This window comes from Limnohabitans lacus, assembly GCF_030053395.1.
Taxonomy (GTDB): domain Bacteria; phylum Pseudomonadota; class Gammaproteobacteria; order Burkholderiales; family Burkholderiaceae_C; genus Limnohabitans_A; species Limnohabitans_A lacus.
The window spans coordinates 256,586-369,606 of the sequence record NZ_JASGBH010000002.1 but is presented as its reverse complement, the minus strand read 5'-3'; the positions used below and the strand labels follow the sequence as shown (position 1 = coordinate 369,606).

Genomic DNA, 113,021 nt, shown 5'->3' with positions numbered 1-113,021 from the left:
CGGTGCGGCACACATGGGCCAGTGCGGCCCCACGGGTGCCTGCGGGCAAGATGAATTCTTCCAGTTTGGGCAGCTGCGCGTTGTAAGTGGCCAAGGCATCGTCCAAAGCAGTCACCGCCTCTTCTTTGAGCAGCTCAAAGCCCGGAATGGACAACTCGCCGCCCAGATTGAACAGTTGGTGCTGGACTTCGACCAAGACCTCACGCACATCGGCGGGCATGTCTTCGCACAGCAAGACGCCGATGTTGGAGTTGAGCTCGTCCACCTCGCCCATGGCATGCACACGCAGGCTGTTTTTGGACACGCGCTGGTTGTTGCCCAGGCCGGTGGTGCCGTTGTCGCCGGTGCGGGTGGCGATTTGTGTGAGTCGGTTGCCCATGAAGCTGTCCTGTCGATCGATCGTTTCGAATATAGACGGATTGTCGGCCAAGACCCCTCGCCTTGTCTGACAAAGGACAGCGGCCAGGGGCGCGCAGGCGTAAACTGCTTGACTCGACACCCCGGTGGCTGCGCCACCGCCCAGGAGACACCCCATGAATGCCCCCACCCCTGCCGCCCACCTGGCCCCCGAAGTCGCACAGCGCGCTGTGCCTGAAGCCTTTTTGACGGCGCTCAAGGCCCGCTTTGGTGACAACTGCTCGACCGCCTTGGTGATCCGCGAGCAGCATGGGCGCGACGAGTCGGCCTTCACCCATGTGCCGCCACCGGCTGCGGTGGTGTTTGCCGAGAACACCCAAGACGTGGCCGATGCCGTGAAGCTGTGCGCCGAGCACAAGGTGCCTGTCATTCCATTCGGTGTGGGCTCTTCACTCGAAGGCCATTTGCTGGCGGTGCAAGGCGGCATCAGCATTGACCTCACGCGCATGAACAAGGTGCTGTCCATCAACGCCGAAGACCTGACGGTGACGGTGCAGCCGGGCGTGACGCGCAAACAGCTCAACGAAGAAATCAAATCGACCGGGCTGTTCTTCCCGATCGACCCGGGCGCGGACGCCACCATTGGCGGCATGAGCGCCACGCGCGCCAGCGGCACCAACGCCGTGCGCTACGGCACCATGCGCGAAAACGTGCTGGCGCTCGAAGTGGTCACCTCGTCGGGCGAGATCATCCGCACCGGCACCCGCGCCAAAAAATCGAGCGCCGGTTACGACCTGACGCGGCTGATGGTGGGCAGCGAAGGCACGCTGGGCGTGATGACCGAAATCACCGTGCGCCTTTACCCCTTGCCAGAAGCCATCTCGGCGGCCATTTGCTCCTTCCCCAGCATCGAGGCGGCGGTGCGCACCGTGATTCAGACCATCCAACTGGGCGTGCCGATTGCCCGCGTAGAGCTGATCGACCACAACACCGTGCGCATGGTCAACGCCTATGCCAAGCTGGGCCTGCGCGAAGAGGCGCTGCTGCTGATGGAATTCCACGGCTCGCCAGCGGGCGTGAAAGAACAAGCCGAGACGGTGCAAGAAATTGCCAGCGAATTCGGTGGCAATGCCTTTGAATGGGCCACCACGCCCGAGGAACGCACCCGCTTGTGGACGGCGCGGCACAACGCCTACTTTGCTGCTGTGCAAAGCCGCCCTGGTTGCCGCGCCATCAGCACCGACACCTGTGTGCCCATCAGCCGCTTGGCCGATTGCCTGCTCGACTCCATCACCGAAACCGATGCCAGCGGCCTGCCTTACTTTTTGGTCGGCCATGTGGGTGACGGCAACTTCCACTTCGGCTATTTGATCGACCCGAACAACCCCGAGGAATGCGCCACCGCCGAAGCCTTGAACCAGCAACTGGTCAGCCGCGCCCTGCGCTTGGGTGGCACCTGCACCGGCGAGCACGGCATCGGCCTGCACAAGATGGACTTTTTGCGCACCGAAACCGGCGAAGGCGCGGTGGACATGATGCGCACCATCAAGCGGGCGCTGGACCCGCACAACATCATGAACCCGGGGAAGATTTTCTCGATGTGAACTTGCGCAAGGCCTGGTCACAGGCCTTGCGCACGTCAGGGCATCAGATCGCTGGTGCCTTGACCGAACCCCACACCGCTTCCATGGCCATGCCGATGGCCAACAAGTTGGTGTCTGAGCCCAAGGGGCCGTCGATCTCCATGCCCACGGGCAAGCCTGCTGCTGTCAGGCCTGCCGGGATAGACAAGCTAGGAAGGCCAGCATTGGTGCAAGGGTCGGTGTTGAAAATACAGGTGCCAAAGGTGTCGCGTGCGGTTTGCTTTGCGACACCGCCCACGGTGTAGGGGAGTTTTCCTGAGCTGGAGCCTGCCGCTGCATCGATCTTGGGCGCAGCCAAGAGGGTCGTTGGGAACAACACACACTCCACACCTTGTGCCGCAAAGTAGTCTTTGTAGAGCTTTTGCAGTTGTACGCGGCCACCATCGGAAGCCATGATGCCTGCATATGCCGTTGCGAAATTAGCTTTGTTGAATGGCGCTGTAGGTTTTCCATCAATGATTCGAAGGTCGTCATCGTTGAAGAAGCTAAATGCCCCAGCTACATCTGGACTGACGATCTGTTCCCTGATTTCTTTGACAGTGCGTGCTGGCGCGTTGTCTGGGCTGGCAAAGTATTTCGGGATTGCGTCGATGGGTTCATGCAATGCAATCGGGAAAGAAATCGCGTCATTGAGCGCGATGATGCCCTCCAGGTCTTTGTCCACAAACACCACACCCGCATCGGCTAGCTTTTTCTTGGCAGCTTCAGCCACCGTTCTGACGCTGTCATCCAGGTCGGTCCAGAAAGCAGCAGGTATGCCCACTTTCAAGCCCTTGAGGGACTTGGCCGGGGGTACTTCACCACCGGTGATGACGGCATCGAGCAATGCCAGATCGGCCACGGTGCGGGCCATGGGACCGACGGTATCGCGTGTGGTGCTGATCGGCAAGGCGTCGGTCACCGTGTCGAGATAGCGGCGACCCTTGTTGGCACCGTCGCCGACAGAAGGCCGGAAACCGGCGATGCCGCAAAAGGCAGCAGGAATCCGGGTCGAGCCCCCGGTGTCGGTTCCCAGGCCTGCAGGCGCAAAACGTGCCGCGATGGCCACCGCCGTGCCGCCCGAGGAGCCACCGGGGATGCGTGTGTTGTCGTAGGGGTTCTTGCAGGGACGTGCTGCAGCGTCTGACTGGTCAGTGCTCAGGAAGAAGTTGGTGTTGGTGATGCCGAAAGCCCACTCGTGAAGGTTAGATTTGCCCAAAACAATCGCGCCTGCATCGATGAGTTTTTGCAAGGAGGGTGCATTCTTTTTGGGTTGATGGTTACGCAATGAAGGCGTCCCCCCTGTTGTCTTCATGTCTTTGGTGTTGATGTTGTCTTTGACGACAATGGGCAGGCCAGCCAATGCACCGAGTGTCTTACCAGCGGCGCGGTCGGCGTCGACTTTTTTGGCTGCAGCCAATGCGGCAGTTTCGTTCAAGAAGATCATGGCGTTCAGGCCGCTGGCGGCTTTGGCGCGGGCGATCATGGTGCTCATGTAGGTCTCGGCCTTGAGCGTGCCATTTTTGATGTTGGCGACCACCTGTGTGGCGGTCAAGGCCAGCAAAGGATCTTCGGGGGTGTAAGTGCTGTCACCGCCACAAGCCGTCAAGCCTGCGCCAACGCCTCCGAGCATGGCCGCAGCCGACACGGCTGTGGTGTTTTTGAAGAAATTCCGACGGGAAGTGTTTGTGTTCATAAGGGTCTCCGTTTCTGGTTACAACGCCTTGATTGACGTTGAATCCATGCTAGAGAGGCCCCCTGCGCACCACCATCCTTGATCTTCAGGAGGCGCGGCTGGTGCTCACGGTCTGAGTTTGTGGACCAAAGCGGCGCGGTTGTTGACCCCGACTTTGCGGAATGCGTTTTCGAGGTGGGTGCGCACGGTGGTGGTGGAAATGTCAAGTGCGCGGGCAATTTCCTTGTCGGTCATGCCCAGCATGAGCAGACGGGCGGTGTCCTGCTCGCGCGATGTCAGGCGCTGTGACAAGTAGTTCAACGTCATGGACTCGGACGTTTGGCTTCGTTGTGCGCGGGCCAACGCCGTCACAAAAGCCGGCTGCAACATGTCCAGCAGGCGCAATTCGTCCGCGGTGAAATTGTCCCTGCGCTTGTCACGCCAAATGCGCATGTCGCCCAGGTTTTGCCCCTGGTGCCAAGCATAGAGGTTCACGCCCCAGTACAAGCCGTCCTTGTTCAGGAAATCATTGAAGAACTCGGTTTTTTGGAGCGCCTCCATTGGCAGCACATCGGTGGCCCGCACCGCCACCTGATAGCGCTGCATCATGGGCGTGATGGGGTCGTGAAACTGGTAGTAGCTTTCATAAGCACGCAGATTCATCGGATCCATGTTGATCTGAATGGGCTGTGCAAAGCTCAAGGAACCTGGCTGCCAAACAAAGCTGGCGTAATACTGCGCCCCCAGCAACTGCATGACCAAATCGCCCATGATTTCTCGGATTTCTTTCTCCTCATGGGGCTCGGCCAGTGTCTGCATGATCTGACCGAGCAAATTCGTCTGTTTTGCACCCAGGTACATGTTTGCATTCTTTGGTTTGAATTTGTCAAGAATACTACACACCTAGGCGCTGCAGGACGCTTCGGGTTTGCCCTCTCCTCGATTTTGAGGAAATCGGTCGTTTCAGGCGGTGGGCAACAACCGTTCAATCAACCCGCACAAGGCTGTCGGCTCAAACGGTTTGAGCATGACGTCGTTGAGTCCCGCGGCCCTGAATCGGTCCAGATCCTGCGGATTGACGTTGGCCGTCAGGCCCAGCACGGGCACGCGGCTCACTTGGGGCTTGCTGTCCGCCCTCAAAGCGGCCGTGGCGGCAATGCCGTCCATGACGGGCATGACCATGTCCATGAACACCAAGTCCACGTCTTGTGCGTGCAAGATCTTGAGTGCATCCTGACCATTGACGGCTTCCAGAACCGTGCATTCAGACCAAGCGCTTTGCAAAACCTTCTTGACGAGCAAACGGTTGATGGGGTGATCGTCAACGACCAAAAACCGCCATGGCATCTGCGCGGTTTGAATCTCGAGTTTGAGGCTGGTTTTTTTCTGTTCCGGTGCAGGCACCTCGGCAAGGGGCAAGCGCAGCCAAAACCGTGAGCCATGGCCGGGTTCACTCTCAAAGCCAATGTCGCCCTCCAGCAAGTGCGCCAACTTTTGAGAGATGGCCAGGCCAAGGCCATTGCCACCGTAGCGGGCTTGGGTGTCGTCTTCGGCCTGGCTGAAGCGATTGAAGATGTGGGGCTGCCGCGCCGTGGGTATGCCGATACCCGTGTCCTCAACCGAAAACAGCACCCCGGGGTTTTGCCACTGCACGCGCAACACGACCGAGCCCTGATGGGTGAACTTGAGCGCATTGCCGAGCAAATTGACCAAGACCTGCATCAGGCGGTGGCGATCGGTGTGGACCCAGCCGGGCAGCTGTTCGTCCAGTTCGATGCGGTAATGCAGCTCCATGCTGTTGACGCGCGGTTTGAAAAGCTCGAATGCGTGTTCGGCCACGCGGCGCAGCTCAAAGGTTTCGGGCTGGACGACCAACTTGCCAGCCTGCAATTGCGAGTAGTCAAGGATGTCGTTGATCACCGTCATCAGGTGATCGGCCGACTGGCGGGTGTGGTTGAGCACTTTGAGCGCTTCGGGCTTGCCCTCGACCGTGGACAGCAGCAAGGCGTTGAAGCCAAGGATGGCGTTCATGGGCGTGCGCAGCTCATGGCTCACCGTGGCAATGAAGTGCTCACGCGTTTGCAAGGTGAGTTCCAACTCTTGGCGTTTGGCCTCCAGCTCATGCTGATAGCGCAAGCTTCTTTTCAGGGCGATCACATGTTTGCGGTCATAGATGAGCGGCACGATGATCAACATGCCTGTGACCAGACTGAAGGTCACCCAAGATGAAATCGCATGCTCTGGGCCGAGCTCAAAAGCGGGCCCCCAGGCCTGGTAATTGGCCAAGGCCATGGCCGACTGACCCAACCACACCAAACCCAGCCACACCAAGCCAGCACGGCGGCTGATGACGTAGAACGGCGTCAAGGGAAGGATCAACAACCAGGTCAGACGCGGCGAAAAAATACCGCCTGCATTCCAGACTGCATAGGCCAAAACACAAGCGCCTGCAGCCGTGCCCAGGTGAACGCCCCATGACAAGGGCATGCCGTAGTTGTACAGCACCAAAAGCAGGACCAACCACGCGGACATCGACAAAAACAGGGGGGTCGCATTGTGGTAAGGGCTGATGGCCGAATACACCAACAAGATGGTGATGACCATGCCGACAAAAAACACGACATAAGGCATTTTGCCTTCGCGGTATGCGACGGGTAGTCGGTCTACCAGCCAGCCCAAAGCACGCTGATAAAGGCTATTGATTGGCATGTTCAGCCTCGCGCTTTCAGAACATGGCGACTGACGCAACGCACCAGTGTTTGCAAATCTATCGGCTTGTCCAACACATCGTCCATGCCCGCGTCCAGGCAACGTTGTCGATCCACCGGATGGGTGTTGGCCGTCAACGCGATGATGGGCATGCTGCGGGTCATGGCGGGAAACCGTTGCCTCACGTGGTGGGTCAAGGCCATGCCATCCATGTCGGGCATGACCATGTCCACCAGTGCCACATCAAAGCCCTGCTCATCCAAAACAAGCAGCGCTTGGGCTGCGGTTTCACAGGTCACGATGGTGGCTTGCGGCCAGCACTTTTGAAGTTGCAAGCGTGCCACCATCAAATTCATCGCGTTGTCATCGACCACCAGAATCTGCAAGGCTTCATCTTCAGACAAGCGTGCCTCTGACGGCTCATGGTTTGATGTTTCTTTGGCTTCCTGCAAAGGAATGTCGAACCAGAAAGTGGCCCCCTCCCCCTCCTGACTGCGCACACCAATTTGTCCACCATGCAGCTGCACCAACTTTTCGCAAATGGACAGCCCCAAGCCCGTGCCGCCATAGGTGCGCGTGGTCTGCATATCGGCGTGTTCAAACCGTTTGAAAATGACCGCTTGCTGGTCTGGCGCAATGCCACGACCTGTATCGCTAATTTCAAAATGCATGCGGCCGTCGCCAGCGCAAATGCTCAATCGAACATGGCCTTGGTCTGTGAATTTGAGCGCATTGCTCAAGAGGTTGCGCAATATTTGCAACAAGCGCGAGCGGTCCGCATTCACGTGAAGGGGCAATGCGGGGTCCAGCTGCCCACCCCAATCAAGCCCTTTGTTTCGGGCTTTTTCGGCGTCTGTTTGCAGCGCCTCGGTCATCAAGTTCTGAAGTTTGAAATCTTCGTGGTGCAAAACCAGTTTGCCCGCCTGCAGCTGAGAAAAATCAAGAATGTCATTGACCACCTGAAGCAAATGCCCAGTCGAGCGACGGATGTGGTCCACCACTTCCACTTGCTCAGGATGGTCTGCCAATTCTTGTCGCAAAACACCATTGAAGCCCAAAATCGCATTCATGGGTGTGCGCAGCTCATGCCCAACCGCCGCGACAAACTCGTCCTTGTGGGCCTGTGCCTGCAGCAAAGCATGGTGGGTGTTTTGCAACTCCAGATTGCGCTCTTCAAGTTGGCCCATTTGCTGGTCGTGCAAATACTCATACAGTCGTACAGCCAGCATCAAATTGCCCATGGCCAAGGCTTGGTTCATGAATGCCCAAGGCACCGCCTGCTGCGTGATGTGGATGTGGCTGTCGAACAAGCCCCATTGCGTACACATCAAAAGCCCCAGGATGGTTGACAGGATCACCAAGATCCACACCACCGCCGCACGGGGACCATCCAACATGAGAACCGGAACAGCCAGAACGTTGAGCCACACCAATGCCGAGGAGTTGATGCCTCCTGATTGGCTGGCGATGTAGGTGACCAAGGCCAAACTGATCATGGTCAGCAGATGCGTCAAAGGAATCAAACCAGATCGCACCCTGACCCAAGGCAACATCATCAGTGTCAACAAAGAAACCGCCAGATTGGCATTGCGGTCGTAATAGCCTGGCGGAATCAAATAAAAGACGAGCGACGTCAAACCCACGGCCAACAAATAAATGACCAGCAGCTTTCGCCGGAAGTGGCGCGAGTCCTCCTCTCCGGCAAAGCCAGTCATCCGTTCGATGAGCCCTGCAATTGCCATGGTGCTGTTATCTGCGCAGTTTTTCGATCAGCCCGTTGAGCTCGTCCAGTGATCCGAACTGAATACTCAACTCGCCCATTTCCTCGATTTTGCCCAGGCGCTTGACGCGTTTTTTGACCCGCACCTCGACTTCGGCCATGAGCAAGTCGGACAGTTCTTCTTCCACGCGGCGGATGTCGCGAGATTTCTCTTTCTTGGGCTTTTGGTGCACCAGGTTGAACTCGGCGCTGAGTTTTTTGACCAAGCTCTCGGCTTCGCGCACCGACAGTTTTTTGGCGGCGATCTGGTTACCGGCGGTGATTTGGGCGGCCTTGTCCAAGGCCAACAAGGCACGGGCATGGCCCATGTCCAGATCGCCCGCCATGAGCATGGTCTGGACCGGGTCGGCCAAATTCAACAAGCGCAAGAGGTTGCTGGCGGCACTGCGCGAGCGGCCGACGGCTTGGGCTGCCGTTTCGTGAGTGAGCCCAAACTCTTTTATCAAGCGTTGCAGGCCTTGGGCTTCTTCCAGAGGGTTCAGGTCTTCGCGCTGGATGTTCTCAATCAGCGCCATGGCTGCGGCCGCCTCGTTGGGCACATCACGCACCAGCACAGGCACGCTCTCCAAGCCCGCCAGCTTGCTGGCGCGAAACCGCCGTTCACCCGCAATGATCTCGTACTTGCCCGCATTCTCCCCATCGGTCAGCAGGCGCACCAAAATTGGCTGCATGATGCCTTGGGCCTTGATCGACTCGGCCAACTCATAAAGCGCCCCCTCGTCCATGCGGGTGCGCGGCTGGTACATGCCCGCCACCATTTGTTCGAGTTTGAGCTGGGAGGGCACACCGGTGTTCGCGGCGCTTGAAGCCGCAGGTGCGTCTTCAACTTTGGGTCCCAACAGGGCTTCGAGTCCGCGCCCGAGGCCCTTGGGTTTTTTGGTGACCATGGTCATTCCTTCATGAGTGTTTGCAAAAGCGTGTGGCCCTCTGGCCAATCGCCCAGCGATGATTCAGCGTTGATGTGCCCGGCCATGCCCAGATCCACCCATTGGGCGCCCCAGTCTTGCGCCAAAGCTTGGGCACGTTCAACGCGGCAAAAAGGGTCGTTCTGACTGCCCACGACAATGCTTTGAAAAGGCAAAGGCTGGCGCACGATGGGCTGCCAGCCAGGCAACTGCTCTTTCAGCTCCGGCGTTTCGACATCGCCAGGAGCCACCAGCAAAGCACCCCTGACGCGCGCCGTGTGCCGCGACACAGTCGCCCAAACCGCCACCTGAATGCACCCCAGACTGTGGGCGGCCAACACCAGCGGGCCGGGCGTATCGATGACGACTTCGTCCAATCGTGCCAGCCAGTCTCCACGACGGGGCCTTTGCCAATCGTTTTGCGCAACCACGGCATGACCATGACGCTGAGCCCACAGCATTTGCCAATGCTCAGGGCCACTGCCCTGCCAGCCCGGCAAGATCAAAACGGTGGCACTCATGCTCAAAGGGTGGGCGCCCGAAGCACCAGCTCACGGGCAAACTCCACATAGGCTTGGCTGCCCTTGGCCGATGCATCAAACACCACGCCGGGCAAGCCATAGCTGGGCGCTTCTGCCAAACGCACATTGCGCGGAATGACAGCATTGAACACCTTGTCACCAAAGTGGGCCTTGAGCTGGTCGCTGACTTGTTGCTGCAAGGTGATGCGCGGATCGAACATGACCCGCAGCAAGCCGATGATCTTGAGGTCCTTGTTGAGGTTGGCGTGCACCTGTTTGATGGTGTTGACCAGATCCGTCAGGCCTTCGAGCGCGAAATACTCGCACTGCATGGGCACGATGACGCCATGGGCCGAACACAAGCCGTTGAGGGTCAGCATAGACAGGGATGGTGGGCAATCGATCAACACAAAGTCGTAGTCGCCTTCGACCGCAGCCAAGGCCATTTTGAGGCGCTGGTCGCGGTGTTCCAAATCCACCAACTCCACCTCGGCACCCGCCAGTTCGCGGTTGGCGCTGAGCACGTCGTAACCGCACTTGTCGGCTTTCACAGCGGCCTCCTTGATAGAGGCCGACTCCAAAAGCACGTCGTAAACGCTGAGTTCGACACTGCGCTTGTCGATGCCCGAGCCCATGGTGGCGTTGCCTTGAGGGTCCAGGTCCACCAGCAACACGCGCTGCCCCACTTTGGCCAGGCCAGCGGCCAGGTTGACGGTGGTGGTGGTTTTGCCGACGCCGCCTTTTTGGTTGGCAATGCAGAAGATTTTGGCCATTGGTGCTGACTCTGGTGATTATTTGGACAAGGCCATCTTGAGGCCAAAACCGATCAGGCAAAAACCTGCCAGCTTTTGCAGAAAACCCGAAAATTTGGGATTGGCCCGAATACGTTCTGCCATATAGTGGGTGATCAAGACCACACCAAAACAATAAACAAAACCCAGAACGGCAATCGTCATGGCCATCACAGCAAAAGTGACCCAACCCTGGTGATTTACCGGGTCAATAAATTGGGGGAAAAATGCAAAGTAAAACATGATCGCCTTGGGGTTGAGCAAGGTGATGAACATGGTTTCCTTGAAGTAGTGCCCTGGCGTGATCTGAATATGTGGGCCTTCGCCGGGCTTGGCCACAACCATCTTGTAGCCCAACCAAGCCAAGTAAGCTGCACCCAACCACTGCAAAACCATGAACAAGGGTAGGTTTGTTTTGAGCATGGCAGCCACACCAGCCACCGTGAGCCACAACAAAATCTGATCACCCAAAAGCAGGCCCAAAACAGAGGCCAAACCACCCGATAACCCCCCCCTGCTGGCCGAGCTGATCAAGGCCAAGTTGCCAGGGCCAGGCAAGAACAAAAGAAGGATAAACGCTGCAGCAAATGCGCCGTAATCCGAGATTCCAAACATGTCTGCACTTTCAGGGGGATGTGACGAGTGTACGTGATGCGTTCTCTAGGATCCACGGCGCATTGTGTTTCACGTGAAACACGCTTTCAATTACGCCGCATCTGGCCTCATCCATACCATGCACCGCTCCACATCCAGGCCAGGCACGGTCAAAGGTTCCACGTGAAACACTTTCACGCCCGCAGGCAGCGCATCGATTTCTTCTTGGGGGTGTTTGCCCTTCATGGCCATCCACACGCCATCCTCGGCCAAGGCAGAACGAGACCAGGTCACAAAGTCAGGCAGTGAGGCAAAGGCACGGGAGCAAATCACATCGAAGGGCTCGGTCAAGGACTCCACCCGCGCGTGAATGCCGCGCAAGTTGGCCAGCTTGAGGCTCACGGCCACCTGCTGGACAAAGGCCGCCTTTTTGGCCACGGTGTCGACGCAACGCACCTCCAGCTCGGGCATGCATATCGCCAAGACCACGCCGGGTAGACCGCCGCCCGAGCCCACATCCAACACGCGCACCGGCCTGCACTGCGTGTGCCTGGCCAAAGGTGCAATGGCCGTCAAGCTGTCGAGCAAATGGTGGCTGAGCATGTCCGCCGGATCTCGCAAAGCCGTCAGGTTGTAGACCTTGTTCCATTTTTGGATCAAGCCCATGTAGTCCAACAGTTGCCGCTGCTTATCAGCCGACAAGTCCAAACCCAAGGCCTGAACGCCCTCACGCAAGCCTGCCGCCAAATCCATCATGCCACTTGATCCTCTGCCTGCGACAAGAAGCCTTTGAAGCCACCCTTCTTCAGGTGAATCAGCAACAAAGAGACCGACGCCGGGGTGATGCCCGAGATGCGGGAAGCCTGACCCAGTGTCTCGGGGCGGTGCTTGGCCAGTTTTTGCCGTGCCTCGATGGACAAGGCAGAGACCTGCATGTAATCCAAGCTTTCCGGCAGACGCAGGTTTTCGTAATAAGCGGCACGCTCCACCTCGCCCTTTTGGCGATCGATGTAGCCCGAATACTTGGCCGCGATCTCAACCTGCTCAATGACCGACTCGCTCAAATCACCCAGCGTTTCACGTGAAACATCAGCGCTGGCATGTTTGCCGCCATCCATGTCCATCAGGGCTTGATAGGACACATTCGGGCGACGCAGCAGGTCAAACAGGTTGTATTCGTGGTCGATGGCTTTGCCCAACACTCGCACCGATTCTTCGACAGGCAGGTTGCGGGGGTTCACCCAAGAAGCTTTGAGGCGCTCTGTTTCACGTGAAACAGCATCGCGCTTGCGGCTGAAGGCATCCCAACGCGCATCGTCCACCAAGCCCATCTGGCGACCCACTTCGGTCAAGCGCATGTCGGCATTGTCTTCACGCAGTTGCAGACGGAACTCGGCGCGGCTGGTGAACATGCGGTAGGGCTCGGTCACGCCCTTGGTGATGAGGTCGTCCACCAACACGCCCAAGTAAGCTTGGTCGCGGCTGGGTGTCCATGCCGCTTCGCCACGGCACTGCAAGGCGGCGTTGATGCCGGCGAACAAGCCCTGGGCTGCCGCCTCTTCGTACCCCGTGGTGCCATTGATCTGGCCTGCAAAAAACAAGCCGTGGATCTGCTTGGTCTCGAAACTGCTTTTGAGTTCGCGCGGGTCAAAGTAGTCGTATTCGATGGCGTAACCGGGACGCAAGATGTGGCAGTTTTCCAAACCCTTCATCGAGCGCACCAGGTCGTACTGGATGTCAAAAGGCAAGCTGGTCGAGATGCCGTTGGGGTAATACTCGTGCGTCGTCAGGCCCTCGGGCTCCAGAAAAATCTGGTGGCTGTCTTTGTCGGCAAAACGGTTGATTTTGTCTTCCACGCTGGGGCAATAGCGTGGCCCCACGCCCTCGATCTTGCCGGTGAACATGGGGCTGCGGTCAAAGCCAGATCGGATGATCTCGTGCGTGCGCTCATTGGTGTGGGTGATCCAGCAAGGCATTTGTTCGGGGTGCATGGCGGCTTTGCCCATGAAGCTGAACACCGGCACGCCACCATCGGGGTTCATGCCGCCGGGCATGCCATCGCCCGGTTGCTCCGAGCACCTGGAAAAGTCGATGGTGCGGCCATCCAGGCGCGGCGGTGTCCCGGTCTTCAAGCGCCCTTGCGGCAACTTCAGTTCTTTCAAACGGGCCGACAAACTGACCGCAGGCGGGTCCCCTGCCCGGCCGGCCGAATAGTTTTGCAAGCCCACATGGATCTTGCCGTCCAAGAAGGTGCCAGCCGTCAAGACCACGGTGCGCGAACGGAAGCGGATACCGACTTGTGTGACGGCACCCACCACACGGTCGCCCTCAACCATCAGGTCATCCACGGCTTGCTGAAACAGCCACAGATTCGGCTGGTTCTCCAGCATGCGGCGGATAGCGGCTTTGTAGAGGATGCGATCGGCCTGCGCACGGGTGGCACGCACGGCCGGGCCTTTGGAGCTGTTGAGGATGCGGAACTGGATACCACCCTCGTCCGTGGCCAGCGCCATGGCGCCGCCCAATGCATCGACCTCTTTGACCAAGTGCCCCTTGCCGATGCCGCCAATACTGGGGTTGCAGCTCATCTGCCCCAGGGTCTCGATGTTGTGGCTCAGCAAGAGCGTCTTGCTGCCCATGCGGGCCGCCGCCAGTGCGGCTTCGGTACCGGCATGGCCGCCGCCGACCACGATCACGTCGAATTCTTGTGGGTAAAGCATGAGTGTCCGCCTCTTGAAAAGGCCAATGAATTGGGCGCCGCCTGCGCCGTGGGCCGCCCTGCCACGGGGTCGGCTGAATCTGCTGATTTTACAGGCACACCCCAGAAGGATCCACGCCCTAAGACTTCAGGGGCAAAGCGCCCACAGCCTTGACCTCGCCCAATGAAAAGCTGGTGTGCAGGTCTTTCACATTGGGCAGGTTGATCAGCACATCGCGGGCAAACTGGCTGAAGGTGTTGAGGTCCTTGCTGACCACCTGCAATTCAAAAGTGCCGGTGCCGCTGATGTAATGGCAAGAAATGACCTCCGGGATCTTGAGGATGGCTTCTTCCAATTGGCGGGTCACATCGCCCCGGTTGCGCTCGGCATCCAACCGAACAAAGGCGAACACATCCAGGCCCACCTTGTGGCGGTCGATCTCGGCACGGTAACCCTTGATCACGCCCGACTCTTCCAAGGCCCTGACCCGCCGCCAGCAAGGCGCTGCCGACAAGCCCACACGTTGCGCCAATTCGGCATTCGTCAAGCGGCCGTCTTTTTGCAGTTCATTCAAGATCGCCCAGTCAAATTTATCCATCGTTTCCATAAAAACGATTATTGCGCAAGATTCTTTCAAATCATAGGGGAAATCCTGTCGCATAAAGCAAGCACCTGTCGGCGGGTGCGCACTACACTGACTTTGAACTTCATTTGCAGGACGCGCCCCATGAACGCACCATTACCCGATTCAATCCGCCAAGCGCTGGAGACGGTGACGCTGGACGACAAGTACAGCCTCGATGTCGGACGGGCCTTCATGAGCGGGGTACAGGCCCTGGTCAAGCTGCCCATGCTGCAGCGCCAACGCGACGCCTTGCAAGGCAAAAACACCGCCGGTTTCATCAGTGGCTACCGTGGCTCGCCATTGGGCAGCTATGACCAGTCGCTGTGGAAAGCCAAAGACCACCTGAAAGCCCAAAACATCGTCTTCCAACCCGGCGTGAACGAAGAACTGGCCGCCACCGCTTTGTGGGGCACACAGCAATTGGGCTTTGCGCCCCCCGGCACCAACAAGTTCGATGGCGTGTTTGGCATCTGGTACGGCAAAGGCCCGGGGGTTGACCGCTGCTCAGACGTCTTCAAACACGCCAACATGGCAGGCACCACGCCCTGGGGCGGCGTGTTGGCAGTGGCTGGTGACGACCACGTAGCCAAGAGCTCCACCGCAGCGCACCAAAGCGACCACATCTTCAAAGCCTGCGGCCTGCCGGTGTTTTTCCCGGCCAGCGTGCAGGACATCCTCGACCAAGGCCTGCATGCGCTGGCCCTGAGCCGCTTTGCAGGCATCTGGTCGGGCATGAAAACCATCCAAGAGATTGTGGAATCCAGCGCCACCGCCCACATCGACCCCGAGCGCGTGCAGATCGTGCTGCCCGAATTCGTCATGCCACCAGGTGGCGTGCACATCCGCTGGCCAGACACCGCGCTGGAACAAGAAGCTCGCTTGTTCGATTACAAGTGGTACGCCGCACTGGCCTACATCCGCGCCAACCGCCTCAACCACAACGTGATCGAGGGGGCCAACGACCGTTTTGGCCTGATCGCCAGCGGCAAAGCCTACAACGACACCCGACAAGCCTTGTTGGATTTGGGGCTGGATGACGACCGATGCCGACAGTTGGGCATCCGTTTGCACAAGGTCAACGTGGTGTGGCCACTGGAGGCCCAAACCACCCGCGAATTTGCCACCGGTCTGCGCGAGATCTTGGTGGTCGAAGAAAAACGCCAAGTCATCGAATACCAACTCAAAGAAGAGCTCTACAACTGGCGCGACGATGTGCGGCCCAACATCTTGGGCAAATTCGACGAAGGCGACGGCGACCTCTCGGGTGGTGAATGGTCCAACCCCAACCCCAGCGAGCGCAAACTCTTGCGCGCCAACGCCGATTTGACACCCGCCATCATTGCCCGAGCCATCGCCAAGCGGCTGAAAAAATTGGGCATTGATAACGACACAACGGCTCAGATCAACGCCCATCTGGCCATTTTGGACGCCAAAGAAAGCGCGATGGAAGTCCAACTGCTCGGCGCCGCCACCGAGCGCCAACCTTGGTTTTGCTCGGGATGCCCCCACAACACCTCCACCAAAGTGCCTGAAGGCTCACGCGCGATGGCGGGCATTGGCTGTCACTTCATGAGCTTGTGGATGGACCGCAGCACCACGGGCTTTACCCAAATGGGTGGCGAAGGGGTGCCATGGAGCGGCCAACAACCGTTTTGCACCGACCAGCACATCTTTGCCAACATCGGCGATGGCACTTACTTCCACAGCGGCATCTTGGCGGTTCGCCAAAGCGTGGCCTCAGGTGTGAACATCACCTACAAAATCCTCTACAACGATGCCGTGGCCATGACCGGTGGGCAGCAAGTGGGCGAGCGCCCCGAGGGCCACAGCGTGGTTCAAATTGCCATGAGCATGAAGGCCGAAGGGGCTCAACGCATCGTGGTCGTCACCGATGAGCCCTTCAAATACGACGGTGTGGCTTTGGCCGAGGGTGTGCGCGTCTTCCACCGCGATGAGCTGGACCGCATCCAGCGCGAGATGCGCGAGATCCAAGGCACCACCGTCATCATTTACGACCAAACCTGTGCCACCGAAAAGCGTCGCCGCCGCAAGCGCGGCACCATGGTCGATCCTGCGGTTCGGGTCATGATCAATGAAGAAGTCTGCGAAGGTTGTGGTGACTGCGGTGTGCAATCGAACTGCCTGTCGGTGGAGCCTCTGGAAACCGAACTCGGCCGCAAGCGCACCATCAACCAAAGCACTTGCAACAAGGACACCAGCTGCCTCAAGGGCTTTTGCCCCAGTTTTGTCACAGTGGAAGGCGGTCAATTCAAGAAGAAGTCCGGCAAAACTGGCCCCGCACTGTCGCCCGCAGAATTGGGCGCATTGCCCGAACCCATGCTGCCCGACACCACCCACCCCTGGGGCACCGTGGTGGCCGGCGTGGGTGGCACAGGCGTCATCACCATCGGTCAATTGCTGGGCATGGCCGCACACATCGAAGGCAAAGGCATCGTCACGCAAGACGCAGCCGGTCTGGCCCAAAAAGGCGGTGCCACCTGGAGCCACATCTTGGTGGCCAATCACCAAAACGACATCCGCACGACCCGCGTGAGCATGGCGGCAGCCGATGTGATTTTGGGATGCGATCCGATCGTGACCGCTTCCAAAGAAACCTTGCTGCGCATGCGCGAAGGGCGCACACATGTGGCGCTCAACAGCAGCAGCACCCCCACGGCAGCGTTTGTGAAGAACGGCAATTGGCAAAATCCGTCTGAGCAATGTCTGGCCGAAATCAGCCGCCAAGTCGGCACGGCTGGGGTCAGCGCTTTCGATGCCGATGCCTTGGCCAAACAGCTGATGGGTGACACGATTTATGTGAACCCGATGATCTTGGGCTTTGCGTGGCAAAAGGGTTGGATCCCGATGCACCGTGAATCTTTGGTGCGTGCCATCGAACTGAACGAGGTGGCCGTGCAAAACAACCTGACCGCCTTTGAGTGGGGTCGGCACGCAGCGCACCACCTGGATGTGTTGATGCAAAAAATCCAACCTGCACAAACCATTCAGTTCAAAAAACGCGAAAGTCTCGATGATCTGGTGAAAAACCGCATCGCTCGACTGAGCGATTACCAAGATACGGCTTACGCTCAGCGCTATGCCCGCTTCGTCGATCGGGTCAAAGCCGCAGAAGCCCCCTTGGGCAAAACTTTGCTGAGTGAGACTGTGGCGCGTCAACTCTACAAATTGATGGCCTACAAAGACGAATACGAAGTGGCCCGTCTGCACACGCAAACACAATTTCTTGAACGCATAAAAGACAGTTTTGAAGGCGACTTCAAAGTGCATTACCACTTGGCACCACCGCTGCTGGCCAAGCGCAATGCCAAAGGCGAACTGGTCAAACAGAAGTTGGGTCCCGTGGTGCTGATGGCCTTCAAAGCCTTGGCCAAGCTCAAGGGCTTGCGCGGCACCCCCTTCGATGTGTTTGGCTACACACGCGAGCGCCAAGATGAACGCGCCTTGGTCAGTGAATACATGCAGCACGTGGAACATGTGCTGGCCTCATTGAGCGCAGACACACATGCACACGCAGTGAAGGTGGCGCAAGTGGCCGAAAACATCAAAGGTTTTGGCCACGTGAAAGAGCGCAACAGGTTGGCGGCAAAAGCCCTGTGGGACTCACTCAAGACAAGCTGAAATGAACAAGGCCACCTCGCGGTGGCCTTGCAAAAGCGGGCTCTCAAAGCCTGTGAAAAGATCAACGCGCGTCTGGCAGCTCGATCTTGACTTCCAAAACTTCGAGGTTGTCCTGACGCTCCAAGTTGACCTTGATGTCATCGGGATTGATCTTGATGTATTTGCTGATCACCGCCACCAATTCACGTTGCAAATCGGGCAGGTAATCTGGCTCTGCGGCGTTGCGACCACTGCGCTCATGCGCCAAGATGATCTGTAACCGTTCCTTAGCGACGTTGGCGGTTTTCTTCTTTTCGCCCAACAAGAAAGAAAGAAATGACATGGTTCACTTGCCTCCGAAAAGACGTTTCAGGAAGCTGGGTTTTTCGGCTTCTGTGAAACGCATCGGCTTGTCTTCGCCCAAGAACCGATCGATCACATCTTTGTAAGCTTCCGAGACATCGCTGTTGTCCATGTGGATGGCAGGCGTACCCTGGTTGGATGCTTGCAAAACGTTGTCACTTTCAGGAATCACGCCCAACAATTTGATGCGCAAAATATCTTGAATATCCTGCAAAGACAACATCTGACCGTCTTCCACACGGTTGGGGTTGTAGCGGGTGATCAGCAAATGCTCCTTGATGGGCTCGAGGCCTTCAATGGCCCGCTTGGTTTTGCTGCCCAGCATGCCCAAAATGCGGTCCGAATCGCGCACCGAAGACACTTCAGGGTTGGTCACCACCAAAGCTTCATCGGCAAAGTGCATGGCCATCAAGGCGCCAGTTTCGATGCCGGCGGGAGAATCACAAACGATGTATTCGAAACCCATGTCGCTCAAGTCGTTGAGGACTTTTTCAACGCCTTCTTGTGACAAGGCTTCTTTGTCACGGGTTTGCGATGCGGCCAGCACAAACAGATTGCTGCACTGCTTGTCCTTGATCAAGGCCTGGTTCAAATTGGCTTCACCCTGAATCACGTTGATCAGGTCATACACCACACGGCGCTCACAGCCCATGATCAGGTCCAGGTTGCGCAAGCCCACATCAAAGTCGATGACGGCTGTTTTGAAGCCTTTCAAAGCCAGGCCAGTGGCGAAACTGGCGCTGGTCGTGGTTTTACCAACGCCGCCTTTGCCGGAAGTGACTACGACGATTTTTGCCATGGGGTTTTCTTTCTAGGACTAGGGTAAAAGCAAATTCAGGGTTTAAGAGGCGAAATCAATAATTTGTCGCCATCAGGGCCAGATTGCAGACAAACTTGGGCAGGCAAGCCAGACACCTCTACCGGGAGTGGATTTTCACTGGTGCGGTAAACACCGGCAATCGAAATCAATTCAGGTTCCATTGACTGGGCAAAGATCATGGCTTGCGCATTGCCACGCGCACCAGCGATGGCTTTGCCACGCAAACTGCTGTAAATGTGGATGGATCCATCCGCAATCACTTCTGCCCCAGGATTGACCATGGCCATGACCACCAAATCGCGCCCTTTGGCATACACCTGCTGACCCGATCGCAAAGGTTTATCAATGACCATGGCACCCAAAGGTGCAGACGCGGCGGCAACTGAGACCACCGGAGTTGCTGCAGGAGCCTCAGCAACAGGCATAGAGCGACGCACACGGGCATCAGACGCATCTACCAACCCCAGAGCCTGCGCAGCACTCAAAAGCGCGCTATTGGCCCCTTTGATGGCCAACGGCACCAGACCGTGCTGACGCAAAATATCCAAGAGACCCGATAAATTGAAATGGTCGACAGAAAGGTCTTCGTCCAAAGCGGAGACGTCGATGACCAAGGGATCATGGTCAAAAAAACCAGGACTTTCTGCCAATTGCCGGGCCAAAGCCGCATCGACAGCGTCGACTTGCGGTGTCTTGAGCAGCAAAGCAACCAATGGCAAATCAGCGCTTTTGATGTCGTAACACTGAGAGGAAGGAGCGTCTGAAGCGGAGGCCATGGTGCCAGATGAGGAGAAAGATGCAAATCTTAACAGCGCACTTGTTATTTGTTGTTTTTCTATAGATTTAGATTTTAAATTAGTAGTAGTAGATAAGGGATGATGTGGTTTGTGGACAAGCGCACATTCCTTATTGAAAACAAAGACTTGGCGTATTTTCAAGCTTGTGGGTGACCCTGCTGTCGTGTTGTCTTGCCAATTGGGATAACTTCTCAAAAACAGCGGGTCCTGTGGATAAGTAAGGGCTTGCCCATTTTTTATCCACAGCTTTATGCCCAGCACCTGTTCAATTTGCAATCAGCCACTGGATGATGCCCTTGGCGACAAAGCCCAGCATGCCAAAAGCCAGCCCTAGAAAGATCACAAAGGTGCCGAATTTGCCCGCTTTGGATTCCCAAGCCAGTTGTCCGATGATGAACAACATGTAGAGCATGAATGCGCCCACGCCGATGGTCAGGCCAAACCAGGCGAACTGTTCTTCGCTAAAGCCCCACATCAGCGATCACCGTGCCCGGACACGCGCTCTTGCAAACCAGAAGCATCGATCAGGTGTCGATAAGCATGCCAACTGCCGTGGCCCAGCATGGGCACCACCAAGACCAGGCCCAAAAACAGGGAAAAAATGCCCAGCAAGCAAAACCCCATGATTAAAAAAGCCCATAAAGCCATTTGAACCGGGTGTGTGACCACGGTTTTCCAGCTGGTCAGTACCGCTTGTAAGACGCTCACTTTGCGATCGAGCAGCAAGGGCATGGAGATCACGCTGCTCGCAAACACAGGCGCCGCCATCAAGCCACCCATCAAAAGCCAAAACTCGAACAGGAAATGCTTGGGGTTGAGCACCACATGCTGGACAAAATCCATCGGGGTGTGAATCGCCACAGGGGCGAGCAAAGTGATCAGGGCCGCCGAGGTGATGACCCAGCCGGAAGCGGCCAGTGCCAACAACAAACCAAAGCGGATCAAGCTCCAATAACTTTCGGGTTGTTTGCGCAGGCGCAATTGCCACTGCGTCCAGGTGTTGAACAGCAAGGCGTAGTTGACCGTTTCACCCCGCTCCATGGCCCGGCTCATGGCATACAGGCTGGTGGCCAACACGGGTGCAATCACCAGAAAACCAGACAGGCAACCTGCCAACAACCAAAATTGGTCATGGGCGACCCAAGTCATGATGGCCCCCCAAGCGGCAATCACCACGCCATGCAAAGTGCTCAGCAGCGGTGACTTTGCGAAGTCCTTGAAACCCAATGCCAACCATTGCAAGGGCTGGTCATACGCGATGGGCAAGACGGGCGGCAAGAAAACAGCTTGGCTGTGGGGCCGCGCTGATGGTGGTTGGGGTTCGGTCATGGCCCAAGCTTAACGACCCATGCGGCCAAAGAACTTGATGCAAGTCAAGATGAAAAAAGGCAGCCCGTGGGCTGCCTTGTGAGGACCGACTTTGGAAAGTCAATGTGGGTGGCGGTGTTCTTTATGACCACGTGCCATGAACTTGGCCATTTCTGTGTCGAACACCTTTTTTTGCTCGGTGTTCAAAACAGCGTAAAACGTTTTGGTGGCATCGACATGCTTTTGCATGTGGCCATCCATTTGCGCACGGTGTTTTTGCATCAGATCGAGGCGATCAGGTGTGCTCAGTTTTTCCATGGCGGCAAGGTCAGGGCGAACAGGCAAAGTGCTGGGTGGCTGCATCGACTGGCTGAAGGTGGTCCAAGCACTTTCTTGCGTTGCGTCCAGTTTCAATTGGGTTTTGAGTTCGGCCAAGTGCTGGGTATGACGCTGAGCCATGCGCTCGTGCATTTTGCCCGTGTGCTCATGGCCAGGCCCGCCGGTGCCGGGACCCATTTGGGCAAAACTCAAAGAAGACAGCCCAGCCAGCAAAGCAGCGGCGATCAAGGGGGTGCGAATCCATTTCATGAACATCCTTTCGGTGATGGGATGCCGCCAGTTTGAATGGTTCATGTGTCCGCCCCGTTGATGAAGTACAGCCCCACGGTAAAGATCGGCAAAGCCGTTTTCATCACCCCAAGCGGCCAGCTTGGAAATCTTCCACCGCTTGCATCAACTCTTCGCGGGTGTTCATGACGAATGGACCGTATTGGGCAATGGGTTCGCCAAGGGGCTGGCCCGTGATGAGCAAAGCCTTGGTGCCCGCATCGCCTGTCAAAACCACACCATCGCCACTATGGCTCAAGATGGCCATGCGCTGAAGCGGCACCGTTTCATCACCAGCCTGGCTTTGCACAGTCAAAGCGCCACGGTATACGTACACAAAAGCGTTGTGAGCTGCGGGGATGTTTTGTGTGAACGTTTGCGTGTCTGAAAAATGGATGTCCAAGTACAAGGGATCGGTGGGATAGTCTTGTGCGGGTCGGTGCATGGCGCCTTGCACGCCATGACTTTGACCGGAAATCACTCGCACCCAAACACCGGACTCGGTACGCACTTCGGGGATGTCTTCGCTTTGGATGTCGCGGTACCAAGGGGTGCACATTTTTTGGTGCGAAGGCAGGTTCAACCACAATTGAAAACCTTCCATCAGGCCTTCTTCTTGTTCAGGCATTTCACTGTGCACCAGACCGCGCCCTGCGGTCATCCATTGCACACCGCCGTTTTGCAACAAGCCTTCGTTGCCTGCACTGTCACGGTGCCGCATGCGGCCCGCGATCATGTAGGTCACCGTTTCAAAGCCGCGGTGAGGGTGGTTTGGAAAACCAGCGCCATAGTCCTTGGGGTCGTTGCTGCCGAATTGGTCGAGCATCAAGAAGGGGTCAAGGCGTTGTTGCAACTCGCCCGTGAGCACACGGGTCAGGCGCACGCCTGCACCGTCGCGCGTGGCACGACCGGCCACCAGGGCGTCAACAGAGCGGGGATGTAGAGGCATGGAAGTCATGCCGTCAATGATGCCCCAAAAAACAAAGCCCGCACGCAGCGGGCTGGTCACTCAAACCTTGCGGTTTTTGCAGGTGTTGATCCCCAGCAAGCTGTAGGGTGGGCACCAGCCGCTCAGGCCCGTGGCGATCGGCACCAAACCCACCCAGCCCCACACGCCCACCTGACCCGTGGCCGCCAATGCCACCAAAACCAGGCCACCCACCACGCGCACGATGCGCTCAACACCACCAATGTTGGTTGTCATGGAAAACTCCTTGCGGTTAAAAAATCAAGCGGCGACGCGGTAGCCTTCGTCGGCGATGGCCTGGGCCAAGGCTTCGCGGGTTTTGTCAGACTCTACTTGCACTTTGTTTTGCGCGCGATCGATCACCACCTTGGCTTGTGCGTCCAGCGCCAACAAAGCCTTGGTCACGGCTTTTTCGCAGTGCCCACAAGTCATGCCCTCGACCGTGAAAATTTGGTTCATGATGTCACTTTCAGCTAAACCCGGATGGGTATGCTCAAAGCATAGTTCATAACAGCCCACAAGACATGACTTATATCAAGCCCGAAGCAACCACGATCGACATCGGCATTGGCGGCATGACTTGCGCGTCGTGTGTGGCGCGGGTTGAAAAAGCCTTGAACAAAGTGCCGGGTGTTGCATCGGCCACCGTCAATCTGGCCACCGAATCGGCCCGCATCACCGTGCAATCTTCCGAGGTGACCGATGCCCGTTTGCGCCGCGCCATCCGGGATGCAGGGTATGAGCCCTTGACCGCTGAAGCGGTTGAAACCGCATCGCCCACAACAGCTTGGGCAGGCTTTGCCCCGGTGGCCTGGGGCTTGGTGTTGTCAGCGCCCTTGGTGCTGCCCATGGTGGGGGATGCATTCGGTCAGCATTGGATGCTGCCGGCATGGCTGCAGTTTGCATTGGCCACGCCCGTGCAGTTCATTTTGGGCGCGCGTTTTTACAAAGCCGGTTGGCACGCACTCAAGGCCATGACAGGCAATATGGATCTGCTGGTGTCGCTGGGCACCAGCGCAGGCTGGTTGCTGTCGGTCTGGCTGTGGCTCAACGCCCATGAGGGCCATGCGCCTCATCTGTACTTCGAAGGTTCGGCCGTGGTCATCACCTTGGTCTTGTTGGGCAAATGGCTGGAGGCCCGTGCCAAACGCCAAACCACCGAAGCCATCCGGGCCTTGCATGCCTTGCGCCCCGACAAAGCCCACTGGATGAGTGACGAAGGCGAAGTCGATGTGCCCGTGGCAGAAATTCTGGTGGGGGACTTGTTGGCCGTCCGTCCAGGCGAGCGCTTCCCATTGGACGGTGAACTCATCGAAGGCCAGACCCAGGTGGACGAATCCATGCTGACGGGCGAGCCCCTGCCGGTCGTCAAAAGCATGGGTGCGGCATTGACGGGGGGCTCGATCAATGGCGATGGTCGCGTCCTGATGCGCGTGACGGCGGTGGGCCATGAAACCGTTTTGTCACGCATCATTCGCTTGGTGGAAGACGCACAAGCGGCCAAGGCGCCCATTCAGCGCTTGGTGGACAAAGTGGCCGAGGTGTTTGTGCCGGTCGTTTTGGTGGTGGCGGTGTTGACCTTGGGCGCATGGCTGTTCATGGGCGCCAGTTTCGAGTCCGCTCTCATCCATGCGGTGGCGGTCTTGGTCATCGCTTGCCCCTGTGCTTTGGGCTTGGCCACACCCGTGGCCATCATGGCGGGCACGGGTGTGGCGGCCAAGCACGGCATCTTGATCAAGGACGCCCAGGCGCTGGAAATGGCCCACCGCGTGCAGACCGTGGCGTTTGACAAGACCGGCACACTCACCGTGGGCCAGCCTCGCTTGATTGCGCAAGTGCCCGCACCGGGCCATGAGCCGGCCACCGCCTTGGCTTGGGCGGCCAGTGTGCAAAGCGGCAGCGAACATCCCTTGGCCCGTGCGGTGTTGCAGGCCGCCAAAGCGCAAAGCCTGAACCTGCAAGTCCCCGAAGACTTGGCGGCGGTGCCCGGGCGCGGCGTGCAAGCGCGTGTCGAAGGCCGCCAACTGCTGCTGGGCAGTTTGCGTTGGCTGGCGCAAGAAGGCATGGACAGCGCCATGTGGGCCGAAGACATCCAGAGGCTCCATGCGCAGGGGGCCACCTTGTCGGCGCTGGCCGAGCGCGGCCCCCATGGGGTGCAAGGTGTGTTGCTCATGGCCTTTGGCGACGAGCCCAAGGCGGGCGCACAGGAAGCCTTGGCCGCGTTGCGCGCGCGAGGCTTGAAACTGGTGATGATCTCTGGCGACAACCAAGCCGCAGCCGAGGCCATGGCCCGCAGGCTGGGCTTGCGCCCTGAAGACGGTGAAGTGCTGGCCGATGTGTTGCCGGGCGACAAGGCGGCGCAGGTCCAAAAACTGCGCGAAGGTGGCCGCATCGTGGCCATGGTGGGCGATGGCGTCAACGATGCACCGGCCTTGGCGGCCGCCGATGTGGGCTTGGCCATGGGCAATGGCACCGATGTGGCCATGCATGCCGCAGGCATCACCCTCATGCGGGGCGATGTGGCCTTGGTGGGCGATGCCCTCGACATCTCGGCGCGCACCGTGGCCAAGATCCGGCAAAACCTGTTTTGGGCCTTCGCCTACAACGTGGCCGGCATTCCGCTGGCGGCCATGGGCTACCTCAACCCGGTGATCGCCGGTGGCGCCATGGCGCTCAGCTCGGTCAGCGTCATGAGCAATGCCCTGCTGCTCAAGCGCTGGAAACCCCGCCAGCACTGAGCCCAAGCCATTGACGATGTCTTGACCCAAGTCAGGGCATCCAAGCCCGCTTGCCGGCAAACTGGTCTTCGTTGAATTGGAGATCAGAACCATGAACAAGCACAGCAGCTTGACCACCATCCGCGATGAACACGCCAGCCTGGCCGCCATGTTGCAGTCCATGCGCATGATGATCGAACGCGGCCCCAGCGACGACCGGCGCAACTTCTTCGACGTTGTGCGGGCCATGCTTTTTTACATCGACGAATTCCCCGAGCGCCTGCACCACCCCAAGGAATCGAACCTGCTGTTTCCCAAGGTCGTCAAGGCCTCACCCAAGGTGATGGGCGCGGTGGACAAACTCGAGCGCGATCACCTGTACAGCGAGAAAGCGGCACGCGACTTGCAGCACCTGTTGTTGTCTTGGGAGCTCTTGGGCGCCAGCCGACGCCAGGCATTTGAAGAAGCCTTTCACAAGTACGTGGACTTCTATTTGGAGCACATGCGACTGGAAGAAACCGTCATCTTGCCCGAGGCCGAGCGCAGCCTTAGCGAAGATGATTGGCGCTTGTTGGATGCCGCGTTTGCAGAAAACGCCGACCCGCTCACGGGTCACCACGCCCCCACGCAGGCGTATGAAAAACTGTTCAGCCTGATCGTGATGCGGGCACCTGCGCCGATTGGTTTGGGCTGAAAAAAAGCCCGGCGCGAGGCCGGGCTCTGGGTCAATGCACTGCTTTGTGCACCCGTCAGTGCGCGTTGGATGTGTGTGGGTGTGTGCGGTCCTTGAACCAAGCCACATACAGCACCGGCAAGACCAGCAGGGTCAGCAAGGTGGCGGTGAACAAGCCGCCGATCACCACGATGGCCAAAGGCCGCTGGGTTTCAGAGCCGATGTCGTGGCTCATGGCCATGGGCAAGAGACCCAGCGCCGCCAACATGGCGGTCATCAGCACGGTGCGCAGGCGCTGCAAAGCACCCTCTTTGACCGCTTCCAGCACCGTGTGGCCGGCATTGCGCAGCTGTTGGAATACCGACAGCATCACCACACCGTTGAGCACCGCTTGGCCTGACAGCGCGATGAAGCCAATGGCCGCAGACACCGACAGCGGGATGTTGAAAATCCACAAGGCCACAAACCCACCGATCAAGGCCAGAGGCACGTTGATCAGGATCAGCGCGGCGCTCTTGAACGAACTGAAGGCATCGAACAGCAAAACGAAGATCAGCAACAGCGAGATCGGCACCACCACGCTCAAGCGCTGCATGGCGCGTTCTTGGTTTTCGAATTCACCGGACCAGTTCACCACATAGTTGGCGGGGATCTTCACGTTTTTTTGAACGCGTTGCTTCATGTCACCCACCACCGAGCCCATGTCGCGGCCCTTGATGAAGATGCCGATGGCCATGGTGCGGCGACCCGATTCGCGGGCGATGTTCATCGCGCCGCTGGTTTGCTCGATCTTGCTCACAGCACCCAGGCTCACATAACCACCATCGGGCGTGGGAATCGGGATCGCGGCCAGCTCGGAAATGTTGCGCCGCTCTTGCGGCAAGCGCACGGCCACATCGAAGCGCCGTTCGCCGTCCCACAGGGTGGTGGCGCCCTTGCCGGCCAGCGCGGCTTCGATCACGTCTTGCACATCGCCCACATTCAGCCCGTAGCGTGCGGCTTGCTCACGTTGGATGTTGATGAGCAACTGGGGCAACTCGCCTTGACGGTCAATCTCGGCCCGGCTGACGCCTTTGACCTGTTTGATTTCGCGCTCGATGGCCTCGGCCGTTTGCTTGAGGACGGTCAGGTCGTCACCCGCAATCTTGATCACGATCTGCCCGTCGATTTGGGAGATCGATTCGAGCACGTTGTCACGGATCGGTTGCGAGAACGTTGGCTCCATCCCCGGCAATGCCGACACCGCTTGGTCCATTTCTTCGATCAGCTTCTCGCGCGTCAGGCCTTTGCGCCACTGCGTTGGTGGCTTCAAGTCCACAAAGACCTCGGCCATGCTGATGGTTTTGGGGTCGGTGCCGTCCTCGGGTTGGCCGGCCTTGGACACGGTGGTGCGGACCTCGGGCACAGAGCGTAAGGTTTTGCGGATGTCGCTCAAAATGCGCGTGGCCTCGTCGTTGGCCACGCTGGCGGGCAAACGCACGTTCACCCAGATCGTGCCTTCGTTGAGTTCGGGCAAGAACTCCGAGCCCAGCCGCGACGCGGCGACCATGGCCATGGCAAAACACGCCAAGGCGATGCCCACCACATGGCGGCGATGCGCCAGCGCCCAATTCAAGATGGGGGTGTAAATCTGTTTGGACTTGGCCACCACTTTGTTGTCATGGTGGGGCAGGCCTTTGCGCAGCATCCAATAGGCCAGCAGTGGCACCAGCGTCAATGAAAACACCAGCGCCCCGATCAAGGCGGCCGTGACCGACAAGGCCATGGGCTGGAAGATGCGGCCTTCATGGCGCTGCAAGGCAAAGATCGGGATGTGCGCCGCAATGATGATCAGCATCGAGAACAGCGTGGGACGCCCCACCTCGTTGGTCGCCTCGGTGATCAGGGTCTTGCGTTCTTTTTCGTTCATGCCTTCGCCACGCTCGGCCAGACGGTGCATGATGTTTTCAATCACGATCACCGCCCCGTCCACGATGATGCCGAAGTCCATCGCGCCCAGACTCAGCAAGTTGGCGGGCACGCCCATGATTTTCAGCCCCATGAAGGTGGCCAACAAGGCCAAGGGGATGACGGCAACCACCGCCAGGCTGGCGCGCAGATTGGACAGAAAAATGTAGAGCACCAAGGACACCAGCAAGGCGCCCTCGACCAGGTTTTTGAACACCGTGGTCAGGGTTTTGTCCATCAGCCAAGCGCGGTCGTAAAAGGGGGCAATCTCCACGCCTTGCGGCAGGCCCCGGCTGTTGAGCTCGTTGATTTTTTCCTTCACGCCTTTGAGGACCACGCTGGGGTTTTCGCCTTTGCGCATGACCACAATGCCGGTGACCACATCGTTGTCGTTGTCTTGACCCACAGTGCCCAGGCGCGGCACGGCACCGATTTTGACTTGTGCCACATCGCGCACCAAGATGGGCGTGCCATGGCGCGAGGCCACCACCACTTGCCCGATTTCTTCGGGCGAGCGCAAAAGGCCGATGCCTCGGATGGCAAACTGCTGCAGCCCTTGTGCAACGTAGCTGCCGCCTGCGTTCGAGTTGCCACGGCCCAAGGCGTCCATCAGGTTTTGGAACGTCAGCTTGTGGGCGCGCAGTTTTTCCAGATCGGGCTGCACTTCGTACTGCTTGATGAAGCCGCCCATGGCCACCACATCGGCCACGCCAGGCACTTGGCGCAAGCCGCGTTCGACCACCCAGTCTTGCAAGGTGCGCAGTTCGGTGGTGGTTTGCCCATCACCGCGCAGGCGGTAGCGCATGACCTCGCCCACCGGCGTGGCGTTGGGGGCGATGTTGGCCTCCACGCCCGGCGGCAGGTCCACGCCGCGCAGGCGTTCATTGACTTGCTGGCGCACGATGTTCACATCGGCGTTGTCGTTGTAGGTGACCACGGTGAACGACAAACCGAATTGGGTGTGCGAGAACACGCGGATCGAATTGGGCAGGCCGGCCAAGGCCACCTCAATCGGCAAGGTGACCTGCTTTTCCACCTCTTCTGCCGCACGGCCGGGGTACAGGGCAATCACGGTCACTTGGGTGTCGGTCACATCGGGGAAGGCTTCGACCGACAGGTTTTTGAAGGCGATGACACCCGACATCACAAACAGCAGCGTGCCCAGCACGATGAACAGCGGCTGGTTCAGGGCGTAATGGATGAGCTTTTTCATGGTTTGCTTGGCTCAGCAGCGTGGGCGGCTTCCTGGGCAATCCGCAACTCCCGCGCCAGCAGCAAGCCGTTTTGGCTGACCACTTGCTCACCTTCTTGGAGGCCCTCGCTGAGCAAGACCCGTTGAGCGCCCTCGTAGGCGACCTTCACATCGCGCGGCTCAAAAACACCGGCCTGGCTTTGCACAAACACATAGTGCTGGTTGCCGCGCAAAAACACGGCCGAGGCGGGCACTTCGATGCTGTTGTCCACCTGGCGCTGGTAACGCACTTTGGCCAGCATTTCATTTTTCAACCAACGCTGGGGGTTGGCCACCGTGGCGCGGATTTTGATGGTGCGGGTGCTCGGGTCGATCTGATCGGTCACGGCGCTGATGGTGGCGGTCATGCTTTGCTCGGGGCCATTGGCCACGTTGAGGCTGACTTTGGCGCCAGGGCGCAGGTCTTTCAAGTCGCCTTCTTGCGCATCGATGGACACCCACAGCACGCTCGGATCGGACACCACAAACAAAGGGGTGGCGGCGCTGTCTGGGCGCACTTCTTGGCCGGGGTTGAGGTTGCGCTCGACCACCACGCCGGCCATGTCGCTGCGCAGGCCCAGTTGCATGTTCACGCCAGTGCCGCTGCCATACAGGCTGGTGCGCGCTTGGGCACGGGCCACCTCGGCTTGGCTGCGTGCAGCTTCGGCCTCGGCTTGCTCCAGGTCTTTGCGGGCGACCACGCCGGCTTCAAACAATTCACGTTGGCGTTGCAAAGCCAATTTGGCCAAGGTGGCGTCGGCTTGGGCGCGCGAGGTGTCGGCCTGTGCGGCGCCAAATTCGGGCGAGGCCAGCTCGGCCAGCACCTGGCCGGCTTTGACTGTTTGTCCGACATCGGCGCTGATGCGCGTGACGCGTCCGGCAAACGCGGGGTAGACGCGTTGGGTTTTCTCTTCGTTCCAGACCAGTTTGGCCGGCAAGTCGATCTGAATGCTTTGCGCCTTTGTGGCGGCGGTGCTCACCAGCAAGGGCAACTGGGGGTGACCGGCGGGGTAGCGCAGCTGCTTGTTCTGGATGATGGGCAGCGGCGCTGCGGCCACAGGTTCGGGTTTGTCTTGACAAGCGCCAAGCAAGGTCAGGGCGGCCAAGGCCATAACGGCCAGGGGGGTGTGCAAAGTTTTCACGGACAGGTCTCGCTCAGAAAAAGGGTTCAACGGGTGCCAGGGGCTGCAGAGCGCAACTGCCAGGTGCCCAGGGCTTTGGCGTGTTCGCTGCGCACGGCCAAGGCTTCGAGTTGGGTGGTCTTGAGGGTGCGTCGGGCATCCAGCAAATCGGTCAGCGTCAAGCCACCTTTGCTGTAGGCCGTCTCGGCCTGTGCCGCCACGCGCGTGGCTTGCGGCAGGATGCTGTCGTCATAAATCTTCAGCCGGCGGGCGCTGGTTTGCCAGGCTTGCACCAGGGCCCCCAAGTCGGCACGGGCGTGCAGCATGGTTTTTTGCAGCAGGTCGCGGCTTTGCTCTTCTTGGGCCAAGGCGCGGGCCATTTCGCCGTCAAAGCGGCCCCAGCCATTCAAGGGCATCGACACGCGAAAGGCCAGCAAACGCGTGGATGTGCCGGGGAAGTGGTCAAAGCTGGTGCCGACACTGGGGTCGGCTTGGCGCAGGGCTTGGGCCGATTGCAAGGCCGCTTGCGCAGCGGCCACACGCTCGCGGGCGGCGATCACGTCGGGCCGTTGCGCGATCAAGGCCTCCACCAAAGCATCCGCTGGCACCGTGTTGGGGGCACTGGCGGGCCAGTCACCTTGCACTTGCCAGCCGCCTGCGGGCACGGCCAGGCCGGTCCGCTGCGACAGGGCCCAAGCCGCTTGCTGGCGATCCAGAGCGGCGCTTTGCTCGTCGGCGCGGGCGCGTTCGGCTTCAATGTGTGTGCGGGCCGCGTCTTGGGCCGACAAATCACCGGCCTTCAGGCGCAGCTGGGCGCTGTGCGCCAGTTGGGCCGCGCTTTGGGCGATGGCTTGCACGGCTTGCAGGCGCTGCTGTGCGGCCAACAGCTCATAAAACGCCGCTTGGGCGCCGATTTGCTGCATCAGCAAGCTGTCTTGGCTGTCGGCTTGGGCGGCTTGGGCGTTGCGCTCGGCCGCTTCGGTGCGCAAGGCACGCTTGTTGCCCCGCTCCCAAGTCCAGTCCAGGCCCAAGGATTTGTCGACGCGCTTTTGCGACCAGTAGGAGCCGCTGCCCACGCCGTTTTGCAAATCGATGGAGGACATGCCCGCAGACAAGGTCGGGGCAGGCGCACGGTCGGCGCTCAGCACGTCGGCGCGGGCCGCGTTCAGGGCGCGCTGGGCGGCCAAAACCTCAGGGCTTTGGCGTGCCGCCTGCAGCACCTGCTGCAAACTCAGCACAGAAGAGGCCGGAGCGCTCGCTCCGGAGAGGTCGGAAGTTGGGCCGGAAAACGAGCCAGAAGAGAGGCCAAGGGCGTCGGCCGCCAGGGCGGCGGGGCCTGCGCCCCAAGCCAAAAGGCCAGCCACAAGAAACAAGTGTCGTATGCTCATCGCTCCTTTATCGGTGAACCGGCCTGACCAAGACCTGACTTGGCCGGCTGCTTTTGGAGCTTGTGAGGCGCATGCGCATTTTGTTGGTGGAAGACGATCCGGTGTTGCAAGCCGTCATGCTGCGCAGCCTGACCGATGCCGGGCACCGTGTGGACGCTGCCGGCGATGGTTCGACGGCCCAGCACCTGTGGCATGTGCAGGCCTATGACGCCGTTTTGCTCGACCTGAACTTGCCCCTGAGCAAGCGACCCGGCGCCGAGATGGTCAGCGGCCTGGACCTTCTGCGCGAGCGCCGGGCCAAGGCCGACAAAACCCCGGTGCTGGTGCTCACCGCGCGCAACCGCACCGACGAGCGCATTGCGGGCCTGGACGCTGGGGCCGACGACTACCTGGGCAAGCCTTTTGAGTTGGCCGAAGTCGAAGCCCGTTTGCGCGCCCTGGTGCGCCGCAGCCAAGGTGCAGACGACCAAACCCAAGTGGGCCAGTTGGTGCTGGACCGCAAAGCACGGCGCATTTTGATCGCCGGCCAAGAGCTGATCTTGCCCGCCCGTGAGCTGGAAGTGTTGTGGGAGCTCATGAGCCCGCCGGGGCGCACGGTGAGCAAAAAAGACCTGTCCAACAAGCTGTCGGGCTTTGAAGAAGCACTCGCCGACAACGCGCTGGAGGCCTTCATTTCGCGGCTGCGCAAAAAGCTGGCACCCTCGGGCGCATCGATCCGCACTTTGCGCGGCCTGGGTTATCTGATGGAAGAGGCGCGCCCATGAAAGCCGCTTCCACCTTGCGCGCAAAGTTGCTGCGCCATGTGATCGTGCCCTTGGCCTTGACTTGGCTGATCGGGGCTTTGCTGGCTCTGGCGGTGGCGCGCTATTTCACCCAACAAGCGTTTGACCGCGCTTTGCTGGACGACGCGTATGCCGTGGCCAGCCATGTGCGGCACGCCGAAGACGGCGGCATCACCTTGGGCCTGAGTTCGGTCGAGATGGGCAATTTGCTGTTTGACCAAAACGAGAACCTGTACTTTGCGGTGTACCAAGACGACGGCCGATTGCTGGCCGGGCATGCCGGCTTGGCCTTGCCAGAGGGTGCGCGATCGGCGGTGACACCGTTTTTCACTGAAACGCCTTTTCAGAAACTCCTCTTGCGCGCGGTCGTGCTGGGGCGCAGCAAGCCGGCCCATTTCACGGTGGTGGTGGCGCAAACCACCCGGGTGCAAGACCGCTTGTTCGAGCGGCTCCTGTTCATCTCGTTGGTGCCGCAGTTGCTGCTGGTGATCTGGCTGGCGTGGTGGTTGCGCCGGGCCATTCAAAACGACGTGCAGCCTTTGATGGACTTGGAGCGGGCGGTGGCGCAGCGCGATGTGCGTGACTTGACGCCCTTGGCCATTTCCAGCCGCACGCTGGATGTGCAAAAACTGGGCGAATCGATCAACGCATTGCTGCACCGCATCGAGCAAAGCGTGCGCGGCCAAAAAGAGTTTGCGGGCAATGTGGCGCATGAGCTGCGCACGCCTTTGGCGGGCATTCGGGCTCTGGCTGAATATGGCCTGACCCAATCCGACCCGCAGGTCTGGCGCGAACAGTTGCGCAGCATCGCGCAAAGCCAAGAGCGGGCCAGCCACCTGATCGACCAGTTGCTGGCCCTGGCCTTGGCCCAAGAGGCGCAGCAGGTCTTGCAGCCGCAAGCCTTGGCGCTGGACGAGGTGGTGCGCGACAGCCTGATGCGTCACCTGCACCGCGCCGATGCGTTGGGTGTGGACCTGGGTGTGGACTTTGCGCAAGGGCTCAACGCGCCCGTCATCCTGGCGCAACGCGCTTTGCTGGAAGGTGCTTTGGACAACCTGATCGACAACGCCTTGCGCTATGGCGTGCCAACCGATGGTGGCCCGCGCCATGTGACGGTGGCTTTGAGCCAACCCGAAGCGGGTGCGGTGTGCCTGTCGGTCATCGACAACGGCCCGGGCATCACCGATGCGCAGCGGGAACAACTCCTGCAACGCTGGGCCCAAGGCAGCGCGGGCGAGGCGCTCAAACAAGGCTCGGGCCTGGGCCTGGCCATCGTGTCCGAGTACGCCCGCATCTTGGGCGCGCAGCTGTCCATGAGCCGCCCCGCATCGGGGCCGGGTTTGCAGGTCAGCCTGCGCTTGGCGCTTCAGCCCAGCGTGGGGTAGTCCAGATAGCCGGCATCGCCGCCGCCGTACAAGGTGGCGCGGTCCAGCGTGTTGAAGGGGCCGCCTTTTTGCAGGCGTGCGCCCAGATCGGGATTGGCAATGAAGGGGCGGCCAAAAGCGATCAGGTCTGCGCCCTCGCCCAAAGACTGCTCGGCCAGTGGCAGGTCGTAACCGTTGTTGACCATCCAGGCGCCTTGCCCGCCGTTTTGGCGGTAGGCAGTTTTGAGTGCGGCGTAATCGAAGGGCGCTGGGCCTTGCTGGTGCTCACGCGGGCCACCGGTCGAGCCTTCGATGATGTGCACATAGGCCAGGCCCAGTGGCGCAAGCTGCCGCGCCACCTGCTCGAACAAAGGCTGCGGCAAATCATCGCTCGCGTCGTTGGCGGGGGTCACGGGCGAGAGGCGAATGCCGGTGCGCCCGCCACCGATTTCGGCCACCACGGCTTGCATGACTTCTTGCAAAAAGCGGGCGCGGTTCTCGATGGCGCCGCCATACGCGTCGCTGCGCTGGTTGCTGCCCGAGCGCAGAAACTGGTCGATCAAATAGCCGTTGGCGGCGTGCACTTCGACGCCATCAAAGCCCGCAGCCACCGCGTTGGCGGCGGCGCGGCGGTAGTCTTCCACAATGCCCGGCAACTCGGCGGCATCCAGCGCCCGGGGTGCCGACACGTCCACAAACTGGGCTTTGCCATCGACCAGCAACACGGTCTTGCCTTTGGCGGCCACGGCCGACGGTGCCACGGGGGCTTGGCCATTGGGCTGCAAGCTGGTGTGCGAAATGCGGCCCACATGCCACAGCTGCATCACGATCTTGCCGCCTTCGGCGTGCACCGCATCGGTCACCTGCTTCCACGAAGCGACTTGCTCGGCGTTCCAGATGCCGGGCACATCGGCATAGCCTTGGCCTTGGTGGCTGATGCCGGTGGCCTCGGTGATGATCAAGCCCGCGCCGGTGGCGGGGTTGGCGCGTTGGCGGTAGTAGCTCGCCATGCGCGCATTGGCCAGGCCACCGGGCGCACGGTTGCGTGTGAGCGGCGCCATCACGATGCGGCTGGCCAAAGACAGGGCGCCGACTTGGCAGGGTTCAAACAGGGTGGTCATGCGGTCGTTTTTCTCAAAGATGGGGGGATGGGCTCAGTTCGCGGTCAAGCCTCAAAGCCCGGATTTTCACGGGCCAGTTTGCGCAGCAGCGAAGGCCAGACAAAGGCCCCGCCCAAGCCGCCGGTTTGCACACGCATGGCGTGAGAGATGCCGTCCAAAATTTGCGGGTTGACCGCCGTCAGGTCTTTCGGTCCGCTTTGCCCTGCGAGCGCATCGACTTGGATGCGGCAGGTGTTTTCAAAGGTGTACATCGACAAGAAAGCGTCGGCAATCGTCTTGCCCACGGTGAGCAGGCCGTGGTTGCGCAGCATCAAATAATTGGCGTCGCCCAGGTCCGCTTGCAGGCGCGTCTTCTCGTCATCGCGGATGGCCACGCCTTCGTAGCCGTGGTAGGCCAGCGAGGCCAGCACAAAAGTGCTTTGCTGGCTGATGGGCAGCACGCCGTGCGACTGGGCGCTCACGGCCACGCCCGCACGGGTGTGGGTGTGCAACACGCAGCCGGCGTCGTGCCGCGCCTCGTGCACCGCGCTGTGGATCACAAAGCCTGCCGGATTGACCGGGAAGGGGCTGTCGTGCAGCTTGTTGCACTGCATGTCCACTTTGACCAGGCTCGATGCGGTGATCTCGTCGAACATCAGGCCATAGGGGTTGATCAAAAACTGGTGCTCATCCCCGGCCACTGTGGCGGGCAATTTGGCGCTGATGTGGGTGAAGACCAAATCGCTCCAGCCGTACAGCGCCACCAATCGGTAGCAGGCGGCCAGATCGACGCGCAGCTGCCACTCGTCGGGGTGAACGCTGTCTTTCAAAGAAGGGATCTCAAACGCCATGGCAAAGCTCCTGCGGGGTTGAATCAGAACAAGGCGTTCAGCTTAACCACAAGGGCGGGCGTCATCAGACCTCTTGGTGACTTGGCGCACCTTCAACCGGGGCGGGTTTGCGCTTCCAGTTGCGTCAAGTAAATGCGCGCATATTGCCCGCCATCGTCCGTCGGGCCGCACATTTCAAGAGACGCTTGCAGTTGTCCGCAAACAGCCGGGCGGCTGGATTGGCCAAAGATCTTGCAGCGCAACTGCTCGTCCAGTTGCACGCAGGGCACGCCCGCAGGTTTGCCCTTGGGCATGCCGGGTATGGCCGAGGAGATGGAGGGCGCAATGCAGCAAGCGGCGCACCCCGCGCGGCAGGACACGGCTTTCATGGCGAGGCCCTCATTTGGGCCACAAAACCCACAGCTGCAAGGGCTGCTTCATGCGACCGGCCAGCTCGCCGGCTGCGGGGCCAGAGCCGGCGTAATAGTCGGCCCGTACCGCGCCCACAATGGCGGTGCCGGTGTCTTGGGCGAGCACCAGTTTGTCCAGCGAGGTCACCGGCCCTTGCGAGCGCAGCCAGACCGGCGTGCCATAGGGGATGCTGCTGCGGTCCACCGCGATCGATCGGCCTGCGGTGAGCGGCACGCCTTGTGCGCCTTTGGGGCCGGGCGGGTTCTCTCCTGGCAAGGCTTCTTCCTTGAAGAACACCACGCGGGGGTTTTGCCAGAGCAACTCGTTGACGCGTGAGGGGTTGCGGTTGATCCAGTCCTTGATGCCCGGCCAGCTGGCATCGCGGATCAGGTTTTGGTCGAGCAGCCAGCGGCCAATGCTTTTGTAGGGTTGGTCGTTGGTGCCCGCATAGGCCATGCGCACCATGCGCTGGCGGCCATCGGGCTCGGTCACGTTCATCAGGCCCGAGCCCTGGATGTGCAGCACCATCGCGTCCACCGGGTCGGCCAGGTACATCAGCTCCTTGCCCCGCAAGGCTTGGCGTGCAGCGGGCAGGGTTTCCATTTCCTGGCGGGTGTACCAAGGCTTGCGTTGGGCCAGGCCGTTGGGCGGCGCATACAAAGGCACGGCAAAGCCCGCACGCGCTTGGCGTGAGGCGTTCAGCACCGGCTCGTAATAAGACGTCAGCAGGCCTTCGGTGCGCTGGTCAAGCGATTCGACGCGGTAAGGCTGCAGGTTTTGGCGCATCCATTGGCGCTGTGCGCTGGCCGATGCCCCTGCCAGTTTCTGCACCTCGGGGCACAGCCGTTTCCAGGCGGGTGCTGGGCGCAGACAGCTTTGTTGCCAGGCGGGCCAGGCTTCTTGCGGGTTGTCTTGGTCGAGCCCCGCAATGGCCGACCAATCCACCGGGACCCAACGGCTTTGGGCTTGGGTGATCACGGGAGGCAAGGGGCCCGAGGTGGTCGCGCTGGGTGCGGTCGGTGTAGTGGGCGTCTCTGGCCATGCGCCTTGGTGGCTAGGGGCCATCGCGCAACCGGCCAGAGTGCCTACAATCGCGGCCACCAACCATGCGGCCCCAGCCGATGGCCAACGCAACAAAAGGAAGTTTGTCATGGGTTTGATTTTGCTTGAAGCCTTGCTGGCCTTGCTGGTGCTGGTGGTCATTGTGTGGTGGACCATGTTTTCGGGCCGATCCAAGGGGGAATTGCCACCCCCAAGCGATGCTTCCGACAAGGACAAGCCTTGAGCTGAAGCTCGGCTCATTCGAGCAAGGTCTGTCCGCCTTCAAAGCGCTTGGCGTAATAGCGGTTGCTCAGGTGGTCCATGCGTACGCCGGTGCGCTCGTTGCTGGCGTGCACAAAACGTCCGCCGCCGACATACACCCCCACATGCGAATGACGCGCACCCAGCGTGTTGAAAAACACCAGATCGCCAGGCTGCAATTGGGCGGTGTCCACGGGGCGTGAGCGCTTGCCCAAATCGGCCGAGGTGCCGCGCAGTGGGATGCCTGCGGCCTCTTTGTACACATGCGCGACCAAACCCGAACAGTCAAAGCCCATCGCCGGCCCGCGTCCGCCCCAGGCGTAGCGTGTGTCGAGCAGGGACATGGCGTACAGAGCCACATCGTTGCGGGTGCTCATGGTGCTGCTGGCGGCGATGTTGGCGGTGGTGGTGCTGGGTTTTTCTGAGCGGGCTGTGTAGGGCGCAGGTGTTGAGCACGCCCCCAACAGCAGGACCAGCAGAACGGCTCCAAGGACCCCAATGCTTTGTGTGGGCGCCCCACGGCGTTGGGCGATGGCCAGCACACCCCAAGCACCTGAACGGCCCAACCAGCTGGTGAGACGGCGAACGGTCATACCAAGGACCGCAACAAATTGGCCAATTCCACGGCCGACTTGACCTGCATCTTGTCGAACACCCGGGCACGGTGGACCTCGACGGTGCGCACGCTGATGTCCAGTTGATCGGCGATCAGTTTGTTGGGCAGGCCCTCGACCACCAGGCCCATCACATCGCGCTCGCGCTCTGTCAGCTCCGCCAATTGCGATTGCAGCAGGCTTTGCTGCTGGCGCGCCGCCAGGCGCTCGTGCGACAAACTCAGCGCCTGCTCGATGCGGTCCACCAGGGCGTTGTCTGAAAAAGGCTTCTCGCAAAAATCAAAAGCCCCACGCTTGACGCTGTCCACCGCCGTGGGCACATCGGCATGCCCGGTCAGAAAGATCACCGGCCAGGCCTTGGCCACGCCATTGGCCAGCAATTGCTCAAACAAGGCCAAGCCGCTCATGCCGGGCATGCGCACATCGAGCAGGATGCAGCCAACCTGAGCGACCGGTTTCGCGCCCTGCGCGGTGGCCTGCTCGAGCATGGCCGCAAAGGCTTCGGCACTGTCAAACGACTCGCTGAGCAAGCGGCGCGTGCGCAGCAACCAGGCCATGCCTTCGCGCACACTGACGTCGTCGTCAACGATATAAACCGTGCTGTCTTGGGGTGAGTACATGGCCAAATTTTAGGCTTTGCCTGCGGAGGGTGGCAGATCGCCGGGTGCGGCCGGCAAGGTGAAGCGAAACACCGTGCCTTTGGGCGCTTGTGCCTCGAACTCCAGATGGCCGCCATGTTGTTCGACCACGGTGCGGCACAGGCTCAAGCCCAGGCCCATGCCCTCGGCCTTGGTGGTGAAAAACGGGGTGAACAGCTGGTCGGCCACCTCGGCCGCGATGCCTGTGCCCACATCGGTCACGGCCAACTCCACCCAAGCTTGTTCGGCGTTCGATGCCGCCCGCTTGGCTTGCAGCACCAACACGCGGTCGCGGCAGTCGGGCGTGTCCATGGCTTGCATGCCGTTGCGTGCCAAGTTCAGCAGCACCTGCTCGACCATGGTGCGGTCGCACAGCACGGCGGGCAAGCGCGGCTCGATGCGCGTGAGCACCCGCACTTGCAGCTTGCGCGCTTGCAAGTTGACCAGCGGCAAGATGGCCTCAAACAGCGCATGCGGCGCGACCGGCTCGCGCGTCTGGTCGCGGCGGCGCACAAAGTCGTGCACGCTGTTGATCACGCGCCCGGCGCGTCCCGCTTGCTCGGCAATGCGGCGCAAAGCCATGAGCACGTCTTCTTGCGATTGCGCCAGCGAGCCCGGGTCTTTGAGCAGGTTGAGCGAGCCGTTGGCGTAGCTGGCAATGGCCGCCAGTGGTTGGTTCAGTTCGTGGCTGAGCAAAGAGGCCATCTCGCCCACGGTGGCCAAACGCGCGGTGGCCTGCAAACGCTCCTGGCTGGCGCGGGACATTTCCTCCACGCGGCGTTGCTCGCTGATGTCGATCATCGCTCCCATCCAGCCGGTCTGCACGCCACGCGTGTTGATCAGTGGCGCTTCGATGATCAGCACCGGAAAGCGTGTGCCATCTTGGCGCATGAACACCGACTCGAAGCCTTCGCGCGGTGGTGCATTGCCAGCCAGCCGGATGGCCTGGCGCTGACTGTACTCGTCCACCATCTCAGGGGGCCAGTAGGGCATGGGGGCGTTGCGCCCAATCAAGGCGCTGGCGGGCAAGCCCACCATGTCGCAAAACGCCGGGTTCACATAGGTGATGCGCCCTTGCAGATCGCGGGCCCGCAAACCGGTGAACAGCGAGTCTTCCATGGCTTTGCGAAAAGCCAATGCATCGGCCAAATCGCGCTCGGCCTTCAAGCGCCTGCGCGAGTCTTTGACCAGCAAGACCATCACCGTGATCAGCGCCATCGACATGGCCGTCACCAAGGCCGTTAGCACATTCGGAAACAGGTTGGGCTCACCGCGTCGGCTGTCCATGCGCAGCACCAGCGTGTTGCCCGGCAGGTCCACCAGCTGCTGGGTGGTGAACAGGCGCAAGCCTCTTCGCTGCATGCCCGAGATGGCCAGGCGTGTGCCATCGGCTTCGATGAAGGACACCTCGTTGCGCCGGCCAAAGGTGTTGCCCAGGCGCTCGATCAAAAGCGGTTGCAAGCCATAGGTGACGAGGGTGTAGCCCACCAGTTCGCCCGACAGCGTCTGGGGCAGGCACAGCTCCATGACCTCCATGCCCAGGCCATCGGGCAGGGGCAGGTAATAACTGGCGGAATAAGACGGGCCATTGATGCGGCGTGCACGTTGGCAGGCCTGGGTGGCTTCGCCCAGCGTGTCGGCGCGTGGTGTGCGTTCAAACACCGGCGTGCGCAGCGGGGAGTCCACAAAAGCCAAGCTGTTCATCTGCGCGTCGCGCCACTCCAGGCGCATCCAGTCCCGGTTGTCGCGCAGCAAGGCCATGGCTTCGACCGACCAGCTGCTGATCGTCGCGTGTTGGGCCTGCAGGGCTTGCAGGGCTTGCACATCCTGCGAGAGGCCGCTGCGGATGTCGCTGACCGCATCGGCGCTGTCGCGCTCGAGCTCGGCTTGCAGCTGGCTGATTTCATAGCGGCCCGCCAGCCACACCAAGGTGACCAGCACCGCCACCACCAGTGCCATGAGGGCTGCCCACAAGGAGCGCCGCCCCGAGACTTTGGGCTGGCCCTCGTCGCCTGCGCCCCAGCGGCTGCGCCAGCTTTGCACAGCGTGAGCAATGCGCTTGATGCCTTGAGCGTTCATGGTTTGGGTGTCGATGGTGCCGATTTATCGGTGTCGTGGTTCACGTGCGTCACGCGGGGCGCTGCCCAACTTCCGTCGATGATGAACTCTTGGGTGTTGGCTTGCGTGATCGAGGTTTGTAAAAACAACTGGGCCAAGAAGGTGCTCAAGCCCACCAAGGGATTGACCGCAATACCCGCCACCAGCGAGGCCGTCCCGGTGTCCAGCTCGGGCAGGATCACCACGCGTAATTTTTGGGTTTCCTGGGCGATGTCGGCCGAGCCTTCCAGCTGGACCACGGCGCTGACACCTTTGATTTGCAGGTTGTGTGTGGTGGCGATACCTCGCTCGATGTTGACATGGCCTGCCACCGAGTCGAAAGCAAAGCCTTCGTAAAAAACATCTCGGAAATCCAGCAACAAGCGCCGCGGCAGGGCTTGCAAACTCAACACGCCCAGCAGTTTGGCGGCGCCGGGGTCGGCCTTGAGGAATTGCCCCCGGCCCATCTTCAGGTCGAGTTGGCCCTTCATGCTCGGGTAGTGCAGCGCCAGCGGCGAGCCGTTCCAGCCGATGGTGCCCTCCAGTTGGCCACTGCCGCCGCGCAAGGCGCCGGGGGTGCCCAGCCGTGTGAGCAAGCCACCCGCGTCATGAACCGTCATGCGAAAGCTCATCTCGGTTTTGCGCACCTTGCTGCCTTGGCTGGCGGTCAACCAGCGTCCCGTGCTGCGCAGGGCGCCTTCGGGCGTGGTGATGTTGAATTTGCTCAGTTGCCACTCGCGCCCAGATGGGCTGGCGTTTTGCGCTGGTTCGCTGTTGACCGCTTCTATTTCCACGCGACCGAGTTTTTTATCACGCAGCTCCAACTGTTCGATCACGATGTCCAGGGCCGGCAGGTTGGCGGGGGTTGTTTCGAGCAGGCTTTCGACATCGGCCGCCGTCGAAGGCGGCAGGTTCAGCCGTGCCAGGCGGGCATACAGCAGGCCCGGCTGGTCGCCGCCGGATGGGCGAAACGCCACTTGGCCGCTGAGTTCGCGGGCGTCCACATTGGCGCGCCAGCTCAGGCCTTCGCGCGAGCCTCCGGCCACCACCTGGTGCAAGGTGCGGCCTTCGGCGGTGAAGGTGTTCGCTTGCAGCCCCATGCGTGTCGGCAGGTAACCGAGCACGGTGGCCTGGTCGGTCGATGCGATGTCTCCGGTTTGGTGGCTGTTCCACAAGGCTTGCCAATCGTCCACTGAAAACTGGTCCAGTGTCACGGATGCAAAAACACCGCTGTCGGGCATGGGTGGCAGGTTGTTGTGGCCCAGTGCCATGGTGCCTCGCAGCACACGGGGCGTGCGTGCAGACAGCTCACGCACATAGTGCACTGAGGCGATGCGCCCAAGATCGACCTGCAAGTTGTCCTGAAGATGGTCGCCCGTGCCTTGCACGCGGCTGCGGATGCTCAGCGGCATGACGGTGCTGGCCGCTTTGACCAAGGGCGCTGGCAGTTTCAGGGCCAAGCCTTCGAGTTGGCTTTGGATGCTCAGCTCGGGCTGACCTTGTCGCCAAGCCAAGTTGGCGGTGTAAGCGGTGCTGCCGCTCATCTGTTTGGCCAGCATGTCCAAGGGCTGGAACTCTCGGGCTTTGCTCAGGCCTTCGGCGCTGACTTCGCCTTGCGCCCGCAGTTGTATGGCGGGCTCGTTGGTGTTGGCACTGGCACTGGTGCGCATGCCGCCCTCCAGCCGCAAGGGGCCGCCCAGCAAACGGGCTTGCACGCCGCTCAGGCTGAAGCCCGACTCGCTGAACTGAACCGTGCCCTGCGCTTTTTCAAACACCGGCAGGGCCGGGATCAGCCGCAAGTCATTGCCCCCCAGTACCACGGCGCCTTGCACCTTGGTGTTTTGTGTGGCCAACAAGGGGATGGTGAGCTTGAAACGCGTTTGCACCTGGCCCGTGGCTTGCGCATCGCGCAAAGCCGAGCCCAGCAGTTTGTCGAGGGGTGACTTTTGCACCAGTCCCAGCACTTGTGCGGCCGAGCCCTTGTTGTCGGCCGACACCTCGAGCGTGGCCTGCGCGGCCATGTTCGGAATTTGGGCTTGGATGCCGCTGAGCACCAGCCCGGTTTTGGCGTCGCCCGTGCGCGCCGTGCCATCGCTCAGTTTCAGTCCCAAGCGGTCAAACACCAGTTGTCCGTTCAGGCCCAGCAGCCGCGGCCAAGGCAGGCTGCCTCGGGGCATGAGCGCCGAGGGCACATAGTCGAACTCGACATCGCTCAGGCGCCCTGCAAAGCGGAACTCGCCGTCTTTGGGGTTGGCAAAGGGCAAGCGGTCCAGTGGACCTTTGATCTTGATTTGCACATCTGAATAGCGGCCTTTGACCACCGCATCGCGCACGTATTGCCGCACCGAGGCGGGCAGCGAGCTGGGCAGGTAGCGGTGAACTCGGGCGGCATCGGCTTGGCTGATCGTGCCTTGCAAGTCCAGCACCCCGGGGCCCTGTGCTGTGGCGTGCCATTGGCCTTGTGCTTGACCTTGCAGGTCGGCGTTTTTCAGTTGCAGCGACCATTGCGGCACATCCCACAGGCCGTCTTTGCGCTGCCAGCGTGCCTGGGCATGCAATTGCTGGACGGGCACCGTGGCTTCTTCCAGCCGTTCGGGCAGTGTGATGGCTCCGCCCTCGCCCATGTCCACTTGCACATCGCCACCGTTGGCGTTCATCTTGAGCTGAACTTTGGCGCCCGCCAGGCCCGGCCATTGATGAGCTTGTGCCGGTAGGTTCAGGTTTTGCACTTGGGTTTGCACGTCGTAGCTTTGCGGCTTGTCCCAGGGGCCTGTCCATTTGACCGCCAAGGCCTCGACTTGACCGGTCACGGCCATGGCCTGCAGTTGCTGGTGCAGCTCTTGTGGCAAAGGCAAGCGCAAAGACACATCCCGCAGCGCTTGCAAATCCAGATGGTCGGCTTGCAATTGGCCTTGTGCAGGTTTGCGCGCTTGCACCTGTTCGTGGGTGTAGCTCAAGCGCAGGTTGCCGCTAGGCCAACGCAGACCCTCGGTGCTGACAAACGACAAGTCGCGCACGGCGACATCGAGTTGCTGGGGGAGGACTTTGGCGCTCAGGCGGCCGGTGATGCTTTCAAAAGCCAGGGGTGCGTGCTCGGGGTCAAAGCGGATGTTCAGTTGGTGTAAATCGGTGTCAACGGCCCCGCCTGTCCATTGGCCTTTTTCAAAGTCGCTCCAAAAGCGCAATGCACCTTGACCCGAGGCGATGTCGGCACCCAGTGGCACATGCCGGCGCAGTTGCGAGACATCCACCTGCGGGAAGTAGGCGTACATCTGTCCCGACCAGTCGGAGAACTGGGCCGCGTGGGTGGACAACAATCCTCTTTTGAAGCGGCCCACGGTCACAAAGCGCGAGCCCCAGCTGCCCGGCGGGGTCGCGTCCAGCCGGATGTCGTGGTCGCGGGTGGTGTTGCGCAGCACCAAGTCCACGTCGCGCAGAGAAAGCGTTTCGGGTGCGGTCTGCAAGGGCTTGGCCGAGGGCAATGCCCGAGTGATGGCTTGCAGTGGCAGGTGCGATCGTTCGTTGGTCCAACGCACGGTGCCACCGCGGATGACCACTTCGCTTTGCGAAAAAAGCCAGTCGGCGCCGGCGCTGTCACCCTTGCCGTTGGAGGGTAATTCCAGCCCGGCAATTTGCCAATGACCGTCTGCGGTCAGTCGGATGTCCAGCTCTGGGCTGTCCAGCACCAGTTGCTCCAATCGCAGACGCAACACCGAGCGCACGCTGATGGCCACGACCACCCGTGGCAGGCTCAAGCCTGGGCGTCCTTGGGCATCGAGCAACTCGATCTGGCGCAGCTCAAACGAAGGCGCCCAGCCGGTCGATTGCGCCGACAAAGCGCCGATGCGCACAGGCACCCCCATGGTTTGCTGGGCCAAGCGTTCCACAGCGGGACGGTACTCGGCGATTCGCGGCACAATCCACAAATGCAGGACGCCCCAAGCCAAACCCAGCAACAAACCCAGCACCAAAAGCGCCCAGCTCAGGCCGTGAATGGCGTGGTTGAGCCAAAGGCTCAGGCGGGGGTGTTGGGGGATCGACAGCACAAACGGTGGAATCAGAAAGTTGGCAGGAATTATGACCCGCGGTGAGCCCTTGACGCCCGCTCAGACCCCAAACGGACAGGCTTTCCCTGAGGTGGCGGCTTATTCCCGTTTCGTGCAGCGCCTGCAGCGCCGTTATGCCGACTGGCTGCCCCTTTTGCCGCCGGGCGAGCCCACCCGTCAAAGCCTGAGCGAAGCCCTGACGGCCTTGGTGGCCAAGGGGCTGGACACCGGTGCGGCCCTGCGGGTGCTGCGACAGTTGACGCTGGAGCGTTTGGCCCAGCTTGACACGGCACAGCAAGCCCCCTTGCAAACCATCACCCAAGGCATGACCTGGCTGGCCGAGATCTGCCTGGACGCGGCCACACGCCAAGTGCAAGCCGATCTGGACGCGGTCCACGGCGCGCCTCTGTCGGCCAGCGGCCAGCGCTCAGAGCTGTGGGTGGTGGGCATGGGCAAGCTCGGTGCGCGCGAGCTCAATGTCTCCAGCGACATCGACCTGATTTACGTCTACGACGAAGACGGCGAAACGGCCGGCAATGCCGAAGGCCGCAACAAGATTTCTGCCCAGGAGTACTTCTCCCGTCTGGTCAAGCGGGTGTATGCGCTGATCGGCGATACGACCGAGCATGGCTTTGTGTTTCGGGTGGACCTGGCGCTCAGGCCCAATGGCAACTCCGGTCCGAGCGTCGTGTCCTTGGGGGCGCTGGAGGAGTATTTCCAAGTACAGGGCCGCGAGTGGGAGCGCTTTGCCTGGATGAAAAGCCGTGTTGTGGCACCGCGCAGCGCAGTCACCAACGGCTCTGCCCACAAATTGCGCGGTGTGGTGCTGCCCTTTGTGTTTCGCCGCTACCTCGACTACAACGTGTTCGAGTCGCTGCGGGTCTTGCACCAGCAAATCCGCGACCACGCCGCCAAGCGCAGCGCGGGGCACCCCGAGCGGGCCAACGACGTCAAGCTCTCGCGTGGCGGCATCCGAGAGATCGAGTTCACCGTGCAGCTTTTGCAGGTGGTGCGCGGCGGGCAGTTTCCGGAGCTGCGCACGCGGCCCACGCTGGACGCCTTGCAACGCGTGGCCAAAGCCGGACTCATGCCGCAGGCCACGGCCGATGCGCTCAGTGCGGCCTATGTGTTTTTGCGCCAGGTGGAGCACCGCATCCAGTATCTGGACGACCAGCAAACCCATGTGCTGCCCACGCGCGACGACGACCTGGCTTGGATTGCGCAGACCATGGGCCATGCCAGCACTTGCAGTTTTCTGACCGCGCTGGATGCCCACCGCGAAATGGTGGCGCAAGAGTTCGACACCTTGCTCGGTGGTGACCGGGAGTGCAAAGGTTGCAACGGCAAGAACGGCACCCGCGAAGCGCCCGAGCTCGAAGGGGTGCTCGGTGTTTTCAAGGGGGCGGTGCGTGAGCGATTGGCGCAGTGGCCAGGCAACCCGCGTGTGCAAGCCTTGCGCGACGACGCGCGTGGCCGCTTGATGCGCCTGTTGCAACGCACCGCGCAATGGCTTGACGAAGGTCGCGTGAGTGAAGACGCCGTGCTGCGCATGGTCGATTGGCTGGAGCCTTTGCTGCGCCGGGAAAGTTATTTGGCCCTCATGCTTGAGCGCCCCTCGGTGCACGAACGCTTGCTGCGCCTGTTGGGTGCGGCGCGTTGGCCAGCGCGCTACCTCTTGCAGCACCCGGGCGTGATCGATGAGCTGGCGGGCGGCAGCCTGTTCACCACCCGCTTTGATGCGGCCGAGTTTGAGGCCGAGCTGGAAGCTCGCTTGGCGGCCTTGAAGCGCACCGGTGAAGACGATGAAGAGAGCCTGCTGAACCTCTTGCGCCGTGCGCACCATGCCGAGCAGTTCCGCACTTTGGCGCGTGACGCCGAAGGCGTGCTCACCGTGGAAGAGGTGGCCGACGATTTGAGCTCTTTGGCCGATGCGGTCTTGCGTGTGACGGCCCGCTGGTGTTGGGGCCGTTTGAAGCAAAAACACCGGCCAGAACCGGCGATTGCCATCATTGCTTACGGCAAGTTGGGTGGCAAAGAACTGGGTTACGGCAGTGACTTGGACATCGTGTTCGTGTACGACGACGAAGACGAACGCGCACAAGAAATCTACGCCGCTTTCGTGCGCAAGCTCATCAGTTGGATGACCGTGAAAACCGGCGAAGGTGACCTGTACGAGATCGACACCGCTTTGCGCCCCAACGGCAATGCGGGCTTGCTGGTCACGCGCTTTGAGGCCTTTGCCGATTACCAGCAGCAACGCGGCAGCAACACCGCCTGGACTTGGGAACATCAGGCCATGACGCGCGCGCGTTTTGTCCTGGGCCTGCCGTCTTTGGCGCCCCGATTTGATGCCGTGCGCCACGCGGTCATCAGCGCACAACGCGATCCAATCAGTCTCAAAGCCGAGATCGTGGCCATGCGCGACCGCGTACGCCAGGCCCATGTGGTCAAAGCCGATCGCTTCGATGTCAAGCACAGCCCAGGGGGCATGGTCGATGTGGAGTTTGTCGTTCAGTGCTTGGTGCTGCTGCACACTGTTCGCCACCCGGAACTGGCCGATAACGTGGGCAACATCGCCTTGCTCATTCGCGCAGAAGTCGTGGGCTTGTTGCCCATGGGCGTGGGCCAGGCGGCGGCCAATGCCTACCGAGAGATGCGCAAGGTGCAGCACCGTGCACGCCTGAACGAAGACCCCACGGACGTGCCTTTGCACACATTGACCCCAGAGCGCGAGGCGGTGTTGGTGCTTTGGCGCGGGGTGATGGGCGGCCCTTTGTTGTGAGCCCATTCGACAGTGGGATCACCTCAGCGCGAGCCTTGGATCCTTACACGCCGTGTGCTCTCAAGAACCGTCTTGGCTCGGTAAACTCCAGCCATTTTCAAGCAGGGATCACACCATGAAAACCACCCAAACAACGCTGGCCTGTCTGGCCATGGCCATGGCGATGGCCTTGCCCCTTGGCGCGGCCCAAGAAAAGACGACGCCTGCAGCCAAACCCAGCTTGACCGTCACCACCGCTTTGCCCGTCAAGGCCGATTGGGCGCAAAAAATCAGCGCCAACGGCTCGCTGGCCGCTTGGCAAGAGGCCATCATCGGGGCCGAGGCCAATGGCTTGAAGATCACCGATGTCCGCGTCAATGTGGGCGACCGTGTGCAGCGCGGTCAGGTGCTGGCCACCTTGCAGTCCGACACCTTGCGCGCCGAGCAGGCTCAGGCCGAAGGCACTTTGGCCGAAGCCATGGCCAGTGCGCAAGAGGCCAAGGCGCAGGCCGACCGTGCGCGGGCCTTGCAACAACAAGGCTTTTTCAGCGCGGCGCAGCTGAGCCAAGCGCTGGCCGCAGAAGCTTCGGCCTTGGCCCGTGTGCAGTCGGCGCGTGCGCTGGTGCAGTTGCAAGGGGTGCGTTTGTCGCAGACCGAGGTCAAGGCCTCTGACGCGGGCGTGATTTCTGCGCGCCTGGCCACGGTGGGCAGCGTGGTGGGCGCGGGCACCGAGTTGTTCCGGTTGATCCGTCAGGGCCGCCTGGAGTGGCGCGCTGAAGTCACCGCCGCCGACGTGGGCCGCATTCAGGTGGGGGCGCCGGTGCAAGTGACCGCCGCCAGCGGCCAGGTCTTGAGCGGCAAGGTGCGCATGGTCGCGCCCTCGGTGGACATGCAAACGCGCAATGCTTTGGTTTATGTGGACTTGCCTGCAGCCACCGGCAGCGCCCGCGCCGGCATGTACGCCAAAGGCGAGATCACCTTGGGCCAAAGCCAGGCCATCACGGTGGCGCAAAGCGCGGTGGTGGTGCGCGATGGTTTCAGCTACATCTACACCGTGGGTGCGGATCAGAAGGTCACCCAAGTGAAGGTGCAGACCGGACGCCTCAGTGGCGACCGCTTGGAGGTGCTCAGCGGCTTGAAGCCCGATGCACGCGTGGTGGTCAGTGGTGGGGCTTTCCTCAACCACGGCGACACGGTGCGCGTGGTTGACGCTGCAGCCAAGTAAGGGGACGTCATGCTCAACGTCTCCTCTTGGTCGATCCGCAACCCGATTCCGGCCGTCATGTTGTTTGTGCTGCTGTCGGTGGCCGGCTTCATTGCGTTTGGTTCGATGAAAGTCCAGAACTTCCCCGATCTGGATTTGCCCACCATCACGGTCAACGCCAGCTTGCCGGGCGCAGCGCCCTCGCAACTCGAAAGCGATGTGGCGCGCAAACTCGAAAACGCGCTGGCCCCTTTGCAAGGGCTCAAGCACATCACCACCAAAGTGCAAGACGGCGCGGTCAGCATCACGGCTGAATTCCGCATGGAAAAGCCGGTGCAAGAAGCGGTGGACGATGTGCGCTCGGCCGTTCAGGGTGTGCGGGCCGATTTGCCCAGCGACCTGCGCGACCCCATCGTGCAAAAAATCAACCTGGCTGGCACGCCCGTGCTGGCCTACACCGTGCGCTCAAGCCGCATGGACGATGAAGCCTTGTCTTGGCTGGTGGACAACGACATCACGCGCAAGCTCTTGTCGCTGCGCGGTGTGGGCGCGGTCAACCGAGTGGGCGGGGTCACGCGCGAAGTGCGCATCGCGCTCGATGTGAACCGCTTGCAGTCGCTGGGCATCACCGCCTCTGAGGTTTCGCGCCAGCTCAAACAGGTGCAGCAAGAAGGCTCCGGTGGCCGCATGGACCTGGGCGTGGGCGAGCAACCGGTGCGCACCTTGGCCACCGTCAAGACGGCGCAAGAGGTGGGCCAAATTGAGCTGTCCACCATACGCGGCGTGCGTGTGCGCCTGGACCAGGTCGCCACCGTGAGCGACACCTTGGCCGATGCACGCTCTGCCGCCAGCCTGAACGGCACGCCGGTGGTGGGTTTTGAGGTGGTGCGCAGCAAAGGCGAGAGTGAAGTGGCCGTGGGCCGCTTGGTGCGTCAAGCGCTGGCCGACTTTCGCGCACAGAACCCCGACATCGAGATCACCGAAGCCTTTGACTTCGTGACCCCGGTCGAAGAGGAGTACACCGGCTCTTTGCACCTGCTGTACGAAGGCGCCATTTTGGCCGTGCTGGTGGTCTGGCTGTTTTTGCGCGACTTTCGTGCCACCTTTGTGTCGGCCGTGGCGCTGCCTTTGTCGGTGATCCCGGCTTTCATTGGCATGGCTTACCTGGGCTTTTCCATCAACGTGGTCACGTTGTTGGCGCTGTCTTTGGTGATCGGCATTTTGGTGGACGATGCGATCGTCGAGGTGGAAAACATCGTGCGCCATTTGCGCATGGGCAAGACGCCTTACCAAGCCGCCATGGAAGCGGCCGATGAGATTGGCTTGGCGGTGATCGCCACCACTTTCACTTTGATTGCCGTGTTTTTGCCTACGGCTTTCATGGCGGGCATTCCCGGTAAGTTTTTCAAGCAGTTTGGTTGGACGGCCTCGCTGGCGGTGTTTGCATCGCTGGTGGTGGCGCGGGTGCTCACGCCCATGATGGCGGCCTACATGCTCAAGCCCATCGTGACCGCCGAGCACGAGCCTCGGTGGTTGACCCGTTACATGGTTTGGGTGGCCTGGTGCATGAAGCACCGGGTGATGACCATGGTCATGGTCACGCTGTTTTTCATCGGCTCCATCATGCTGGTGCCGCTCTTGCCCAAAGGCTTCATCCCGCCAGACGACAACTCGCAAACGCAGGTTTATGTGGAGCTGCCCCCTGGCGCCACACTGGCGCAAACCCAGGCCAGCGCCGAGCACGCCCGTCAGATTTTGATGAAGGTCGATGACGTGAAAAGCGTCTACACCACCATCGGCGGCGGCAGTGCGGGCACCGACCCCTTTGCCGGAGGCGGCGCGGCCGAGGTGCGCAAGGCGACTTTGACGATTCAGCTCACAGAGCGCGGCCAACGTCCGCGCAAGCAGCAGATTGAAAACGACATCCGCACAGCGTTGCAGCAGCTGCCCGGTGTGCGCACCAAGGTCGGCTTGGGCGGCTCGGGCGAGAAATACGTGCTGGTGCTCACCGGCGAAGACCCCCAGGCCTTGCAAAGCACCGCCTTGGCGGTCGAAAAAGACCTGCGCACCATCGACGGTCTGGGCTCGATCGCTTCCACGGCCAGTCTGGTGCGCCCCGAGATCGCGGTGCGCCCCGACTTTGCCAAGGCCGCCGATTTGGGCGTGACCAGCGCCGCCATCAGCGACACCTTGCGCGTGGCCACGCTGGGCGACTACGACGCGGCTCTGCCCAAGCTCAACCTGTCGCAACGCCAAGTGCCCATCGTCGTCAAGCTCGACGCCGATGCCCGCAAAGACCTCTCGTTGCTCGAGCGCCTGACGGTGCCCGGCAGCAAAGGCCCGGTCATGCTGGGGCAAGTGGCCAGCATCGAGGTGGCCGGAGGCCCGGCCGTGATCGACCGTTACGACCGCCAGCGCAACATCAACTTTGAGATCGAGTTGTCCGGTGTGCCGCTGGGTGATGTGACCGCAGCGGTGCAAAAACTGCCCGCATTGCAAAGCCTGCCCCCGGGTGTGCGTGTGGTCGAAGTGGGCGATGCCGAAGTCATGGGCGAGCTGTTTGCCAGCTTTGGCCTGGCCATGCTGATCGGCGTGCTGTGCATCTACATCGTGCTGGTTTTGTTGTTCAAAGGCTTTTTGCACCCGGTCACCATCTTGGCCGCTCTGCCCTTGTCTTTGGGCGGTGCCTTTGTGGGCTTGTTGGTGGCGCAAAAAAGCTTTTCCATGCCTTCGCTGATTGGCCTGATCATGCTCATGGGCATTGCCACCAAAAACTCGATCTTGTTGGTGGAGTACGCCATCGAAGCGCGGCGCGGCCGCCCCGCCACCGATGGTCACCCGGCCGTGCCTGGCATGAACCGCTGGGACGCGCTGCTCGACGCGTGCCACAAGCGCGCCCGTCCGATTGTCATGACCACCATCGCCATGGGCGCGGGCATGTTGCCCATCGCGATGGGTTGGGGCAGTGCTGACACGAGTTTCCGCTCGCCCATGGCCATTGCCGTGATCGGCGGTCTGATCACCAGCACGGTGCTCAGTTTGCTGGTGATTCCGGTGGTGTTCACCTACCTGGACGATCTGGGGCAGTGGACGGTGCGCTTGTTCAAGCGCAAGACCTGAGCGCGCGTTCATGACACCAGCCCTGCTCCTGGTCCCTGGCCTCATGTGCAACGAGTCCGTGTGGGCCCCGGTGATCCCCTTCATCGCACCCGTCGCCGAGTGTCATGTGGTGGACCACGCCAGCGCCAACAGCTTGGTGCAGATGGCCCAGCAGTTGTTGAGCAATGCGCCCGATCGCTTTGCCTTGGCAGGCCACTCCATGGGGGCGCGGGTGGCCCTCGAGGTGTACCGGCAAGCGCCTGAGCGGGTCACGCGCATCGCTTTGCTGGACACCGGCTACATGCCCCTGGCCACGGGCGAGGCGGGTCAGGCCGAGAAAGACAAGCGGGCCCAACTGCTGCACATCGCGCAAACTCAAGGGGTGCGCCGCATGGCCAGCGCTTGGGTGCAGGGCATGGTGCACCCGGCTCGCCTGTCCGACGCGGCTTTGATCGAGGCCATCGTGGCGATGTTCGAGCGCAAGTCGGCGGCCATTTTTGAAGCGCAGATTGCCGCCTTGCTGGCCCGTCCCGATGCCCGGCCTGTGCTGCAAAGCCTGAACGTGCCGACCCTGATCGCTTGTGGTGACCAAGACCTGTGGGCGCCCTTGGCCCAACACCAGGCCATGCAGGCCTTGGCGCCGCAGGCGCGACTGACGGTTTTCGCCGATGCGGGCCACATGGCGCCGATGGAGCAAGCCCCGGCGGTGGCCCAGGCTTTGCGGAATTGGCTGGCCGCTTAATTCAACGGATCAGCAAGGGACACTCAAGGGCATTAAACTGGTCCGTCGCTCAATGCCCCGGAAAGTTCAAATGAAGCATGCTTGGCCCTTGTTGACCCTCGCCGCGGGTTTGTATGCGCTGGCTTTGGCCTCGCACGCCGCTGGCCCCGCCAGCCAGCCTGCGGGCACATGCCCGGCCTTGCTCAACCACACGGTGGAGCGCTTGCAAGATGAAAAGCCTCAGTCGCTGTGCCAATACAGCGGCAAAGTCGTGCTGATCGTCAATACCGCCAGCTTCTGCGGTTTCACCCCCCAATACAAAGGCTTGGAGGCCTTGCACGCCAAATACAAAGACCAGGGCTTTGCGGTCCTGGGCTTCCCGTCCAACGATTTTTCGCAAGAGACCGGCAGCAACAAACAGATCGCCGACTTTTGCGAAAACACCTTTGGCGTCAAGTTTCCGATGTTCACCAAAACCCAGGTCACCGGCGATGGCGCATCCCCCCTCTTCAAGCAGCTGATCGCCGTGTCCGGCCAAAAGCCGCGCTGGAATTTCTACAAATACCTGATCGGCCGTGACGGCAAATTGGTGGACAGCTATGGCAGCATCACCGGACCCGACAGCAAATCCTTGGTCTCGGCCATTGAAAAATCCCTGAAAACTGCACCATGAGTTCTCCGCGCATGAAGCTGGCCATTGTGGGCTCCGGCATTTCGGGCCTGGCCGTGGCCCACACCTTGCAGGGCCAAGCCGACATCACCGTGTTTGAAGCAGGTGACTATTTCGGTGGCCATACCCACACGGTGGATGTCACACTGCCCACGCCCCAGGGCCTGGTCACGCACGGTGTGGACACCGGTTTTTTGGTGTTCAACGAGCGCACCTACCCCAACCTGATCCAGTTGTTTACCGACCTGAACATCCAAACGGCTGCATCCGACATGTCGTTCTCGGTCAAGGTGCCCGGCGCCCGCAAGGGTCAGCCGCTCGAGTGGAGCGGCACCAACCTCAACACGGTGTTTGCACAGCGCGGCAATTTGTTCAGCCCCCGCTTTTGGCGCATGCTGTCCGATGTGATCCGCTTCAATGCGCTGTGCACCCGCATCGCCCAAGAGCAAAGCGAAGAGGCGCTTGAGCAGCCGCTCCAAGACTTCCTGAGCACGCACCGTTTCAGCGAGCAGTTTCGCGATTGGTATTTCTTGCCCATGCTCGGTTGCATCTGGAGCTGCCCGACCGATCAGATGCTGCAGTTCCCCGTGGCGACCATGATCCGCTTTTGCCACAACCACGGCCTGATCCAGGTGATGAACCGTCCGCAATGGTTCAGTGTGGTGGGCGGGGCGCGTCAATACGTCGAGAAGATCTTGGCCCAGGTGCCCGACAAGCGCTTGAACACGCCGGTGCGCCTGATCGAGCGCGATGGCCAAGGCGTGCGCATCGTCACCGATGGCCGTGTGGAGCATTTTGACGAGGTGGTGATTGCCACCCACACCGACCAGGCCCTGGCCATGTTGCGCGAGCCCTCGCCCAACGAACAGCATGTGCTCGGCAGCATCCGCTACCAGGCCAACCGCGCGGTTTTGCACACCGATGCCTCGGTGCTGCCGGCCAACCCCAAGACCTGGGCCGCCTGGAATTACGAACGCGCCGCGAGCGATGCACGCGAGTCTTCCCGCGTGTGCCTGCATTACCTGATCAACCGCTTGCAACGCATTCCGTTTGCGCAACCGGTGGTGGTCTCGCTCAACCCCGTGCAGCCCATTGACCCGGCCACCATCGTGGGCGAGTACGACTATGCGCACCCGGTGTTTGACATGCAGGCGATCCAGGCGCAGCAATGCCTGCCCTTGATTCAGGGCTTGCAGCACACCTGGTTTGCAGGCGCATGGGCGGGCTATGGCTTCCACGAAGATGGGCTCAAATCGGGCCTGCAAGTGGGCCGCATGCTGCTGGCCAAAATGAAAGCCGCCACCCCATGAGCACGGCGGGTGCCTGCATAGGCTGGGGGCAGGTGCGGCACACCCGCATGCGCCCGGCGCGCCATGCGTTTGTGTACCCGACCGCTTTCCTCATGCTGCCCATGCGCCGCTTGCAAGCCGAGGGCGCCAGCGCCGACCTGGCGATCAACCGCCGTGCCTGGTTCGCGTTCCACGACAAGGACCATGGTGATGGTCGCTCTGCGGCCGAAGGCGGTGCCTTGGCCTGGCTCAATGAACTGCTGCAGCAAGAAGGCATCCGCGATGCGCAAGGCGAAGTTTGGCTGCAGACTTTTCCGAGGGTGCTGGGCCATGCTTTTAAGCCGGTGAGCTTCTGGTACGCGCACCGCCCCGACGGCAGCTTGGCCGCCATCGTGGCCGAGGTCAACAACACCTTTGGGGAGCGCCATTGCTACCTCTTGCCCGCGCCGCAATACGGCCACACGCTCAGGGCCGACAAGGTGTTCCACGTCTCGCCCTTTTGCGATGTGCAAGGCGAATACCGCTTTCGCTTCATGCGCACCCAGCGCGGTGGCCACGAACAGGTGGTGGCCCGCGTGGAGCATGCGGACGCCGACGGCCCCTTGATCGACACCAGCTGGAGCGGCTCGCTGCAGCCCGCCACGTCGGCGGCCTTGCGGCAGGTCATGTGGCGCTTTCCCTTGCTCACTTTGGGCGTGGTCGCCCGCATCCATTGGCATGCCTTGTTGCTTTGGCTCAAGAAGGTGCCCTTTTGGCGCAAACCCGCGCCGCCTTCATTGTTCGTGACCCGATGAAAAACGACGCTGACCCCATCGCCACATCTTTGCGTGGCAACGCATCCCACGCATTGGCCAGCGCCCGCTTGCCCGCTGCGGCCCGCCGTGTGATGGCGCTCTTGTCCCGCCTGAAGGTGGGCACGCTCACCTTGTTCGGGCCCGATGGGCAGACCCATGTGTTTGGCAATCACCAAGCGCCCTTTGCCACATTGCACATCCGCCGCTGGGAGGTGTGTGCTGCGGTGCTCAAGTCGGGCGACATCGGTTTTGCCGAGGCCTACATGGACGGCGACTGGACCACGCCTTCGCTGGCCGATTTGCTGCGCTTGTTCATCGCCAACCGCCGCGAGATCGAAAGCGCGATTTATGGCCACTGGCTGGGGCGGCTGGTTTACCAGGTCAAGCACTGGCTCAACCGCAACAACAAAACCAACAGCCGCAAAAACATCCACGCGCATTACGACTTGGGCAATGCCTTCTACCAAGTCTGGCTGGACGGCACGATGAACTATTCATCGGCCCTGTTTGAGGGTGACAAGAGCCAGGACATGGCCGAGGCGCAAAAAGCCAAGGTGCGCCGCGCCCTGCGCATGACCGGCGTCAAGGCCGGTGACCGCGTCTTGGAGATCGGTTGCGGCTGGGGCGCCTTGGCCGAGGCGGCCACTTGCGAGCTGGGTGCGCACATCACGGGGGTGACCTTGTCGACCGAGCAGCTGGCCTATGCCCAAGACCGCATGAACAGGCATGGCGTGGCCGCGCAAGCCGATTTGCGTCTGCAGGACTACCGCGACATCAGCGACACGCCCTTCGATGCGATCTGCTCGATCGAGATGATCGAAGCGGTGGGCCAGTCGTATTGGCCGACTTACTTTCAGACGGTGAGCCGATTGCTCAAGCCCGGGGGCCACGCCTGCATCCAGAGCATCACGATTGATGACGCTTTGTTCGACCGCTACGTGAATTCCACCGATTTCATCCAGCAGTACATCTTTCCGGGAGGCTGTTTGCCCAGCCCCAGCGAGTTCCGCAAGCAAGCCCGCGCTGCCGGCTTGGAGGTGGTGGACGAGTTGAATTTCGGCCCCGACTATGCCGAGACTTTGCGCCGCTGGCGCGACAGTTTCATGGCTCAGCTCGAGCAAGTGAAGGCCTTGAAATTCGATGACCGCTTCATCCGCCTGTGGGAGTTTTACCTGGCTTATTGCGAAGCGGCCTTTGACGAAGCCAACATCGATGTGATCCAGTTCACATTGCGCAAACCGGCTTGAGCAGGCCATGCTGCGGTCCATCCGTTCATCGATCTTGGCATGCGCCGTCTTGGGCATGCTCACACCCCTTTGTGCACTGGCCAACACGGCTGCACCGCCAGTGACGGCCCCTGAGACAGCCGCGCTCAAAGGCGCTGTGCCCACCGCTTATGCGCGCTTGCGTGTGTGGGGCTTCGAGGTGTACGACGCCCGTCTGTGGACCTTGCCAGGTTTTGGCGCTTCCAAATTTGAACAGCAGCCGTTTGCGCTCGAGCTGAAGTATTTGCGCCAACTCGAGGGTGCGGCCATTGCCAGCCGGTCGATCGACGAAATGCGCCGGGTGGGCACCTTCACCGAGGCGCAGGAAAAAAGCTGGCTTCAGGCCATGCGGCAGCTGTTTCCGAATGTCGATCGCAATGACCGCATCACCGGCTTGAATTGGCCGGGCAAAGGGGTGGAGTTTTGGCTCAACGGTCAGCGCTTGGGCTGGGTTCAAGACCCTGTGTTTGCGCGGTTATTTTTTGGTATTTGGCTTGACGAACGCACGTCTGAGCCCAAGATGCGTTTGCAGCTGTTGCAAGGCTTGGCACCTTAAGCGCCGTCAAGCTTGCCAATGGCTCCCATGAAAGGCACCCCATGACTGCATTTGATAACCGCCGCCGCGCATTGACGCGCATGGCCGCACTCCCTTTGGCCGCCAGTTTGCCCTTTGTGGGAGGCTGTGCATCGCCTCAGGTGCAGCTGTATGCGCAAGAAAAACCTGCGCTCGATTTGCGCACCTATTTCAATGGCAAGGTCGATGCCTGGGGCGTGTTCACCGACCGCAGCGGGCAGGTCGTCAAGCGCTTCACGGTCGAGATGGACTGCAGCTGGCAAGGCGATGAAGGCGTGCTGGACGAGGCCTTTGTGTATTCGGATGGCACGCGCCAGCGCCGCATCTGGAAGCTGCGTGCAGGCCCCAATGGCAGCTACACCGGTACGGCTGAAGATGTGGTGGGCCAGGCCCGCGGCCAGGTCAGTGGCAACGCTTTTCGCTGGGGCTACACCCTCGCCTTGCCGGTCGATGGCCGCATCTGGGAGGTGGACTTTGACGACTGGATGTACCTGATGGACGACCGCGTCATGCTCAACAAGGCCACCATGAGCAAATGGGGCATTCGCTTGGGTGAGGTCACCTTGTCCTTCACCCGCCGCAGCCCATTGGTCTTGCCCAAATGAAGGCGCTCAATCCACCGATCGCCGACTGGTCGGGCCGCCGCGTCTGGCTGGTGGGCGCGTCCACCGGCATTGGCTTGGCCTGTGCGCAGCAGATGCGGCAAGCCGGCGCTGAGGTGATCATTTCTGCCCGCAAACCGCAAGGCATTTTGGACTGGGCCGCGCAGGATGCGGGCGTGCAATGGCAACCGCTGGACGTGACGGTGCAGGCCGACGTGCAGGCCACGGCGCAGAAAATTCTGGCCCAAGGCCCGCTCGACATGGTGGTCTATGCGGCAGGCCACTACAAAGCCCAACGCGCCACCGCCATGGACTTGCCGCAGTTGCTGCAGCACCAGAGCGTCAATTACCAAGGCGCCTTGCAGGTGCTGGACGCGGTGCTGCCAAGCCTGTTGGCGCAAGGGCATGGCCACATCAGCTTGCTCAGCAGCGTGGCCGGCTGGCGCGGATTGCCCAATGGCCTGGCCTATGGCCCGACCAAAGCGGCTTTGACCCACTTGGCCGAAACCCTGTACCTGGACTTGCAAGACGCGGGCATCGGCGTGAGCGTGGTCAACCCCGGTTTTGTGGACACGCCGTTGACCGCGCAAAACGAGTTCACCATGCCGGCCTTGATCAGCCCTGAACAAGCCGCCCAAGCGATGCTCCAAGGGTGGGCGCGGGGCGCTTTTGACATCCACTTTCCCAAGCGCTTCACGCTGTGGCTCAAGCTCTTGCGGATCTTGCCCTACCGCTGGTATTTCCCACTGGTGCGGCGCTTCACAGGACTTTGAACATGGACACGCGATTGGCCACGGCCCGTTTGGCCGAGTATTTTGAAAAGCTCACGCCGGACAGCGTGGCGCAATTACCCGATCTGTATGACGGCCAAGCCCGATTCAAAGACCCCTTCAACGAGGTGCAGGGCCTGGCCGAAATCGAGCGGATTTTTCGCCACATGTATGTGGCCCTCGATGGACCGCATTTCGTCATCACTGGCCAGTTGGTCGATGGAGCGCAGGCCTTTTTGACCTGGGAGTTCCGCTTTCGCTTCAAACGCTTTGACACGCAAACCCTGCAAGTCGTGCGCGGCGGCAGCCACATCGTGTTCAACGAACAAGGGATGGTGACCTTGCACCGCGACTATTGGGATGCGGCAGAAGAGCTCTATGAAAAGCTGCCGGTGGTGGGCGGCGTGATGCGTTGGCTCAAGAAACGCGCCAACACTTGAAGCTAGACCTCAAGCCGGCAGGCTGTCGATGAAGCTTTGACGCTGCGAGAGCTTGTCGTAGAGCTTGTGCAGGTTGGGGTAAGGCGTGCGCCAGTCGATCTGCGGGAAGCGGAAATCCAGATAGCCCACCGCGCAGCCCACGGCGATGTCCGACAAGCTCAGGTGGATGCCTGAGCAAAAAGGCTTGTCGGCCAGGCCGCCACTCATGGCTTGCAAAGATTGTTGAACCTTGTCCATTTGGCGATCGATCCATGCTTGGCTGCGCTGGCCGTCCGTGCGCCCGGCCCAAACCGCCTCCAGACGGGCCAAGATGGAAGCATCCAGCAAACCATCGGCCAAGGCTTCCCAGGTTTTGACTTCGGCGCGTTCGCGCCCACCACTTGGAATGAGTTTGCCTACGGGTGAGAGGGTGTCCAGGTACTCCACGATCACGCGGGAGTCGAACACGGCTTCGCCGCCTTCCATGACCAGGCAGGGCACTTTGCCCAAGGGGTTGGATTCCTGAATGCGGGTCTGGGCAGACCAGACGTCTTCACTGATGAACTGGTAGTCCAGTTTCTTTTCGGCCATGACAATGCGCACTTTGCGAACGTAGGGGCTGGTGACGGCGCCGATGAGTTTCATGAGTCCAGAAGTCTTGTGAAGATGTGATCGATTCTAGGGGCGAGAGGGTGCAAAGCGCCAAAACTGCCACACGATTGTGTTGCCAAGGCTTCTGCAAGCCTCGCCAACTACAATCGAGGGATGAATTTCTCCCCCATTTCCGCCCTGTCACCGCTGGATGGCCGTTACGCCAGCAAACTCAATGCGCTTCGCCCCTTGATGAGCGAGCAAGGCTATATGCACCGCCGCGTTCAGGTCGAGATCGCCTGGTTCATCGCCTTGTCCGATGCCGGTTTTGCCGAGTTCAAACCCCTCACGCCTGGTGCCCGCAGCTACCTGACCGCGCTGGTGAAGAACTTCTCCGAGGCCGATGCCGTGGCCATCAAAGAATTTGAAAAGGTCACCAACCACGACGTCAAAGCCGTGGAGTACTGGATCAAGTCCAAGTTCAAGGACCGCCCAGAGCTCGAGCATGTGGGCGAGTTTGTGCACTTTGCCTGCACCAGCGAAGACATCAACAACACCAGCCATGCCTTGCAGCTCAAGGGGGCCCGTGCCCAGGTGATCTTGCCGGGTCTGGACGGCTTGATCGCCAAGCTGCGTGAGATGGCCCACGCCTTTGCCGAAGTGCCCATGCTCAGCCGCACGCATGGCCAAACCGCCAGCCCCACCACGGTGGGCAAGGAAATCGCCAACGTGGTCATGCGCCTGAACGGCTGCCGCGAAAAGATCGCCGCCGTCAAGCTCATGGGCAAGATGAACGGCGCCGTGGGCAATTACAACGCCCACCTGTCGGCCTGGCCTGATTTCGATTGGGAAGCCTTTGCCAAGAAGGTCGTGGAGACGCCCGAAATCAGCGAAACCCAAAGCAGCCATTGGGGCCTGGGCCTGACCTTTCAGCCCTACAGCATCCAGATCGAGCCGCACGACTACATGGCCGAGCTGTTCGACGCCGTGGCGCGCACCAACACCATCTTGATCGACTTCTCGCGCGACATCTGGGGCTATGTGAGCCTGGGCTACTTCAAGCAGCGCTTGAAGGCCGGCGAAATTGGCTCGTCCACCATGCCCCACAAGGTCAACCCGATTGATTTTGAAAACGCCGAAGGCAACCTGGGCCTGGCCAATGCCGTGCTCAAGCACCTGTCCGAAAAGCTGCCGATCAGCCGCTGGCAGCGAGACCTGACCGACTCCACCGTGCTGCGCAACATGGGTGTGGGCCTGGGCTACACCGCGCTGGCCTATGCCTCTTTGATGACCGGCTTGAACAAACTGGAGCTGAACGAGGAAGCGCTGGCTGCTGACTTGGACGCCGCCTGGGAAGTGCTGGCCGAGCCGATCCAGACCGTGATGCGCCGTTATGGCGTGCAAGGCGCTTACGAAAAGCTCAAAGAAGTCACCCGCGGCAAGACCGTCACCGCAGCAGACCTGCACGGCTTGATCCAGGGCCTGGAGATTCCGCAAGCGGACAAAGACCGTTTGCTGGCCATGACGCCGGGCAGTTATGTGGGCAAGGCCGCTGAGCTGGCCCGTCGGGTCTGATCGGTTTTCATGGCCCTCAAATCCACCATCTACAAAGCCAACCTGTCGATCGCTGACATCGATCACAGCTATTACGAAGACCATCAGCTCACCTTGGCCCGCCACCCCAGCGAGACCGACGAGCGCATGATGATCCGCCTGCTGGCGCTGGCCATCAACGCCTACAAGTTGCAAGCGGTGTGCAACGGCGACGGCAAGCTGGCTTTTGGCGCAGGCTTGTCCGATCCGGACGATCCCGATGTCAGCCTGCGCGACTTCACCGGCCAGACCCGCATGTGGATCGAAGTCGGCCAGCCGGAAGACAAGCCCATCATGAAGGCCTGCCAAAAGTCGGACGAAGTGCTGCTGTACTGCTTCAACCACGCGGCCGAGGTGTGGTGGAAGGGCATCGAGACCAAGCTCACCCGCTTGGACAAGCTGCAGGTCTGGCGCGTGCCAACCGAGCGCTCACAAGAGCTGGCCAAACTGGCCGAGCGCAGCATGCAGCTGCAAGCCACGGTGCAAGAAGGTGAAGTCACTTTCAGCAGCGACCTGGGCAGCGTGCACATCGAGCTGAGCCGCTGGAAATAAGCCGGGCCGGCTTGCGCAATGGCCGTCGGCGCTTCAGCGCCGACTGGCAAAACGTGCCGCCGCGTCGGCACGCTCAATCGACGACCTACAAATCCAGTTTCGTTTGGGCTTCAGCGGCGGCCTTGGCCAGGTGACGGTCTTCGGCGGCGCGCTCGGCGTATTTGTTGAAGCGCCAGGACGTGCCTTCCATGGTGATGCGGTGCCAGACGAACCGCTTTTCCCCAGGCGTCATCTCGGTCCACAGCTGCACTTCTTCAAAGCTGCGGCCGCAGCCTTTGCAGGTGTCATCGCCTTGGCTGGTGGAGCAAATGGCGATGCAAGGTGTGTCCGGTGTGCTGGCGTACCAGTCCTGCCAAGCCTCGGCCGCGGCCAAAGGCAGGCTGAACTCGTCGGCGTAGTCCTTTTTGAAATACACCATCTGGCCATACACATCGGCCAGCGCCCGCAGCTCGCGCGGCAAAGCCACCCCGTCTGGAGAGGGGTTCTTGAGCCGCCAGTGGTTGATGGCAGCTTCGATGTCGGTGATGTGGATGCCGGCCATGTGGATTGCAGTGTGAGTCGGGAATCATAGCCGCTGGGCAGGCTCAGAAGATGATCTTCGGTCGCGCTTTTTTCGAGGCTGGCCAGGCTGATAATTTCCTTCGGTTTTGGAGGGAAAAGCCGATCTCATGTGTAATACGCATCTGAAGGGGAGTAGCTCCCTCGCGTCATGCGGTGCAATGCCATGTGACCCATGATGAGCCGTCATCACGAAGCTTTGGCTTCCGGTTCATCAGGCGCCAGACCTTGGCGTCGAGCAAGACCTTCGATCATCTGCACAGGTGCATCGAGGCTTGCGGCGTCCAGCGCCCGCACATTCATGATGCCCGGTACAGCTTCAAATCTGAAATGGAAAGTCTTGTCATGGAATTTTTATCGGCACCTTGGTGGTCGGCTTTGCTGGCCATCATTTTGATTGACCTGGTTTTGGCGGGCGACAACGCCATCGTGATCGCGCTGGCTGCGCGCAATTTGCCCGCTGACTTGCAAAAGAAAGCGATCATGTGGGGCACGGTGGGCGCGATCGCCGTGCGCTCGGTCATGACTTTGTGCGTGGTCTGGTTGCTGCAGATCCCTGGCTTGATGCTGGTGGGCGGTTTGGGCCTGCTGTGGATCGCCTACAAACTGATCGCCGACACTGGTGAGGGTGATGACCATGGACCTGCGGCCACCACCTTCTGGGGCGCCATGAAAACCATCATCGTGGCCGACGCCCTGATGGGGGTGGACAACGTGTTGGGTGTGGCCGGTGCTGCACATGGCTCGTGGGACTTGGTGATTTTGGGCCTGCTCATCAGCGTGCCGATCGTGGTGTTTGGCAGCTCGGTGGTGCTCAAATTGGTCGAGCGCTTCCCCGTGATCATTCAACTGGGTGCGGCTGTTTTGGCCTTCACCGCAGCCAAGATGATTGTGGGCGAGCCCTTGCTGGACAGCGTGTTCGATGCGCCTTCTCAGGCCGTGTGGCGTTGGACCACTTACCTGGTCTCTGTCGTGCTGGTGCTGGGCGCAGGCTGGTGGGTTTCCAAAAAATCCGCTCCGCAAGCCAACGTTTGAAGGGCCTTCAGCGCTCGGCTTGCATTTCGCGCACCAAGGCTTGGGCCTGGCGCAAGCGGGTGTCCACGATCGACGCTTCGATGTGGTCGCCTGCTTGAAGCTGGTGCTTTTTGGCCCAGTCTTGGGCCGCGCGGAAGCGGTCAATCGCTCCTTGCCAATCCATGCGGGCCATTTGCGCTTCGCCTTCGGCACGCAGTGAGGGCAAGGCCTGGCCCTCAACGGCCAACACATTGGCCAAGGTGTTCCAGGCCTGTGCATCCAGCGGTGCGGCCAAAACCTGTTCACGCAATTGCCGCAGCACCTCGGTGCGTGTGGCTGACGGTGGCAAATGCAGCACCGCTTGTGCGGTGGCAATCAGCTCCGGCCGTTCCAGTTTGGTGCTTGGGTTCTGACGGGCCAGCAAGGCCGGCACCGCATCCCAACGCCCTTGTGCGGCCGCCCATTCGGCACGCAATAACTTGGCCAAACGTGCGGGGGCAGCTTGGCCACTGACGGTGCGCTCCAGGTTTTGCAGGCTGCGCTCAGCGGCAGCAAAGTCTTTCAGCTGCATATGGGCCAGCGTTGCACCGTACCAGACGCCCGCATGCGTCGCGGCCGTGGCGTTGGGCAAGTTGACGCGGCTGGTGTTGGTGCTGGCCCGCCACGCGTCCACATTGCCTTGAGACAAGACCCGGGCCCTCGCGGACAACATGGCTTGTTCCACATCGATCACGGCTTGAGCCGGTACGGCATTCAATTGCAAACGCGCCTGCATGTCGGCGATGCGCTCGGTGGTCAGGGGGTGGCTGCGCAGGTACGGATAAGCGCCGTTGTCATTCAAACCGGCGGCCTGCTGGAGCTTGCCAAACATGCCCACAAAGCCTTGCGGGTCGTAACCCGCCTCGCTCATGACGCCATAGCCGACGCGGTCGGCTTCGCGCTCCATGTCGCGCGAGTAGCTCAGCTGCGACTGAATCGCCGCCGCTTGCCCGCCCACCACCAAGGCTTGGGCGCCTTGCGCGCTCTTGCTGGCCGCCAAAATGCCCAAGATCAGAGAGCCGATGACCCACGGCGTCATCTTGCCCTGCTCGCCCATGGACCGGGCAATGTGGCGCTGGGTCACGTGGCTGAGTTCATGGGCCAGCACCGAGGCCAGCTCGTCGTGGGTGGTGACCACCGCAATCAAGCCCAAATGCACGCCCAGATAGCCGCCGGGCAAAGCAAAGGCGTTCACGCTGCGGTCGCGCCCGAGCAAGATGCGCCAGGCAAAGCGCTCTTGCAGTTCGGGTGAAAGCTCGCCCCGAGCGGCGGCCGATTTGACCAAGGGCGCCCACAAGCGCTGGATGTACTCGTCCAGCACCGGGTCTTCCAAATAGTCCGGGTCACGGTACAACTCGCGGGCGATGCGGTCGCCCAACTTGCGCTCGGCCGCCAGAGAAATCCCGTCGCCGTCACCCAAGGAGGGCAACACCGAGTTTTGCGGCCAGGCAGCCTGAAAACACAGGCTGGCGGCCAGCAAGCTCAGGATCAGTCGGGTGTGGCGGAATTTGTTTTTCACGGCGCTGAGTGTCCCATTCAATGGCCGTATGATGACCTATTCCCGTGAATTTTTTGTAAACCATTCGGACCGCCTTGCCCATGACGACCTCTGATGTTTTGACCCATTTCGACGCCCAAGGCCAAGCCCACATGGTGGACGTTGGCGGCAAATCTTCCACCAAGCGCATCGCCGTGGCCACGGGCCGCATCACCATGCTGCCCGCCACTTTGGCGCTGATCGAATCGGGCACCGCCAAAAAAGGCGATGTGCTGGGCATCGCACGGCTGGCCGGCATCATGGGTGCCAAGAAAACCAGCGAGCTGATTCCCCTGTGCCACCCCATCGGCTTGACCCATGTGGCGGTCGAGTTTGAAGTGCTGAGCGCCGAATCGACCGTGGTCTGCAAAGCCACCGCCGAGACGGTAGGCCAGACCGGTGTGGAAATGGAAGCCCTCACCGCCGTGCAAGTGGCCTTGCTCACCATTTACGACATGTGCAAAGCCGTGGACCGTGGCATGACCATCAACGGCGTGACTTTGCTGGAAAAGCATGGGGGCAAGTCGGGGAGTTTTGTGGCCGAGGCCTGAAAAATACTTTCCCGTTGGTATGACATGTGATGCTTAACCATCTCGGCTGGGGGCCTTATGACAGCAATGCGAAAAATTCAATGGCTCATTGGATGGCTGTGGATCTGTTGGCAGCCGGCAGTGGCCAATGCGCCTGAGCTTCTTCGCTTGGCACTCGTGATCGGCAACGCATCGTACAAAAGCGCACCACTGAAAAACCCCGCAAACGATGCGAAAGCCATGAAAGAGGCGCTGGAGGCCTCTGGCTTCAAGGTCAATTTGCTTTTGGATGCCAACCGAAGCCAACTTGCCCAAGCCCTGCAAGAACACCAAGCGGCCATTCAGGGCACGCAAGGGTTGAGCTTCATCTATTACGCGGGACACGGCGTACAGCTGGAGGCTGAAAATTTCATCTTGCCCGTGGATGTCAACATCCAGTCGGAAAAAGACATTGCAGAGCAAGGTGTCAGCGTTAAAAAATGGGTGGACGGCATGAGCGCTCGTGGTGGACGGCTCAATGTGTTTGTGCTCGATGCGTGCCGTGATAACCCTTTCAAGGCCCAGCAAAATTCACTTGGTTTTGCACCTGTGGATGCCCCTGCGAAAACCTTGGTGGGTTATGCCACAGAGGCGGGCAACGTGGCCATCGACGGACAAGCGGATGGCGCTCATGGCCTTTACACCGCTTACTTGCTGCGGGAGCTGAAAAACACCGCTGCCCCGATCGACGATATTTTCAAACGCATCAAGTTCGGTGTCAGGCGCGCCAGCCAGGGCCAGCAAGTGCCTGCTTACTCCAACGGTGTTTTTGAAGATGTGTATCTGACAGGCGCATCATCTCCGGCCAGCCTGACATCGGAAGAAAAGAAAAAGCAGTTTGAAATGGAGCGCCAGGTCTGGAACAACATCAAGGATGGCAAGAACCCTGAGCACATTTTCAATTTCATCCAAACCTACCCAGCATCCAGTTTGAGCGAACTGGCACAAGGTGTCTTGGAGAGGATTGACCGCAAAAACATTCGCAGTCAGGCCTTTGAGGGAGAGGTTGTTCAAAACCCGGCGGAAGACCGGTTCAGAAATGGCGATGTGTACACCATGAAGATTTCGTATGAACACAGGCCCAGTTTCACGGTGAAGTCCACCGTGTTTGATGTAAACCCAGACTCCGCCAAGTACACCAACGTTTTTGATCAAGGGCCAACCGGTCAAATGACCATTGCTGGTGCCGTCATCAGCGATGGCCAAAATACCTTCGATCCTCCGTATGTGTTGGTGCCCGGGGCTGAATACCAGGTGGGCAAACGCTGGCGCGGCCGCTCTTTGCGAACCAACCCCAAGGGACAGAAAGCCTGGATGGATTACTCGGGCAAGGTGGTTGCTCGCGAGCAAGTCACCGTGCCCGCAGGCACGTTCTTAGCCTACCGTGTGGAGATACAGTTTCAAATCGAAGGTGACGCTTTGCTCCATGCCAGCCTGTGGGTCCAACCGGAGTGGGGTTTGGCGATCAAAACCCATTTCCAATTTCAGGATCAAAATGGGCGCGTTCGTTCAGGCGTTCGCGAGATGGTGGCTCGGCAAAGAGGGTAAGCCCAGGCCAAGTCAGCTGCCCCGCTTGATGGACGTCAACTCCCGTATGGTGATGTCCGCAGAACCTCGGGGTGGGCGAGATTCACTTTTGATGCGAATGCCTGCGCCGATGGCGGGGTCGGTCCAAATCGTCAGTTGGGTGCGATGACCTGATTGGTACTGCATGGCGACTTCGATTTTGAAGGTGTCAAATTTTCCAGCAGGCACCTCGATGGTCTCGCGTGCCACGACTTTGGCTGCAACTTCCAGCCATTCTTGCGCATTGTTTCGTGCGTTGGTGAAAGTGGTTCGTGCACGCCATTTGTAGCCCACTTGAACGATACCGGCGGGCATGAAGGTGATGGGCGGATCGTACTTGCCGCTGTTGTCACCAGACTGCAGACCTGCGTGTGACACACGCTGTTTCCAGGTGCCACCGCCGGTTCGTGTGCCTTGAACTTCAGCGCCTTCATCGTCCACACTCAAAACCGTGAATGATTGGTTCCATTTGGGCAGCCCTGTGTACCCGTCCTTGCCAATGAACTCAAAGGTTTCACCTTGGGTGTACCGCCGCTGTGCGAACTCCTGAATGCGGCCTTGCTTGTCGGCCTGCGGTTTGATCTGCGCTTTGTCCAGCAACTCCAGTTGGGTGTTGGCCAGTTCGCTGAGCATGCCGTTGGGGAACTGAAGAATGAAGGCGTAAACATCGGCTTTGTTGCGGGTGTCCTTGATCTTGTCCCAAGCTGATTTTTCTTGCGCAAATTGCTGTGCCTGGGCCTCTTCGCGCGAGAGCGTGTTGCGTCGCGTCTGTTCGGCGGCCTGCGCTTTGGCCAGCTCGATGTCTTTGATCCGTTGGGCCTCTTCAGCCCGAGCACGCTCCAGCGCCAGGGCAGCAGCCTGGGCTTTTTGGCGCTCTTGCGCTGCCGCCAGCGCCAGTTGCTTTTCCCGCTCTTTGGCTTCTGATTCGGCCTTCAGGCGTGCGTTCTGGTTCTGAATTTTCTGGGCCTCGGCCAGCTGTTGTTGCTCCAGCGCGATTTGCTGGGCAATTTGCTTTTCCCGCTCAGCGGCCGCTTGCGCTGCGCGTTGGAATTGGGCTTGCGCCTCTTTGGCCAGTTGGGCTTCCTTGATCAGGTCTTCTGGGTTGAAGGTGTGTTTGACGCCGTCGTTGAAAGCAAAGTCATCTTCCAGGCTGCTCGAGTCCCAGGGGATTTGGCGGCCTTGGCTCTTTTGCCGGACCTGCAGGCGCACCCGCTTGAACAGGTCTTCGATGCGTGCGGGCCGCTGAAGTTCTTTGAGCAGGTAGTGGGTGAACAGGCCATTGCTGGCGCTTTCGTCGCCATCTTCGGCAACGTTGCCAGGCGATGTGGCAAAAGCCAAGTAGGTGCCCGGTGGCGCATCCAGTTGGGCCAAGCCTTTGCCGCTGGCTTTGCCCGAGAAGGGGTTGTCGCGACATGCATCGAGCACGATGATGTTCATGCGCGTGGCCGAGCGTTTCATGGTGTCGATGACGTTTTCGATGTCCACGGTTTGGGTGGCGATATCGCTGGCTTGGCTCAGTTTGGCATCCACCGGGACCATGTAATTGCGCCAATCGAGTTGCAGTCCGTGGCCGGCGAAATAAAGCATGCCAACGGCTTGCTTGCCCTGAAGGAGGGTTTGCATCTGGGCGATGGCTTTGACCATTTGGGCCTTGTCGCCGTCGACCACTTCGATCACGTTGAAGCCCAGCTTGCGCAAGACGCTGGACATGGACTTGGCGTCGTTGGTGGCGTTGGCCAGCGCGGGAACGTTCTTGTAGGCGGCGTTGCCGATGACCAGCGCCACGCGCACATCCAAGGGGGCTTGGGCGTTGGTGCTGTAAGCGAAAAAGAGCACGCCGACGAGCAGCAAGCTCAAAGGCCGTCGGATGTTCAAACGCAGCCATGACATGGAAGGCATATCTCAAACTTTCGTGAATGCAGAGCCAGCTGCGTTGCAATCAAAGCCTGCCAAACGGGTGATGCCCCAGCGATTGGCGTGTGGCATCTGTTCAGTTTGCCTGATTTGAACGATCCGCGTCCAAGCCGAAGGCTTCTTTCATCCATTTTCGGTGCTGTTTGGCCGTTTCTTCGTCCCCCACCAATTGGGCCGCCTCGATCACTTTTCGGATCACTTTGAGCTCGGGCGAGTAGTGCAGCATGTTCAATCCGGTGGCCAGCATTTGCGGTGCATTGTCGGCCGTCACCGAGGTGATGGAATACTCGGCAAATTGGGCGGTTGTCTGGAATGCGACGCTGCTTTTGGCCACGCTCAAGGCGTCGCCCGGCCAGACCTTGGAGCGTTGGCTGTCGGAGATGAAAATTTGCCGTACACGGGAATAGTCCACCGCGATGAACGCGGCCACTGCCAAAACCGCTATGCCCGCAAAAGGCAAAACACGACGCTTTACAAATGACACATCCCATCGCGACGGAAGTAAGAGAACGATGCACAGCACCACAGCCATCTGAAACGGGCCGTACCAGAGCGGAAACTCCAGCAGGCTGTGCAGCGCGATCACGGCCAACACGCCCCAGGCCAGTTGATGCTCCGTTGAACGTGCTTGCAAAGGGCGCATGAGCAGGGTGATCAGGACCAAGCCCAATGTGATCAAGGCGGCCACTGGAACGCCCAAAGCAAAGGCCAGTTGCAAGGGGCCGTTGTGGGCGTTGCCCAGAATTTCACAGAAGCGCTCACCCGAATAGCTGGCGCTGTAATGGGCGTATTTGAGTTCGTCCCAGCCCCAACCCCACCAAGGCTTTTGGGCAATCAGCGCCAGCACATTGCGCCACAAGACGCTGCGGCTGCTACAGCCATCGTTGCTGCCCATGCGGGTCAAGGCGCTCACCGCGTCTGCACCAGAGCTGGCAGACAGCAACAGCGGCAAGGCCCAAATGCACAGGGCGTACACGCCCAGAGCCCACAGCACCAGGCGCCAAGACAGGCATTGATGCCGTCTTCCCAGTTGGGCCCACAGGATGACCAGCGATGTCATCAGAAGCATTTGCAACAGGCCGGTGCGCGAATTGGTGGCGGCGTTGCCTGCTGCTGTCAGGGCCAACAGCCCAAGCGCATGGTGGCGAAGCAATCCGTTGCTGGCCCACCAGAGGGTGGCGACGAGGCCTAAAGAGGTCAGTGTGGCCAGTTGGTTGCGCTGTCGCAAATTGGCACGCGCCTCGCCCAACACCTCGGGCGCATGGACCCAGTGGCCGAGGGCATCGGTCAGGCCGAAATACTGCGCCAGACCCATGGCACTGCTGAGTGCCGCAGCGATGGCCCAGGCCCTGGCGATGTCCAAGGCCTGCAAGCGCAGGCCTTGGGCCATGAGCAGGCCGATGCAGCTCCAGCTGATCAACAGTGGCACCACATTGGGCAAGGGTGTGGGTGCCCAAGGTTGCACCCAGGGCAAAACCATCCAGAAACCCACGGCCCAGGCTTGCCAGCCTTGCAGGGGCGCTTTGTCAATCGGTTTCAAGGCGCTTCCAAGAAAAACGCCCTGCGGTGCAGGGCGTTGGTGTGGGCGGGCAAGATCATGAGCCCTTGCATGAAGCGGGCAAGTACTTGACCGGCAAGCCATTCGTGCTGGCCGGGCCGCAGCGCCAGCTGGCGATGGGTTTACCGCCATCGGTGGTCCCCACCACGGCGGTGATGCCGGTTTGCAGTGGCGTCAGTGCGATCGCGTTGGCCGAGCTGCTGGTGGTGCCGCGCAAAGCCGTGTGGTTGCCCACCACGGTGATCACGCCATCGCCATCGACGGCGATGCTGGTGACGAATTTGCTGGTCTGCGAGTCGCAAACGTTGGGCAGGGTTTTGGACACATCGGCGTCCGAAGAGGAGCTGATGGCCTCGTTGACGGCGGTTTTGCAACCGTTGGCTGCCAGCAGCATTTCAGACACCTTGGCGCGGATGGTGTAGTCCTGGTACGCCGGCAGGGCCAGAGCCCCCAAGATGCCGATGACCGCGATCACGATCATCAGCTCGATCAATGTCAAACCTTTTTGCCTTTTTTGCATGGCATCTCCTCCCTGTTGAATGGCGTTCGATGGTAAATCAATCACCACCTGAACTCCAGAGCCAGTCAGGATGAGGCTTCATCCTGTGCAGGGCGACGGGCCAAGATGATCTTGCCCAAAGCCAGCACCAACAAGGCCCCCGCCACACCCAGGCCATAGCCCCAAGCTTTGTCTTGAGGAATGTAGGCCACCAGACCAGGGTCGGTTTGCACCATGGTGCCCGCAATCCAGCCCAGCAGCATGCCACCAACGGTGATGATGATGGGGAAACGGTCCATGAGCTTGAGCACCAATTGGCTGCCCCAAACGATGATCGGGATACTGACCAGCAGGCCAAAGATCACGAGCGGCATTTGGTGGTCGGCATTGCCAGAGGTTTGCGCTGCACCCGCGATGGCGATCACGTTGTCAATGGACATGACCAAATCCGCAATGATGACGGTTTTGACGGCGCCCCAAAGTTTGTCACTGCCCTGGATGTTCCCGTGGTCTTCGTCCTCGTCAGGGGTCAACAATTTCACACCGATCCAAATCAGCAGCACTGCGCCAACAAATTTCAGGAACGGAATTGCCAGCAGCGTGAGCGCGAAAAAGATCAGGATCACGCGCAGCACGATGGCCCCTGCGGTGCCCCACAGAATGCCTTTGGTGCGTTGGTGAGCAGGCAGTTGGCGGCAAGCCAGGGCGATCACCACGGCGTTGTCGCCGCCCAAGAGGATGTCGATCATGATGATCTGGCCCACGGCGAACCAGAAATGGGCGGTCAGAAATTCTTCCACGGTGTTCCTTTTTCACCAGCCACGGCGGGTGAGATGCATTGATTTAAAAAACAGAAAGCCGGATTGTCCTGCAGGACATCCGGCTTTGGTATTGTGGCAAACCACAGCCGCCCATCAGGCGGCGTCGAGTTTACTTGAGCTGAGCCTTGAGCAGTTTGCCCAGTTCAGATGGGTTGCGTGTGACGATGAAGCCGCACTCTTCCATGATGGCCAGCTTGGCGTCGGCCGTGTCGGCGCCGCCAGAGATCAAGGCACCAGCGTGGCCCATGCGCTTGCCGGGAGGGGCAGTCACACCGGCGATGAAGCCGACCACGGGCTTTTTCATGTTGGCTTTGCACCACTGAGCGGCTTCGGCTTCGTCTGGACCGCCGATTTCACCAATCATGATGACGGCGTCGGTGTCTGGATCGTCGTTGAAAGCCTTCATCACGTCGATGTGCTTCAAACCGTTGATCGGGTCGCCACCGATACCGACGGCGCTGGATTGGCCCAGGCCCACTTCGGTCAACATCGCCACGGCTTCATAGGTCAAAGTGCCCGAACGGGACACCACGCCGATGCGGCCTTTGCGGTGGATGTGACCGGGCATGATGCCGATCTTGATTTCGTCAGGGGTGATGAGGCCAGGGCAGTTGGGGCCCAGCAGCAAGGTTTTCTTGCCGCCTTTGGCTTCTTTTTCCTTCATCTTGTTGCGCACTTCGAGCATGTCGCGCACTGGAATGCCTTCGGTGATACAGATGGCCAAGTCCAAGTCGGCTTCCACAGCTTCCCAGATCGCAGCGGCAGCACCTGCTGGGGGCACGTAGATCACGGACACGGTCGCGCCGGTTTGCTGGGCGGCTTCCTTGACGGTGGAATAAATTGGGATGTTGAAGATGGACTCGCCAGCCTTCTTGGGGTTCACACCCGCGACGAAGCAGTTCTTGCCGTTCGCGTATTCCTGGCACTTCTCAGTGTGGAACTGGCCGGTTTTGCCGGTGATGCCTTGGGTGATGACTTTGGTGTCTTTGTTGATGTAGATCGACATGGGGTTTCCTAATCAGTTGGGGACAGCGCTGAAGAGCTGTCCCGCAAAGTCATTTATTTAACGGCTGCAACAATGGCTGTCGCGGCTTCGGCCATGGTGTCGGCAGAGATGATCGGCAGACCGGACTCGGCCAGCATCTTCTTGCCCAGCTCGTCGTTGGTGCCCTTCATGCGCACCACCAATGGCACGGACAGGTTCACGGCCTTGCAAGCGGTGATCACGCCGGTGGCGATGGTGTCGCACTTCATGATGCCGCCGAAGATGTTGACCAAAATGCCTTTGACATTCTTGTTGGCCAGCATGATCTTGAAGGCTTCCGTGACTTTCTCAGCCGTTGCGCCGCCGCCCACGTCCAAGAAGTTGGCGGGCTCGCCGCCGAACAACTTGATGGTGTCCATGGTGGCCATGGCCAAGCCAGCGCCGTTGACCAAGCAACCGATGTTGCCGTCCAAGCTGATGTAGGCCAGGTCGAACTTGGAAGCTTCCACTTCGGCAGGATCTTCCTCGTCCAGATCGCGGTAAGCCACGATTTCAGGGTGACGGAACAAAGCGTTGGAGTCGAAGTTGAACTTCGCGTCCAAGGCCATCACGTTGCCCTTGCTGTCACGGTTCAGTGGGTTGATTTCCACCAAGGAAGCGTCGGTTTCCATGTAGCACTGGTACAGCTTCTTGAAGATGTCCACGGCTTGTGCGGTGGAATCTGCGGGCATGCCGATGGCGTCAGAGATCTTCTTGGCTTGGGCATCGCCCAGACCGGTCAGGGGATCGATGAACTCGGTGATGATTTTCTCGGGGGTGGAGTGGGCCACTTCCTCGATGTCCATGCCGCCTTCGCTCGAAGCGATGAAAGCGATCTTTTGTGTGGCGCGGTCGGTGACCACAGACACGTAATATTCTTTGTTGATGTCAGCGCCGTCTTCGATGTACAGGCGACGGACTTTTTGACCTTCAGGACCGGTCTGGTGGGTCTTGAGCTGCATGCCCAAGATGTCGCCAGCCAAGCGCTTCACGTCGTCGATGGTTTTGGCAACCTTGACGCCGCCGCCTTTGCCACGGCCACCGGCGTGGATTTGGGCCTTGACCACCCACACTGGGCCGCCCAGTTTCTGAGCGGCTTCAACAGCCTCTTGAACGGTGAAAGCTGGAATGCCGCGGGGTACTGGCACGCCGAATTGACGCAAGATTTCCTTGCCTTGGTACTCGTGAATCTTCATGAGGGTCTTCTCTCAGATGGTGGATTTCGACCGGTCCGCCGACGTCCTTCGATCGGAAGGTGCACACCGGCAGGCTCTGGACACTGCAGCCTCGGACTGTATCATGCTGCAACGCACCAATACTGAGCCCCGCGTCTTACATCGACTTGACGCTGCGCGTTTGACTTGATCAGAAAGTATACACAAATGGCCAATATATTCATTGATGGCGAAGCCGGTACAACAGGTCTGCAAATCCGCGAACGCCTCGCGCTCATGCCCCAAGTTCAGGTGCTGAGCATCGACCCCGCCCGCCGCAAGGACCCAGAGGCCAAACGCGAATTGATGGCCGAAGCCGACCTGGTGGTGCTCTGCCTGCACGACGATGCCGCCATCGAGTCGGTCGCCATGATCGACAGTTTGCCTGGCCCAAAGCCCCGCATCGTGGACGCCTCCACTGCCCACCGCTGCAACCCTGACTGGGTTTACGGCTTCCCTGAATTGGCCGCAGGCCAGCGCGAAGCCGTGATCGCCGCCAGTCGCGTGGCCAACCCCGGTTGCTACGCCACCGGCGCCATTGCGCTGTTGCGCCCTCTGGTCGATGCGGGCCTGGTGCCAGCCCACTACCCGGTCTGCCTGCCGTCTGTCAGCGGTTATTCGGGCGGTGGCCGCACCATGATCGAAGACTACGAAGCGGGCAAAGCGCCTTTGTACGAGGCCTATGCGCTGGGCCTCCAGCACAAGCACATCCCTGAAATCATGCGATTCACGGGCCTGACTTGCCGGCCTTTGTTTGTGCCAGCGGTGGGCAATTTCCGCCAAGGCATGTTGGTGCAACTGCCCTTGCATCTGGACGCCCTGCCCGGCCAGCCCAAGGCGGCGGACTTGCACGAAGCCCTGCTCGCCCATTACGCCCCCAGCCAAGCGGCAGGCGGCTGGGTCAGCGTGGAGCCTGCGACCGACAACGGCAAGCTCGACGCCCTGGCCTTGAACGACACCAACAAGCTGGAGCTGCGCGTGTTCGCCAACGAAGCAGCCCGCCACGCGGTGTTGATCGCCCGTCTGGACAACTTGGGCAAAGGCGCCAGCGGCGCCGCCGTGCAAAACATCCAGCTGATGCTGGGGCTGTGAAGCCTACAAATCGTCGTCGCTGCCTTGGATGACCCGACGCACCACCTCGGCGCCGAAGCCGCGGGTGAGTAAAAAGCGCATTTGTTTGGCTTTTTGGGCGGCGTCTTCGGGGGGCTGTCCGAATTTCTTGCGCCAAACCTCCTGAGCTCGGCTCAGTTCGGTCTCGCGCAAGCCCGCCATGGCCTCGGCCACGGCTTCGCCAGACAGGCCTTTGGCTGCCAGCTCTTGCTTGATGCGGCCCGCGCCCAGCTTGCTTGCTCGCCGGTGCACCACCGACTCGATGGCCCGGCCATCGTTGATGAAGTCACGGGCTTGCAATTCGTCGAGTGCCTTGGCCAGCTCGCCAGGCACTTCTTCATGGGGTGCCAGTTTGCGCTCCAGCTCGGCCCGTGAATGCTCCCGCTGGCTCAAAAGCCGCAGCGCGCGGCCTTTGAGCGAGGGCTGCAATTGCAAGCCCTTGCGTGCGGGCGATGCGCTGGATTCATCGCGCATGCTGGCGGACCTCAAGCCGCGATGTCGCCGGCGTCTTTGGCGCCTTTGGCCGCTTTGGTGGCCTTGGCCGGTGCGGCGGTGGTTTCACCAGCGCCGCCTGACAGCAAAGGAATGCCCAGCGAATCGCGCACCTTGTTTTCGATCTCGAAAGCCAGGTCGGGGTTTTCGCGCAGGAATTCGCGTGCATTGTCACGGCCCTGGCCGATTTTTTCGCCCTGGTAGGCGTACCAAGCACCGGATTTCTCGATGATCTTGGCTTCCACGCCCATGTCGATCACCTCGCCTTCGCGGCTGATGCCCTCGCCAAACAGGATGTCGAACTCGGCCGTCTTGAAGGGCGGTGCGACTTTGTTCTTGACCACTTTGACCTTGGTCTCGTTGCCGATCGCGTCGTCACCTTTTTTGATGGTGCCGGTGCGGCGGATGTCCAAGCGGACCGAGGCGTAGAACTTGAGCGCATTGCCGCCGGTGGTGGTTTCGGGGCTGCCGAACATGACGCCAATCTTCATGCGGATCTGGTTGATGAAGATGACGGTGCAGTTGGTTTTCTTGATGGTGGCGGTCAGCTTGCGCAGGGCCTGGCTCATCAGACGCGCTTGCAGGCCGGGCAGGCTGTCGCCCATGTCGCCTTCGATTTCGGCCTTGGGTGTCAAGGCGGCCACCGAGTCGATGACCACCAGGTCCACCGCGCCGGAGCGCACCAGGCTGTCCACGATTTCGAGGGCTTGCTCGCCGGTGTCGGGCTGGCTGATCAGCAAGTCTTGCAGGTTCACACCCAGGTTTTGGGCGTATTGCACGTCCAGCGCATGCTCGGCGTCCACAAAGGCGCAGGTGCCGCCCAAGCGTTGCATTTCGGAGATGACTTGCAAAGTCAAAGTGGTCTTGCCCGAGGATTCTGGGCCGTAGATTTCGATCACGCGGCCGCGGGGCAGACCGCCCACGCCCAAGGCGATGTCCAGACCGAGCGAGCCGGTGGAGACGACTTGGATGTCCTCGATCACTTCGCCTTCGCCCAGGCGCATGATGGTGCCTTTGCCAAACTGCTTTTCGATCTGGGCCAGTGCGGCTTGCAGGGCTTTGGCTTTTTCGGTGTTCACTTCGCTCATGGAAATCTCCTTGAATATCAACGGGTTGGGGCATCCGCTCCCTTGAAAGCGTGTGCTTTACTGGATGCGTGAACAGTACTGTAAACGAACTGTACAAACGGGTAAACGGTATTTTTGGTCAGTTTGCCTTATCATTTGGGGCATGCGCAATCTGCCACCCATCCCCCCTGCGGAGCCCCCCAAAGCCATGGAGGACCGATGGCGTCAAACCCATTTGGGGCGCTTGTTGGGCCACGCCATGCGGCGATTCGATGAACGCGTGCTGCACCTGATGGCGCACAACGAGGGCGTGCCTTTGGCCCTGGCCAATCTGGCCTCGCGTGACCAAATCACGGCGGCGCATGTGCACATCACACGCCACCTCGCGCTGGAAGGATCACGCTTGACCGACCTGGCGCAGGCCGCCGGCATGAGCAAGCAAGCCATGGGCGACTTGGTGGACCAATGCACCGCTTGGGGTCTGGTGCAAAGGCAAGCCGACTTGAAGGACGCCCGTGCCAAGCGTGTGGTGTTCACGGCCGATGGTTTGGCTTGGCTGCAGGCCTTCAAGGACGCCGTGGCGCAGACCGAAGCCGAATTCAAGGAAGCGGTCGGTCACGATGTGGCCACGGTGGTCGCTCTCGGATTGGAAGCCTACGCGCATTGAATGGCCGAACAAGCTGAGCGCTGCCACTAAAATCAAGCCAGCGTTCGATATACCCCCTTAGCCGGGACGCCCCTACAGGAGACAGCCATGCGAATTCTCATTGCCGAAGACGATCAGGTGCTTGCCGACGGTTTGTTGCGCACCTTGCGCAATGCGGGCGCGGCGGTGGACCACGTGGCCAGTGGCAGCGAGGCCGATGCGGCCTTGATGACCAACAACGAATTCGATTTGCTGATCCTGGACTTGGGCCTGCCCCGCATGCATGGCCTGGAGGTGCTCAAGCGCTTGCGCTCGCGCGGTTCCGTCTTGCCGGTGCTGATCCTCACGGCCGCAGACAGCGTGGAAGAACGCGTCAAAGGCCTGGACTACGGCGCCGACGACTACATGGCCAAGCCCTTCAGCCTGCAAGAATTGGAAGCCCGTGTGCGCGCCCTGACCCGCCGTGGCATGGGCGGCGCCACCTCGCAAATCAAACACGGTCCGCTGATCTATGACCAGTCCGGTCGCGTGGCCACCATCGACGGCAAGATGGTCGAGCTGTCGGCACGCGAGCTGGGTTTGCTCGAAGTGTTGTTGCAACGCGCGGGCCGCCTGGTGAGCAAAGACCAATTGGTCGAGCGCCTGTGCGAGTGGGGCGAAGAGGTCAGCAACAACGCGATCGAGGTGTACATCCACCGCCTGCGCAAGAAAATCGAAAAAGGCCCGATCCGCATCGCCACCGTGCGAGGCCTGGGCTACTGCCTCGAAAAAATCCCGGGTTGACCGACGCCGGGATGCCCTCACCTGGGTCTGAGCCATGAAATCCAAAGGTTGGGGCGTCAAGTTATTCAAACGCGAGCAGCGCTCGCTGTTCGGTGAAATCCTCGACTGGATGCTCACCCCTCTGCTGCTCTTGTGGCCCATCAGTCTGGCCCTGACTTGGCTGGTGGCGCAAGGGCTGGCCAACAAGCCCTTTGACCGCGCCATGGTCTACAACGTGCAGGCGCTGGCGCAGCAAGTCAGGCTGGGGCCCGACAAAAAAGTGGAATTCAGCCTGCCGCAACCGGCCAGCGAACTCTTGCGTGCCGATGAGACCGACTTGGTTTATTACCAAGTGCGTGGCGCCAACAACGAGCACCTGAGCGGTGACCGCGATGTGCCCCTGCCTTCGGACGAAGAAGAAAAAGGCAGCAGCTACGAAGTGCACATCCGCGACGACGAAATGCGCGGCATGGAAGTGCGCGTGGCCTACACCTGGATACGCTTGGACGCCGATGGCAAACGGCCTGCACTGGTGCAGGTGGCCGAAACGCGTGAAAAACGCTCCGTGCTGGCTGCCGAGATCATCAAGGGGGTGATGCTGCCCCAGTTCGCTTTGCTGCCCTTGGCGGTGCTGTTGGTGTGGCTGGCGCTGGTGCGCGGCATCAAGCCCTTGTCGGAGCTGGAAGAGCGCATCCGCGCCCGCAAGCCCGACGACCTGAGCCCTTTGGACGACAAAGCGGTGCCCATGGAAGTGGCGCCCCTGGTGCTCTCGGTCAACGACTTGCTGGAGCGCCTGAAAGACTCCATCGTCACGCAAAAACGCTTTTTGGCCGACGCGGCGCACCAGCTCAAAACACCACTGGCCGGTTTGCGCATGCAGGCCGATTTGGCGCAGCGCTCCGGCTCGAGCGAAGAAGACCTCAAAAAGTCATTGCAGCAAATTGGCCGCGCCAGCGTGCAAGCCACGCACACGGTCAACCAGTTGCTGTCACTGGCCCGCGCTGAAGGCGGCGGTGCCAGCGTGCCCCAGCAAGCCTGTGACATGGCCCGCATGGTCAGCGATGTGCTGCAAGACTGCTTGCCCCGTGCCATGGACAAGGGGCTGGACCTGGGCTACGAAGGCGTTGACCCGGACACCCCTGGCGTCAAGGTGATGGGCAATCCGATTTTGCTCAAGGAGATGGTGCGCAACTTGGTGGAAAACGCCATGAACTACACACCCTCCAGCGACGAACGTCCCGGGGTGATCACTGTGCGCGTTTTGGTGGACCCCTACAGCAAGGCCTTGGTGTTGCAAGTGGAAGACAACGGCCCCGGCATCCCACTGCCTGAACGCGAGTTGGTGTTCCAGCCCTTTTACCGGGCTTTGGGCACCAACGTGGACGGCTCGGGCCTGGGCCTGCCCATCGTCAAAGAGATCGCCCAGCAGCATGGCGCCACGATCAGCATTGACGCCACCTTCGAGCACCAAACGCCACCGGGTGCATGTTTCACCCTGCGGTTCGGACCGCCGGCTTGAGGTCCAGCACCCCATCGCTGGCCAGGCACAGGCAGGGGTGCTGCGAATCGATCAGGCCGGTTGGCCCATGTTCAGTTGCAGACGCTCGCGCTCGATCACGCGGGCCACGGCGGGCACAGCGGCGACTTTTTGCACAAAGGCCCACAGGTCGGGGTGCTCTTCGGGGGTGATGCCGGCGATCGTGCCCCAGCGGGTGAAGGTCAGGGCGTAAGCGTCCAGCACGCCAAACTGCTCACCCGTCAACCAAGCCTGGCCTTTGGCCGCCGCCGCTTGCACCAGCGCCTGCAGCTCGCCCAGTTGTTGGCGGAACACTTGGATGTTGTAGGGCTTGAGCGCCGCCTGCACTTCGGGCAGATCCGAAAACTTTTGCGGCATGAAGATGTGCGTGAAGGTCGGATGCACCGTGTTGTTCATCCAAGCCAAGGTGGAGATGGCCTGCGCACGGGCGATCGGCTCGGTGGGCAAAAAGCCCGCCTGCGGAAAGATCTGGTCCAGGTGCAGCGCAATTGCCACGATCTGCGTGATCACTTGGCCGTTGTTGACCAGCACCGGCACTTGGCCGCGCGGGTTGATGGTCTTGTACTCCTCGCTGTTTTGCTCGCCCTTGTGCAGCTTGACCATGCTGGGTTCGAACGCGGCACCGCTCATCTCGAGCAGCACATGGGGCACAAAAGAACAAGCGCCAGGGGCGAAATACAGTTTCAGGCTCATTGAGCAATCTCCGGAAGTTTTAATTGGAAGCGGGTTTGGCGGGTGCTTCGGACGCAGGTTTGGCAAGTGCCGCACGGGTTTCAGGCGTTGCTGCTTTGCTGGCCGTTGGTGCAGGCACTGAGCCAGTCACTGAGGCGGGCTCGACAGCTGAGGTGGCCACAGCAGTCGCAGAAGCCTCTTGCCCCGGAATGGTCACTTTCAAGGCCTCAGGCTGGATCTGTTGCTGCAAGCGTTCGGGTTCGCGCTGCACATTGGGGCCCCAGCCCCAGCGCGCAAAGGCATCCCATTGCCAAGCCAGGGCCACCACGTTGAGCAACAGCAAAACGCCAATCCACCCGCGCATCTTCATGGTTTGTCCTCGGCAAAGGGTCTGACACTGACTTCGGAGCTGTGGATGTCCAGCACGCCCGAATCGGTCTGCAATCGTAGCGCGCCACTGGCACTGACACCCAAAGACATGCCCTGTGCGCCATCGCTGGTGTGCACGCGGCGGCCTTTGAGCACATCGCGAGCTTCAAAGCGTTGTTGCAAAGGCGCAAAGCCTGTTTGCTCAAAAGCCAAGATGGTTTGAATCAAAGGCGCTGCCACCAAGGCCAGGGCCGCTGGGGCGCTGATGTCGTGCAGCCACTCGGTCAAAGCCGCAGGTGGTGTGTTCATGCCTTCGGCAGGGCGCGGGCGGATGTTGAGTCCCACACCGATCACCACCTGGCTGCGCCCACCCATGCTGGCCGCTTCCACCAAAATGCCACCCAGCTTGCGCTCTTGCACCCACAAATCGTTGGGCCACTTCAGGCCCACTTGCGGGTGCAGGCTTTCGGCCAAGCTCAGGCCCACGGCCAGCGACAGGCCCGACCAGTCTTTGGGCGCGATCGGCAGACTCAGTGAAAAAGTCAGCGAATCACCCGGCTGGCTTTGCCAAACGCGCCCCATGCGGCCACGGCCTGCGGTCTGGCGCTCGGCCACCAGCAGCGTGGGCTCGGTCTGGCCCGCACGGGCGCGGCGCATGAGTTCGGTGTTGGTCGAGTCCACCTCGGGCAGGATCTCGACGGTGAAATCGGGCAGCCAAGGGTAGACCTGCTCCCAGATGGCTTCAGCGGGCCAGGCCGTGGGCATGCCGTGCTCAGCCCTTCTTGGGGCTCTTCTTGCCGGATTTTTTGGCCTTGTCGGCCGACTTTTTCTTGTCTTTGCCGTCGGCTTTAGCGTCAGCCTTGGGCTTTTTCTGGGCTTCGGCTTTCACCTTGGGCTTGGCGTCTGCTTTGCCCTTGGCCTTGGATTTGCCCTTGGCTTTTTTCTGGCTCGGGATCTTGGGCGTGTCTTCGCGGTCTTTGGGCGAGAGCAGCGTGCCACGGCAGTTCTTGGCGCCGCACCAGCAGGGGTACTCGGCCAAGAGCTTCTTGGTGTAAGGCTCGTCGATGATCAGGCCGTAGTCGTAGTTCAGCTCTTCACCGGCCTTGATGTTGCGCAGCGCCTTGATGAAGACGCGCTCGTTGTCTTCGTCGGCTTCGCAGTTGGGGTCGCAGCTGTGGTTGATCCAGCGCGAGGAGTTGCCGCCGTGCAGCGCGTCGATCACCTTGTCCTCGTTCACATGGAAGTAGAAGGTGTGGTTCGGGTCTTTGGGGTCGTGCGGGTGGCGGTCTTGCGCCTCGTCCCAGCTGATGATCTCGCCCACGTATTCGATCAGGGTCTCGCCCTCGGCGAGGTCTTGCAGGGCGAACACGCCCTTGCCATGAACGCCGGAGCGGCGGACCTGGATGCGTCGCTTGGATGACGAGGCGGAAGGTGAAACAGGGGTTTTGGCCACGGCGTTCAAAAATTTGTTATGGTGAATTCATGTGGGCGTGCGCGTGAGCGCGCCCAGGCGTGCATGTGTGCGAGCGCGCGTGCGCACGCGAGACAACGGGATTGTATAGACATGAAAACTTTGGTGATTGCAGAGAAGCCTTCGGTGGCTCAAGACATCGTGCGGGCCCTGACCCCTGTGGCGGGCAAGTTCGAAAAGCACGATGACCATTTCGAGAGCGACACCTATGTGGTGACGAGCGCGGTGGGCCACCTGGTGGAGATCCAGGCCCCCGAGCAATACGACGTGAAACGCGGCAAGTGGAGCTTTGCCAACTTGCCCGTCATTCCGCCGCACTTTGACTTGAAGCCCGTGGACAAGACCAAGAGCCGCCTGAGTGCCGTGGTCAAGCAGGCCAAGCGCAAAGACGTGAGCGCCCTCATCAACGCCTGTGACGCGGGCCGCGAAGGGGAGTTGATCTTCCGCCTGATCGAGCAGTACGCTGGTGGCGCCAAACCGCTGAACAAACCCGTCAAGCGCTTGTGGCTGCAGTCCATGACGCCCCAAGCGATTCGCGATGGCTTTGACAGCCTGCGCAGCGAACAGCAAATGCAGGGCCTGGCCGACGCCGCCCGCAGCCGCTCTGAGGCCGACTGGTTGGTGGGCATCAACGGCACCCGCGCCATGACCGCGTTCAACTCGCGCGATGGGGGCTTCTTCTTGACCACTGTGGGCCGGGTGCAAACGCCCACGCTGGCCGTGGTGGTCGAGCGCGAAGAACAAATCCGCAAGTTCATCAGCCGCGACTACTGGGAAATCCACGCCGAGTTTGCTGCCGCCGCAGGCACCTACCCCGGCAAGTGGTTCGACCCGAAGTGGAAAAAAGAAGAAGACGCCGAAAAGAAAGCCGACCGGAAGTGGACCGCTGTCGAGGCGCAAGCCATCGTCAACGCCGTGCGCGGCCAAAAAGCCAGCGTGACCGAAGAGGCCACACCCACCACGCAAGCGAGCCCCGGCCTGTTTGACCTGACCAGTTTGCAACGCGAAGCCAACGGCAAGTTCGGCTTCTCGGCCAAGACCACGCTGGCGCTGGCGCAAAGCCTGTACGAACGCCACAAGGCCCTGACCTACCCGCGTACCGACTCGCGCCACCTGCCCGAAGACTATGTGCCTGTGGCCAAGCAAACCTTTGAAATGCTGGCCGACAGCGGCATGCGCCACCTGGCCCCCCACGCCCTGACGGCGCTGAACAACAACTACGTGCGCAAGATCCCGCGCGTGTTCGACAACAAAAAGGTCTCGGACCACTTCGCCATCATCCCCACGCTGCAAGCGCCCAGCGGCTTGTCCGAGGCCGAGCAAAAGCTGTACGACTTGGTGGTGCGCCGCTTCATGGCGGTGTTCTTCCCCAGCGCCGAGTACCAAGTCACCACCCGCATCAGCGTGGCCGCAGGCCACAGCTTCAAGACCGTGGGCAAGGTCTTGGTCAAACCCGGTTGGCTCGCCATCTATGGCAAGGAAGCCGCCAATGAAGTCGAAGACGCCAAAGATGGCGACAAGGGCCAGAACCTGGTCCCGGTGCAGCCTGGCGAACAGGTCGGCGTTGAGTCGGTCGAGGCCAAGGGCCTGAAGACCCGCCCACCGGCACGTTACTCAGAAGCCACGCTGCTGGGCGCCATGGAAGGCGCGGGCAAGATGGTGGACGACGACGAACTGCGCGAAGCCATGCAGGAAAAAGGCCTGGGCACGCCAGCCACCCGCGCGGCCATCATCGAAGGCTTGCTGAACGAAAAGTACATGCTGCGTGAAGGCCGTGAACTGATCCCGACCGCCAAGGCCTTCCAACTCATGACGCTGTTGCGCGGCTTGCAGGTCGAAGAACTCTCCAAGCCCGAGCTCACGGGCGAGTGGGAATACAAGCTCGCGCAAATGGAGCAAGGCAAACTGAGCCGTGCCACCTTCATGGCCGAGATCGCGGCCATGACCGAGCACATCGTCAAGAAAGCCAAAGAGTACGACCGCGACACCGTGCCCGGTGACTACGCCACTGTGACCACGCCTTGCCCCAACTGCGGCGGCGTGGTCAAAGAAAACTACCGCCGTTACACCTGCACGGGCACCGACGGTGCAAGCGAAGGCTGCGGTTTTTCGTTTGGCAAATCGCCCGCAGGCCGCACCTTTGAGCCGGCCGAAGTCGAGCAGTTCATGCGCGACAAAAAGATCGGCCCGCTGGACGGCTTCCGCTCCAAAGCCGGCTGGCCTTTTGTGGCCGAGATGGCGCTCAAGTACAACGAAGAAGAAAAGAACTGGAAGCTCGAGTTCGACTTCGGCGACGACAAGAAAAACGAAGACACCGGCGAGATCGTCGAGTTCACCGACGCATCGTTGGGCGCCTGCCCCAAGTGCGGCAGCGCTGTGCACGAGCACGGCAGCAACTATGTCTGCAGCAAAGCCGTGCCGACGAATGAGCAACCCACGCCCAGCTGCGACTTCAAAAGCGGTCAGATCATCTTGCAGCAACCCATCGAGCGCGAGCAGTTCAGCAAATTGCTGAGCACAGGCAAGACCGACTTGCTCGACAAGTTCGTCAGCAACCGCACGCGCCGCAGCTTCAAGGCCATGCTGGCTTGGAACCCCGAAGAGGGCAAAGTCAGCTTCGAGTTCGAGCAGCGCGAAGGTGGCAAGAAATACCCGCCCCGCAAGACCGCCGCCAAAAAGACCCCGTTTGGCAAAGTGGCCGTGAAGAAGGCCGCCACCAAAACCACTGCGGCCAAAACCCCCGCTGCGAAAAAAGCCGCCAAGACCGCCGCCCCCAAAGCGCCGCGCAAAGCCGCTGTGGGCACCTTGAAGCCCAGCGCCTCATTGGCCGCCGTGATCGGTGACGGCACCTACGCCCGCACCGAAGTGGTCAAGAAAATTTGGGACTACATCAAAGCCAACGGCCTGCAAGACCCAGCCGACAAACGCTCCATCAAAGCCGATGGCAAGCTGCAAGCCGTGTTCGGCAAAGACCAAGCCACCATGTTCGAGTTGGCGGGGATCATTGGCAAGCACTTGAGCTGATCATTTTTGTTTGCGAGCGGTCAGCACCCACCGGGTGCTGACCGCTTTTTTGCTTTTGCGTCTGATTTTTGCAATTAAAGGTATTTGTTTAATTTATTTTTGAATACTTTAAAACTATAAACTTAACCCCTTGAATTGGTGACTATTTGGTCTGCCTGTTGGAGAGGTTACATGCAAAAAGTTCTACGTTGGCCGCAAACTGCTCGTCAATCCCGTTCGCAAGCAGGCACATCTGCATGGATCAAAACGCTGGTGGGCACGGGGGCCTTGCTGTGGCTGGTGCCGATGGCCAGTCAAGCGCAATCGGTGCCCGCAGTCCCCAATGCCAACATCTTCATCGAGCAAGAACGCCGCGATGCCGAACGCGCAGCCCAGCAAAGAGCGCAACAAGAACGCAGCACCGATGTGAAGCTGCCTTCGGCTCCCACAGCCGCCGTGGGCTTGCTGCCAACCGATGAAACCCCTTGCTTCAAGATCCAAGTGGTTACGCTCGATGCGGGCTTGGACCTTGAGCCCAAGGACCTGCTCGATGCCATCGGCAAGACCTCATCTGGCGTGATGGACTCACCCCTTGGTCGTTGTATCGGCGCCAAAGGTGTGCAGATCGTGATTGACCGACTGCAAAACGAACTCATCACCCGTGGCTACGTCACCAGCCGCATTCTGGCCAAGCCCCAAAACCTGCAAAACGGCACATTGGCGCTGGAGTTGATGTTTGGCAAGATCAACCGCGTGCAATGGGCCCCGCCCGCATCAGGCCAAATGCACCGCGCCACGGAGTGGAACATCCTGCCCATGCAGCAAGGCGATCTGCTCAATCTGCGAGACATCGAGCAAGCGCTTGAAAACTACAAGCGAGTCCCCACCGTCGAGGCCGACATCCAAATCGTGCCCGCCAACGAGCCCGGCTACAGCGATTTGCGCATCCAGCACAGCCAGGCTTTTCCGTTCCGTTTGAGCATGTCAGCCGATGACAGCGGTACACGCAGTACCGGCAAATACCAAGGCAGCACCACCGTGAGTTACGACAACTGGTGGACACTCAGCGACCTTTTTTATGTCACGCTCAACCAGGATCTGGGCGGCAAAGACCCCGGCGCACGCGGCAACAAAGGCCACACCGTTCATTACTCGGTGCCTTGGGGCTACAACCTCCTGTCATTCAACACCACCAGCAGCCAATACCACCAGACCGTTGCGGGTGTGAACCAAGACTACGTGTATGCAGGCTCCAGCGAAACCACCGACGTCAAACTCAGCCGCATCATCGATCGCAATGCCGTCGGTAAGACGACCCTGAGCTTCAAAGGCTTTCAACGCAAGTCCAGAAATTATGTGGACGACACCGAAGTCGAAGTTCAGCGCCGATCCGTCAGCGGCTGGGAAATGCAGCTGGCCCATAAACACGCCATAGGCCCAGCTGCCGTCGAAGGCAGCCTCTCTTACAAGCGGGGTACAGGCGCATATGGCTCATTACCCGCCCCTGAAGAGCAATTTGGAGAAGGCACCTCCCGCATGCAAATCGTGCTGGCCGATGCCCACGTGCAATGGCCCTTCAAGCTGGCTGATCAGCCTGTCACCTACAGCGGTCAATTTCGCGGTCAATACAACGGCACACCGCTGACCCCCCAAGACCGCTTTGTCATCGGCGGTCGGTACACGGTGCGCGGCTTTGATGGTCTCAATGTCCTGAGCGCTGAACGTGGCTGGCTCATTCGCAACGAATGGAACACCCCTGTTTCTTCAGGGCACAAGGTTTATGCCGCACTGGACCACGGCCACGTGGACGGAGCCAGTGCAGATTTGCTCGTGGGGCAAAGCCTGACGGGCTCTGCCGTGGGCCTGCGCGGACAAATCGGGCCCTTCCAGTACGACGTCTTTGTGGGCAAGCCCTTGAGCAAACCCCAGCACTTCAACACCTCCAAAACCACCGCCGGCTTCAGCTTGTACGCCAACTTTTGACCCCGCGCCTGAGAGATTGACATGAACAAAACCCAATACCGCATCATCTTCAACGCAGCCCGATGCTGCATGATGGCCGTGGCAGAAACCGCTCAGGCCCAAGGCAAATCTGCCAGTGGACAAACACGGGGTGAGCGCCGTGCACCGCGGCCCTCACTCAACCCCCGCATCGCGCCCGTGCAGTTGGCATGCTGGCTTGTGGCTGGCGTTATGGGCTGGAGCCTGCCGCTGATGCACAGCTCACAAGCGCAAACAACCGCTGTATCAGTGGCTACCCGCATCGTGGCCGACCCCAATGCCCCTAAAACCCAACAAGCGACCATCTTGCGCAGCGGCAACGGCGTCATCCAGGTCAACATCCAGACACCCAGTGCAGCAGGTGTGAGCCGCAACACCTACACCCAATTCGATGTGGGCAATGGCGCTGGTGGTGGTGCCATCCTCAACAACAGCCGCACCAATGTGCAAAGCCAGCAAGGCGGCTGGGTGCAAGCCAACCCCTGGCTGGCCACCGGCACGGCCAAAGTCATCTTGAACGAAGTCAACTCCAGCAACCCCAGCCAACTCAAAGGCTTCGTTGAAGTGGCCGGTCAACGCGCCGAAGTCATCGTGGCCAACCCGGCAGGCATCTCGGTGGACGGTGCAGGCTTCATCAACGCCAGCCGCGTCACACTGACCACGGGCACCCCCATCATGAGTGGCGGCAGCTTGGACAGCTACCGCGTACAGGGCGGCACCGTGCGCATTGACGGACAAGGCCTGGACACACGCGACGCAGACTACACCGCCATCCTCACACGTGCCCTGCAAGTCAACGCCGGCGTCTGGGCCAATGAACTGCACGTGGTCACCGGCGCCAACAGCATCCAAGCAGCCAGCGTGACCCCTGGCAGCACCCCGCAGACCAGCGCCACTGCAGCCACAACGGCAGCGCCCGCCGTGGCACTGGACGTGGCACAACTGGGCGGCATGTACGCGGGCAAGATCCACCTCATTGGCACAGAAGCGGGTCTGGGCGTGCGCAATGCCGGACAAATCCAGGCGGGCAGCGGCCCCCTGACCCTCAGCCACGAAGGCTGGCTGAGCAACAGCGGAAACATCCAGGCCACGCAAGACCTGAGCGTCGCCACACAAGGGCGCATTGACAACAGCGGCAGCATTTATGCGGCAGGCCAGCTCAATGTCAGCACACCGGCGGCCATCGTCCAAACAGGCACGGGCGCCATCATGGCCGCGCAAAGCCACGCCACCTTCAGCGCCGCCACACTCAGCACCGCCAAGGGCAGCGCCATCGGCTCCGGCATCCAGCCCAACGGCCAACTGGCCAACAGCGGGGACCTCACCTTCAACATCAGCAATGGCCTGCAACTGCAAGGCCAGACCTTGGCCGGCGGACTGTTCAAACTCAGCGCCTCCAGCGTCGACTTGGCGTCAGCCCAAATCACAGCAGGACAGCTCGACATCCGGGCCACATCGGGCAGCAGTTTCTTGAGCTTGTTGTTCTCCGCTTCCAGGTCGCGCAGCTTGGCCGCATCGGAGGCCTCCATGCCGCCAAAGCGCGAGCGCCATTTGTAAAAGGTCGGCTGGCTAAAGCCGCCAGAGCGGCAAATGTCCTTGATGGCCATACCCGCTTCAGCTTGCTTGAGGAATCCGATGATCTGCTCGTCGGTAAATCGTGTGGTCTTCATATCCGCCATTCTCCAAAATTAGCGGACTCAGTTCCATCGGTTTGGTATGGCTCAGAGGGGGCAGGTCACATGTTCAAAAACCCACAGAAACATGCCATGCGTCTGGTGAGATTGGATATGGATCAATGCTGGTCAGAGGGGACGTCCGACTTTCGTACGGACTGGACTGCCAGACGCATCCAAGCGATTGAGTGCATGCAAGCAAAAGGCTACCAACTGGTGCTTGAGCAGCCGAATTTTTCTTGCAGGAATGTTGACTACAAAAATTCGAGTATTTGCTGGCGAAGATGAGCAGGCAGCGTTCAGACCGGTGTCATGCCCGAGTGTCCGGAACACTTTTTTTGCTGAATTCCAACCCCTGTTTTTTTAAAGATCAGCCTGTCGGGGCTGGTTTTTGATGGGGTTGTTGCACTTGTTGGTGCTGAGCTGTGCCTGCTCTTTGTGCAAAACCTGACACGCACGCAGGCATTGTCCCTGACCGATGCGGACAGTGCTGTTGGCGTTGGTTTTAAGTCTTGCTTGGGGCGGCGGTAAAAAGCTGGTTTTGGCTGATGATGCACAGGGCGCAGAGCCCTCATAAACGCCACCAGCCCATAGAAGGCAATGCAAAGCAAGTCAGCAAATTCAAGCGGCTGCAAATTTATGCAGCATTACGCGTTGTAGTTCAACCCCAACCCCGCCACCGGCCAGTCATCCACTGCGATCAGTTTTCCTGTCGCAGACAGGGTGATGTAGGCGGTGCGGTGGCCGGGGCCGCCGAAGCAGATGTTGGTGGTGAAGGGGTCGGGCAGGGGCACGTGTTGCACTTGCTGGCCGTTGGGGCTGACGATGGAGATGCCGCCGTGCACCAAGGTGGCCACGCAGAGGTTGCCCTCGGCATCGACGGCCATGGAGTCAAAGCGTTGGTAGTGTCCGCCCGGTGATGCCGTCACCATGAGCGCGCCCTGGGGCGATGGCCAAGGGTCTTTGCGCACTTGGCCTGGGGCGGTGATGTCAAAGGCCCACACGCGGGCGCCTTCGGTCTCGGCGTAATAAAGCGTTTGACCGTCGGGCGAGAGGGCAATGCCGTTGGGCGTCATCACCGGCTTGGCCACGGCGTGCACGCTTGAGCCGTTGGGCTGGGCATAGAACAGGCCGCCTCGGTCCATCTCGTGGTGGCGCACTTTGCCCAGGTCGGTGAAATAAAAACCGCCATGCGCGTCAAACACCAGGTCGTTGGGGCCGCGCAGGCCGATGCCGTCCACTTGTTCGTACAGGCGCTCAAATTTGCCGGTGTTCAGGTTCACGCGCTCGATGCGCCCGCCCGAGTAATCGTGCGCTTGCCCGATGGGCCGCAGGTAGTTGCCCGGGTCGCGTGTCCATTCAAAGCCGCCGTTGTTGCAGATGTAGACCGCGCCGTCAGGCCCGATGGCCGCGCCGTTGGGGCCCGCGCCCAAGTCGGCCACCACCTGCACACGCCCGTCGGCCGTCACGCGGGTGAGTGTGCCGCGTGCAATCTCGACCAACAGCACCGAGCCATCGTCCATGGCCACGGGCCCCTCGGGAAATTGCAGTCCTGTCGCCAGTTCTCTGATTTTCATGCCGGTCCTTGAGCGTTGATCTTCCCAATGTATGCCGCGCCAAGCCCTCAGCAAGCGGGGATTCCCTAGGCTGACTACACCTTGTGGTCAGCAGCAACACACCCTTGGGCAGATGGTGGGCACTGCCCTGTGCGGGCACAGTGGCTTTTTCATTGCACAAGGAGTGATCATGAAACGTTTCGTTGGGGGCTGCTTGCTGGCTTTGTCTTTGAATGGCGCTTTGGCTGCTACAGAAACCGGTGTCGGCTCGGGCTTGGGCGCAGGCACCACCAAGTTCATCGAGCGCCAGGAGCAAAACATCCATGCCATGGCTCAGGCGCGAACGCAAGAAAAGTCGGTGGGTGCCACGCGCAGCCTGATCAAGACGCAGACCAAGCTGATCAAGCAAACGCGCGAGCAAATGTCGGCCCAAGACGCGATGCTCTTGCGCACCCGTGAGCAGATCAAGGACCACGACAAGGACGCAGCCATTGTGAAAGAGCAGCTGCAAGCGCAAGAAAAAGCACAGATGCAAACGCTGGATCAGCTCAAGGACCAAGACAAGGCGCTGGGCAAAACGCTGGAGCTCTTGCAGGCCCAAGAAAAAGCGTTAATCCAGCTGCACGACACGCTCAAGGCGCAACGCGCTGTCAAGCCTTCTTGAGGGCGATCAGTCGCCGATGATCACCTGTACCTTGACGGGCAGCGCCGCGATCAGGGCTTGCAGTTCGTGTTGCAAGTCGGCAGGGCCATTGCGCTCTAGGTTCACGCTCACGGGCAGGTCGCCTTGCGCGGTCACGCGGGGGCGCATGGCCTTGCCCCCGTACACCTGATCGACCAAGGCCTGCACCACGGCACCCGTGGCCAAGGTGCGCAGTTCAGGCTTGTAGATCTTGCCCACATTGGTCACCGGCATGCGTTCCAAAATGGTGATGCGTTTGGGCTTGGCGGGCGCTTCGTCCACGCGCTCGGCGGTGAAGGCCAGCAGCGCTTGCTCGCTCACCTGGGCGCCGGGCTTGAGCGAGGCAAAGGCCACGGGCAGCTCGCCGGCATAGGCATCGGGCGCACCCACAGCGGCGCACAGCTCCACGGCGGGGTGTGCGCCCAGTGCGTCTTCGATCACCTTGGGGTCGATGTTGTGGCCGCCCCGAATGATCAGGTCTTTGGCGCGGCCGGTCAGGTGCAAGCGGCCATGTTCGTCCACAAAGCCCACGTCGCCCGTGATCAGCCAGCCATCGGGCGTGAAGCTGCGGGCGGTCTCGGCCGCGTCCAGATAGCCCGAGAACAAATTGGGCCCTTGGTACAGCACCATGCCTTTGTCGCCTGCGGGCAGGGTTTGGTCGGTGGCTTGGCCATCGCTGTTCAGGCCCACGATGCGCACACGGGCGTGCGGCAGCGGCCAGCCCACGCAGCCGGCCGGCGCACTCAGGCCCGGTGGGGCCACGGTGCTCAGCCCTGCGGTTTCGGTCATGCCCAGGCTTTCGTTGATCTGCAGGCCAAAGGCTTGTTCAAAGCGCAAGGCCAGCTCGGGTGGCAAGGGCGCGGCCCCCGTGCGCACCGCGCGCAGGCGTGAAATGTCGGCCCCGGCCAGCGGCACCGCTGCCAGCGCGGCCAGCACCGTGGGCACGCCCGACATGAGCGTGCAGCCGTGGTGCGCCACCAGCCGCCAGTAGTTGGCGATCACCTCGCGGTTGCGAAACAGGCTGGGCGTGGGGATCAGGATGTGCATGCCCACCGCCAGCGAGCACAAGGCCCCCGGCAACACCCCGGCCACATGGAACAGCGGGTAGCCGTTGAGGGTCACGTCGCTGGCCTGAAAGCCTTGCATCTGCGCATTGGCCCAGGCGGTGAAGACCTGCGCCCCATGGCTGTGACGGGCCAGCTTGGGCGCGCCGGTGGTGCCACCGGTGTGAAAGTAGGCCGCGATGTCGGTGGCCTGAAACACCCGCCCGCTGAGCAGCCGGTCGCTCACTTGCAAGGCACGTGCGGCATGGAAGTCCTGCACGCCTGTGGGCAGTGCATCGCCTTGCGGCAGCGGGCCACCTTCGGGGTTGACCAGCAAAATGGTTTTCAGGGCGGGGCATTGGCTTTGCAGGCGCAGCGCTTTGGCGCGCATTTGGCTGTCGTCGTCCACGCCATGGGCGATCAGCACCTGCGCACCACTGGCCCGCAGCAAGGACACGAGCTTGTCCTCGCTCAGCAGCGGGTTCAGCGGCTGCACAATGCCCGCCGCCTCGCCACCCCACAGCGCCAGGTGGTAGGCCAGCCCGCCGGGCAGCATGACGGCCACCACATCGGTGGGCTGCACGCCCAGCGAATGCAACAGGTTGGCCGTTTGGTGAATGCCTTGCAGCAGCTGGCCATAGGTCCAGGTGGTGGATGGGCCGCCAACCTCTCCGGTGGCCAAGAAGGTGAGCGCGGGCCGGTCGGCGTGCACTTTTGCGCTGGCGCGGATCAGGTCGTAGGTGCTGGGCCAAGGCATGGCCTCGGCCAAGGGGGTGGCGGCCACGCGTTGCAGCTCAGCCAAGGATTGAACGGGGGAAGAGACGGTCAGGTGCATGCGTGATGGTAGCCACCGCCTGCGAGGCGCTTTGTCACGCAGGCGGCAAAGGTGACAAAGGCTTGTGGGGCCGTGCAGGGCGTGTGCACAGGTGACAGGGGACGCTGGCGCATGCTTTCAGAATGGGCATGCTTTTCCACTGCACACAAGAGGCCATATGCAACACATCGGATTTGTCGGCGCTTCGGGATTGATGGGCCATGGCATGGCCAAAAACATCCGGGCCAAGGGTTTTGATTTGTCGATTTCGGTTCACCAACGCACCGCGCCGGTTCAAGACCTGTTGGCAGCCGGGGCCCAGCAAGTGGGCAGTTACGCCGACCTGGCCGCTTGCGACGTGGTGCTGGTGTGCGTGACCGGCTCACCCCAGGTCGAGGCCGTGGTGGCCGGGCCCGGCGGCATTTTGTCAAAAGCGCGTGCAGGCCTGGTCATCATCGACACCTCCACCAGCGAGCCCGATTCCACCCGCCGCCTGGCCGCCCTGTGCGCCGAAAAAGGCGTGGTGTATGTCGATGCGCCGCTGACCCGCACGCCCATCGAAGCCGAAGCCGGCAAGCTCAACTCCATGGTGGGCGCATCGCCCGAGGTGTTTGCGCAAATCGAGCCGGTCATTCGCGCGTACAGCGAAAACGTGTTCCATGTGGGCGAGATGGGCTCGGGCCACGTCATCAAGCTGCTCAACAACTTTGTGGCGCAAGCCATTTGCACCGCCACGGCCGAGGCCTTTGCCGTGGGCGCCAAGGCCGGCGTCAAGCTTGAAAAACTTGTGGAGGTCATCTCGGCGGGCGGCGTCAATTCCGGCCTCTTCCAGTTGATGGCCAAGACCTTGCAAGGCGACTACGCGGCCATGAAGTTCGAGCTGAACAACGCGACCAAGGACTTGCGTTACTACGCCCACTTGAGCGAGAGCATGAAAGTGCCCTCCATCATTGGTGGCAGCGTGCACCAGGCTTTGAGTACGGCGGTGGCCTTGGGCTACGGCAGCGAGATGGTGCCATCGCTGGTCAAGGCGCAGGCCCAGCTCAACCAGGTCAAGATCGGTCAGTCTTGAGCGACGCCATCCTGAGCCCTGCGCAAACGGCCAGGGCCTTGCCATTCTCTGCTTTGGCCCAAGAGATCGCCGCCTTGCTGCAAGACCCCACGGTGGCCGTGCCGCCGCGCATCGTGCAGCCGCTGGACGGCGGCGGCAGTTTGTTTGTCATGCCTGCGGCCGATGCCCGCGTGGCCATCACCAAGCTGATCAGTTTCATCCCCGGCAACGCCCAGCGTGGCCTGCCCACCATCCAGGGAGACATCGTGGTGTTTGACGTGCAGACCGGCCAGCGCGTGGCCTTGCTGGACGGCCCCACGGTCACGGCGCGTCGCACGGCGGCGGTGTCTTTGCTGGCTGCGCAACACCTGGCCACGCGCCGCGATGGCCCGATGCTCATCGTGGGGGCGGGCGTGCAAGGGCGTGCGCACCTGGAGGCCTTTCGTGAAGGCTTGGGGGTGCAAGAGGTGTGGGTGTCTTCGCGCAGCAGCGCCAGTGCCGATGCCCTGGTGGCGCATGCGCAGGCGCTGGGCATGCGGGCGCGGCGGGTGGATGACCCGAACGCCGCATTGGCCGACTGCCCGCTGGTGGTCAGCACCACACCCGCGCAACAGGTGGTCTTAACCGCCCTGCCCCGCAGCGATGCCTTTGTGGCGGCCGTGGGGGCCTTTACGCCCCGCATGGTGGAGTGGTCGGCCGATGTTTGCCGTCATTTGGCGCAGACGGGGACCTTGGTGGTGGACACCCGCGATGCGGATCATGAAGCCGGTGATTTGCTGCAAGCGGACATCGACGTGAGCGCCCTGCCCACTTTGGCCGATGTGGTGCGGCAGACGCAGGCTTGGCAAGACGCGAGCCGACCTGAAGGGGGCCCGGTGTTTTTCAAAAGCTGTGGCTGGGGCGGCTGGGACCTGGCGGCCGCCCGCTGCCTGAGGCACACCCAGCAGGGCTGAGCCGCTAACATGGCGGCTTTTTGAACACTCGCCAAGGAAACACCATGGTTCAACGCATCGAAGTCGGCGCACGCATGTCAGAAGCAGCCATTCACAACGGCACCGTTTATTTGGCCGGCCAGATTGCCGAAGTGCCCGGCCAAGACATGGCCGGCCAAACCCGTCAGGTGCTGGCGGCCATCGACGCCCTGCTGGCCAAAGCCGGAACGGACAAATCAAAGATTCTGATGGCGCAGATTTTCATCACCGACCTGGCCGACTTTGCCGCCATGAACCGCGAGTGGGACGCCTGGGTCGTGCCCGGCCACACCCCACCCCGCGCCACGGTGCAAGCCGCATTGGCCAACCCCGATTGGAAAATCGAGATCGTGGTGACGGCGGCCGTTTGACCCCCAAAAAAAGGGCCATCAATGGCCCTTTTGTTTGTCGGCTTGGACCGATCAGCGCCCCACCACCCGCGCCATCTCCAGGCACTTGTTGGAGTAGCCCCACTCGTTGTCGTACCAGGCCACCACCTTGATGAAGGTGCTGTCCAAGGCGATTCCGGCGTCGGCGTCGAACACGCTGGTGCAGACCTCGCCACGGAAGTCGGTCGAGACGACTTTGTCGGTGGTGTAGCCCAGCACGCCTTTCAAAGCGCCTTCGCTTTGCGCTTTCATCTCGGCGCAGATCTCGGCATAGGTGGCAGGGGTGTCCAGCTCGGCCGTCAGGTCCACCACCGACACATCCGACGTGGGCACGCGAAATGCCATGCCGGTCAGCTTGCCCTGGATGGCCGGAATCACCACGCCTACAGCCTTGGCTGCGCCGGTGCTGCTGGGGATGATGTTTTCCAAAATGCCACGGCCGCCGCGCCAGTCTTTGTTGCTCGGGCCGTCCACGGTTTTTTGCGTGGCGGTGGCGGCGTGCACCGTGGTCATCAGGCCGCGCTTGATGCCCCATTTGTCGTTGAGCACTTTGGTGATGGGGGCCAGCGCGTTGGTGGTGCAGCTGGCGTTGCTGATGATGGCCTGGCCTGCGTAGGTGTCGTGGTTCACGCCGTACACAAACATGGGTGTGTCGTCTTTGGAGGGGGCCGAGATCACCACCTTTTTGGCGCCCGCAGCCAGGTGCTTGCCCGCGCTGTCTTTGTCGAGAAACAAACCGGTGGCTTCGATCACCACATCGGCGCCGACTTCGTTCCACTTCAGGTTGGCTGGGTCGCGCTCTTGCGTCAGGCGGATCTTTTTGCCGTTGACCACCAAGGTGTTGCCCTCGACCGCCACGGTGCCCTTGAAGCGGCCATGCACGCTGTCGTATTGCAGCATGTACGCCAGGTATTCGGGCTCGAGCAGGTCGTTGATGCCGACGATCTCGACGTCGTTGAAGTTTTGCACCGCTGCGCGCAGCACCATGCGGCCGATGCGGCCAAATCCGTTGATGCCAATCTTGGTGGTCATGGGAGGTCTCACTTTCCTTGTGGGGTTACAGCGGGGGGCATGCCTGCCAGCAGCAGAGCCAACCGCAATGTAACCATCTTATTTGAAAAGCTGAAACTTTGTTACATCGAGCGGCTTTGTGGGGGTTTGTTCTGGTTTTGTAACTGGCTGCCAAGCCGCCAGCCCGGACGGGGTTTGGCGGCTTTTTTGCGTGGGGTTGCCAAGGCCGTCACCTTCAGCGCAGTTGGTCTGTGAGGTCCTGATAAAGTGAAAACCTCTCGGGCGTGACCCCCCTGTGAACGCCCCCGCTGAAGTGCATTCAGACCGATCCTCTGCCCGTGTGTCTCCCGCAACATGGCTGGCCCTGCGCCGCATGGCTCACTCGGGTGGGACTGACTGCGCGGTTTGACCATCGAGCCCATGCCCTCATGACTTTTCAGACGACAGAGCCCCCTTTTCGCTTTCGCCAAGGCACACGCCCGTTGTTGATTTCGATGCCGCATGTGGGCACGCATGTGCCGTCTGCGCTGGCCGCACGCCTGACCGACGAAGCCCAGCGCGTGCCCGACACCGACTGGCATCTGGAGCGCCTGTACGACTTTGCCGACGCGCTGGGGGCCTCGGTGCTGGTGGCCACGCATTCGCGTTTTGTGATCGACCTGAACCGCCCGCCAGACGGCGCGAGCCTGTACCCCGGGCAGAGCGTCACCGGCTTGTGCCCAGTGGACCTGTTTGACGACCAGCCGCTGTACCGCGACCCGGCCGATGTACCGGGCGAAGCTGAAATTGCCGAGCGCCGCGCTGCCATTTGGCAGCCGTACCACACGCAGTTGGCGCAAGAGCTGGCGCGCATCCAGGCCCAGCACGGCGTGGCCGCATTGTGGGACGCGCACTCAATCCGTTCGGTGCTGCCGCGCTTTTTTGAAGGCCAACTGCCCGACCTGAACTTGGGCACCGCCAACGGGGCCAGCTGCAGCCCCGCGCTGGCCGAACAGCTGCTGGCCATTGGCAAGCAAGCCACCGGTTACACCGCTGTTTTGAACGGCCGCTTCAAGGGCGGGCACATCACCCGCCAATACGGCAACCCGGCGCAAGGCATCCATGCGGTGCAGCTGGAAATGACCCAGCGCAGCTACATGCAAGAAAGCTGGCCGTTTGACTACCTGCCCGAGGTGGCAGCGGGCGTACAGCCGCATGTGCGGCGCATGCTGGAGGCGGTGTTGGCGTTTGTGGAGAGCTGAGGCCCAAGGCATGTCCTGGCCAGCTGCACAGGCTTGGCTGAGCCGGTGCTTTCGTGTTGGTCAGACTGCTGGGTCTGATTTGTGGGGTCCGACGTGTCCCCCTTGAATCAAGCCCAGCGCTGCATCAGCTTGCGCCGGGCCGACGCTTGCACATTCACCAAGCTCAGGTCGCCGCCATAGTGGGCCATCACCCGGCGGTCCATCCACGCAAACCACAGGGGCGGGCAGTAAGCCACCGAAATCATGGTGGCGTAACCCGCCGGCAGTTGCGGTGCCGAGGCGAAATGCCTCAGCGCCTGGTAGCGGCGGCTGGGGTGGGCGTGGTGGTCGGAATGCCTTTGCAATTGGTACAACAACAAGTTGCCCACCAAGTGGTTGCTGTTCCATGAATGCTCGGGTTCGCAGCGCACATAGCGGCCGGCCGTGTCTTTTTGCCGGAGCAAACCGTAGTGCTCGACATAGTTCACCACCTCCAGCATGGAGGCCGCGTACACGGCTTGCACCAGCAAAAAGGGCAGCGCCATCCAGCCCAGCCCAGCCACCAAAGCACCCCACAAAACCAGCGTCAGGCCCCAGGCTTGGAGGTTGTGGTTTTGGGGGTGCCAAACGCGCATGCCTTGTTTGCTCAAGCGCTCGTGCTCCAGCGCCCAGGCCGATTGCCAGCTGCCCCACACAGAGCGTGGCAAAAAAGCCCAAAAACTTTCACCCATGCGTGCGCTGGCCGGGTCTTCGGGTGTGGCCACGCGTTTGTGGTGGCCCCGGTTGTGTTCCACAAAAAAGTGGCCATACCCACTGGGGGCCAAGGCGATCTTGGACAGCCATCGGTCCAGTGTCTCTTTTTTGTGGCCCAGTTCGTGCGCGGTGCCAATGCCAATGCCGTTGATGGCCCCCACCGTCAACACCAAGGCGATGTAGCCCCACCACGGCAGCACATGCGTGGCCGCAATCCAGGCACCCAAGACCGTGCCGATCATTTGCAGGGGCACATAGGCCCACACCATGGCGCGGTAAAACATGTCCTGATCGAGTTGCGCCACCGCCGATTCGGGTGGGTTGCTGAAGTCCTCGCCCAACACGCGGTCGAGTACCGGCAACAAGGCATGGATGACCAGCGGGGCCAGCAGCATGCACCACCATTGCCCACGCCAGACGAAGGCCAGCAAAGAACCCGTGAAAGCCAGCGGGATGGCGGGGCTCAGCAGCCACCACCAGCGCTTGTCTTGCCAAGCCTGTTCGAGTTCGACGGAGGAGCTGCTCATAAGAGCGGCCTGCTGAACTGTTTGGGGCCGACAACTTCAATCGCGATGGGCATGACTTGTCTCCAAATTTTGGCCATTGTGATGGATCTGAGGGGCAAAAGGATGTCGCCTCGGGGTGTGCTGGATGGTTCGGGCTTGACGCGCACATGACCCACCACCCGATGGGGGTGCCCTTATATTGGCAGCACAAGCATTTGGACGGGGACTTCATGGAATTTGACTACGTGATCGTGGGCGGCGGATCGGCCGGTTGTGTGCTGGCCAGTCGCCTGAGCGAAGACCCTGCCGTGCAGGTGGCCCTGATCGAAGCCGGACCGCCCGACACCAGCGCCTTGATCCATTGCCCCGCTGGCATCGCGCTCATGGCCCGCACCGAAATCGTCACGCAAGGCCTGAACACCGTGCCGCAACCCGGCTTGAACGGCCGCATCGGTTTCCAGCCGCGTGGCCGCACTTTGGGGGGCTCCAGCTCCACCAACGCCATGGCCTACATACGCGGCCAACAAGTGGATTACGACACTTGGGCCCAGATGGGTTGCGCCGGTTGGTCTTGGGCCGAGGTGTTTCCCTACTTTTTGAAGGCCGAACACAACGAGCGCATCCACAACGAATGGCATGCCCAAAACGGCCCTTTGAACGTGGCCGATCTGCAAAGCCCCAATGCGTTTGCCAAGCGCTTTGTGGAGGCAGGTATGCAAGCCGGTTTGGCGCACACCACCGACTTCAACGGCCCCACCCAGGAAGGCGTGGGCCTGTACCAAGTCACGCAGAAGGCTGGCGAGCGCTTCAGCGCCGCCAAGGCCTACCTCACGCCGCACTTGGGCAGGCCCAACTTGCACGTCATGACCGGCGTGACGGTGGACCGCATTGGCCTGGTGGATGGCGTGGCGCGGCAGGTGCACACCGTCCAAGGTGGCAAGGCGCAGAGTTTGACCGCTCGGCGCGAGATCATTTTGAGCGCGGGCGCTTTCCAATCCCCCGCCATCCTCATGCGTTCGGGCATCGGGCCAGCGGCGCATTTGCAAAGCCTCGGCATCGAGGTGCTGCGCGATCTGCCCGGCGTGGGTGAAAACCTGCACGACCATCCTGACGCGGTGCTGGTGGCCGATGCGCCGGGGCAGACCGATTTGATCGGCGTGTCACCCCGTGGCGCGTGGCACACCTTGCAGGCCATGTGGGCTTGGCGGCAGCACCGCCAAGGGCGCCTGACGACCAACTTTGCCGAGGGCGGCGCGTTCTACAAAAGCCGTCCTGACGAGGCACACCCGGACATTCAGCTGCACTTTGTCGTTGCCAAACTGGTGGACCACGGCCGCCAGCTGACGATGGGGCATGGTTACTCTTTGCATGTGTGTTTGCTGCAACCCGACAGCCGAGGCCGTGTGCAACTGGCCGACCGCAACCCCAACAGCGCACCGCTGATCGACCCGCAGTTTTTGAGCGACCCGCGTGACCTGCAGCGCTTGCGCGACGGCGTTCGCCAAGCTCAAAACATCCTGGCCCAACCCGCGCTGGCCGCGTATGGCAAAGAATGGGCAGCGTCTGCCAATGCCCGCACCGACGAACAACTCGACCACTGGATTCGCCAAAACGCCGACACGGTCTACCACCCCGTGGGCACCTGCCGCATGGGGCAAGACGGCATGGCGGTGGTCGATGCGCAGCTGCGCGTGCACGGCGTGCCCGGCCTGCGCGTGGTCGACGCCTCGGTCATGCCACGCATCGTGAGCGGCAACACCAATGCGCCGACGATCATGATTGCGGAGAAGGCGGCGGATTGGATACGGGCCAGCTGACCAAGAAAAAAGCGCCCGAAGGCGCTTTTTTCTTGAGGCATCTGAAGCTCACTTCTTCTTGGCCACCACCCGCACCATCTCCAGGCACTGCTTGGCGTAACCCCATTCGTTGTCGTACCAGGCGACGATCTTGACGAAGCTTTTGTCCAGCGCAATGCCCGCGGTCGCGTCGAACACGCTGGCGCAGGGCTCGCCGCGGAAGTCGGTGGAGACGACTTTCTCGTCGGTGTAGCCCAGCACGCCTTGGAGGGCGCCTTCGCTTTGGGCTTTCATTTCGGCGCAGATTTCGGCGTAGCTCGCGTCGCTGTTCAGCTCCACCGTCAAGTCCACCACCGACACGTCAGAGGTAGGCACGCGGAAGGCCATGCCGGTGATCTTGCCCTTGATTTCGGGGATCACCACGCCCACGGCCTTGGCTGCGCCGGTGCTGCTGGGGATGATGTTTTCGAGGATGCCTCGGCCGCCGCGCCAGTCTTTGCGGGACGAGCCGTCCACGGTCATTTGGCTGGCGGTGGCGGCGTGCACGGTGGTCATCAGGCCGCGCTTGATGCCCCATTTGTCATTCAAAACCTTGACCACGGGGGCCAGGCAGTTGGTGGTGCATGACGCATTCGACACGATGGCTTCGCCAGCGTATTTCTTGTGGTTCACGCCATAGACGAACATGGGGATGCTGTCTTTGGACGGAGCCGAGATCACGACCTTTTTGGCGCCAGCGGCCAGGTGCATTTGGCTGGTGGGTTCGGTCAGGTAGTGGCCGGTGCACTCGAGCACGGTGTGCACGCCCATCTCGCCCCAGCGCAGGTTGTGGGCATCGCGTTCGTGCGAGAGTTTGATCTTTTTGCCGTTGACGATCAGGGTGTCGTCGGTGAAGTCCACGGTGCCATCAAAGCGGCCGTGCACGCTGTCGTACTTGAGCATGTAAGCCAAATAGTCGGCGGGCTTGGGGTCATTGATGCCAACGATCTGGATGTCGTCGTAGCCGTGTTTGAGGGCGGCGCGAAGGGCCAGACGGCCGATGCGGCCGAATCCGTTGATGCCAAGCTTGATGGTCATGTGAATGCCTCAGGAGAAAGTTACTAAACCGTTACGTAACCGGATTTGAAACCAAGACCCTTTCAGGATCCTGATCCCCGAACGTGGCTTCAGCGCCTTGTGGGCGCTGAAGGGGTCCGGCCGGTCAGTGGCCTTATCAGGCCTTGAGCAGTGCAGCGTGGACGGTGTCGGCCACGTTCTCGGCGGTGAAGCCGAAGTGTTTGAACAGCACGGGGGCTGGGGCCGACTCGCCGTAGGTGTCGATGCCGACCACGGCGGCGCAGCCGTATTTCCACCAGCCGTCGGTGGAGCCCATCTCGACCGCCACGCGGGGCAGGCCAGCGGGCAACACGCTTTGCTTGTATTCGGTGTCTTGGCGGTCAAACACATTGGTGCTGGGCATGGAGACCACGCGCACACCGATCTTGCGTTCGGCCAGCAGCTTTTGCGCGGCCAGGGCCAGTTGCACTTCAGAGCCGGTGGCGATGATCACGCCGTGGGTCTTCTTGATGCCCACGTTGGCAGGCTCGGACAAGACATAAGCGCCACGGCTGATGTCGCCCAGATCGCTCTTGGGCGAGTAAGCCAGGTTCTGGCGGCTCAGCAGCAGGGCCGATGGGCGGTTGGCGTTTTGCAGCGCCACGGCCCAGGCCACGGTGGTCTCAGCCGTGTCGGCGGGGCGCCACACATCCAAGCCGGGGATCAGGCGCAGGCTGGCCGCGTGCTCGATGGACTGGTGGGTGGGGCCGTCTTCGCCCAGGCCAATGGAGTCGTGGGTGAAGACGTGGATCACGCGCTGCTTCATCAGCGCGGCCATGCGGATGGCGTTGCGCGAGTAGTCAGAGAAAGTGAGGAAGGTGCCGCCGTAGGGGATGTAACCGCCGTGTAACGCCACGCCGTTCATGATGGCGGCCATGCCGAATTCGCGCACGCCGTAATTGATGTGGCGACCGATCTTTCCCTCGGTCTTGACCACGTCACCAGCCAAGTCCACGCGGAAGGCGGGCGTACTCTTGGTGTTGGTCAGGTTAGAGCCCGTCAGGTCGGCAGAGCCGCCCAGCATTTCGGGCAGGGCGGCGGTGAAGGCTTCCAGTGCCAGCTGGCTGGCCTTGCGGCTGGCCACGGTTTCGCCCTTGGTGTGGGCAGCCACGACGGCGTCAAACGCCACTTGGTTGAAGCTCTTGGGCAAGTCGCCCTTCATGCGGCGCACGAACTCTTTGGCTTGTGCAGGGAAGGCGGCTTTGTAAGCGGCAAAGTCGGTGTTCCAAGCGGCTTCGCGGGTTGCGCCAGCGGCTTTGGCGTCCCAGTCGGCATACACCTCTTTGGGGATCTTGAAAGGCTCGGCCGTCCAGCCCAGGGCTTCGCGGGTGAGCTTGATTTCTTCAGCGCCCAATGGCTCGCCGTGGGCTTTGGAGGTGCCTGCACGGTTGGGCGAGCCCTTGCCGATGGCGGTCTTGCAGACGATCAGGGTGGGCTTGTCGGCGCTGTGCTTGGCGGCAGCGATGGCCTTGGAGACGGCCGCTGCGTCGTGGCCGTCCACAGCGTCGATCACGTTCCAGCCGCAGGCGGCAAAGCGCTGGGGCGTGTTGTCGATGAACCAAGGGGCGACCTTGCCGTCGATGGAGATGCCGTTGTCGTCGTACAGAGCGATCAGTTTGTTCAGCTTCCAGGCACCGGCCAGGGCCACGGCTTCGTGGCTGATGCCTTCCATCAGGCAGCCGTCACCCATGAACACGTAGGTGTGGTGGTCCACGATCTTGTGACCGTCTTGGTTGAACTCGGCAGCCAGCATCTTCTCGGCCAGGGCCATGCCCACGGCGTTGGTGATGCCTTGGCCCAGGGGGCCGGTGGTGGTTTCTACGCCGGGGGTCACGCCCACTTCGGGGTGGCCAGCGGTTTTGCTGTGCAGGGTGCGGAAGTTTTTCAGGTCATCGAGCGACAGCTTGTAGCCGGTCAGATGGAGCACCGAATAGATCAGCATCGAGCCGTGGCCGTTGGACAGCACGAAGCGGTCGCGGTTGGCCCAGCCAGGGTTTTTGGGGTTGTGTTGCAGGTGATCGCCCCACAGTGCGACAGCCATGTCGGCCATGCCCATGGGGGCGCCGGGGTGACCGGAGTTGGCTTGTTGAACAGCGTCCATTGCAAGGGCGCGGATGGCGTTTGCCATTTGTTGTTGATTGGCCATGGGGGCAACTCCGGGAAAAGTATTCTGGAAAACCCGAGATTTTAGCGGTTTGGACCAGGCTTGATGTGCAAATGTGGCCGCCCAGTGCCCTTGGCGAGCGACAACCGGTGTACGGAACATGGCAACATCACGGCATGACCGCTATTGAAAAGACAAGCGCCAATGGCGCTCAGGCCATGGTGTTGGCCGCAGGCCGCGGCGAGCGCATGCGCCCCCTGACCGATGCCACCCCCAAGCCCATGCTGACCGTGCGCGGCCAGCCCTTGATGCTGTGGCCCATGCAGGCCTTGGCCCGCGAGGGCTTCACGCGCCAGCTGATCAACACCGCTTGGTTGGGGGAGCAGATCCCTGCGCATTTTGGGCAACAAGTCGTTTGGGCTGGGCTGCCGCCGGTGGATCTGACCTACTCCCACGAGGCGCAGGACTTTGGCCATGCGCTCGAGACCGCAGGCGGCATCGTGCGTGCGCTGCCCCAATTGGCCGAGGTGTTTTGGGTGGTGGCGGGGGATGTGTTTGCCCCTGACTTCGTGTTTGCCGCCGAATCGGCCCGCCGCTTTGCCGCCAGCGACCAGCTGGCCCACCTGTGGCTGGTGCCCAACCCGCCGCACAACCCGGGCGGTGACTTTGGCTTGTCGTCCACAGGCAGCGTGCTGAATTTGCCCAAGGGCGCAGCGGCTTGTGATTACACCTTCAGCACCATCGCTTTGTACAAGCGGGCCTTCTTTGCCGACTGCGGCCTGCCTGCGGGCAACCCAGCGGGCGTGGCGCTGGCGCTGGCGCCTTTGCTGCGCGCCGCCATGGACCGGGGGCAGGTCAGCGGCGAGGTCTACAGCGGCCCCTGGACCGATGTGGGCACGCCCGAGCGCCTGGCGGCTTTGAATGCCTGACCGCCATAATGAATGCAACGATTCCTCGAAACACCATGATTGAACACGCATCCATTTACGCCCAGCGCCGTGCCCGCGTGGCATCGCAGTTGGGCCACGGCGGTCTGGCCATCATCCCCACCGCGCCCGAGCGTCAGCGCAACCGCGACAGCGATTTCCTGTACCGGCACGACAGCTATTTTTATTACCTCACGGGCTTCACCGAACCCAATGCCACGCTGGTGATCACGGCCGAAGGCGAAGCGACTTTGTTTTGCCAGCCCAAAGACATGGAGCGCGAGATCTGGGACGGCATCCGTTTGGGTCCTGACGCCGCACCGGCCTTTTTGGGCGTGAACAAGGCGTTTTCCTCGGCCGATTTGGCCGCGCAGATGCCCAAGCTTTTGGAAAACCGCAGCACCGTTTGGTACCCGTTTGCCACCCACACTGGCCTGGAGGGCCGTGTGGACGGCTGGCTGCAGTCGGTGCGTGCGCGTGTGCGTTTTGGTGCTTTGTGCCCCGACTTGCAACGCGACCTGTGCAGCGTGCTCGACGAGATGCGGCTGGTCAAAGATGCACACGAGCAGGGCATCATGCGCCGCGCCTCGCAAATCAGTGCACACGCCCATGTGCGCGCCATGCAGCGCAGTGCCGCCATGCTGCGTGCCGGACAAGATGTGCGTGAATACCATTTGGATGCAGAGTTACTGCACGAGTTTCGCCAGCACGGCTCGCAGTACCCGGCCTATGGCTCGATCGTGGCCGCCGGGGCCAATGCCTGCGTTTTGCATTACCGCGCCGACGCCGGCCCCATCCGTGATGGCGAATTGGTCTTGATCGATGCCGGTTGCGAGCTCGACGGTTACGCCAGCGACATCACCCGCACCTTCCCGGCCAATGGCCGGTTCACCGGACCGCAACGCGCTTTGTACGATCTGGTGCTGGCGTCTCAAGACGAGGCCGTGGCCGCCACCAAGGCGGGTGCCCGCTTTGTGGAGCCGCATGAGGCCACCGTAGCAGTGCTGGCGCAGGGCTTGCTTGATTTGGGCTTGCTCGACAAGAGCAAGGTCGGCAGCGCACAAGACGTGATCGCCAACCGCAGCTATTTCCCGTTTTACATGCACCGCACCGGCCACTGGCTGGGCATGGATGTGCACGACTGCGGCAGCTATGTGGAGCCCTCGCAGGTGGGTCAGGTCAGCGAGCGCAAAGACCCGCTGAGCGGCGAGACCATCAAAGACCGCCCCAGCCGCATCTTGCAGCCGGGCATGGTGCTGACCATCGAGCCGGGTTTGTATGTGCGCCCTGCCGAAGGCGTACCAGAGCAGTTCTGGAACATCGGCATCCGCATCGAAGACGACGCCATCGTGACCGAGACCGGTTGCGAGCTGATCACGCGCGGTGTGCCGGTCAAAGCCGACGAGATCGAAGCCCTGATGAAAGGCTGACCGTGAAAGGTCGTGTGCGCTCGATCCAGACCGGCACGGTGCGGCCCTTGCGGGTGGGCGACCGCAAACTGATGTCGGCCATCGGCAAAACGTCGGTGCCCCAAGCGCACGCGGGCCCGCTGGGCTTGGCGGGCGATGAACAGTCAGATTTGAGTGTGCATGGCGGGCTGAGCAAAGCCATCTATGCCTTGCCCTTTGAGCACCTCGCCTGGTGGCAGGCACAACGCCAAAAGCAAGGCGTGACCTTGTTCGACGAGCCTTTGGCCCCCGGCTATTTGGGCGAGAACCTGAGCTTGGAGGGTGTGCTGGAGGACCAGGTGTTCATCGGTGACCTCTTGCGTTTTGACGAGGTGGTGCTGCGTGTGACGCAGCCGCGTGAGCCCTGCGGCAAGTTCAACGCGGTGATGGCTTATGCCCAGGCCGCCAAAGACATGGTGCAAAGCGGACGTTGCGGGTTTTATCTGGCCGTCGATGTGGGCGGCGCCTTGCGTGCTGGCGAGTCGTTCACCCTAGAGCGGGGCCCGCAAGCGGTGTCGATTGCACAGGCCTTGGGCCACAAAGCGTGGAAGCATTTGCGCTGATGCAGATCACAAGTCGCACCGTCATCTGTGCGTAAAAGTCAAAAGCCAACTCACTTTCTGCGCAGATTGACGCATGGCGAGGCGTCATGTGAGCGGACTACAATGGGAAAAACAATATCACCAGATGAAATTTTTGGTCGATGACACGATGGAGATCACCATGAGCAACAAGCTCCAAGCCGAAGACAAACGCAACCAATTGCGCAAAGCCGCACTCGAATACCACGAGTTCCCCACCCCCGGCAAAATCGCCATCGCGCCCACCAAGCAGCTGGTCAACCAGCACGACTTGGCGCTGGCTTATTCACCCGGTGTGGCCGCCCCTTGCGAAGAGATCGTCAAGGATCCTGCGGCCGCTTTCAAGTACACCAGCCGCGGCAACCTGGTGGGCGTGGTGACCAACGGCACCGCCGTGCTGGGCTTGGGCGACATCGGTCCCTTGGCCAGCAAACCGGTCATGGAAGGCAAGGGCGTCCTGTTCAAGAAGTTCTCGGGTATCGACTCGTTCGACATCGAGATCAATGAAAAAGACCCCGACAAACTGGTCGAAATCATCGCCTCGCTGGAGCCTACATTCGGAGGCATCAACCTCGAAGACATCAAGGCGCCTGATTGCTTCTACATCGAGCGCAAGCTGCGTGAGCGCATGAAGATCCCGGTCTTCCACGACGACCAGCACGGCACCGCCATCGTGGTGGGCGCGGCCATCTTGAACGGCCTGAAGGTCGTGGGCAAAGACCCCAAGAAAGTCAAACTGGTCACCTCGGGCGCGGGCGCTGCGGCGCTGGCCTGCTTGGGCCTCTTGGTCAAGCTGGGCATCCCCCGCGAAAACATCTGGGTCACCGACCTGGCCGGCGTGGTCTACGAAGGCCGCACCGAGCTGATGGACGAAGACAAGATCCAGTTCGTGCAAAAGACCGACCAGCGCACGCTGGCCGAAGTGATTGACGGCGCAGACGTGTTCCTGGGCCTGTCGGCCGGTGGCGTGCTCAAGCAAGACATGGTGCGCAAGATGGCCGCCAAGCCGCTGATCTTTGCGCTGGCCAATCCCAACCCCGAGATCCTGCCCGAAGACGTCAAAGCCGTGCGCGATGACGCCATCATGGCCACGGGCCGCACCGACTACCCCAACCAGGTCAACAATGTCCTGTGCTTCCCCTACATCTTCCGAGGTGCACTCGACAGCGGCGCGACCACCATCACGCTGGAGATGGAAATCGCGGCCGTGCATGCCATTGCCGAGTTGGCGCAGGCCGAGCAAAGCGAAGTGGTGGCCGCAGCCTATGCGGGCGAGCCTTTGGCTTTTGGCCCCGAGTACCTGATTCCCAAGCCTTTTGATCCGCGCTTGATGATGAAGATCGCACCGGCCGTGGCCCAGGCCGCAGCCGACAGCGGCGTGGCCCAGCGCCCGATTGCCGATTTGGACGCCTACCGCGAACGCCTGCAAGGCTTTGTGTACGCCTCGGGCACGATGATGAAACCCATCTTCACCGCCGCCAAGCGCGCCTTGAAGAAGCGCATCGCCTACAGCGAAGGCGAAGAAGAACGCGTCTTGCGCGCCGCCCAGATCGTGGTGGACGAGGGCATTGCCCGCCCCACCCTGATCGGTCGCCCCGCCGTGATCGCCGAGCGCATCGAGAAATTCGGCTTGCGCCTGAAAGAAGAGTTGGACTACGACGTGGTCAACGTCGAGATGGACCACCGCTACCGCGACTTCTGGCAGACCTACCACCGCATGACCGAGCGCAAAGGCATCACCCAGCAGATCGCCAAGATCGAGATGCGCCGCCGCCTGTCGCTGATCGGCGCCATGCTGCTGCACAAGGGCGATGTGGACGGCATGATTTGCGGCACGTGGGGCACCAACCCCATGCACTTGAGCTACATCGACCAGGTGGTGGGCAAGCGCAAGGGCGTGAACACCTTCGCCTGCATGAACGGTTTGATGCTGCCTGGCCGCCAGGTGTTCATGGTGGACACCCACGTCAACTACGACCCGACCGCTGAGCAACTGGCCGAAATCACCGTGATGGCCGCTGAAGAGATGCGCCGTTTCGGCCTCAAGCCCAAAGCGGCTTTGCTCTCGCATTCCAACTTTGGCTCGTCCAACCAACCCAGCGCGATCAAGATGCGCCAGGTGCTGGAGCTGTTGCGCAGCAACGCGCCCTGGCTGGAAGTGGACGGCGAGATGCACGGCGACGTGGCCTTGGACGCCGCGGCGCGTCAGGCCATCATGCCCAACAGCACGCTGGCCGGTGACGCCAATTTGTTGGTACTGCCCAACATCGACGCGGCCAACATCGCCTACAACCTGCTCAAGACCGCCGCCGGTGGCAACATTGCCGTCGGCCCGGTCTTGCTCGGCGCCTCCAAGCCGGTTCACATCCTCACGCCCAGCACCACGGTGCGACGCATTGTGAACATGACGGCATTGACGGTGGCCGACGCCAACGTTGCGCGTTAAAGGGTTCGACGCCAGCGAGCGCTAACTTTCTGGCGTCCTTTCCCCTACGGGATTGCTCATTAAACGAGCAAGTACTTGCATTTTTGTGACAATTGCATCACACTAGCGCCTTCGAGTTTTCGGGTTAACCCGGAGCTCTTGAAAGGTGTTTTCATGAAGGCAGTGCGCAAAAACCGCGGCTTGCAACGCTGGATCGCAGCGTTCGTTGCGGGGATGATGATGACTTGCACCATATCGGTGCATGCCAAGACCACTGCCGAAGCGTCAACTTCACCAACGATGTTGGTGGCAGACCTGCCGCGAGAAGGCCAAGAAACTTACCAACTCATCCGCAAGGGTGGTCCTTTTCCGTACGAAAAGGACGGGGTGGTTTTTGGCAATCGTGAACGTTTGTTGCCCCGGCAAGACCGGGGTTACTACCGTGAATACACCGTCAAGACCCCTGGGTCGCGTGACCGCGGCGCCCGACGCATCGTGTGTGGTGGACAAGAGCCTCGCAACCCGAAGGCCTGTTACTACACCCAAGACCACTACGCGAGTTTTCGCCAATTGGTCGACAAGAACTGATTTTTGACTTGAGAGAAAGAAACCCGGAGATGGACACGCCGATTCGTCATGACCAAGAGACGCCCCTGAAGGGCGTGCGGTCTAACATCGTGCAGTCGATCCGCGCTTACCGCGTGAGCGACTTGCAAGAGGCCGCCCAAGGCTTGGGCCACCACTTTTTGTATGCCAACCTGGCCGAAGCCCAGAGCAAACAAGACGTGTTGGACCTCATTGGTGCGCAATTCACCCTGCCTTCGCACTTCGGCAAAAATTTTGATGCCCTGTACGACTGCATGACCGACCCACTGCACAAGTCGGGTCCACAGCCTGGCTTCATCGTGGTGCTGGAGTCGATTCCTGCCAACTTGAAGTTCGACAAGGAAGCCCGCGAGCAATTGCTGGACATCTTCCGCGACACGGCCGATTACTGGGGAGACAGGAAGATACCCTTCCGATGCTTCTATTCTTTTCTGTAGCCCGTTCTGCGCAAAACAGCCAAGCAGGACGGGCGATTGAGGCACAAACCGAAGAAGCCGAAGTGGCCGAATCGATCGAAGAAGGCGAAAAAATGCCGACCGACAAATTGGTCGACGTCTCGCCTTTGGCGCTGCGCATGAGCAGCCCATTCAACGCAGGATACTGGCTCGCAGCCGCCTGATCTGTGCGTTGAGCCACGCAGGTGGCCATGAAAAAAGCCCGTCATTGACGGGCTTTTTCTTTGGGCGAGCGGCTTCAGACCGCTTGTGCCAAGGCCACGAACTCGGCCACCGGCACTTCTTCGGCGCGGCGTTGCAGATCGAACTGGCCTGCAAAGCCCTTTTCATCGAGCCACTTGCCCAAGGTGTTGCGCAAGATCTTGCGGCGCTGGCTGAAGGCCACCTGCACCAGTGTTTCCAGGGTCTTCACGTTCACAGCGGGCGGCTCGGCCAAAGGCACCATGCGCACCACGGCGCTGTCCACGCGCGGCGGTGGGTCAAAGCTTTCGGGCGGCACAAACAGCACGTTTTCCATGGCGTAGCGCCATTGCAGCATGACCGACAGCCGGCTGTAGTCCGAGGTGGCGGGCTGGGCCACCATGCGGTCGATCACCTCTTTTTGCAGCATGAAGTGCTGGTCTTCAATCACCGCCACGTGCTCGAGCAAATGGAACAAGATGGGTGTGGAGATGTTGTAGGGCAAGTTGCCCACCACGCGGATTTTGCTGGCTTTGGCCGGGGCCGTTTGCGCGGCCAACATGGTTTGCGACAGCTCGGTGAAGTTGACCTTGAGCACATCGGATTCAACCACCGTGAGCTGCTCATGCAGGCGCAAGCGCACGGCCAAATCGCGGTCAAGCTCCACCACCGTCAGGTGACCCAGGCGCTCCACCAGCGGCTGCGTGAGGGCGGCCAGGCCGGGCCCGATCTCGACCATGGGTTGGCCCGCTTGCGGGCCGATGGCGTCCACGATGGCATCGATGATGCCGCCGTCGGTCAGAAAATGCTGACCGAAACGTTTGCGGGCGATGTGTTTCATTGGGGCGGCTCGCGCATCTCGACATAAGCGCGGCTGCGCACATCGTCGACCCAAATGTTGTAGGCCTCTTCGGTTTTCTTTTCACGCAGGGCGCTGCGTGCCACGGCGCGTTGGTCTTGATCGGACAAAGGCGCATTGCGGCGCTCCATCACTTCGATCAGGTGCACGCCAAAACGCGACACCAAAGGTTCGGCCACCTGTCCGGGGCGCAGGCGGTTCATGACCTGCTCAAACTCGGGGACAAACATGCCCGGATTGGCCCAGCCCAGATCACCGCCTTGCGCGGCACTGCCGTCTTGTGAAATTTGACGGGCCACAGCCGCAAAGTCGGCTTTGCCGGACACGATGCTTTGGCGCAGCTCATTCAAACGCGCCACCACCTGGGCTTGCGGTGCTTGCGCTGTGGGTCGCACCAAGATGTGGCGGGCGCGGGTTTGCGTGACCATCAAGGTGGCTTGGCCCTGGCGGCGATCGAGCACCTTGAGGATGTGAAAGCCGGCGCCCGAACGCACCACCGCGGAGGTGGCGCCCACGCGCACATTGCGGGTGGCGTTCAGAAACAAATCGGGGTAGCGCTCTGATGGGCGCAGACCCATCTCGCCACCGTTGGCGCCTTTGTCCATGGCTTGGGAAAACTTTTTCGCCAGCTCGGCAAAGTTCTCGCCGCTGCGGGCACGGCGGGCCACGTCTTCGGCCTGTTCTTGCAGGGCCTTGATCTGGGCCTCGGTGCTGCTCTCGGGCACGGCGATCAGGATCATGGCCAAGTTCAGGTCGATGGCGGCTTGGCCGCCTTGCGCCTGGATTTGTTCTTGCAGGTATTGCTCGACTTCTTGGTCGCTCACGCGCACGCGACCTTCCACCTCGCGTTCACGCACACGGCTGAGCATCAATTGGTCGCGCAACTGGTCGCGAAAGGTTTTGACCGTGAGGCCTTCTTTGCTCAAGTTTTTGCGCAGCTCATCGCGCGTGACTTGGTTGTTGGACGCCACATTCATTTCGGCCGAATCGATGGCTTCGTCTTCGATCTTGATGCCCGCATCACGGGCTTGTTGCAGCTGGGCTTTTTCGTTGATCAGCTGTTCCAGCGCTTTGCGGTTGAGCTCAGCAGGCGTGGCATCAGGGGCTGCGCGTCTATCGCGCGATAGACGCAACTTCAGGGCCTGAACGTCCTGGTTGGTGATCGGCTCGGAGTTGACCACGGCGACGATGAAGTCCGCTGGGCGGGGGATGCTGGACTGGGCTGCGGCACCCGTGCTGCACAGCAAGCCGGCCAAGCCCAGAGCGCAGGCCCATACGAGCCAGCGTGTGGAAGAGAAATGATCATTCATAAGACTGGAATCGGCTCGGTTGTTCGGTGGTGTCACGCAGGAATTGGTAATTGGTGATGTTGTTGCGCAGGCTTTGCAAAGGGCTGGCGCCCACTCTGGCCAAGCCTGAAAACTCCAACTGGAACATTAATTGGGTGCTGGCCGTGCTGACGGTGCTTTGCAGGCGCTGTAAAACGACGCGCCCCAACCAGCAGCCGGCATC

Annotated in this window: 100 protein-coding genes and 1 pseudogene (2 of these 101 running past the window's edge); 44 read left to right on the top strand and 57 right to left on the bottom strand. The window is 60.9% G+C overall.

What is annotated here, in order from left to right:
* On the bottom strand, positions 1–379 hold the 5' portion of the coding sequence (locus QLQ16_RS04320) for a cob(I)yrinic acid a,c-diamide adenosyltransferase (RefSeq protein ID WP_283223450.1). The gene continues 176 nt to the left of window position 1, outside the view; only the first 379 of its 555 coding nucleotides appear in the window; it begins with the start codon at positions 377–379; its stop codon lies off the left edge, out of view.
* 154 nt (positions 380–533) lie between these two features.
* On the opposite strand from QLQ16_RS04320, the gene QLQ16_RS04315 reads away from it, so the two are divergent.
* A complete protein-coding gene (locus QLQ16_RS04315; RefSeq protein ID WP_283223449.1) occupies positions 534–1,961 on the top strand; it encodes an FAD-binding oxidoreductase in 1,428 nt (475 codons plus the stop codon).
* 43 nt (positions 1,962–2,004) lie between these two features.
* Here the strand turns inward: QLQ16_RS04315 and QLQ16_RS04310 are convergent, their stop codons facing one another.
* From QLQ16_RS04310 to QLQ16_RS04260, 11 genes are all read right to left on the bottom strand, one after another.
* Positions 2,005–3,675, bottom strand: a complete 1,671-nt coding sequence (locus tag QLQ16_RS04310; protein ID WP_431310375.1) for an amidase family protein — start codon at positions 3,673–3,675, stop codon at positions 2,005–2,007.
* A gap of 105 nt (positions 3,676–3,780) precedes the next feature.
* Positions 3,781–4,515, bottom strand: coding sequence for a LuxR C-terminal-related transcriptional regulator (locus QLQ16_RS04305; protein WP_283223448.1), 735 nt, complete (start codon positions 4,513–4,515; stop codon positions 3,781–3,783).
* A 102-nt stretch (positions 4,516–4,617) separates the two neighbouring features.
* A complete protein-coding gene (locus QLQ16_RS04300; RefSeq protein ID WP_283223447.1) occupies positions 4,618–6,363 on the bottom strand; it encodes an ATP-binding protein in 1,746 nt (581 codons plus the stop codon).
* 2 nt (positions 6,364–6,365) lie between these two features.
* Positions 6,366–8,105, bottom strand: coding sequence for an ATP-binding protein (locus QLQ16_RS04295; protein WP_283223446.1), 1,740 nt, complete (start codon positions 8,103–8,105; stop codon positions 6,366–6,368).
* Between the two features lie 7 nt (positions 8,106–8,112).
* Positions 8,113–9,030: a ParB/RepB/Spo0J family partition protein gene (locus QLQ16_RS04290; RefSeq protein WP_283223445.1), complete on the bottom strand. Its 918-nt coding sequence runs from the start codon at positions 9,028–9,030 to the stop codon at positions 8,113–8,115.
* A gap of 2 nt (positions 9,031–9,032) precedes the next feature.
* Positions 9,033–9,569, bottom strand: coding sequence for an RBBP9/YdeN family alpha/beta hydrolase (locus QLQ16_RS04285; protein WP_283223444.1), 537 nt, complete (start codon positions 9,567–9,569; stop codon positions 9,033–9,035).
* Between the two features lie 2 nt (positions 9,570–9,571).
* Entirely contained in the window at positions 9,572–10,342 is a 771-nt protein-coding gene (locus tag QLQ16_RS04280) for a ParA family protein (RefSeq protein WP_283223443.1), read from the bottom strand.
* Positions 10,343–10,360: 18 nt separating this feature from the next.
* Positions 10,361–10,975 carry a LysE family transporter gene (locus QLQ16_RS04275; RefSeq protein ID WP_283223442.1) on the bottom strand — a complete coding sequence of 205 codons (615 nt, stop codon included), beginning with the start codon at positions 10,973–10,975 and terminating at the stop codon, positions 10,361–10,363.
* Positions 10,976–11,065: 90 nt separating this feature from the next.
* The gene (gene rsmG, locus QLQ16_RS04270; RefSeq protein WP_283223441.1) at positions 11,066–11,710 is read right to left on the bottom strand and encodes a 16S rRNA (guanine(527)-N(7))-methyltransferase RsmG; all 645 of its coding nucleotides are present in this window, start codon (positions 11,708–11,710) and stop codon (positions 11,066–11,068) included.
* The gene (gene mnmG, locus QLQ16_RS04265; RefSeq protein ID WP_283223440.1) at positions 11,707–13,674 is read right to left on the bottom strand and encodes a tRNA uridine-5-carboxymethylaminomethyl(34) synthesis enzyme MnmG; all 1,968 of its coding nucleotides are present in this window, start codon (positions 13,672–13,674) and stop codon (positions 11,707–11,709) included. Before mnmG ends, rsmG begins: the two co-directional genes overlap by 4 nt.
* Positions 13,675–13,792: 118 nt before the next feature.
* Positions 13,793–14,260 (bottom strand): Lrp/AsnC family transcriptional regulator, encoded by a 468-nt coding sequence (locus QLQ16_RS04260; RefSeq protein WP_283223439.1) that lies wholly within the window; start codon positions 14,258–14,260, stop codon positions 13,793–13,795.
* Positions 14,261–14,380: 120 nt separating this feature from the next.
* On the opposite strand from QLQ16_RS04260, the gene QLQ16_RS04255 reads away from it, so the two are divergent.
* Positions 14,381–17,917 (top strand): indolepyruvate ferredoxin oxidoreductase family protein, encoded by a 3,537-nt coding sequence (locus QLQ16_RS04255; RefSeq protein WP_283223438.1) that lies wholly within the window; start codon positions 14,381–14,383, stop codon positions 17,915–17,917.
* A 61-nt stretch (positions 17,918–17,978) separates the two neighbouring features.
* On the opposite strand, the gene minE is transcribed toward QLQ16_RS04255, so the two are convergent.
* The 9 genes from minE to QLQ16_RS04210 all read right to left on the bottom strand — a co-directional run bounded on the left by minE (position 17,979) and on the right by QLQ16_RS04210 (position 23,216).
* Positions 17,979–18,239 carry a cell division topological specificity factor MinE gene (gene minE / locus QLQ16_RS04250; protein ID WP_283223437.1) on the bottom strand — a complete coding sequence of 87 codons (261 nt, stop codon included), beginning with the start codon at positions 18,237–18,239 and terminating at the stop codon, positions 17,979–17,981.
* A 3-nt stretch (positions 18,240–18,242) separates the two neighbouring features.
* Positions 18,243–19,058 carry a septum site-determining protein MinD gene (minD, locus tag QLQ16_RS04245; protein WP_283223436.1) on the bottom strand — a complete coding sequence of 272 codons (816 nt, stop codon included), beginning with the start codon at positions 19,056–19,058 and terminating at the stop codon, positions 18,243–18,245.
* 35 nt (positions 19,059–19,093) lie between these two features.
* Positions 19,094–20,152 (bottom strand): septum site-determining protein MinC, encoded by a 1,059-nt coding sequence (gene minC, locus QLQ16_RS04240; RefSeq protein WP_348534163.1) that lies wholly within the window; start codon positions 20,150–20,152, stop codon positions 19,094–19,096.
* Complete coding sequence (locus QLQ16_RS04235) at positions 20,142–20,351, bottom strand: DUF2788 domain-containing protein (protein ID WP_283223435.1); 210 nt, start codon at positions 20,349–20,351, stop codon at positions 20,142–20,144. Before QLQ16_RS04235 ends, minC begins: the two co-directional genes overlap by 11 nt.
* A complete protein-coding gene (locus QLQ16_RS04230) occupies positions 20,351–21,205 on the bottom strand; it encodes a DUF2189 domain-containing protein (protein ID WP_283223434.1) in 855 nt (284 codons plus the stop codon). Before QLQ16_RS04230 ends, QLQ16_RS04235 begins: the two co-directional genes overlap by 1 nt.
* 99 nt (positions 21,206–21,304) lie before the next feature.
* Complete coding sequence (locus tag QLQ16_RS04225) at positions 21,305–21,772, bottom strand: Spy/CpxP family protein refolding chaperone (protein ID WP_283223433.1); 468 nt, start codon at positions 21,770–21,772, stop codon at positions 21,305–21,307.
* 103 nt (positions 21,773–21,875) lie between these two features.
* On the bottom strand, positions 21,876–22,748 hold the full coding sequence (locus QLQ16_RS04220) for a pirin family protein (RefSeq protein ID WP_283223500.1): 873 nt from the start codon (positions 22,746–22,748) through the stop codon (positions 21,876–21,878).
* A 51-nt stretch (positions 22,749–22,799) separates the two neighbouring features.
* Positions 22,800–22,994 (bottom strand): YgaP family membrane protein, encoded by a 195-nt coding sequence (locus QLQ16_RS04215; protein ID WP_283223432.1) that lies wholly within the window; start codon positions 22,992–22,994, stop codon positions 22,800–22,802.
* 24 nt (positions 22,995–23,018) lie between these two features.
* Positions 23,019–23,216 carry a heavy-metal-associated domain-containing protein gene (locus tag QLQ16_RS04210; protein ID WP_283223431.1) on the bottom strand — a complete coding sequence of 66 codons (198 nt, stop codon included), beginning with the start codon at positions 23,214–23,216 and terminating at the stop codon, positions 23,019–23,021.
* Between the two features lie 65 nt (positions 23,217–23,281).
* On the opposite strand from QLQ16_RS04210, the gene QLQ16_RS04205 reads away from it, so the two are divergent.
* Together QLQ16_RS04205 and QLQ16_RS04200 are read left to right on the top strand one after the other, a co-directional pair.
* Positions 23,282–25,495 carry a heavy metal translocating P-type ATPase gene (locus QLQ16_RS04205; RefSeq protein ID WP_283223430.1) on the top strand — a complete coding sequence of 738 codons (2,214 nt, stop codon included), beginning with the start codon at positions 23,282–23,284 and terminating at the stop codon, positions 25,493–25,495.
* A 91-nt stretch (positions 25,496–25,586) separates the two neighbouring features.
* Positions 25,587–26,168, top strand: coding sequence for a hemerythrin domain-containing protein (locus QLQ16_RS04200; RefSeq protein WP_283223429.1), 582 nt, complete (start codon positions 25,587–25,589; stop codon positions 26,166–26,168).
* Between the two features lie 55 nt (positions 26,169–26,223).
* Here the strand turns inward: QLQ16_RS04200 and QLQ16_RS04195 are convergent, their stop codons facing one another.
* Genes QLQ16_RS04195 through QLQ16_RS04185 form a run of 3 tightly spaced genes read right to left on the bottom strand, consistent with a single transcriptional unit; the run spans position 26,224 to position 31,834 of the window.
* A complete protein-coding gene (locus QLQ16_RS04195; protein WP_283223428.1) occupies positions 26,224–29,307 on the bottom strand; it encodes an efflux RND transporter permease subunit in 3,084 nt (1,027 codons plus the stop codon).
* Entirely contained in the window at positions 29,304–30,467 is a 1,164-nt protein-coding gene (locus tag QLQ16_RS04190; protein ID WP_283223427.1) for an efflux RND transporter periplasmic adaptor subunit, read from the bottom strand. Before QLQ16_RS04190 ends, QLQ16_RS04195 begins: the two co-directional genes overlap by 4 nt.
* Before the next feature lie 26 nt (positions 30,468–30,493).
* Entirely contained in the window at positions 30,494–31,834 is a 1,341-nt protein-coding gene (locus QLQ16_RS04185; protein ID WP_283223426.1) for a TolC family protein, read from the bottom strand.
* A gap of 71 nt (positions 31,835–31,905) precedes the next feature.
* On the opposite strand from QLQ16_RS04185, the gene QLQ16_RS04180 reads away from it, so the two are divergent.
* Together QLQ16_RS04180 and QLQ16_RS04175 are read left to right on the top strand one after the other, a co-directional pair.
* Positions 31,906–32,598 carry a response regulator transcription factor gene (locus QLQ16_RS04180; protein ID WP_283223425.1) on the top strand — a complete coding sequence of 231 codons (693 nt, stop codon included), beginning with the start codon at positions 31,906–31,908 and terminating at the stop codon, positions 32,596–32,598.
* Positions 32,595–34,001, top strand: a complete 1,407-nt coding sequence (locus QLQ16_RS04175) for a sensor histidine kinase (RefSeq protein WP_283223424.1) — start codon at positions 32,595–32,597, stop codon at positions 33,999–34,001. Before QLQ16_RS04180 ends, QLQ16_RS04175 begins: the two co-directional genes overlap by 4 nt.
* Here the strand turns inward: QLQ16_RS04175 and QLQ16_RS04170 are convergent.
* The 4 genes from QLQ16_RS04170 to mltA form a co-directional block, all read right to left on the bottom strand.
* On the bottom strand, positions 33,983–35,101 hold the full coding sequence (locus QLQ16_RS04170; protein ID WP_283223423.1) for an alkene reductase: 1,119 nt from the start codon (positions 35,099–35,101) through the stop codon (positions 33,983–33,985). The genes QLQ16_RS04175 and QLQ16_RS04170 overlap by 19 nt on opposite strands.
* Before the next feature lie 44 nt (positions 35,102–35,145).
* Entirely contained in the window at positions 35,146–35,931 is a 786-nt protein-coding gene (locus QLQ16_RS04165; protein WP_283223422.1) for a class II aldolase/adducin family protein, read from the bottom strand.
* A gap of 92 nt (positions 35,932–36,023) precedes the next feature.
* Positions 36,024–36,299 (bottom strand): YkgJ family cysteine cluster protein, encoded by a 276-nt coding sequence (locus QLQ16_RS04160; RefSeq protein ID WP_283223421.1) that lies wholly within the window; start codon positions 36,297–36,299, stop codon positions 36,024–36,026.
* Between the two features lie 10 nt (positions 36,300–36,309).
* Positions 36,310–37,473 (bottom strand): murein transglycosylase A, encoded by a 1,164-nt coding sequence (mltA, locus tag QLQ16_RS04155; protein WP_283223420.1) that lies wholly within the window; start codon positions 37,471–37,473, stop codon positions 36,310–36,312.
* Here mltA and QLQ16_RS04150 point away from each other — a divergent pair.
* Entirely contained in the window at positions 37,472–37,606 is a 135-nt protein-coding gene (locus tag QLQ16_RS04150; RefSeq protein WP_283223419.1) for a hypothetical protein, read from the top strand. The genes mltA and QLQ16_RS04150 overlap by 2 nt on opposite strands.
* 13 nt (positions 37,607–37,619) lie before the next feature.
* Here QLQ16_RS04150 and QLQ16_RS04145 read toward each other — a convergent pair whose 3' ends face one another.
* The 4 genes from QLQ16_RS04145 to QLQ16_RS04130 are packed head-to-tail and all read right to left on the bottom strand — an operon-like array spanning position 37,620 to position 45,018.
* The gene (locus tag QLQ16_RS04145; protein WP_283223418.1) at positions 37,620–38,216 is read right to left on the bottom strand and encodes a C40 family peptidase; all 597 of its coding nucleotides are present in this window, start codon (positions 38,214–38,216) and stop codon (positions 37,620–37,622) included.
* On the bottom strand, positions 38,213–38,857 hold the full coding sequence (locus tag QLQ16_RS04140) for a response regulator transcription factor (RefSeq protein WP_283223417.1): 645 nt from the start codon (positions 38,855–38,857) through the stop codon (positions 38,213–38,215). Before QLQ16_RS04140 ends, QLQ16_RS04145 begins: the two co-directional genes overlap by 4 nt.
* 9 nt (positions 38,858–38,866) lie before the next feature.
* Positions 38,867–40,954: a sensor histidine kinase gene (locus QLQ16_RS04135; protein ID WP_431310374.1), complete on the bottom strand. Its 2,088-nt coding sequence runs from the start codon at positions 40,952–40,954 to the stop codon at positions 38,867–38,869.
* Positions 40,951–45,018: a YhdP family protein gene (locus QLQ16_RS04130; RefSeq protein ID WP_283223416.1), complete on the bottom strand. Its 4,068-nt coding sequence runs from the start codon at positions 45,016–45,018 to the stop codon at positions 40,951–40,953. The genes QLQ16_RS04135 and QLQ16_RS04130 overlap by 4 nt, the downstream gene beginning before the upstream one ends.
* Positions 45,019–45,049: 31 nt before the next feature.
* Between QLQ16_RS04130 and glnE the strand changes: the two genes are divergently transcribed.
* The 12 genes from glnE to QLQ16_RS04070 all read left to right on the top strand — a co-directional run bounded on the left by glnE (position 45,050) and on the right by QLQ16_RS04070 (position 59,207).
* Entirely contained in the window at positions 45,050–47,800 is a 2,751-nt protein-coding gene (gene glnE / locus QLQ16_RS04125) for a bifunctional [glutamate--ammonia ligase]-adenylyl-L-tyrosine phosphorylase/[glutamate--ammonia-ligase] adenylyltransferase (protein WP_283223415.1), read from the top strand.
* 115 nt (positions 47,801–47,915) lie between these two features.
* Positions 47,916–49,004 carry an efflux RND transporter periplasmic adaptor subunit gene (locus tag QLQ16_RS04120; protein WP_283223414.1) on the top strand — a complete coding sequence of 363 codons (1,089 nt, stop codon included), beginning with the start codon at positions 47,916–47,918 and terminating at the stop codon, positions 49,002–49,004.
* 9 nt (positions 49,005–49,013) lie between these two features.
* On the top strand, positions 49,014–52,103 hold the full coding sequence (locus tag QLQ16_RS04115; RefSeq protein ID WP_283223413.1) for an efflux RND transporter permease subunit: 3,090 nt from the start codon (positions 49,014–49,016) through the stop codon (positions 52,101–52,103).
* Positions 52,104–52,113: 10 nt separating this feature from the next.
* Positions 52,114–52,824 carry an alpha/beta fold hydrolase gene (locus QLQ16_RS04110; protein WP_431310373.1) on the top strand — a complete coding sequence of 237 codons (711 nt, stop codon included), beginning with the start codon at positions 52,114–52,116 and terminating at the stop codon, positions 52,822–52,824.
* Positions 52,825–52,894: 70 nt separating this feature from the next.
* Entirely contained in the window at positions 52,895–53,476 is a 582-nt protein-coding gene (locus QLQ16_RS04105; RefSeq protein WP_431310372.1) for a glutathione peroxidase, read from the top strand.
* Positions 53,477–53,487: 11 nt separating this feature from the next.
* Complete coding sequence (locus QLQ16_RS04100; protein ID WP_283223498.1) at positions 53,488–54,783, top strand: NAD(P)/FAD-dependent oxidoreductase; 1,296 nt, start codon at positions 53,488–53,490, stop codon at positions 54,781–54,783.
* Positions 54,780–55,556 (top strand): DUF1365 domain-containing protein, encoded by a 777-nt coding sequence (locus QLQ16_RS04095; RefSeq protein ID WP_283223410.1) that lies wholly within the window; start codon positions 54,780–54,782, stop codon positions 55,554–55,556. The genes QLQ16_RS04100 and QLQ16_RS04095 overlap by 4 nt, the downstream gene beginning before the upstream one ends.
* Positions 55,553–56,803, top strand: a complete 1,251-nt coding sequence (locus QLQ16_RS04090) for an SAM-dependent methyltransferase (RefSeq protein ID WP_283223409.1) — start codon at positions 55,553–55,555, stop codon at positions 56,801–56,803. The genes QLQ16_RS04095 and QLQ16_RS04090 overlap by 4 nt, the downstream gene beginning before the upstream one ends.
* Positions 56,804–56,810: 7 nt before the next feature.
* Positions 56,811–57,377, top strand: a complete 567-nt coding sequence (locus QLQ16_RS04085; RefSeq protein ID WP_283223408.1) for a chalcone isomerase family protein — start codon at positions 56,811–56,813, stop codon at positions 57,375–57,377.
* Positions 57,378–57,418: 41 nt separating this feature from the next.
* Positions 57,419–58,000, top strand: a complete 582-nt coding sequence (locus QLQ16_RS04080) for a DUF3833 domain-containing protein (protein WP_431310371.1) — start codon at positions 57,419–57,421, stop codon at positions 57,998–58,000.
* The gene (locus QLQ16_RS04075) at positions 57,997–58,770 is read left to right on the top strand and encodes an SDR family NAD(P)-dependent oxidoreductase (RefSeq protein WP_283223407.1); all 774 of its coding nucleotides are present in this window, start codon (positions 57,997–57,999) and stop codon (positions 58,768–58,770) included. Before QLQ16_RS04080 ends, QLQ16_RS04075 begins: the two co-directional genes overlap by 4 nt.
* 2 nt (positions 58,771–58,772) lie before the next feature.
* On the top strand, positions 58,773–59,207 hold the full coding sequence (locus tag QLQ16_RS04070; RefSeq protein ID WP_283223406.1) for a nuclear transport factor 2 family protein: 435 nt from the start codon (positions 58,773–58,775) through the stop codon (positions 59,205–59,207).
* 9 nt (positions 59,208–59,216) lie between these two features.
* Here the strand turns inward: QLQ16_RS04070 and QLQ16_RS04065 are convergent, their stop codons facing one another.
* Positions 59,217–59,831 (bottom strand): glutathione S-transferase N-terminal domain-containing protein, encoded by a 615-nt coding sequence (locus QLQ16_RS04065; protein ID WP_283223405.1) that lies wholly within the window; start codon positions 59,829–59,831, stop codon positions 59,217–59,219.
* 120 nt (positions 59,832–59,951) lie between these two features.
* On the opposite strand from QLQ16_RS04065, the gene purB reads away from it, so the two are divergent.
* Positions 59,952–61,352, top strand: a complete 1,401-nt coding sequence (purB, locus tag QLQ16_RS04060) for an adenylosuccinate lyase (RefSeq protein WP_283223404.1) — start codon at positions 59,952–59,954, stop codon at positions 61,350–61,352.
* Positions 61,353–61,361: 9 nt separating this feature from the next.
* Positions 61,362–61,922: a YaeQ family protein gene (locus QLQ16_RS04055; protein ID WP_283223403.1), complete on the top strand. Its 561-nt coding sequence runs from the start codon at positions 61,362–61,364 to the stop codon at positions 61,920–61,922.
* A gap of 85 nt (positions 61,923–62,007) precedes the next feature.
* Here the strand turns inward: QLQ16_RS04055 and QLQ16_RS04050 are convergent, their stop codons facing one another.
* Positions 62,008–62,463, bottom strand: a complete 456-nt coding sequence (locus tag QLQ16_RS04050; protein ID WP_283223402.1) for a DUF3717 domain-containing protein — start codon at positions 62,461–62,463, stop codon at positions 62,008–62,010.
* A 362-nt stretch (positions 62,464–62,825) separates the two neighbouring features.
* On the opposite strand from QLQ16_RS04050, the gene QLQ16_RS04045 reads away from it, so the two are divergent.
* The gene (locus QLQ16_RS04045; RefSeq protein WP_283223401.1) at positions 62,826–63,515 is read left to right on the top strand and encodes a TerC family protein; all 690 of its coding nucleotides are present in this window, start codon (positions 62,826–62,828) and stop codon (positions 63,513–63,515) included.
* 7 nt (positions 63,516–63,522) lie between these two features.
* Here the strand turns inward: QLQ16_RS04045 and QLQ16_RS04040 are convergent, their stop codons facing one another.
* Positions 63,523–65,052 carry a M48 family metalloprotease gene (locus tag QLQ16_RS04040; protein WP_283223400.1) on the bottom strand — a complete coding sequence of 510 codons (1,530 nt, stop codon included), beginning with the start codon at positions 65,050–65,052 and terminating at the stop codon, positions 63,523–63,525.
* An 80-nt stretch (positions 65,053–65,132) separates the two neighbouring features.
* Between QLQ16_RS04040 and moaC the strand changes: the two genes are divergently transcribed.
* Positions 65,133–65,621, top strand: coding sequence for a cyclic pyranopterin monophosphate synthase MoaC (gene moaC, locus QLQ16_RS04035; protein WP_283223399.1), 489 nt, complete (start codon positions 65,133–65,135; stop codon positions 65,619–65,621).
* 156 nt (positions 65,622–65,777) lie between these two features.
* The gene (locus QLQ16_RS04030; protein ID WP_283223496.1) at positions 65,778–67,187 is read left to right on the top strand and encodes a caspase family protein; all 1,410 of its coding nucleotides are present in this window, start codon (positions 65,778–65,780) and stop codon (positions 67,185–67,187) included.
* Positions 67,188–67,199: 12 nt separating this feature from the next.
* On the opposite strand, the gene QLQ16_RS04025 is transcribed toward QLQ16_RS04030, so the two are convergent.
* The 6 genes from QLQ16_RS04025 to sucC all read right to left on the bottom strand — a co-directional run bounded on the left by QLQ16_RS04025 (position 67,200) and on the right by sucC (position 74,217).
* On the bottom strand, positions 67,200–69,095 hold the full coding sequence (locus QLQ16_RS04025; protein WP_283223398.1) for a caspase family protein: 1,896 nt from the start codon (positions 69,093–69,095) through the stop codon (positions 67,200–67,202).
* A 100-nt stretch (positions 69,096–69,195) separates the two neighbouring features.
* Positions 69,196–70,659, bottom strand: a complete 1,464-nt coding sequence (locus tag QLQ16_RS04020) for a PglL family O-oligosaccharyltransferase (protein ID WP_283223397.1) — start codon at positions 70,657–70,659, stop codon at positions 69,196–69,198.
* A gap of 55 nt (positions 70,660–70,714) precedes the next feature.
* Positions 70,715–71,197 carry a pilin gene (locus QLQ16_RS04015; protein WP_283223396.1) on the bottom strand — a complete coding sequence of 161 codons (483 nt, stop codon included), beginning with the start codon at positions 71,195–71,197 and terminating at the stop codon, positions 70,715–70,717.
* A gap of 65 nt (positions 71,198–71,262) precedes the next feature.
* A complete protein-coding gene (locus tag QLQ16_RS04010; protein ID WP_283223395.1) occupies positions 71,263–71,976 on the bottom strand; it encodes a TerC family protein in 714 nt (237 codons plus the stop codon).
* Positions 71,977–72,106: 130 nt separating this feature from the next.
* Positions 72,107–73,003, bottom strand: coding sequence for a succinate--CoA ligase subunit alpha (gene sucD, locus QLQ16_RS04005; protein ID WP_283223394.1), 897 nt, complete (start codon positions 73,001–73,003; stop codon positions 72,107–72,109).
* A 53-nt stretch (positions 73,004–73,056) separates the two neighbouring features.
* A complete protein-coding gene (gene sucC / locus QLQ16_RS04000; protein ID WP_283223393.1) occupies positions 73,057–74,217 on the bottom strand; it encodes an ADP-forming succinate--CoA ligase subunit beta in 1,161 nt (386 codons plus the stop codon).
* A 186-nt stretch (positions 74,218–74,403) separates the two neighbouring features.
* Here sucC and argC point away from each other — a divergent pair, with 186 nt between their 5' ends.
* The gene (gene argC / locus QLQ16_RS03995; protein ID WP_283223392.1) at positions 74,404–75,327 is read left to right on the top strand and encodes an N-acetyl-gamma-glutamyl-phosphate reductase; all 924 of its coding nucleotides are present in this window, start codon (positions 74,404–74,406) and stop codon (positions 75,325–75,327) included.
* 3 nt (positions 75,328–75,330) lie between these two features.
* Here the strand turns inward: argC and recX are convergent, their stop codons facing one another.
* Positions 75,331–75,819, bottom strand: coding sequence for a recombination regulator RecX (gene recX / locus QLQ16_RS03990; protein WP_283223391.1), 489 nt, complete (start codon positions 75,817–75,819; stop codon positions 75,331–75,333).
* 11 nt (positions 75,820–75,830) lie between these two features.
* On the bottom strand, positions 75,831–76,925 hold the full coding sequence (gene recA / locus QLQ16_RS03985; protein ID WP_283223390.1) for a recombinase RecA: 1,095 nt from the start codon (positions 76,923–76,925) through the stop codon (positions 75,831–75,833).
* Between the two features lie 142 nt (positions 76,926–77,067).
* Here recA and QLQ16_RS03980 point away from each other — a divergent pair, with 142 nt between their 5' ends.
* From QLQ16_RS03980 to QLQ16_RS03970, 3 genes are all read left to right on the top strand, one after another.
* Positions 77,068–77,571 (top strand): MarR family winged helix-turn-helix transcriptional regulator, encoded by a 504-nt coding sequence (locus tag QLQ16_RS03980; protein WP_283223389.1) that lies wholly within the window; start codon positions 77,068–77,070, stop codon positions 77,569–77,571.
* Between the two features lie 87 nt (positions 77,572–77,658).
* Positions 77,659–78,333, top strand: coding sequence for a response regulator (locus QLQ16_RS03975; RefSeq protein ID WP_108323682.1), 675 nt, complete (start codon positions 77,659–77,661; stop codon positions 78,331–78,333).
* A 34-nt stretch (positions 78,334–78,367) separates the two neighbouring features.
* Positions 78,368–79,831: a sensor histidine kinase gene (locus QLQ16_RS03970; protein ID WP_283223388.1), complete on the top strand. Its 1,464-nt coding sequence runs from the start codon at positions 78,368–78,370 to the stop codon at positions 79,829–79,831.
* Between the two features lie 51 nt (positions 79,832–79,882).
* Here the strand turns inward: QLQ16_RS03970 and QLQ16_RS03965 are convergent, their stop codons facing one another.
* Genes QLQ16_RS03965 through QLQ16_RS03950 form a run of 4 tightly spaced genes read right to left on the bottom strand, consistent with a single transcriptional unit; the run spans position 79,883 to position 82,343 of the window.
* Positions 79,883–80,542: a glutathione S-transferase family protein gene (locus QLQ16_RS03965; RefSeq protein ID WP_283223387.1), complete on the bottom strand. Its 660-nt coding sequence runs from the start codon at positions 80,540–80,542 to the stop codon at positions 79,883–79,885.
* Between the two features lie 19 nt (positions 80,543–80,561).
* Positions 80,562–80,891, bottom strand: coding sequence for a hypothetical protein (locus QLQ16_RS03960; protein WP_283223386.1), 330 nt, complete (start codon positions 80,889–80,891; stop codon positions 80,562–80,564).
* Complete coding sequence (locus QLQ16_RS03955) at positions 80,888–81,655, bottom strand: biotin--[acetyl-CoA-carboxylase] ligase (RefSeq protein ID WP_283223385.1); 768 nt, start codon at positions 81,653–81,655, stop codon at positions 80,888–80,890. The genes QLQ16_RS03960 and QLQ16_RS03955 overlap by 4 nt, the downstream gene beginning before the upstream one ends.
* 7 nt (positions 81,656–81,662) lie before the next feature.
* Positions 81,663–82,343: an SET domain-containing protein gene (locus QLQ16_RS03950; RefSeq protein WP_283223384.1), complete on the bottom strand. Its 681-nt coding sequence runs from the start codon at positions 82,341–82,343 to the stop codon at positions 81,663–81,665.
* Positions 82,344–82,454: 111 nt separating this feature from the next.
* On the opposite strand from QLQ16_RS03950, the gene QLQ16_RS03945 reads away from it, so the two are divergent.
* The 3 genes from QLQ16_RS03945 (at position 82,455) to QLQ16_RS03935 (ending at position 88,922) form a co-directional block, all read left to right on the top strand.
* Complete coding sequence (locus QLQ16_RS03945) at positions 82,455–85,385, top strand: DNA topoisomerase III (protein WP_283223383.1); 2,931 nt, start codon at positions 82,455–82,457, stop codon at positions 85,383–85,385.
* A gap of 171 nt (positions 85,386–85,556) precedes the next feature.
* Positions 85,557–87,347 (top strand): ShlB/FhaC/HecB family hemolysin secretion/activation protein, encoded by a 1,791-nt coding sequence (locus tag QLQ16_RS03940; protein ID WP_283223382.1) that lies wholly within the window; start codon positions 85,557–85,559, stop codon positions 87,345–87,347.
* A 21-nt stretch (positions 87,348–87,368) separates the two neighbouring features.
* Entirely contained in the window at positions 87,369–88,922 is a 1,554-nt protein-coding gene (locus QLQ16_RS03935; protein ID WP_283223381.1) for a two-partner secretion domain-containing protein, read from the top strand.
* Here the strand turns inward: QLQ16_RS03935 and QLQ16_RS03930 are convergent.
* Together QLQ16_RS03930 and QLQ16_RS03925 are read right to left on the bottom strand one after the other, a co-directional pair.
* Positions 88,820–89,035: pseudogene (locus QLQ16_RS03930) on the bottom strand (transposase); the annotation flags it as partial. The gene QLQ16_RS03935 and the pseudogene QLQ16_RS03930 sit on opposite strands and share 103 nt — an antisense overlap.
* Positions 89,036–89,685: 650 nt before the next feature.
* Positions 89,686–90,615 carry an SMP-30/gluconolactonase/LRE family protein gene (locus QLQ16_RS03925; protein WP_283223380.1) on the bottom strand — a complete coding sequence of 310 codons (930 nt, stop codon included), beginning with the start codon at positions 90,613–90,615 and terminating at the stop codon, positions 89,686–89,688.
* 169 nt (positions 90,616–90,784) lie between these two features.
* Here QLQ16_RS03925 and QLQ16_RS03920 point away from each other — a divergent pair, with 169 nt between their 5' ends.
* On the top strand, positions 90,785–91,258 hold the full coding sequence (locus QLQ16_RS03920) for a hypothetical protein (protein ID WP_283223379.1): 474 nt from the start codon (positions 90,785–90,787) through the stop codon (positions 91,256–91,258).
* 6 nt (positions 91,259–91,264) lie between these two features.
* Here QLQ16_RS03920 and QLQ16_RS03915 read toward each other — a convergent pair whose 3' ends face one another.
* Positions 91,265–93,154: an acyl-CoA synthetase gene (locus tag QLQ16_RS03915; RefSeq protein ID WP_283223378.1), complete on the bottom strand. Its 1,890-nt coding sequence runs from the start codon at positions 93,152–93,154 to the stop codon at positions 91,265–91,267.
* Between the two features lie 157 nt (positions 93,155–93,311).
* On the opposite strand from QLQ16_RS03915, the gene QLQ16_RS03910 reads away from it, so the two are divergent.
* The 3 genes from QLQ16_RS03910 to QLQ16_RS03900 are packed head-to-tail and all read left to right on the top strand — an operon-like array spanning position 93,312 to position 95,526.
* Positions 93,312–94,205 carry an NAD(P)-dependent oxidoreductase gene (locus QLQ16_RS03910; RefSeq protein WP_283223377.1) on the top strand — a complete coding sequence of 298 codons (894 nt, stop codon included), beginning with the start codon at positions 93,312–93,314 and terminating at the stop codon, positions 94,203–94,205.
* Positions 94,202–95,137: a delta(1)-pyrroline-2-carboxylate reductase family protein gene (locus QLQ16_RS03905; RefSeq protein ID WP_283223376.1), complete on the top strand. Its 936-nt coding sequence runs from the start codon at positions 94,202–94,204 to the stop codon at positions 95,135–95,137. The genes QLQ16_RS03910 and QLQ16_RS03905 overlap by 4 nt, the downstream gene beginning before the upstream one ends.
* 44 nt (positions 95,138–95,181) lie before the next feature.
* Positions 95,182–95,526, top strand: coding sequence for a RidA family protein (locus QLQ16_RS03900; RefSeq protein ID WP_283223375.1), 345 nt, complete (start codon positions 95,182–95,184; stop codon positions 95,524–95,526).
* A 51-nt stretch (positions 95,527–95,577) separates the two neighbouring features.
* On the opposite strand, the gene gap (QLQ16_RS03895) is transcribed toward QLQ16_RS03900, so the two are convergent.
* Positions 95,578–96,576 (bottom strand): type I glyceraldehyde-3-phosphate dehydrogenase, encoded by a 999-nt coding sequence (gap, locus tag QLQ16_RS03895; protein ID WP_283223374.1) that lies wholly within the window; start codon positions 96,574–96,576, stop codon positions 95,578–95,580.
* 407 nt (positions 96,577–96,983) lie between these two features.
* On the opposite strand from gap (QLQ16_RS03895), the gene hutG reads away from it, so the two are divergent.
* The gene (gene hutG / locus QLQ16_RS03890; RefSeq protein ID WP_283223373.1) at positions 96,984–97,796 is read left to right on the top strand and encodes an N-formylglutamate deformylase; all 813 of its coding nucleotides are present in this window, start codon (positions 96,984–96,986) and stop codon (positions 97,794–97,796) included.
* A 107-nt stretch (positions 97,797–97,903) separates the two neighbouring features.
* On the opposite strand, the gene QLQ16_RS03885 is transcribed toward hutG, so the two are convergent.
* Positions 97,904–99,055: an alkane 1-monooxygenase gene (locus QLQ16_RS03885; protein ID WP_283223372.1), complete on the bottom strand. Its 1,152-nt coding sequence runs from the start codon at positions 99,053–99,055 to the stop codon at positions 97,904–97,906.
* Between the two features lie 209 nt (positions 99,056–99,264).
* Here QLQ16_RS03885 and QLQ16_RS03880 point away from each other — a divergent pair, with 209 nt between their 5' ends.
* Positions 99,265–100,851 (top strand): GMC family oxidoreductase, encoded by a 1,587-nt coding sequence (locus QLQ16_RS03880; protein WP_283223371.1) that lies wholly within the window; start codon positions 99,265–99,267, stop codon positions 100,849–100,851.
* A 48-nt stretch (positions 100,852–100,899) separates the two neighbouring features.
* Here QLQ16_RS03880 and gap (QLQ16_RS03875) read toward each other — a convergent pair whose 3' ends face one another.
* Together gap (QLQ16_RS03875) and tkt are read right to left on the bottom strand one after the other, a co-directional pair.
* Positions 100,900–101,907: a type I glyceraldehyde-3-phosphate dehydrogenase gene (gene gap / locus QLQ16_RS03875; protein WP_283223370.1), complete on the bottom strand. Its 1,008-nt coding sequence runs from the start codon at positions 101,905–101,907 to the stop codon at positions 100,900–100,902.
* A gap of 136 nt (positions 101,908–102,043) precedes the next feature.
* Positions 102,044–104,071, bottom strand: coding sequence for a transketolase (tkt, locus tag QLQ16_RS03870; RefSeq protein ID WP_283223369.1), 2,028 nt, complete (start codon positions 104,069–104,071; stop codon positions 102,044–102,046).
* Between the two features lie 134 nt (positions 104,072–104,205).
* Here tkt and QLQ16_RS03865 point away from each other — a divergent pair, with 134 nt between their 5' ends.
* From QLQ16_RS03865 to QLQ16_RS03835, 7 genes are all read left to right on the top strand, one after another.
* Entirely contained in the window at positions 104,206–104,958 is a 753-nt protein-coding gene (locus QLQ16_RS03865) for a nucleotidyltransferase family protein (RefSeq protein ID WP_283223368.1), read from the top strand.
* Positions 104,959–104,993: 35 nt separating this feature from the next.
* Entirely contained in the window at positions 104,994–106,385 is a 1,392-nt protein-coding gene (locus tag QLQ16_RS03860; protein ID WP_283223367.1) for an aminopeptidase P N-terminal domain-containing protein, read from the top strand.
* Positions 106,382–106,966: an MOSC domain-containing protein gene (locus QLQ16_RS03855; protein ID WP_431310378.1), complete on the top strand. Its 585-nt coding sequence runs from the start codon at positions 106,382–106,384 to the stop codon at positions 106,964–106,966. Before QLQ16_RS03860 ends, QLQ16_RS03855 begins: the two co-directional genes overlap by 4 nt.
* Positions 106,967–107,126: 160 nt before the next feature.
* Entirely contained in the window at positions 107,127–109,430 is a 2,304-nt protein-coding gene (locus tag QLQ16_RS03850) for an NADP-dependent malic enzyme (protein WP_283223365.1), read from the top strand.
* A gap of 279 nt (positions 109,431–109,709) precedes the next feature.
* Positions 109,710–109,997, top strand: coding sequence for a guanyl-specific ribonuclease (locus QLQ16_RS03845; protein ID WP_431310377.1), 288 nt, complete (start codon positions 109,710–109,712; stop codon positions 109,995–109,997).
* Between the two features lie 29 nt (positions 109,998–110,026).
* Positions 110,027–110,452: a barstar family protein gene (locus QLQ16_RS03840; RefSeq protein ID WP_283223363.1), complete on the top strand. Its 426-nt coding sequence runs from the start codon at positions 110,027–110,029 to the stop codon at positions 110,450–110,452.
* A complete protein-coding gene (locus QLQ16_RS03835; protein WP_283223362.1) occupies positions 110,431–110,634 on the top strand; it encodes a hypothetical protein in 204 nt (67 codons plus the stop codon). Before QLQ16_RS03840 ends, QLQ16_RS03835 begins: the two co-directional genes overlap by 22 nt.
* 74 nt (positions 110,635–110,708) lie before the next feature.
* Here the strand turns inward: QLQ16_RS03835 and rsmA are convergent, their stop codons facing one another.
* The 3 genes in view from rsmA to QLQ16_RS03820 are tightly spaced (each overlapping or abutting the next) and all read right to left on the bottom strand, a layout consistent with a single transcriptional unit that may run on beyond the window.
* Positions 110,709–111,491 (bottom strand): 16S rRNA (adenine(1518)-N(6)/adenine(1519)-N(6))-dimethyltransferase RsmA, encoded by a 783-nt coding sequence (gene rsmA, locus QLQ16_RS03830; RefSeq protein ID WP_283223361.1) that lies wholly within the window; start codon positions 111,489–111,491, stop codon positions 110,709–110,711.
* On the bottom strand, positions 111,488–112,819 hold the full coding sequence (locus tag QLQ16_RS03825) for a peptidylprolyl isomerase (RefSeq protein WP_283223360.1): 1,332 nt from the start codon (positions 112,817–112,819) through the stop codon (positions 111,488–111,490). The genes rsmA and QLQ16_RS03825 overlap by 4 nt, the downstream gene beginning before the upstream one ends.
* On the bottom strand, positions 112,812–113,021 hold the final stretch of the coding sequence (locus tag QLQ16_RS03820; protein WP_283223359.1) for an LPS-assembly protein LptD. It continues 2,208 nt past the right edge of the window; the window shows 210 of its 2,418 coding nt (coding positions 2,209–2,418); its start codon lies off the right edge, out of view; its stop codon occupies positions 112,812–112,814. The genes QLQ16_RS03825 and QLQ16_RS03820 overlap by 8 nt, the downstream gene beginning before the upstream one ends.

Excerpts from the sequence above, each read along its gene's own strand:
- QLQ16_RS04315 (WP_283223449.1), top strand. The coding sequence starts at position 534 with ATGAATGCCCCCACCCCTGCCGCCCACCTGGCCCCCGAAGTCGCACAG.
- QLQ16_RS04310 (WP_431310375.1), bottom strand. The coding sequence starts at position 3,675 with ATGAACACAAACACTTCCCGTCGGAATTTCTTCAAAAACACCACAGCC.
- QLQ16_RS04305 (WP_283223448.1), bottom strand. The coding sequence starts at position 4,515 with ATGTACCTGGGTGCAAAACAGACGAATTTGCTCGGTCAGATCATGCAG.
- QLQ16_RS04300 (WP_283223447.1), bottom strand. The coding sequence starts at position 6,363 with ATGCCAATCAATAGCCTTTATCAGCGTGCTTTGGGCTGGCTGGTAGAC.
- QLQ16_RS04295 (WP_283223446.1), bottom strand. The coding sequence starts at position 8,105 with ATGGCAATTGCAGGGCTCATCGAACGGATGACTGGCTTTGCCGGAGAG.
- QLQ16_RS04290 (WP_283223445.1), bottom strand. The coding sequence starts at position 9,030 with ATGGTCACCAAAAAACCCAAGGGCCTCGGGCGCGGACTCGAAGCCCTG.
- QLQ16_RS04285 (WP_283223444.1), bottom strand. The coding sequence starts at position 9,569 with ATGAGTGCCACCGTTTTGATCTTGCCGGGCTGGCAGGGCAGTGGCCCT.
- QLQ16_RS04280 (WP_283223443.1), bottom strand. The coding sequence starts at position 10,342 with ATGGCCAAAATCTTCTGCATTGCCAACCAAAAAGGCGGCGTCGGCAAA.
- QLQ16_RS04275 (WP_283223442.1), bottom strand. The coding sequence starts at position 10,975 with ATGTTTGGAATCTCGGATTACGGCGCATTTGCTGCAGCGTTTATCCTT.
- rsmG (WP_283223441.1), bottom strand. The coding sequence starts at position 11,710 with ATGATGGATTTGGCGGCAGGCTTGCGTGAGGGCGTTCAGGCCTTGGGT.
- mnmG (WP_283223440.1), bottom strand. The coding sequence starts at position 13,674 with ATGCTTTACCCACAAGAATTCGACGTGATCGTGGTCGGCGGCGGCCAT.
- QLQ16_RS04260 (WP_283223439.1), bottom strand. The coding sequence starts at position 14,260 with ATGGAAACGATGGATAAATTTGACTGGGCGATCTTGAATGAACTGCAA.
- QLQ16_RS04255 (WP_283223438.1), top strand. The coding sequence starts at position 14,381 with ATGAACGCACCATTACCCGATTCAATCCGCCAAGCGCTGGAGACGGTG.
- minE (WP_283223437.1), bottom strand. The coding sequence starts at position 18,239 with ATGTCATTTCTTTCTTTCTTGTTGGGCGAAAAGAAGAAAACCGCCAAC.
- minD (WP_283223436.1), bottom strand. The coding sequence starts at position 19,058 with ATGGCAAAAATCGTCGTAGTCACTTCCGGCAAAGGCGGCGTTGGTAAA.
- QLQ16_RS04235 (WP_283223435.1), bottom strand. The coding sequence starts at position 20,351 with ATGTGGGGCTTTAGCGAAGAACAGTTCGCCTGGTTTGGCCTGACCATC.
- QLQ16_RS04230 (WP_283223434.1), bottom strand. The coding sequence starts at position 21,205 with ATGACCGAACCCCAACCACCATCAGCGCGGCCCCACAGCCAAGCTGTT.
- QLQ16_RS04225 (WP_283223433.1), bottom strand. The coding sequence starts at position 21,772 with ATGAAATGGATTCGCACCCCCTTGATCGCCGCTGCTTTGCTGGCTGGG.
- QLQ16_RS04220 (WP_283223500.1), bottom strand. The coding sequence starts at position 22,748 with ATGACTTCCATGCCTCTACATCCCCGCTCTGTTGACGCCCTGGTGGCC.
- QLQ16_RS04215 (WP_283223432.1), bottom strand. The coding sequence starts at position 22,994 with ATGACAACCAACATTGGTGGTGTTGAGCGCATCGTGCGCGTGGTGGGT.
- QLQ16_RS04210 (WP_283223431.1), bottom strand. The coding sequence starts at position 23,216 with ATGAACCAAATTTTCACGGTCGAGGGCATGACTTGTGGGCACTGCGAA.
- QLQ16_RS04205 (WP_283223430.1), top strand. The coding sequence starts at position 23,282 with ATGACTTATATCAAGCCCGAAGCAACCACGATCGACATCGGCATTGGC.
- QLQ16_RS04200 (WP_283223429.1), top strand. The coding sequence starts at position 25,587 with ATGAACAAGCACAGCAGCTTGACCACCATCCGCGATGAACACGCCAGC.
- QLQ16_RS04195 (WP_283223428.1), bottom strand. The coding sequence starts at position 29,307 with ATGAAAAAGCTCATCCATTACGCCCTGAACCAGCCGCTGTTCATCGTG.
- QLQ16_RS04185 (WP_283223426.1), bottom strand. The coding sequence starts at position 31,834 with ATGAGCATACGACACTTGTTTCTTGTGGCTGGCCTTTTGGCTTGGGGC.
- QLQ16_RS04180 (WP_283223425.1), top strand. The coding sequence starts at position 31,906 with ATGCGCATTTTGTTGGTGGAAGACGATCCGGTGTTGCAAGCCGTCATG.
- QLQ16_RS04175 (WP_283223424.1), top strand. The coding sequence starts at position 32,595 with ATGAAAGCCGCTTCCACCTTGCGCGCAAAGTTGCTGCGCCATGTGATC.
- QLQ16_RS04170 (WP_283223423.1), bottom strand. The coding sequence starts at position 35,101 with ATGACCACCCTGTTTGAACCCTGCCAAGTCGGCGCCCTGTCTTTGGCC.
- QLQ16_RS04165 (WP_283223422.1), bottom strand. The coding sequence starts at position 35,931 with ATGGCGTTTGAGATCCCTTCTTTGAAAGACAGCGTTCACCCCGACGAG.
- QLQ16_RS04160 (WP_283223421.1), bottom strand. The coding sequence starts at position 36,299 with ATGAAAGCCGTGTCCTGCCGCGCGGGGTGCGCCGCTTGCTGCATTGCG.
- QLQ16_RS04150 (WP_283223419.1), top strand. The coding sequence starts at position 37,472 with ATGGGTTTGATTTTGCTTGAAGCCTTGCTGGCCTTGCTGGTGCTGGTG.
- mltA (WP_283223420.1), bottom strand. The coding sequence starts at position 37,473 with ATGACAAACTTCCTTTTGTTGCGTTGGCCATCGGCTGGGGCCGCATGG.
- QLQ16_RS04145 (WP_283223418.1), bottom strand. The coding sequence starts at position 38,216 with ATGACCGTTCGCCGTCTCACCAGCTGGTTGGGCCGTTCAGGTGCTTGG.
- QLQ16_RS04140 (WP_283223417.1), bottom strand. The coding sequence starts at position 38,857 with ATGTACTCACCCCAAGACAGCACGGTTTATATCGTTGACGACGACGTC.
- QLQ16_RS04135 (WP_431310374.1), bottom strand. The coding sequence starts at position 40,954 with ATGAACGCTCAAGGCATCAAGCGCATTGCTCACGCTGTGCAAAGCTGG.
- glnE (WP_283223415.1), top strand. The coding sequence starts at position 45,050 with ATGACCCGCGGTGAGCCCTTGACGCCCGCTCAGACCCCAAACGGACAG.
- QLQ16_RS04120 (WP_283223414.1), top strand. The coding sequence starts at position 47,916 with ATGAAAACCACCCAAACAACGCTGGCCTGTCTGGCCATGGCCATGGCG.
- QLQ16_RS04115 (WP_283223413.1), top strand. The coding sequence starts at position 49,014 with ATGCTCAACGTCTCCTCTTGGTCGATCCGCAACCCGATTCCGGCCGTC.
- QLQ16_RS04110 (WP_431310373.1), top strand. The coding sequence starts at position 52,114 with ATGACACCAGCCCTGCTCCTGGTCCCTGGCCTCATGTGCAACGAGTCC.
- QLQ16_RS04105 (WP_431310372.1), top strand. The coding sequence starts at position 52,895 with ATGAAGCATGCTTGGCCCTTGTTGACCCTCGCCGCGGGTTTGTATGCG.
- QLQ16_RS04100 (WP_283223498.1), top strand. The coding sequence starts at position 53,488 with ATGAAGCTGGCCATTGTGGGCTCCGGCATTTCGGGCCTGGCCGTGGCC.
- QLQ16_RS04095 (WP_283223410.1), top strand. The coding sequence starts at position 54,780 with ATGAGCACGGCGGGTGCCTGCATAGGCTGGGGGCAGGTGCGGCACACC.
- QLQ16_RS04090 (WP_283223409.1), top strand. The coding sequence starts at position 55,553 with ATGAAAAACGACGCTGACCCCATCGCCACATCTTTGCGTGGCAACGCA.
- QLQ16_RS04085 (WP_283223408.1), top strand. The coding sequence starts at position 56,811 with ATGCTGCGGTCCATCCGTTCATCGATCTTGGCATGCGCCGTCTTGGGC.
- QLQ16_RS04080 (WP_431310371.1), top strand. The coding sequence starts at position 57,419 with ATGACTGCATTTGATAACCGCCGCCGCGCATTGACGCGCATGGCCGCA.
- QLQ16_RS04075 (WP_283223407.1), top strand. The coding sequence starts at position 57,997 with ATGAAGGCGCTCAATCCACCGATCGCCGACTGGTCGGGCCGCCGCGTC.
- QLQ16_RS04070 (WP_283223406.1), top strand. The coding sequence starts at position 58,773 with ATGGACACGCGATTGGCCACGGCCCGTTTGGCCGAGTATTTTGAAAAG.
- QLQ16_RS04065 (WP_283223405.1), bottom strand. The coding sequence starts at position 59,831 with ATGAAACTCATCGGCGCCGTCACCAGCCCCTACGTTCGCAAAGTGCGC.
- purB (WP_283223404.1), top strand. The coding sequence starts at position 59,952 with ATGAATTTCTCCCCCATTTCCGCCCTGTCACCGCTGGATGGCCGTTAC.
- QLQ16_RS04055 (WP_283223403.1), top strand. The coding sequence starts at position 61,362 with ATGGCCCTCAAATCCACCATCTACAAAGCCAACCTGTCGATCGCTGAC.
- QLQ16_RS04050 (WP_283223402.1), bottom strand. The coding sequence starts at position 62,463 with ATGGCCGGCATCCACATCACCGACATCGAAGCTGCCATCAACCACTGG.
- QLQ16_RS04045 (WP_283223401.1), top strand. The coding sequence starts at position 62,826 with ATGGAATTTTTATCGGCACCTTGGTGGTCGGCTTTGCTGGCCATCATT.
- moaC (WP_283223399.1), top strand. The coding sequence starts at position 65,133 with ATGACGACCTCTGATGTTTTGACCCATTTCGACGCCCAAGGCCAAGCC.
- QLQ16_RS04025 (WP_283223398.1), bottom strand. The coding sequence starts at position 69,095 with ATGTCATGGCTGCGTTTGAACATCCGACGGCCTTTGAGCTTGCTGCTC.
- QLQ16_RS04015 (WP_283223396.1), bottom strand. The coding sequence starts at position 71,197 with ATGCAAAAAAGGCAAAAAGGTTTGACATTGATCGAGCTGATGATCGTG.
- sucD (WP_283223394.1), bottom strand. The coding sequence starts at position 73,003 with ATGTCGATCTACATCAACAAAGACACCAAAGTCATCACCCAAGGCATC.
- sucC (WP_283223393.1), bottom strand. The coding sequence starts at position 74,217 with ATGAAGATTCACGAGTACCAAGGCAAGGAAATCTTGCGTCAATTCGGC.
- argC (WP_283223392.1), top strand. The coding sequence starts at position 74,404 with ATGGCCAATATATTCATTGATGGCGAAGCCGGTACAACAGGTCTGCAA.
- recX (WP_283223391.1), bottom strand. The coding sequence starts at position 75,819 with ATGCGCGATGAATCCAGCGCATCGCCCGCACGCAAGGGCTTGCAATTG.
- recA (WP_283223390.1), bottom strand. The coding sequence starts at position 76,925 with ATGAGCGAAGTGAACACCGAAAAAGCCAAAGCCCTGCAAGCCGCACTG.
- QLQ16_RS03980 (WP_283223389.1), top strand. The coding sequence starts at position 77,068 with ATGCGCAATCTGCCACCCATCCCCCCTGCGGAGCCCCCCAAAGCCATG.
- QLQ16_RS03975 (WP_108323682.1), top strand. The coding sequence starts at position 77,659 with ATGCGAATTCTCATTGCCGAAGACGATCAGGTGCTTGCCGACGGTTTG.
- QLQ16_RS03970 (WP_283223388.1), top strand. The coding sequence starts at position 78,368 with ATGAAATCCAAAGGTTGGGGCGTCAAGTTATTCAAACGCGAGCAGCGC.
- QLQ16_RS03965 (WP_283223387.1), bottom strand. The coding sequence starts at position 80,542 with ATGAGCCTGAAACTGTATTTCGCCCCTGGCGCTTGTTCTTTTGTGCCC.
- QLQ16_RS03960 (WP_283223386.1), bottom strand. The coding sequence starts at position 80,891 with ATGAAGATGCGCGGGTGGATTGGCGTTTTGCTGTTGCTCAACGTGGTG.
- QLQ16_RS03955 (WP_283223385.1), bottom strand. The coding sequence starts at position 81,655 with ATGCCCACGGCCTGGCCCGCTGAAGCCATCTGGGAGCAGGTCTACCCT.
- QLQ16_RS03945 (WP_283223383.1), top strand. The coding sequence starts at position 82,455 with ATGAAAACTTTGGTGATTGCAGAGAAGCCTTCGGTGGCTCAAGACATC.
- QLQ16_RS03940 (WP_283223382.1), top strand. The coding sequence starts at position 85,557 with ATGCAAAAAGTTCTACGTTGGCCGCAAACTGCTCGTCAATCCCGTTCG.
- QLQ16_RS03935 (WP_283223381.1), top strand. The coding sequence starts at position 87,369 with ATGAACAAAACCCAATACCGCATCATCTTCAACGCAGCCCGATGCTGC.
- QLQ16_RS03925 (WP_283223380.1), bottom strand. The coding sequence starts at position 90,615 with ATGAAAATCAGAGAACTGGCGACAGGACTGCAATTTCCCGAGGGGCCC.
- QLQ16_RS03920 (WP_283223379.1), top strand. The coding sequence starts at position 90,785 with ATGAAACGTTTCGTTGGGGGCTGCTTGCTGGCTTTGTCTTTGAATGGC.
- QLQ16_RS03915 (WP_283223378.1), bottom strand. The coding sequence starts at position 93,154 with ATGCACCTGACCGTCTCTTCCCCCGTTCAATCCTTGGCTGAGCTGCAA.
- QLQ16_RS03910 (WP_283223377.1), top strand. The coding sequence starts at position 93,312 with ATGCAACACATCGGATTTGTCGGCGCTTCGGGATTGATGGGCCATGGC.
- QLQ16_RS03900 (WP_283223375.1), top strand. The coding sequence starts at position 95,182 with ATGGTTCAACGCATCGAAGTCGGCGCACGCATGTCAGAAGCAGCCATT.
- gap (WP_283223374.1), bottom strand. The coding sequence starts at position 96,576 with ATGACCACCAAGATTGGCATCAACGGATTTGGCCGCATCGGCCGCATG.
- hutG (WP_283223373.1), top strand. The coding sequence starts at position 96,984 with ATGACTTTTCAGACGACAGAGCCCCCTTTTCGCTTTCGCCAAGGCACA.
- QLQ16_RS03885 (WP_283223372.1), bottom strand. The coding sequence starts at position 99,055 with ATGAGCAGCTCCTCCGTCGAACTCGAACAGGCTTGGCAAGACAAGCGC.
- QLQ16_RS03880 (WP_283223371.1), top strand. The coding sequence starts at position 99,265 with ATGGAATTTGACTACGTGATCGTGGGCGGCGGATCGGCCGGTTGTGTG.
- gap (WP_283223370.1), bottom strand. The coding sequence starts at position 101,907 with ATGACCATCAAGCTTGGCATCAACGGATTCGGCCGCATCGGCCGTCTG.
- tkt (WP_283223369.1), bottom strand. The coding sequence starts at position 104,071 with ATGGCCAATCAACAACAAATGGCAAACGCCATCCGCGCCCTTGCAATG.
- QLQ16_RS03865 (WP_283223368.1), top strand. The coding sequence starts at position 104,206 with ATGACCGCTATTGAAAAGACAAGCGCCAATGGCGCTCAGGCCATGGTG.
- QLQ16_RS03860 (WP_283223367.1), top strand. The coding sequence starts at position 104,994 with ATGATTGAACACGCATCCATTTACGCCCAGCGCCGTGCCCGCGTGGCA.
- QLQ16_RS03850 (WP_283223365.1), top strand. The coding sequence starts at position 107,127 with ATGAGCAACAAGCTCCAAGCCGAAGACAAACGCAACCAATTGCGCAAA.
- QLQ16_RS03845 (WP_431310377.1), top strand. The coding sequence starts at position 109,710 with ATGTTGGTGGCAGACCTGCCGCGAGAAGGCCAAGAAACTTACCAACTC.
- QLQ16_RS03840 (WP_283223363.1), top strand. The coding sequence starts at position 110,027 with ATGGACACGCCGATTCGTCATGACCAAGAGACGCCCCTGAAGGGCGTG.
- QLQ16_RS03835 (WP_283223362.1), top strand. The coding sequence starts at position 110,431 with ATGCTTCTATTCTTTTCTGTAGCCCGTTCTGCGCAAAACAGCCAAGCA.
- rsmA (WP_283223361.1), bottom strand. The coding sequence starts at position 111,491 with ATGAAACACATCGCCCGCAAACGTTTCGGTCAGCATTTTCTGACCGAC.
- QLQ16_RS03825 (WP_283223360.1), bottom strand. The coding sequence starts at position 112,819 with ATGAATGATCATTTCTCTTCCACACGCTGGCTCGTATGGGCCTGCGCT.